Origin of the sequence: Actinoplanes sp. TBRC 11911, from assembly GCF_012933445.1 — a bacterium.
Classification (GTDB): domain Bacteria; phylum Actinomycetota; class Actinomycetes; order Mycobacteriales; family Micromonosporaceae; genus Actinoplanes.
This window is the reverse complement of record NZ_JABBNC010000041.1, coordinates 1-96,996: the sequence shown is the minus strand read 5'-3', so window position 1 is coordinate 96,996 and position 96,996 is coordinate 1. Positions and strand designations below refer to the sequence as shown.

Sequence of the window (96,996 nt, the reverse complement as noted above, 5' to 3'; positions counted from 1 at the left end):
CCGGCTCCCGGCTCCCGGCTCCCGGCTCCCGGCTCCCGGCTCCCGGCTCCCGGCTCCCGGCTCCGAGAGAGTCTAAGGTCCCCGGACTTCGTTTCACGTGAAACAGAGGGATGACGACGACCTCCTAAGTGCCGGAGTGCAAGTGATCGAGATGAGGAAACCTGATCTCTATTACTCGACACTCAGGCGGTTTGAACCGGCGCCGGCTTCTCCGATCCGTGCCATATCTATCGGAGCGATGTCCCGCGCGCCGTGGGGACGTCGCACGGAGACTGTGCGCGCCCACATGATTTGGGTAGCCGGCGAATCCGACTAGAACGCCGTCTAGCGTGTTGGTCCTCTGCCCCGTCGGCCCGCTCCGGGCAGCGAGCGCATCGGGACGGGGAGGCGGAGAAGCGAAGGGGGTCGAAGAGTCCGCCTCGTCCGTCCAGGACAGGAGTGGCGCGCTCGCGTGGCGTGCTGCTCGCATTGGCCCTTCGTCCCGTCCGACTTTGGCTGTCCCAGTTGTTTCACGTGAAACATGCAATATCCAACGTCCGGCCGGCCCGGCCCGGGGTATCTCGGCGGTGATACCGCGAACGATCGACCGCGGCCACACCTCGCTTGCAACAGGACCGCCCGTGTCCGACGCTAGGTTGACGGCGACCGGAGGACCAACCAGCCATACCCGGTCTCACAGCGAGCGGCCTTCCCCTGGTCGACCAGCCGGCCGTAGCCCTGGAGTACGTCTGATCGGAGAGTGGGTCGTCTGGTCCGGCCCCGAGCACCTCACGGGCGGATGGTGCCGAGCTTTGTCGTCGCCGCTGTCGTTTCACGTGAAACGACAGCGGCGACGATCAAACAGAGTGGTGGTGGCGACGCTGAGACCCGCCCACTCGTAAAGGTCGTCGACCACCTAGCGACCCAGACATGTCGCCGGATCGAGAAAGCTGGCCTGCGACCGTCAGACCGCGCTGCTTCTGTCTGTCTGCATGCGGGCACCACGGCGTTCAGCGCGGTCCGCCGATCTCGGCACCACAGCTTTCAGCCGGGCTAGCCATCATTGACAACCTCCGGCTCCGCTGCGGATGCGCCGAGATGAAACGTGTCCCCCGCCTTGGTCCTCGTCAGCGAACCGCGCTGGCTACGGATTGGACGTCCTCGCAGTATGGAAGAGTTCGGCCCGGTGCCCCCGACCCGGAGCTGGAGGTCGTCAGGGAGGCGACGCTACTCCGGACCTCGGGCGCCTGGCCGGAGGCACCGTCTATCAGGGCTCAGTGGAAGCCCGTCGGACCTCGGTGCCGAATTCGAGTCGCCCACGGATCGGCAGCTCGACAGCGAGGTGTGGAATCACCTGCCTGTCGCGTCCTGGCTGACCAAGCGAGTAGCCGTGGTCGTAGCACCCCGCCCGGCCGCAGCGCTACATCGCATTTAGTTCGGTGCGATGCCATCTGCATGCTCGGGTCAAAGCGGCAGGACCGAGAACATCCGCTCGTCGTTTTCGCCAGCGTCCGAAGCCAAGCCAAAGCATGGTTGGCGCTGCACGAGACGAAATCTCGCACCGCGGTGCTTAGTGCTCTCCGCCGAGATCATCTCACCTAGACGTCATGTTGGCGTGCGGTCCGCCGGATGCCTCTCGATGTCAAGCACGACCGAGGCGTTAAGCTCTCCGATCCGGCGTCCGAGCATCGTAGAAGCGGCTCAGCTAAAGGAGGGGCCGAGGGTCCTCGCTTAGAACTCGAGTTCTGCCCGTAGTCCGGCCCGCGCTGGGCTCGACGGATCTTGAAGTGCACACAGATCAGCTGCGGCTCATCCACGGACCCAAAGCTGACCACGCCCCGCCGAACGCACGGGGTGCCGCACGCACTGCGCGCCCGAGGCCGGCGTTCGTCAGCTGCGCCCGAAGAACCAAATCAGGATCGACGCTCCGGCGCACAGGACGCGAGCCAGCAACGCATCACCTCACGACGACTCGATCAGCGAGGACACGTCAGTCCCGCTCGCCGATGCTCAGTTCGTTCAAGGACGATGCCGGCTAGGCATCCGGCCCCCTACATGAAAGTTCGTCAGCGCCAAGGCCGCGTCATGCGCCGCACGTTCGTTCGTTGCGCATCGACCTTGAACCGGATCTCGCCGCCGAGGTCCAACCACAACCGCTTACGCACCGGTTTTCAGCCGAGCCACCCCTTAAGAAACGCAAAGAAATTCATCAGACCAACGTCCATACAGAGCAACCTTGCTACGTCATCCCCATAATTGGGGCATTTCCGGCGTCGAAAACGGGGCGGAGATCCCAAAGCGACCTCACCGAAATCCCAGGAGAATGGCTCTGACAGAACTCTGGTGAACGCAAAAGGCACGTGCCGAACCGACGGCACGTGCCTCAAGGCAGCAGACGTGAGCTACTCTCCGCTTCCGCTGCCTTCCTCCTCCACACCGATCATGCCGACGATCCGCTCCAGATCATCGACCGTTGCGAACTCGATCGTGATCTTGCCTTTGCTGCGGCCGATGTCGACTTTTACGCGGGTGTCGAAACGGTCGGAGAGTCGCTCCGCCAGATCGTTCAATGCCGGCGCGTGCACCTTCGCGCGTCGGCTCGGTGCCGCCTTCTTCGCTGGGCCGTCCGGGACCGTGAGCTGAACGAGTTCCTCGGTGGCTCGCACCGAAAGCCCTTCGGCGACGATCCGCAATGCGAGCTTCTCCTGCGCCTCGCCGTCGTCGAGTCCGAGCAACGCCCGCGCGTGCCCGGCCGACAAAACACCGGCGGCGACCCGTCGCTGCACCGGTGCCGGCAGGTTCAGCAAACGGATCGTGTTGGAGATCTGCGGGCGACTGCGTCCGATGCGTTTGGCGAGCTCCTCGTGCGTAGCCCCGAATTCGTCCAGCAATTGCTGGTACGCCGCCGCCTCTTCCAACGGATTCAGGTTCGCGCGGTGGATATTCTCGAGCAGCGCGTCCCGCAGCATCGCGTCGTCGCGCGTTTCGCGAACGATCGCGGGAATGGTGTCCCGCCCCACGGCCTGCGCCGCCCGCCAGCGCCGCTCGCCCATGACCAGCTCGTAGCGACCATCTTCGATCTCGCGTACGACAATCGGCTGAAGAAAACCGACCTCCTGGATGGAGGTCTTCAGCTCGTCGAGCGCTTCCTCGTCGAAGACGTGCCGCGGCTGCTTGGTGTTAGGACTGATCGAGTCGACCGGCAGCTCCGCGAACCGCGCACCCGGCACCGGCGCAAGATCAGTGGCGACCGGGGCCGGCGTCGGAGCGGGCGCGGCGACGATGTGCGCCGCAGGCTCGGCGGCCGGCGGCGGCGGTGAGGCCCCCGCCCCCGGAGAGGACGGTTCGACGGCGGGTGCCGTCGGAATCAGCGCGCCCAGGCCGCGGCCCAGGCCGCCCCGTGGACGGTTCTTCATGCCGTTCCTCCCGTGTTGACGCCACGCATCGCGATCTCCAGAGCTGCCTCGAAGTAGCTGGTGGCGCCCCTTGAACCCGGATCGTAGGTCATCACGGACTGGCCGTAGCTCGGAGCCTCCGACACCCGCACGTTGCGGGGGATGACGGCGTTGAGCACCTTGGTCCCGAAGTGATTGCGTACGTCCTGCTCGACCGCGTCAGCCAGCCGCGTGCGCCGGTCGTACATCGTCAGCAGAATCGTGGACACGTCGAGCGTCGGGTTCAGGTGTTGGCGTACCAAATTGATGTTGTTGATGAGCTGGTTGAGGCCCTCCAGCGCGTAGTACTCGCACTGAATCGGGATCAACACCTCCTGCGCCGCGCACAGAGCGTTGACCGTCAGCAGGCCGAGCGACGGCGGGCAGTCGATGAAGACGTAGTCGAACTTCTCGGGGTGAGCGTTGATCGCGCGAGCCAGTCGCGACTCACGAGCGACCACGGAGACCAGTTCGATCTCGGCGCCGGCCAGGTCGATCGTGGCGGGGACGCAGTACAGGTTCGGAATGCCCTCGACGGGCTGCGCCACCTCGGAAAGCGGCACGTTGTCGATGAGGCAGTCGTAAACGTCGGGGACGCCCGCGTGGTGCGGCACGTTGAGGCCGGTCGAAGCGTTGCCCTGCGGGTCGAGATCGACGACAAGCACCCGGTTGCCGTGCAGCGCCAATGCCACTGCCAGGTTCACCGTCGTGGTTGTCTTGCCGACGCCGCCCTTCTGGTTCGCGACGCAGAGCACTCTCGGGTGGTCCGGACGCGGCATGGTGATCTCGCCGCTCGGGTTGAGGATCTGCACAGCTCGCAACGCTTCCATGGCAAGTGGCGGATCGTCCTCAACCTGGCCCGGCGTTTCACGTGAAACATGCTCGTCTGGCGCATACGTGGGGGCACCGGAGCTGGGCGCGATGGATCCGTCCACGCTCGGCGCGATCGACCCGCCGGAAGTAGGCGCAATTGACCCGCTGGAGGGGCCGCCGCCAGACGGTCCACCCGACCCGCCAGACGGCGTGGGCGCCACGGATCCACCGGACGTCGGTGCCATGGGCCCACCGGAGGTCGGCGAAACCGGCGCTGCCGAGACCGGAACCGGCGACGACGCCACGGCAGGCGGCCCCGAACGAGGCGCCGGCGCAGGCTGCCGATGGTCATCGGGCCCAGGCGGAATCGGGGTGCCGTAAACCTGCCCGGAAGAGGCCTGCGGCAGGTAGCCGCTGCCTATCCGCGGCGCAGGAACGCCTTGATCATCGGTGTCGTATACGCCACTCGCCCCGCCGACACCCGTCCCCGACGCTCGGCCAGGGCCAAGAGACGACTCGGTTTCACGTGAAACACCGTACTCATGCACCGTTTTATCCCTGTTAGTGAGGAACGGATTGCTCGGCGACGGGCACGCTCCGGCATCAGAAGACGGACGCACATTACCGACGCCCGGCAAGCCTACGGCCGTCGGGCGAGGCTCGCCATGGGCCTCCGCCCAATAAGGCGAGTGCAACGTAGACAGATCATCATCGGCGGGCTTCGCAAACACCATCACGCCCGGAACAAGCCGCAAATCGGCCCCTGAGGTGGTTACAACCTCTGAGTCGTATTCGTCCGCCGATGTCGCATCGCCTCCACAGGCTTCGCCAGCCTCATCTCTGGCATCAGCGCCCAGCGGCGAGATCGCTCTCTCTTCCCCATTTCCCGTACGCCGGGAGGACCCCACCGACCGCACCATCCCCGTTGGCGGGTCCTGTGGAAGGGCAGACCCCGCTGGCTCATTTGGTAGAGGCGTCGAGCCCGTCGGCGAGTCTTGGGGGAGCATCGAACCCGTCGGCGAGCCTGGGGAGAGCATCGAGCCCGTCGGCGAGTCTTGGGAGAGCGTCGAACCCGCTAGCGCGTCTCGCGTGCGGGGCGACCCCGTTGGCGGGTCTTGCGCGGCAGCCGACTCGTTCGGGCTACGACGCCCGCGCGGACTGGGTCGGCCGTGAGGCACCTCCCGATCTTGCATGACTGGAGATGCCACATCCCGCAGCTCAACAGCGCGGTGCGGCTGCTCAGGCCGGACTGGGACCAGCCGCTCGGACGTCCCTCCCTGCAATTCGGATGGGGCAGCGCAGGTCCCGCCGGCCTCGCGGGCACCGCCAGCCGCACCGCCCTCGATCGGCGAGCCGTCGAACGCACTCGACAGGCAGACAGACTCTTCTGTAGGCGCGGGCGGGCCACCGGACTCGGTCCCTGCGATCGCCGCGTTGACGGGCTCACCTCGGACACCCAGCGGGACGGCGTATTCGTCCCCAGTGCCTGACGTATCGGCAGCCACTCTCGAAGGAGCGGCCCCACCTGTGCGGGACCCGACCGGGTAGTCCGGTTTCGATCCCTCGTCTTTTGCCCGATCGCCTCCATCGAGGTCACCCGGCGGGGCACCTCTCACATCGATGTTTTGCGAGTGCCGTCCCGGTCGTGCGTGATCACCGAACCCGAGGTTATCGGGGCCGTCCTTCTCCGCATTTCTGGCGCTCTCCGAGTCGTCGGGCATCCTGATCGCAAAGGCCACATCCTCGATCAATTGCTCGGCGCCAGCGTCTGCCGCGCCCAGCTCGGGTGCGCCCATCGACGTCGAGATCGGCGCGGCGGAGGTAACGGACCGTAGATCTCTCCGCGCCTCCGGAGAGCGTCGCACGAGCGACATCACCCGTCTCCGGACACCGCCGAACAACCCCGCTGAGCGCGTCGATCCCTCGGCAGGGGAGGCGCGGTCCCAGTCGGCCTCGGACGGAGACAGGCGCGGGCCAGCCACTTGCGGGACAGCTTGTAATCCAGGTTCCCGCGGCGCACTCTCGCGAGTCCCGCCTTCCAGCTCACTGTCGTGACTGGCACGCTCTCGCGCACCGTCCCGACCGACAATCTCTCGCGCACCACCCCGGCCGGCACGCTCCGGCCCACCGTCTCGGCCGGCACGCTCCGGCCCACCATCCCGGCCGGCACGCTCCCGCGCACCGCCTCGGCCGGCACGCTCCGGCCCATCATCACGACGTGGACGCTGACGTCCAGCGCCACCCGTCGCCTCCCGCTGAGACCCCGCCGCACCGGAGGAGGATTTCCGCGACCCACCGGGACCGTGAGGGCCCTTCTCCGCCCCTGCCTGATCGCGACCAGCGCCACCAGGCTCAGGCCTCCCGCCGGCGCCACCTGGCGAAGGCCGATCGGGCCCTGGGGAGGCCAGGTCGGGACGCTTGGCCTTAGCTTGTCGCTTTCGTGCGCCCCGCCTGGACATTTATCCCCTTCGCGTGCTCCCTCGCCCGGAGCCGCGGCCGCCGGCGCCGCGTCCCGAGCCGGCCGTCCGGGTGGACGGCTTCGGCTTCGACGGCACGACGTCACGGTCCTTGACGATCTCGACGACCGTCGTGGGCGGGTCGATCAGGCCCTCGCCGCAGAGGCGAAGCACCGGATCACCGCCGCCCAGCCGGTGCAGAGCCGCCCGGTGCTCGGCCACCTCGTCGGCGGCCGAGGCGCCCTTGAGCGCCAGCAGCCGTCCGCCGGTGCGAGCCAACGGGAGGCACCAGCCGGCGAGCCGGTCGAGCGGGGCGACCGCCCGCGCGGTGACGACGTCGGCGCCGGCGGGGGGTCCGTCGACGACGTCCTCGGCGCGGCCCCGGACGACCGTGACGGTCGCGTCGAGGCCTAGGGCGGTCACCGCTTCCGACAGGAACGCGGTCCGTCGTGCCAGCGGCTCGACCAGCGTGATGCTGAGATCCGGACGTGCCACTGCCAGCACGATACCGGGCAAACCGGCACCGGACCCGACGTCTACGACAGAAGCTCCCTTAGGTACCAAAGGGGATATAACAGCGCAGTTGATCAGATGGCGTTCCCAGATTCGGGGAGCTTCCCGTGGGCCGATCAGCCCACGCACCACGCCGTCGGTGACGAGCAGCCGCGCATAAGCCACCGCCACGGAGAACCGATCCCCGAAGACCTGCCGAGCAACCGCACCAAGCTCGCCCACCGGCTCCGCAAGGTCGGGTGAAGGAGGAGCCCCAGGAGCAGCAGCCCCGGAAACAGAAGCCGCCGACGAAGAAACCGAACCAACCCGCCGTCCGGGAAACGCGATCGCACGACGCGGCCGGAAAGACGACGGCCCGGGCGATTTCTCACCCGGGCCGGTCTCACCCGCGCCATAGCGTGGGTCATCCGTCATCAGTCGGCCACACGCACCACGATGCGCCGGTTGGGCTCGACACCCTCCGACTCGCTCTCCACCCCGGAGATCGCGTTCACCACGTCGTGCACACACTTGCGCTCGAACGCCGACATGGGCTCGAGGCGTACGGGATCGCCGTGTTCCTTGACCTTTTCCACCGCGTTGCGGGCGACCGCGGCGAGTTCCTTGCGGCGGGTCGCACGGTAGCCGCCGATGTCGAGCAGCAGGCGGCTCGGCGAGCCGGTGGCCCGGAAGATCGCCAACCGGGTCAGCTCCTGCAGGGCCTCCAGGGTCGCGCCGCGCTGCCCCACGAGCGGCTGCAGCCGGCCGCCGACCACCTCGACCATCGGGCGGCCCGCCGACACGAGCTCGTCGATGTCGCCGTCGTAGTCGAGGATGTCCAGCAGGCCTTCGACGTAGTCGGCCGCGATCTCGCTCTGCCGGAACAGGTCACTGTCGGAGGCAACGGTCTCCGATTTCTTGGTCTCCTCGGACGACTCGGTCGACGTCGAGACGGCAACCTCACCCGAGGTGGCAGCGTCGTCGGACGAGGACGCGGCGGAGACCGACGAATCGGGCGTGCTGGTGTCGGTCACGTTCTCATCTCCGTACTCACGATGTTCCCCGCGCACGCGGCGCGGGCAGGTCTGAAAGGGGAGCGCCCGAACGCCCTACCAGCGTTCGGGCCGCGATCATCCCTTGGGTTTGCTGGCCGGTCTCGCGCCCTTCTTCGGATTCACCGGTTTGGCGCCGGGCTTGGGCGCCAGCGCCTTGGTGTCCACGACCGGGCGGACCGGCTCTTCCTGCTGCTGCTTGCGGCCGAACAGGCCACCGGTGCGCGCGGGCTGAACCGGGTTCTTCGCCGTGCCGTTGGTGGCGGGCTTGGCGGTGCTCGACGCCGGGCGGGCCGACGAGGTGGTGCGGCCGGCCATCTGCGGTGGCGGGTACTTACGCAGCACCCACTGCTGCTGGGCGAGCGTGAACAAGTTGTTCGTGACCCAGTAGATGATCACACCGATCGGGAAGATCGAGCCGGAGATGAGCAGCGACAGCGGGATGCCGTAGAGCATCAGGCGCTGGATCATCTTCTGCTGCGGGTCCTCGGCCCAGCCGGTCTTGAGGATCATCTGACGGCTGGTCAGGTAGGTCGTGGCCATCATGATGAGGACCAGGACACCCGCGATGATCTTGACCGTGGTGCTGTTCGCGCCGAGCGCGGCCAGCTCGGCCGGCGTGGAACCGAACTTCGAGGCGATCGGCGCGGTGAACAGCGTCGCGTGGGTCGCGTCGTGGAACTGGTCGGCGGTCCACCCGTACAGCGTGGTCTGCTGGTTGTCCGGGTTGAGTCGGCGCAGCGTGTGGAACAGGCCCAGGAAGACCGGGATCTGCAAGACCATCGGAAGGCAGCCCATGAGCGGGTTCGCCTTCTCCGTCTTGTAGAGCTCCATCATTTCTTTCTGGAGCGTCTCCCGGTCACCCTTGTGCTTCGCCTGAAGCTCCTTGACCTTCGGCTGCAGGGCCTGCATCGCGCGCTGGCTCTTGATCTGCTTCACGAAGATCGGGAAGAGGATGATCCGGATGGTCACCACCAGGAACACGATGGCCAGCACCCAGGACCAGTTCGTGCCCAGGAAGCGCCCGCCAAGCCCGATGGCCTCCCACAGGGCGTGCCATTTCAGGAGGATCCACGAAATGGCGAAGTAGATCCAGTCGAGACTCAAATCAGGCTCCAGTCACATCGGCAGGACGGTGACGGATCGGGTCGGGCACTGGGTCGTACCCGCCGGGGTGGAAGGGTTGGCAGCGTAGGAGCCGCCAGACCGTCAGACCCGTCCCTCGCACGGCACCGTGCTTTGCGAACGCCTCTAACGCGTACGCACTGCACGAGGGATAGAACCGACAACGGGCCGGCAGCGCCGGACTCACGTAACGACGGTACGCGACGACCATCGCACTCAGCACACGGGCAACCACGCTCATCGTGGCCGCCGGGGCTTGCGGGCCGCTGCGAGGGCGGCTGCGAGGTCGCCGCCGAGGGTCGCGAAGGACGCCTCAGAGGCCGGGGGAAGAGCCCGGACCACCAGCAGGGAACCGGCCGGAAGATCAGCGAGCAGGGGTCGGACCAGATGGCGGAGCCGGCGGCGGACCTTGTTACGGACCACGGCGTTTCCGATTGCTTTAGATACGACGAAGCCGGCGCGTGCCGTGGAGGCCTGCGCCGGCTCCTCGAGGAACAGATGAACTACGACGGTGCCCCGGCCAGCCCGGCGACCACCACGGATCGCTGCGGCGAATTCCGCGCTACGCCGCAGTCGTTGCGCCGCGGCCAGCACGACTACCTGGACATTCCGGCCTGACAGGCAATCGGCTCAGGCCGAAAGCGTGTCGCGACCCTTGGCGCGGCGGTTGGCAAGAATGGCACGCCCGGCCCGGGTGCGCATGCGCAGCCGGAAGCCGTGGGTCTTGGCACGCCGGCGATTGTTCGGCTGGTAGGTGCGCTTGCTCACGTTAAAACTCCGTCTTCGTACTACATCCAGGGGGCATCAAAGCTGCAAGACGCCACTTTAGCAGAGCGCGGCGGAGCAACCGCTCGACCCTACGCAGGGCCATCGCGCCGGTCAACCATAGCTCGGCGGCGCGCCGACCAACGAACCGTCGAATCCGCCCGTCTACGCGCGTTGTGAAGCTTTTCCCGCCACCGGGCGCTTGCCCGCCGCAACGAGAGTTGATGCTGACGCGACCTCGCTGTTAGCGTGCCCGTTTGCTGGTCATCAGTGCTGTACGCATACCACGACCAATCAGGCAAAACCAGACAAGCAGGTGAATCGTTCGCCACGATGAGCCTGTACAAACCGCGCCGTTTCAGGCTCCGGGAGTCTGCCGACCATCCGGCCGGGGTGCGACCGCCGGCGCCTGCACAGGTTGTGGATAACCTGTGGACAGCCGGTGGCGCCGAACGTGTTCAGCACGTTAAATGTGCTGGGTTAGGGGGAGCCGTCGTTGCCCGCGGGCAGCGACGGGCAGGGCGGTAGAGCCGGACAAAGGTCCACCGGGGGTCGGTGGCGATGGGGGTGGCGCGGCGGTGGCCGATCAGGTCGACCTGAGCGGTGTGTGGAAGGCGACGCTGGACGAACTGGCCGACGAGATCTCGTCGCGTCAGCAGCGCGCCTATCTCCAGCTGACCCAGCTGCGCGCCATCGTGGAGGACACGGCCCTGCTGGCCGTCCCCGACGCCTTCACCCGCGATGTGATCGAGTCCCGGCTGCGGCCGGCGATCACCGAGGCGCTGAGCCGCCGGCTGAACCGTCCGATCCAGGTCGCCGTCACCGTGAAGCCCCCGGAGGACGGCACCGGCCTGCCCGGCACGGTCTACGGAACGCCGATCGAGCCGGCCGCGCCGGACGAGCCGCAGCCCCGGCACTACGCCGACGCGCCACGCCAGCCGGAGCCACCCGCCTACGACCCGTACCCGACCGGCTCCGCGCAACGGTCCGCGGCCCCACCGGCGTACCCGATCGGCGTGCCCGTCGCCCGCGGCGGCCAGGAGCCGCTGTTCGCCGACCTGCCGCCGGCACCCACCGTCCCGGCCCCGGCGCCGCCGGAGATGATCCCGGAGCTCCCGCCGACCAACGACGCCCCGGTGCACCGGATGACCGCCGACACCGCGCAGCGCCCGACCAACCAGCGGCGCGCGGACGACCCCGGCGACAACGGTCCGGGCCGCGCCCCGCTGGACATCCGGCCGTCGAGCAACCCGCGCGGCACGAACGACGGCAACCGGCTCAACCCGAAGTACATGTTCGAGACGTTCGTCATCGGCTCGTCCAACCGATTCGCGCACGCCGCTTCGGTCGCCGTCGCCGAGTCACCCGCGAAGGCGTACAACCCGCTCTTCATCTATGGCAGTTCGGGTCTGGGCAAGACGCATCTGCTGCACGCGATCGGCCACTACGCCACGACGCTGGGCCATGCCCGATCCGTGCGTTACGTCTCCACCGAAGAGTTCACCAACGACTTCATCAACAGCCTGCGCGACGACAAGACCCAGGCGTTCCAGCGGCGCTACCGCGACGTCGACATCCTGCTGATCGACGACATCCAGTTCCTGGAGAACCGCGAGCGCACCCAGGAGGAGTTCTTCCACACCTTCAATACGCTGCACAACGCCAACAAGCAGATCGTCATCAGCTCGGACCGCTCACCGCGCCAGCTGGCCACGCTGGAAGATCGCATGCGCACCCGCTTCGAGTGGGGCCTGCTCGCCGACATCCAGCCGCCCGACCTCGAGACGCGCATCGCGATTCTGCAGAAGAAGGCCGCGCAGGAACGCATGTACGCCCCCGACGACGTGCTCGAATTCATCGCGTCCCGGGTCTCGAACTCGATCCGCGAGCTGGAGGGCGCCCTGATCCGGGTGACCGCGTTCGCGAGTCTCACCCGCTCTCCGGTGCAGCTTGGCCTGGCCGAGGAGGTCCTGCGCGACTTCATGCCGGACGGCGCCGGCCCGGAGATCACCGCCGACCAGATCATGGTGTCCACCGCCGACTACTTCGGCGTCAGCCTCGAGGATCTCCGCGGCCACTCGCGCAGCCGGGTGCTGGTCAACGCACGCCAGGTCGCGATGTACCTCTGCCGCGAACTCACCGATCTCTCGCTCCCGCGCATCGGCCAGGCGTTCGGCGGCCGCGACCACACCACCGTCATGCACGCCGACCGCAAGATCCGTCAGCACATGGCCGAGCGGCGCTCGCTCTACAACCAGATCGCCGAGCTCACCAACCGCATCAAGCAGAACACGTAAAAACGGCCATATAAGAGGTACGAGGCAGCCCAGCCCACAAAAGCACCAGGGCCGCACCCACCTTTGGAGCGCCGGCACCGAGGCACTCCCGCTCCCCACGCCGCTTCCGGCCGGTTCACCACATCCGCACGACGGTTGCCCGCCGCCCGCACCCGCAGCCTGGCACCCGATCGTGGTTTCCGGCAGCCGAACAGTGCGATCCACACCACTTCGGCATCGCCCACAACCGTCCACAGGCCGCCTCCGCGCCACCCACAGGGCCCGCCAGGCGCACCGGCCGCGGTTGTCCACAGCTCACCCGCGCACGGCGTCGAAAGCTCGGTTCTACACAATCCACAGGCGCACGTTTGCCCTGCTCAAGCACACTTCCCCGCGACTTATCCACAGGCTCACAGGGCCGGTTATCCACCGTGATCATGGGTTCAGGACCCGAACCGAGCACTCGTTGGGACGCATACGCAGCGTCGGTTCGTCAACGTTTCGACGACACGGATTCGTGCCAACGTTGTCCACACCAATCCACAGGCATCCACAGGCCTTTATCCACATCGGTGGACAACGTGTCGCGCGACAACCCACAGATGTGGATGAACTCTGTGGAAATCGATGTGGACAATCACCGAGCGTCACGAAGTTGTCCACCGACGATCGAGACCTGTGGAAATCCTGTTGAAGGATCTGGGGACGACGAGGCGGTAGCGTCCCGGCGTTATGCACAGGTCGGGGGACAAACCCCGTGGATATCCGGTGGATAGCCGGTGGACAACGGTGGACAAAGGCCTGCCGCGTCGGAGACTGTGGACGCAGACCCAGGTTTGTACCCCGGTTATCCACCGGTCAGTCACCGGTGGATAACCTCTTGACCTGCACTAACTCGGGTTCTCCACACTATGCACAGCCCCGATGATTACGACGAGAGATTTTTCTTAGACAACAAAAAGAAATCTTCGGCGTTGGGGATTGTGTGGATGGCCGCTCGCGGCTTCCCGCTCCTCCGGCTCAGTTCACAGGCATCGGGGCCGGGGCCGCACCGACTTGCTGGGCGCAATACAGTTCGTGAGGGGTCGCGACCCCCATAGAGAAGCGACGCGGAGGACAGCATGAAGTTCCGGGTGGAGCGAGACTCACTCGCCGACGCCGTGGCATGGACGGCGAAGAGCCTGCCCAGCCGGCCGTCGGTGCCGGTGCTCGCCGGTGTCATGCTCCGAGTGACCGACGGCAGGTTGCAGGTCTCCGGCTTCGACTACGAGGTGTCCAGCCAGGTGACGGTCGAGGTGCAGGCCGACGCGGACGGCGCCGCCTTGGTCTCCGGCCGCCTGCTCGCCGAGATCACCAAGGCGCTCCCGGCCAAGCCGGTCGACATCGCCGCCGTCGGTGCCCATCTCGAGCTGGTCTGCGGCAGCGCCCGTTTCACGCTGCCGACCATGCCGGTGGAGGATTACCCGACGCTGCCCGAGATGCCGTCCAGCGCCGGCACGGTCGACGCGGCCGGGTTCGCCGCCGCCGTCGCGCAGGTCGCCATTGCCGCCGGGCGCGACGAGACGCTGCCGATGATGACCGGCGTGCGCATCGAGCTCAACGGGTCGAACATCGCGATGCTCGCGACCGACCGATACCGGCTCGCCATGCGCGAGATGGAGTGGACCCCCGACGACCCGGAGATCAGCCTGAACGCGCTGGTTCCGGCAAAGACGCTGAACGACACTGCCAAGACCCTCGGACCGCTCGGCGGCTCGGTCACCCTCGCGCTCGCCCAGGGCAACGCCGGCGAGGGCATGATCGGCTTCGCCGGTGGCACCCGGCGGACGACGAGCCGGCTGCTCGACGGGGCGAACTACCCGCCGGTCCGCTCGCTGTTCCCGGCCAGCCACAACGCCGAGGCCCGGGTGGCCGTGGCGGCGCTCGTCGAGGTGGTCCGCCGCGTCGCGCTGGTCGCCGAGCGCACCACCCCGGTGCTGCTGAGCTTCAGCGAGGACGGCCTGGTGGTCGAGGCCGGTGGGACGGAAGAGGCGCGGGCCAGCGAGGCGATGGAGGCTGCCTTCACGGGCGAGCCGTTGACCATCGGCTTCAACCCGCAGTACCTGATCGACGGACTGCAGAACCTGGGTTCACCCAATGCCCTGTTGTCGTTCGTCGACGCTTTCAAACCTGCTGTGATCTCCCCCGCAGCCGAAAACGGCGAAATCGTGCCCGGATACCGCTATCTGATCATGCCGATCCGGGTAACGCGCTGATACTGAGCGTGAGAGAAACACAGATCTAGGGGGAACCACCATGCAGCTTGGCCTTATCGGTCTCGGACGGATGGGCGGCAACATGCGCGACCGCATCCGTGCCGCCGGCCACGAGGTCGTCGGGTACGACCACCACCCGGAGATCCGCGACGCGGGCTCGCTGAAAGAGATGGTCGGCAAGCTCCAGGCCCCGCGCGTCGTGTGGACCATGGTGCCGGCCGGCGAGATCACCGAGAGCACCATCGACCAGCTGGCCGACCTTCTCTCCGAGGGCGACCTGATCATCGACGGTGGGAATTCGAAGTTCACCGACGACCGTCCGCGGGCCGAGCGGCTCGCCACCAAGGGCATCGGGTACATGGACTGCGGTGTCTCCGGCGGCATCTGGGGCAGCCAGAACGGCTACGCCCTGATGGTCGGCGGCGACGCCAAGCATGTCCAGATGGCACAGCCGATCTTCGACGCGCTGAAGCCGGCCGGCGAGTTCGGCTTCGTGCACGCCGGCCCGGTCGGCGCCGGCCACTACACCAAGATGGTCCACAACGGCATCGAGTACGGCATGATGCAGGCCCTGGCCGAGGGCTGGGAGCTGCTCGAGTCCTCGGAGTGGGTGGACAACGTGCCCGGCGCGATCAAGAGCTGGCGAGAGGGCAGCGTCGTCAAGTCCTGGCTGCTCGACCTGCTCGACCGCGCGCTCGACGGCGACCCCGAGCTGGCCAAGCTCAAGGGGTACGCGGAGGACACCGGCGAGGGTCGCTGGACCGTCGACGAGGCCGTCCGCCTCTCGGTGCCGCTGCACGTGATCGCCGCGTCGCTGTTCGCTCGTTTCGAGTCCCGCCAGGACGACTCGCCGGCCATGAAGGCCGTCGCCGCGCTGCGCCAGCAGTTCGGCGGCCACGCCGTCGTCAGCTGAGCCGAGCCACCAAAACGGCTTCGCCGTACTGCAAAGCCAAGGGAAATTCTGACGAGATGCATGTACGCCGGGTCGAGCTGACCGACTTCCGCTCCTACCAGCGGGTGGCGGTCGACCTCGACCCGGGCGTATCGGTCCTGGTCGGCCAGAACGGCATGGGCAAGACCAATCTGGTCGAGGCCCTCGGCTACGTGGCCACACTGGACAGTCACCGGGTGGCCACGGACGCGCCGCTGGTCCGGGCCGGCGCCGCGTCCGCCGTCATCCGGTGCGAGATCGTCCACGATGGACGCGAGCTGCTGGTCGAACTGGAGATCGTTCCCGGCAAGGCCAACCGGGCCCGTCTCAACCGATCCCCGGTCCGGCGCCCCCGCGAGATCATCGGGGCGCTGCGCATGGTGTTGTTCGCCCCGGAGGATCTGGAACTGGTCCGCGGTGATCCGTCCGAACGGCGCCGCTACCTCGACGACCTGCTGGTCCAGCGGCAGCCCCGCTACGCCGGTGTCCGCGCCGACTACGACCGGGTGATCAAACAACGCAACGCGCTGCTGCGCTCGGCGTACCTGACCCGCAAGGTCGGCGGCAGCAAGAGCGCCGATCTGTCCACGTTGACCGTTTGGGATCAGCATCTGGCCCGGCACGGCGCGGAACTGCTGGCCGGCCGTCTGGAACTGACCGCGGCGCTGGGCCCGCACCTGACGAAGGCGTACGACGCGGTCGCGGCCGGCCGCACGTCGGCGGCCATCGCGTATTCGTCCCCGCTCGGCGACACCCTGACCGCGGACCGCCCGGCCCTGGAGGAGGCGCTGCTCGCGTCGCTGCAGGAGCGCCGCACCGCCGAGATCGAACGCGGCGTCACCCTGGTCGGCCCGCACCGCGACGACCTCACCCTGGCGCTGGGCGACCTGCCCGCGAAGGGCTATGCCAGCCACGGCGAGTCCTGGTCGTTCGCCCTCGCGTTGCGCCTGGCCGCGTACGACCTGCTGCGCTCCGACGGCATCGAGCCGGTGCTGATCCTCGACGACGTCTTCGCCGAGCTCGACGGCGGCCGCCGCGACCGGTTGGCGGCCCTGGTGGCCGACGCCGCCCAGCTGCTGGTGACCTGCGCCGTCCCGGAGGACGTCCCGGTTACGCTGAACGGCACCCACTACGACGTCACGCTGGGGACGGTGACCCGTGCCGGCTGAAGACCTGTCCCGCGAGGACCGCGCCACCCTGTCCCGGGAGCTGTCGCGCGAGCGCCTCGGGAATCTGTCCCGCGAGGAGCGTGGCGCGCTCGCCGGGGACTCCACAACGGCCGCTGAGCCCGTGGCCGCCGCGGATGCTGGGTCGTCCTGGCATGGCGCCGATCCGGACGGCGAGGCGCCCGCTGAGGGGGTTTCCGGGCCTGATGCCGCCGGCGCCGAGGGTGCCTCCGGGCCGGAACTGGCGCGGGCCGTGCTCGACGCGGCGCTCGCCAAGCGCCGCGATGCCGCCGCGCGCGCCCCGCGACGCCGCTCCGGCGAGGGCACCGGCAAACGTCCGCGCGGCTATTCGGGTCCCGGCCCCGACCCGCGCGATCCGCAGCTGTTCGGCGACATGCTGCAACGTCTGGTCCGGGCCCGGGGCTGGGAGCGCCCGAAAGCGGAGGCGATGGTCTTCGGCGCCTGGGAGAAGGTCGTCGGCCCCGACGTCGCCAAGCACAGCCGTCCGGTCAAGCTGGACGCCGGCGTCCTGACCGTGGAGGCCGAGTCGACCGCGTGGGCGACCCAGTTGCGCCTGCTGACCGCCCGCCTGCTCAAGATCATCGCGGCCGAGGTGGGCCACAACGTCGTGACCCGCCTCAACATCCACGGCCCGGCGGCCCCGTCCTGGAACCGTGGTCCGCGCCGCGTGCAGGGCCGGGGTCCGCGCGACACCTACGGCTGAGGGTTTCGGGTTGAGCGCGACCGCTCCCGCACGTCGCCGAGTGTTCTGGGCGCCCCGCGCCCATGCTCGGCCCTCGGCGGGAGCGACGGCCCGTACGCCCCACCCGGCTACGACATCGGGGTCTTGAACCTCAGTAGTCCGCGAAAACCGCGAATCCCCGGTCGGCACAGCGGCGGTAGAAGCCGCCCAGGACGGCCAGTTCGGAGCGTGCGAAGCTCCAGTGCGGCGCGTTCCCGGCGTCGTCGCGCAACGCCGCCAAGCGATTGTCGAGCCAGCGCAACTGCTGGTCGGGGAGCCGGCCGGCACGCACCGCGTTGCGCATCACCTCGCCCACCGTGTCGAAGGTGACCAGGTCACCGAACTTCTCGTGGCCCTCGACGAAGCGCTCCAGGCCGCCGGCGATCCACGCGCACCCGTCCGGGTCGATCACCGGGTCCTCGTCCTCGGCGGCGGCGTCCGTCGCGTACAGGACACCGTCCAGACCCAGTAGAAGATCAACCAATTCCGTGTACGCCGTCGCGCGCACCGTGCCTGTCTTGGCGATGTGCAGCGCCAGCGCCCCGGTCGGCGCGGCGATCTCGGGGGTGTCGGCGACCGCCCCGAAGTCGACGAACTCGGCTGGGGCAACCGGGTCGTAGTACTGGTTCGTCCGCGGCCAGTGCACCGCGACGTTCTCCAGCCCCTTGTCGTGCGCCATTGGGGGCCATCCCTCCTCGACCTGCCTCGCGGCCGCACCGGCCCGCGCGGGCAGAGGTTACGACACAAACCCCCGCCGCCGGGAGGCAGTGTCGCAGTGCGTGGCGGCGGTGCGCGGAAGGCGCGCCCCGCCCGATCAGTTGTCGTTGTCCGGGGTGGCCATTCCGTGTAGGGGGAGACGTGGGTGGTGGGCTCGAAGCCGCTACGGCAATCTGAGGCACCCGGACGGGGTGCGGCACCCTCGCCAACTCGTCTCGGCGGAGTAGAATCGATAACGACCGGGAAAACTATGCGTGGTGACTCCGTGTCGTCACGCTGCGCAGTTTTTTCACGCCGAGTGCGCTTCGACGGCGAAAACTGGGCGGTTTTTCCAGCCGATCACGATCCGCGGGCCCGCCGCGGCGACCGGCGAGCACGGTTCCACCGGTGGTCCGCTGCATTTCCGCGGTGTCATCTGTGGTGATCCCTGCCTGCCGGCCTCTGCCGCGACCCGCCGACCCCGTGCCGAGCCTTCGGGTCCGGTGCGAGAAAGTGGCCGAGGGTGGCAGAGAAGAAGCAGGAATACGGCGCCTCGTCTATTCAGGTGCTGGAAGGCCTCGAGGCGGTCCGCAAGCGCCCCGGTATGTACATCGGTTCCACCGGCGAGCGCGGCCTCCACCACCTGGTCTGGGAGGTTGTCGACAACGCTGTCGACGAGGCCCTTGCAGGGTACTGCGACAGGATCGACGTGATCCTGCTGGCCGACGGTGGCGTCTCGGTCACCGACAACGGCCGTGGCTTCCCGGTCGACCTGCACCCGACGCTCAAGAAGCCTGGCGTGGAGGTGGCGCTGACCGTCCTGCACGCCGGCGGCAAGTTCGACGGCAAGGCGTACGCGGTGTCCGGCGGTCTGCACGGCGTCGGCGTCTCGGTGGTGAACGCGCTGTCCGTGAAGATGGCGGTGGAGATCCACAAGTCCGGCAACGTGTGGCGCCAGCAGTACACGAAGTCGAAGCCGGGCCCGCTGGAGAAGGGCGAGACGACCGACACGACCGGCTCGACGGTGCAGTTCTGGCCGGACGCGACGGTGTTCGAGACGGTCGAGTTCGACTGGCAGACGATCTACCGCCGGCTCCAGGAGATGGCCTTCCTCAACCGTGGGCTGACCATCAACCTGACCGACCGGCGGGCCGAGGCGGCCGACGAGAACGGCGAGCCCCGCACGGTCAGCTTCATGTACGCCGGCGGCATCGCCGACTTCGTGCGGCACCTCAACGCCACGAAGAACTCGATCCACAAGTCGGTGATCGAGTTCGCGTCCGAGGACACCGAGGCGCGCATGGCGGTCGAGATCGCGATGCAGTGGAACGAGTCGTACGGCGAGTCGATCTACACGTTCGCCAACCGGATCAACACGCACGAGGGCGGCACCCACGAAGAGGGTTTCCGTGCCGCGCTGACCACCATCGTCAACCGGTACGGCAAAGACAAGAAGCTGCTCAAGGGCGACCAGAACCTCTCCGGCGAGGACATCCGCGAGGGTCTCGCCGCGATCATCTCGGTGACCCTGGCGAACCCGCAGTTCGAGGGCCAGACCAAGACGAAGCTCGGCAACACCGACATGAAGAGCTTCGTGCAGCGGGTGGCCAACGAGCAGCTCGCCGACTGGTTCGACCGCAACCCGGCGGAGGCCAAGGCCATCATCACGAAGGCCGACCAGGCGTCCCGGGCGCGTATCGCCGCGCAGCAGGCCCGCAAGCTGGCCCGGCGCAAGTCGCTGCTGGAGTCCGGCTCGATGCCGGGCAAGCTGGCCGACTGCCAGTCCACCGACCCGCGCGTCTCCGAGCTGTTCATCGTCGAGGGTGACTCGGCGGGCGGCTCGGCCAAGCAGGGCCGCGACAGCCAGATCCAGGCGATCCTGCCGATCCGCGGCAAGATCCTCAACGTGGAGAAGGCCCGGATCGACCGGGTGCTGAAGAACAACGAGGTCCAGGCGCTGATCACCGCGCTCGGCACCGGCATCCACGACGACTTCGACATCGCCAAGCTGCGCTATCACAAGATCGTGCTGATGGCCGACGCGGACGTCGACGGGCAGCACATCCAGACGCTGCTGCTGACCCTGCTGTTCCGCTTCATGCGGCCGCTGGTCGAGCAGGGCCACGTCTACCTGGCGGCCCCGCCGCTCTACAAGATCAAATGGAACAAGCGGGGCGACGACGCGCAGTACGCGTACTCGGACCGAGAACGTGACGGCCTGATCGCACTGCGTCAGCAGAAGAAGCCGAACGCCAAGCCGGATGACATCCAGCGGTTCAAGGGTCTCGGCGAGATGAACTTCCACGAGTTGTGGGACACGACCATGGATCCGGCAACGCGCACGCTGCGTCAGGTCACGCTCGACGACGCCGCCGTCGCGGACGAGTTGTTCAGCGTCCTGATGGGTGAAGACGTCGAGGCTCGACGGTCCTTCATCCAGCGCAACGCCAAGGATGTGAGGTTCCTGGACATCTAGAAGATGTCCGGTTGCCACTGCTGTATCCACAGCGCCCACGGACTTTCCACAACGTTATCCACAGCAAGATGCGGGCTTTTGCCGTGCTTGTCTGGATTTACCTTGAGTAAGGGTTAACAGTGACTGACACACCCGAACCCCCTGACGGCGACGCGACGCAGGAGCCGGACGGCGGCGGCGTGACCCAGCGCGTCGAGCCGGTCGGCCTCGAGGTCGAGATGCAGCGGTCGTACCTCGACTACGCGATGAGCGTGATCGTGGGCCGCGCCCTCCCCGACGTGCGAGACGGCCTCAAGCCGGTACACCGCAAGATCCTGTACGCGATGTACGACTCCGGCTTCCGGCCCGACCGCGGCTACGTGAAGTGCGCCCGGGTCGTCGGCGAAGTGATGGGTAACTACCACCCGCACGGCGACTCGTCGATCTACGACGCCCTGGTCCGGATGGGCCAGCCCTGGTCCCTGCGGTACCCGCTGATCGACGGCAACGGCAACTTCGGCTCGCCCGGCAACGACCCGCCGGCCGCCATGCGGTACACCGAGGCGAAGCTCGCGCCGCTGGCCATGGAGATGCTGCGTGACATCGACGAAGACACCGTCGACATGCAGGACAACTACGACGGGCGGGCCAAAGAGCCGGTAATCCTGCCGGCGCGGTTCCCGAACCTGCTGGTCAACGGCTCCGAGGGCATCGCGGTCGGGATGGCCACCAAGATCCCGCCGCACAACCTGCGGGAGATCGCGGCGGCCGTGCAGTGGCAGCTGGACAACCCGGAGTCGGACGAGGCCACGGCGCTCGAGGCGATGCTGGAACTCGTCAAGGGTCCCGACTTCCCGACCAAGGGCCTGATCGTCGGTCAGCAGGCGATTCAGGACGCCTACCGCACCGGTCGCGGGTCGATCCGGATGCGTGCCGTCGTCGAGGTCGAGGAGGACCCGCGCGGCCGGCCCTGCCTGGTGGTCACCGAGCTGCCCTACCAGGTCAACCCGGACAACCTCGCCGAGCGCGTCGCCGAGCTGGTCAAGGAGGGCAAGCTCACCGGCATCGCGGACATCCGGGACGAGTCGTCCGGGCGTACCGGAATGCGGTTGATCCTGGTCCTGAAGCGCGACGCCGTCGCCAAGGTCGTGCTGAACAACCTGTACAAGCACACCCAGCTGCAGGAAACCTTCGGCGCCAACATGCTGGCCCTGGTCGACGGCGTGCCCCGCACGCTGAACCTGGCCCAGTTCATCCGGTACTACGTCGACCACCAGATCGACGTCATCCGCCGGCGCACCGCGTTCCGCCTGCGCAAGGCCGAGGAGCGGGCGCACATCCTGCGCGGCCTGGTCAAGGCGCTGGACGCGCTCGACGAGGTGATCGCCCTGATCCGGCGCTCGCCCACCGTCGAGGACGCGCGTAGCGGGCTGATCCAGCTGCTCGACATCGACGAGATCCAGGCCGGCGCGATCCTCGACATGCAGCTGCGCCGGCTGGCCGCCCTCGAGCGCCAGCGGATCATCGACGAGCTCGCCAAGATCGAGCTGGACATCGCCGACCTGCGGGACATCCTCGCCAAGCCGGAACGGCAGCGGGCGATCGTCTCCGAGGAACTCGGCGAGATCGTGCAGAAGTACGGCGACGAGCGGAAGACCCAGATCATCCCGTTCGACGGTGAGGTCTCCATGGAGGACCTCATCACGCGCGAGGACGTTGTGGTGACGATCACACGAACCGGTTATGCCAAGCGCACCAAGCTCGACATGTACCGGTCGCAGAAGCGCGGCGGCAAGGGCGTGAGCGGCGCATCCTTGCGGCAGGACGACATCGTTTCGCACTTTTTCGTCATCTCCACGCACGACTGGGTGCTGTTCTTCACGAACAAGGGCCGGGTCTACCGGGCCAAGGCGTACGAGCTGCCCGAGGCCAACCGATCCGCCAAGGGCCAGCACGTCGCGAACCTTCTGGCGTTCCAGCCGGACGAGCACATCGCACAGATCATCCAGATCCCGAACTACCAGGTCGCCCCATACCTTGTGCTCGCCACTAAGAATGGTCTCGTGAAGAAGACCCGCCTCGACGAATTTGACTCCAACCGCAGTGGTGGCATCATCGCCATCAACCTGCGGGAGGACGACGAATTGGTGGGGGCGGCCCTGGCGTCATCGGAGAACGACCTGCTCCTGGTCTCCAAGCACGCTCAAGCCATCCGGTTCAATGCCACCGACGAGGCGTTGCGGCCCATGGGCCGGGCCACATCTGGTGTGATCGGGATGCGTTTCGGGGACAATGACGAGCTTCTCGCCATGGAGGTCGTGCGCGAGGGCATGGATGTGTTGGTCGCCACCAACGGTGGGTATGCAAAGCGGACGCCCATCGAGGAGTATCCGGTACAGGGCCGCGGCGGTAAGGGAGTGCTCACCGCGAAAATCACGGAACGCCGTGGTGGCCTGGTGGGGGCGCTCGTGATCAGCCCGGAGGATGAACTATTTGCCATCACCAGCAATGGTGGTGTCATCCGGACTCCCGTGAAGCCTGTACGGCGAACGCGGGATCGGAACACAATGGGGGTCAAGCTGATGGACCTCCCTGAAGGTGTAACCATCGTGGCGCTTGCTCGCAATGCCGACGAGCCTGACGAACAGGACTAGTTGATGCCGGAGACACAGGCGAAGTCGGGGGGTCTGGGGGCCTCAGCGACTCCGGACGAGGCGGCGAAGAAGGATGGCGCCACCCCGAACGGACGCGATACCGCGGGGCGACCCGCGGGCCCCGCGGATCCGCCGACCCCGCCGAAGTTCACCCGAGCCCCGGGCATGGCCCCGCCGCCGGGTGAGCCCACCGCCGACAGTGACGGTTCGTCCGACACGAAACGACCCGGCGGGCCGTCCGTGGCGAAAGGCTCGGCAACTGTGCCGGTCGTCACCAAGGGCAAGGGTGCGGCGCCGGGAAGCACGTCCGGACGGGTCACCCCACCGCCGGCCGCTCAGCGGCCCGGCGGTGCCTCGGTGTCCGGCCCGGGCGCCGCACCGACCCAGCCCGGGGTAAAGCAGCGGCCCGGTCAGCAGCCGGCGGCCGGAGCGGCCGCCGTCGGCGCCGCCCGTGTCTCCGAAACGGTCCGCTCGGCCCGCTCGACGGTCTCCTCGGCCGCCGCGCGCGGCCCGCGCCGGGCCCGGCTGAACCTCAAGCGGATCGATCCGTGGTCCGTGATGAAGTTCTCGTTCGCGGTCTCGGTCGTGCTGTTCATCGTCGTGGTCGTCGCCACCTCGGTGCTCTACCTCGCACTCGACGCCATGGGCGTCTGGGGCGAGGTCAACAGCAGCCTGAAGGAGCTCGTGAGCGCCAGCGGCGGCGCCGACACCGGCGGCTCCACCGGTGGCTTCCAGATCACCGCCTGGGGCGTGATCGGCACGTCGATGCTGCTCGGGGCGGTCAATGTCGTGCTGTTCACGGCGCTGGCGACGCTCGGGGCGTTCATCTACAACGTCTGCGCCGACCTGGTCGGCGGCGTCGAGCTGACCCTCGCCGAGCGGGACTGACGTATACGCGCAGGGTTACGGGCCACCCCGTTTTGGTCGCTCGTAACCCTGTGCGGTAACGTTCCTCTCGCACTTACGGGGCTATAGCTCAGTCGGTTAGAGCGCAGAGCTGATAACTCTGAGGTCGATGGTTCGATTCCATCTAGCCCCACGAGTGGCGGGGTCCCCTGTCCGCACAAAACGCGGACCGTGGCCACTCGTCATATCTTCTCCGGGGCCGAGCCCCGGAAACCCACGGTGCGGTGGCCACCCTTCGTGTGGCGGTCACCGTCCCGGGCCGGGCTTTGGGGGCTTCGCGCTGGCGCGCTTGCCGGTGTGCTTGCGCTAAGTGGTGTGCTGACTCTTCTGTCCCGGTGCTTTACCTGGGCCTGCGTTTTGTCTGGTTCTAGTGTTCTACCTAGCTCCGGTGTGCTCCTCGTGGGGTCGGGGCTTTGGGCGTGGTTGGTTGTTGGTGTGGTCGGGTGCTGTTGTCTGTGGTAGGGGTTGGGTTCATGCTGAAGAAGCTTCTGATCCTCGCTGGCATCGCTGGGGCTGCTCTGTTCGTCTTCAAGAAGGTCAAGGCATCTTCTGATGAGCGGGCGCTCTGGCATGAAGCCACTACTTCTCCGGACCTGCGATAGCGTTCAGGCGGGTTCAGGGGCCCTAGCTCAACTGGCAGAGCACCGCCTTTGCAAGGCGGGGGTTACGGGTTCAAGTCCCGTGGGCTCCACGAGTTTTCAAGGTCCCCTGTCCGCGGAATGCGCGGAGTTAGGGGACTTCGTCATATCTGCTCCTGGGCCGAGCCTCTGGAAACCCGCGGTGCGGTTGCCGCTCGCCGGCTGGACGGTTTCGGGCCATCGGGCCGTTCCCGCCGCTGCCTTGTCGGGCTGGGCTAGGTGGGGACCACGACGATTATTGGGGGGACCGGGACGCCGCGGTGGGTTGTGGGTAAGTCCTGGGTGGGGAGCCAGTCCAAGCCCAAGGGGACCGGGCCGGTGCCGTCGTCGGGGGCCAGGCGGGGGTCGCCGTCGGCCACGTCGACGGTGAAGACCGAGGTCATGCCGGACGGGTAGGGCATTTCCAAGACGTAGCGGGCGTTCGTCACCACCAAGCCGGTCTCCTCGAAGACCTCGCGGCGCACCGCCTGCTCAGGGGTTTCGCCGGGGTCGATGCTGCCGCCGGGCAGCGTCCACCACTCGCCGCCGCCGGATCGCCGGGCTCGTTCGTGCACCATCAGGACACGGCCGTCCCGCACGATAACGGCGGCCGCGCGTTTTCGTTCGCTCACGGGACGCAGGCTAACGGGAACGCTGCGTTTATGCATCGGCCCTGTGGACAACCGCCCGAAGGGGACGGTCACTGTGGAGCCGTGATGTTTCGCCGGGGCAGAGATGGCGAAACACCACGGCCGTCACAGAATGCCATTGGTCCACTACGACCGGCAAATCAGCAAAAGTCAGGCCAGGTACGGCGTGCGCGTAGCGGGCATATTGGACGTTCCGTCGCGGTGGTCCTTGACGGCCAGCACCTGATTGACGCCGATCCGCGCCTGCTCGAAAGCCAGCGCCGACGCCGCCATGTAAAGCCGCCACACCCGTGCCCGGCCGGGGCTGGTGAGGCGCACCGCGTTGGTCCAGTCCGCCTCCAGGTTCGCCACCCAGGCGCGCAGCGTACGGCCGTAGTGCTCGCGCAGCGCGTGCACGTCGCGGACCTCGAAACCGGCCTCCTCCAGCAGCGAGACCGTCGTGCCGATCGGAACCAGCTCACCGTCCGGGAACACGTACGCGTCGATGAAGGAACGCTGCTGATGCGGCTGCTTGGCCGGCGAGTGCAGGCGGCCGATCTGATGGTTGAGCAACCGCCCACCCGGCTTGAGCTGCCCGTACAGGATGCTTGCGTACTCCTTGTACGGCGCGACGCCGACGTGCTCCGCCATGCCGACGCTCGAGATGGCGTCGAACGGGCCGTCGTCGAGGTCCCGGTAGTCCTGGACCCGGATCTCCACCTGGTCCGAAAGGCCGGCCTCGGCGACCTGCTTGTGCGCGTACTCGGCCTGTTCGGTCGAGAGCGTGATGCCGAGCACCTGCACGCCGTACTCGCGAGCGGCATGGATGGCCAGCGATCCCCAGCCGCAGCCGACGTCGAGCAGGCGCTGACCGGGCTTGAGGTCGAGCTTGCGGCAGATCAGATCGATCTTGTCGCGCTGCGCGTCCGCCAGCCCGTACCCCGGCTCGTCCGACGACCAGTAGGCGCAGGAGTAGACCATGCTCTGGCCGAGCACGATCCGGTAGAAGTCGTTGCCGACGTCGTAGTGGTGGCTGATCGCCTGCCGGTCGCGGCGCTTGCTGTGCCGGCTGCCGGTGACGACCATCTCTTCCGGTGGCGGCTTCGGCTGCGTGCCGAGAATCCCGAGCCGGATCGTGTCCACCGCGACCTCGCGCAGCGAAATGTCCTTGATATCCGGAGAACGCCAGATGAGCGAGGCAAGTCGCGTCAGCGCGTCGTAGAGGTCGCCCTCCAGATCCAAGTCACCCGAGACGTACGCCCGTGCAAGCCCCAGTTCGTTGGGCTGCCACATGATTCGGCGTAGCGCCCGTTTGTTCCGGATTACGAGCATTGGCCCATCGTTGGGGCCGGCCGTCGAACCGTCCCAAGCTCTGAGCCGAACCGGCAACGGCACCTGCAGGATGCTTTCGAGAAGACCGCTGATCTTGGCCGCCGTACTGTTCGTGGCCGTCATGGAACCTCCCGGGGGGTGCGGCAGTCGCGCTGCGAGGTCATCGCGATCAACTACGCCCACTATCCGCCCGGCGCACCGAGTTACATAAGGTCCTTTTTTAACTTTGTGATCGAGGCCTCACACAGCGCGCATGACCCGCTCACGTGTCTGCGGGCGCATCGACCGGACCTGCACACGACGGCGTTCCGCGAGGGCGTCGAGCACGTTCCGCCGCTCCACTTCGGACAGCACACCGGCGAACGGCGACATAAGCCGCAGTCGCACCGCGTAGTCAACCGGTGATGTCAAGGCGTCGAGCACGGCGCCCGGGCCGTCGTCCAGCACGATCTGCCACCGGTCCAGCCACTCCGTGCCGGTGCCGTCGACGTGCAGCGCCCGGAGCCGGCTGAGGTTGGCCGCGGCGGTCGCGAGGAGTGCGAACGGGTTCGCCACGAACTTGATCGCGATCGCCTGGTGCAACCACAGCTGCTCGAGCTGCTCGCGGGTCAGCGCGGTCTCGATCAATGCCTCGACGTCCGCGCGGCGCACCCGTCGCTGGGGGCCTACGCTGACGTACGGCAGTAGTCCCCGCGCGCAGAGATCGAGGATCCGCTGCCGGGTCGTCCGCAGCAGGATCGCCGCCTCGCCGATCGCGAGGAGATCGGAAGTGCGCATGGTCACAGCAGGATGGTGGCGCGCAGCGATCTCCGATGCAACAACCGAACGGCTATTGACTCTTTCAGTCGCGGTCTCTGCCGGGTGGCGCTGCCCGCTCCCGTACGCCTCGGGGAAGCCGACGGCCGGCCGAGTCTGATGTACTGAAACCGTGCATCGCCGTTCCTTCTTTTGGCTGCTCACAGCGGGTGTCGTCGCCGGCTGCGGAGCGCAATCACCCAAGGTGACCGCGGCCCCTGAGCCGTCCGGCCCGGCCCGTCCGGCGGTGGCCGCCGACTACCGCTGGTTCGCCTCGAACGCCGACCTCTCCAAGGGTTTCTCGTTCGTCTGGGTGAAGGGGCTGCAGACCGGCGAGGTCCTCGATCGGCTGGGTGCCAAGGAACTTGAACGGGTCTATTGGAAGCAGCTCGTGGGCTCCGGCGACGGGCAGCGCGGCAATCCCGGTCGGCGGTTCTTCGGCGTGACCCGGATCGACGACGGGTGGACGCTCGTGGTCGAGGACAACGGCGCCCTGGGAACGACCGAGTCGCTGCTGCGGCCGCTGTCCAGCGGCACCACGGTGATCTCGCACTACCGGGCGTCGAACCATCGCGGGCGCCTGCTCATGCTCACCGACCGGGGAGTCGACCTGGACTTCGACCCGTTGACCGCCCCACCCCGGCCGGCGCGGCGAACCAGCGAGCTCGCCTCGGTGATCTCGGCGGTGGGCTTCGGGTCGTCGACCGACCCGGACTACTGCACGGCGGCGGCGTTCGCGCTGACCGAGCGCCTGACCGGCGTACGAATGACGGAGGCGTTGCTGACGTCGAAAACCTATCGCTTCAGCGCTGTCTAATGACCGGGTTCGGCTAGTTGTCGGGCTCGCTGGCGGTGGTGGCGAGCGGTGGGGTCGGGTGGGCCGGCGTCGACGGGGACGGTGCTTGGGAGGCGACCGCGCGGCGGCGCTTGGTCACGAAGTAGACGCAGCTCGAGGCGTACGCAAGCGAGAGAATGAGGCCGACGGCGCGCAAGGCGAGCGAACCGGGGCCGAGAATCGCCATGAATAAGGCGATCTCGGACCACGCGCCCAGCAGGACCGCGTTGATCGTGTCGTGGCGTGCCCAGCCGCCGGCCGAGCGGCGCAGTGCCTGCCGGCCGATCTCGACGACCAGCGCATGGACCAGGCCCAGCGTCAGCAGGCCGAGCAGAAGCGTGGCGAAGATCGTGTGCGCGCCACCGGCGACCGCGGCCACCGCCGTGCCGCCGGCCAGAAGCGCTAGGCCACTGACGGTCCCGATGCGTGCTTGTCGTCTCTCCTCCACACCCTCTGACGATCGTCAAGATCTGGTCGATTTTGAGGATCTCGCCGGGCCGTTGTCATGAAGCGACCTTTCCTGCGTCCACGGATTCCCGGTCGGCTGAGTGCCACACTCGGTTCCGCCGCCCTGACCACGAAAGCGGACGCCACCGGGACTCGCACATGCGAGGACTACCTGGCGCAGAAGTATTGAGCAATCATGACGGGCGTGATGGGAACCCTGAAGCTTGAGCCCGCCCTGTCCCGCCCCGATCTGCTGGCCCCGCCGGTGGTGAAGGCGCTCGAGATTTGGCCGGCCGAGGCACCGGTGGACGCCGAGCAGGTGCTGGTGGCCCCGATCGACGCCGGGGTGGCGGACACGGCGGCGTTCTGCGAGGCGTACGACGTGGGCCTGGAGGTGTCGGCGAACTGCGTGATCGTCGCGGGGCGGCGAGGCGAGGTGGTCCGGTACGCGGCGTGCGTCATCCTCGCCACCACCCGAGCCGACGTGAACGGCGTGGTCCGCAAGCTTCTCGACGCCCGCAAGTGCAGCTTCGCCCCGATGGACGAGGCGGTTCGGCTGACCGGGATGGAGTACGGCGGCATCACGCCGATCGGGCTGCCCGCGGACTGGCCGGTCCTGGTCGACGCGCGGGTCGCCGCCACGCCGCACGTGATCGTGGGGTCGGGGGTGCGGCACAGCAAGATCGCCATCGCGGGCCCGGCCCTGGGCGCCCTGCCGAATGCTCAGGTGATCCCGGACCTGGCCCGCATCGCGTAGACATCGGTCGATTCCGTTCCACGTGAAACCAAGAACGTCATCAATCGTTGCCGGCGGCCTCCCGGCGAGCGATCTCCTCGAAAGCCGAGACCAGGGTCGATACTTCCTGAGCGCCCTGAATTGCGTACTTTCCATCGATCACGAAGGTGGGCACGCTGGTGATGCCGAGTTCGCGCGCCTCGGCGAGGTCGGCGTTCACCGCGTCGGTACCGGCATCGGACTTCAAATACTCCAACGCTGCCGCCTCGTCTAAGCCGATCGAGGCGGCAACGCCGGCTAACGCGTCCAGTGAGCCGACGTCGACGCCGGCCATAAAGTGTGCGCGCTGCAGCGCCTCGACCATCTCGATCTGCCGGCCCTGATCGGCGGCCCAGGCGACGAGCCGGTGCGCGTCGAACGTGTTGGCCGCGATCGCATGGTCGTAGTCGAGCATCAGGCCGTCGGCGGCCGCGAGCGCGGTGACCCGGCCGAACATCTGGTCGACGTTGGCCCGGCCGCCGAACTTGGCGGCCGCTGCCTCCTTGGTCGGGACCGGCTCGGGCACCGGCGAGGGGTCGAGCTGGAATGCTCGGAAGGTCACCGTGATGTTCTCGGGGGATTGGGCGGCGGCTTTTTCCAGACGGTTCTTTCCGATGAGGCACCAGGGGCAGACGACATCGGACCAGACCTGAATTTCCACGGACTCTCCGGCTTACTTGGCTTGTGCGGTGACCTGGCGCTTGAGACGGGCAAGGATCGCCGCCGCACCTCGGATGCGCAGCGGGCTGATCACCTGACCGAGCCCCATCCGGGCGTAGAGATCCTCGGGCAGGGCGAGAATCTCTTCCGGGGTGGCGCCCTCCAGACCCTCGGTGAGGATGCCGGCGAACGCGCGCGTGGTCGGAGCCTCCAGCGGGCAGTCGAAGAACGTCTGCACCGTGTCGTCCGGGTTGACCGTGGCCTTCAGGAAGAACTGCGTCTGGCATTCCGGGACCTGTTCCATCCCGGCGTGTCCGACTAAATCGGCTGGCAAGGCCGGGACCGCATCGGAGAACTCGAGCAGCATCTCGAGGACGACGTCGCGCGGGGCACTCGCGAACTCGTCCACGATCTCGGCCAGCTTGGGGGGCATGTCACTCACCAGAACGACACTACTCAGCGAAGGCGCTATTGCCGCGTCGAAAGGTTCACGCTGCCGTCGATGTCGGTAGGAGCGCGATGTCACTCAGGCTGAGGATGCCGACCACCTTGCGGTCCGAGTCACAGACCAGCAGACGACGCACCGCGCGCTCGCGCATCGCCTGGACGGCTTCCTCCACGGTGGCCGACTGCTCCACCATGATCAGTTCATGCGAGATGATCGCGCCGAGCGATGTCGTCTTCGGCGGAAGGCCCTCCGCGATCGCGCGGACCACGATGTCCCGATCGGTGATCAGGCCCTCCATGGTCGCGCCGCGGGTGACCACCACGTCGCCGATGCCGCGATCACGCATGACCTGGGCGGCTTCGTCGAGCGTGGTCGCTTCGGGTAGATAGACGACCTGCCTGGTCATCACGTCGGCGACCGCCACCTTGGCCATGACTCTTCCTCCCCGCGTCGTAAACGTGCGTTACCCGAGTTGTGAAGCGATTACACGTGATACGTCGGTAATCGGCACGGACTGACGTTCACCCGTTCGGCCCCGGCGAATTTCCGCCTGACCGTCGGCGAAGCCGCGCCCGATCACCACGATCCACCGGATGCCGATCAGCTCGGCATCGGTGAACTTCACCCCGGCCGAAATGTTCGGCCGGTCGTCGACCAGGACTCGGCGGCCGTCCGCGACCAGCGCCGCACCGACCTCGAGCGCCGTCTCGATCTGGCCGTCCCGGCCGGTGGCGACGATGTGCACGTCGGCCGGCGACACCTCCGCGGGCCAGAGCAGGCCGCGGTCGTCGTGATGCTGCTCGGCGATGGCCGCGACCGCTCGCGAGACCCCGATGCCGTACGAGCCCATCGTCGGGCGCACCGGCTTGCCGTCCGCGCCGAGCACGCTGACCCCGAATGCTTCCGTGTATCGCCGGCCGAGCTGGAAGATGTGTCCGATCTCGATACCGCGGCGGATGCTCAGCGAACCGGTGCCGCAGACCGGGCACGGGTCGCCGGCTCGCACCTCGGCGGCCTCGATGGTGCCGTCCGGGGTGAAGTCGCGGCCGGCCACCACGTTCGTCGCGTGCCTGCCCTTCTCATTGGCCCCGGTCAGCCAGGCGGTGCCGGGCGCCACCCGGGGGTCGGCCAGATAGCGCACCTTGATGTGCTGCGGGCCGATGTAGCCCTTGACCAGGTCGGCGCGGGCGGCGAAGTCGTCGAACAAGGTGGCGGTCGCCGGGGCGAGCGCGGCGTCCAGCCGTTTCATGTCCACGTCCCGGTCGCCTGGCACACCGATCGCCAGCACCTCGTCGTCGCCACCTGGGTGGTGCACCGTGACGACCACGTTCTTCAGGGTGTCGGACGCGGTCCAGTCGGTGCGGCCGTCCAGCGCGCGATCGTTTGCCATCTCGACCAGCGCGGCGATGGTCGGGGTGTCCGGGGTGTCGTGGACCACGAGCTCGGCGGTCACCGCCGGGCCGGCAGCCGGGGCCGGCGTCACCACGGCCTCGGTGTTCGCGGCGTACGAGCAGGTGTCGCACCCGACGAATGTGTCCTCGCCCACCGCGGCTGTGGCGAGGAACTCCTCGGACGCGGACCCACCCATGGCGCCGGACATCGCCGCGACCGTCGTGTAGGTGAGCCCCAGCCGGGCGAAGACGCGCTGATAGGCCGCACGCATTCCGGCGTACGCGTCGCGGAGCCCCTCGTCGGTCAGGTCGAACGAATACGCGTCCTTCATCAGGAACTCGCGCCCGCGCAGCAGCCCGCCGCGCGGCCTGGCCTCGTCGCGAAACTTGGTCTGGATCTGGAACAGCAGCAGCGGGAAGTCCCGGTACGAACCGGTCATGTCCTGCACGAGCAGGGCGAACATCTCTTCATGCGTGGGCGCGAGAAGGTGTTCCGCGCCACGTCGATCGTGCAGCGTGAAGATGTCGTCGCCGTACTCGGTCCAGCGGTTGCTCACGTCGTACGGCTCGCGCGGGAGCAGCGCGGGGAACAGCACCTCCTGCGCGCCGGCCGCGATCATCTCGGCGCGGACCACCGCGGTCACCCGGTCGAGAACCAGCTTGCCGAGCGGCAGCCACGTGTAACCACCCGGCGCGGCCCGCCGGATGAAGCCGGCGCGCAGCAGCAGCCGATGGCTCGGCACCTCCGCGTCCGCCGGGTCCTCGCGAAGGGTCCGCAGGAGCAACGTGGACATTCGCAACAGCATGAAGAGCAGCGTAGAGAGGGGGTACGACAGATGGCAGCCCATTAATGCGTGTCGCCATCGTCACGCTGCCGTCACCCCCGGGCAATGGAAAACTGACTTTGCAATCAGAAGTGAGGAGACGTCGAGGGGGCGAAGGTGGCCTGGCACAGCTTCGTGGCGATGGGTGACAGCTTCACCGAGGGCATGGACGATCCGTATCCGGACGACGACACCTACCGCGGCTGGGCGGACCTGGTCGCGGCCCGGCTCGCGGTCGAGGCGGGACCCGGCTTCGGGTACGCGAACCTCGCAATCCGCGGCAAGGTGGTCGACCAGGTGGTCGGCGATCAGCTCGGACCGACGCTGGCCATGCGGCCCGACCTGGTGAGCTTCGCGGCCGGCGGCAACGACGTGTTGCGCCCGCGGCTCGACGTGGCGGCCCTGGTCGACCGGATCGACCCGGTGATCGCCAAGCTCCGAGCCCAGGGCGCGGACGTCATCCTGTTCCGCTTCGCCGATATCGCCGCGCATCTGCCCGCGCAACGGGTCATCGGACCGCGCGCCGCCGCCCTCAACGACGGGGCTGCCCGGCTGGCCGAGCGCTACGGGACGTACCTGATCGATCTCTACGGCGACGACGTGTTCCGGCACCCGAAGATGTGGAGCGCCGACCGCTTACATCTCTCCGCGGCCGGCCATCGACGTGTCGCTGCCCACGTACTGACCGCTCTCGGGGTGGGCGTCGAGGAGGATTGGTTACTCGTTCCGCCCGCACCCGAACCCACTCCGTGGCTGCTGGCACGCGGCGCTGACCTGCATTGGGCGCGCGTGCATCTGATGCCGTGGGTGGGCCGCCACTTCGTCGGCCGCTCGAGCGGCGACCTCATCACCGCCAAACGCCCCGCACTGGCCCCCATCACCTGACGCACTGCGCCCGTTGATGTCGAGGCCGCCGGAAAAAGCGCGACGAAGGAGCTCTTTTTCAGTCGTCCTCGACATCAACCTGAAGGGGCGCAGTGCCCGCCGAGCGGAGCGAGGCCATTAAATAGAGCTAACGTGTCTACCATGTCAGTTCCGAACGATTCGGCGCCTTCGCTTCAGGCGTACGCGCACCCCGATAGGCTCGTCACCACCGAGTGGCTGGCCGAGCATCTCGACACCCCCGGACTGGTGGTGGTCGAGTCGGACGAGGACGTCCTTCTGTACGACACCGGCCACATTCCGGGCGCGGTCAAGGTCGATTGGCACCTCGAACTCAACGACCAGCTCACCCGCGACTACCTGGACCCCGCCGCGTTCGCCGCGCTCTGCGAGTCCAAGGGCATCGGCCGCGACGACACGGTCGTGTTCTACGGCGACAACTTCAACTGGTGGGCCGCGTACGCGCTCTGGGTCTTCAGCCTTTTCGGTCACCGCGACGTGCGCCTGCTCGACGGTGGCCGGCAGAAGTGGGCGGCCGAGGGCCGGCCGCTGACCCGCGACAAGACCGAACGGGCCAAGGCCTCCTACCCGGTTCCGGTGCGCGACGACGCCGACATCCGCGCGTTCCGCGACCAGGTCATGGCGCACATCTCGAGCAACCGCCCGCTGGTCGACGTGCGCTCCCCCCAGGAGTACTCGGGTGAGCTCACGCACATGGAGGCGTACCCGCAGGAGGGTGCGTTGCGCGGCGGTCACATCCCGGGCGCGCTGAGCAAGCCGTGGAAGTCGGCGGCCAACGAGGACGGCTCCTTCAAGCCGGCCGACGAACTCACCAAGATCTATCACGATGAGCTCGGGCTCGATCAGGGCGACGACATCATCGCGTACTGCCGGATCGGCGAGCGGTCCAGCCACACCTGGTTCGTTCTGCACCACCTGCTGGGTTACCCGCAGGTCCGCAACTACGACGGTTCCTGGACCGAATGGGGCAACCTGGTCCGGGCGCCCATCGCGCGCGGCTCCGAGCCGGGCGGGCTGAGCTGAACTTCAGCTGATCTTCAGGAACGGGGCGGGGAAAAACCGCCCCGTTTTTGTCGGCCCCCTCCGGTACCTTCTCGGCCGTGAGCGACACGTTCCAGGTCGACCTTCGCGGCATCGTCGACCTCTTGAGCCACCATCTCTACGCGAGCCCGCGGGTCTACCTCCGCGAGCTCCTTCAGAACGCCGTCGATGCGATCACCGCGACCGGTGACCTGAGCGCCGGCCGGGTCACGATCACCACCGGCGGCGACGCCCTGCGCATCACCGACAACGGCATCGGCCTGACCGAGGCTCAGGTGCACGAGTTGCTCGCCACGATCGGCCGCAGCTCGAAGCGGGACGAGCTCGGCTTCGCCCGGCACGAGTTCCTCGGCCAGTTCGGCATCGGCCTGCTGTCCGCCTTCATGGTGGCCGACGAGATCCGGGTGCACACCCGCCGCGACGGCGCCGAGCCGGTGCTGTGGATCGGCTATTCGGACGGCCGTTACGAGGTGCGCCCCGGCGATCAGCGCGAGCCGGGCACCACGGTCACCCTGGTGCCGCGCCGCGACGCCGAGCATTTGATTTCCGGTACGACCGTGCGAGAGCTCGCCGGCCTGTACGGTTCGTTGCTCCCGGCCCGGGTCGAGGTGGACGGCGTTCGCGTGACGGCCGGTGGCGTGCCGTGGGGCGGCGCCGAGCACGACCTCACGGCGTACGCGGAAGAGGTCTTCGGTTTCCGCCCGCTCGACGTGGTGCCGCTCGACGTGCCGGTGGCGGGCCTGCACGGCGTCGCGTTCGTGCTGCCCACGCCGGTCAACCCGGCCGCTCGAGGTGGCCATCGGGTCTACCTCAAGCGCATGCTGCTCGCCGAGAGCGTCGAGGGCCTGCTGCCCGAGTGGGCGTTCTTCGCGCGGTGCGTGGTCGACAGCTCCGAGCTGCGGCCGACCGCGAGCCGCGAGGCGCTGTACGACGACGGCCTGCTCGCCGAGACCCGCGACGCGATCGCCGACCAGTTGCGCGGCTGGCTGGTGCGCCTCGCCGCGACCGATCCGCGCCGGCTCTCGCAGTTCCTCGGCATCCACCACCTCGGTGTCAAGGCGCTCGCCCTGCACGACGACGAGATGCTGCGCCTGGTCGAGCAGTGGTATCCGATGGAGACCAACATGGGCCGCGTCACGCTCGCCGAGTTCCGCCAGCGGCACGGCGCGATCCGGTATGCGGAGACCACCGACGAGTTCCACCAGCTCGCGTCCGTCGCCGCCGCGCAGGACGTGGCGGTGATCAACGGCGGCTACGTGTACGACTCGGAGATCATCCAGCGGTTGTCCACGGTGGATCGTGACCTGCGTGTCGAGCGGCTCGACCCGGGCGATCTCGCGGACCATTTCTCCGCTGTGGACACCGAGACCGAGCTGCGGCTGCGGCCGTTCCTCACGGCGGCGCAGCGACGGCTCGACCGGCTCGGGTGCGAGGTCGTGATCCGCGGTTTTGATCCGGCGACCGTTCCGGCGATCTATCTGGTGAGCCGGGCTGCGGCCTTCCACGACCAGTTCACCACCAGCCGTGAGACGGCCGACGACCTCTGGGGCGGGGTGCTGGACGCGCTCGCCCGCACCACCCCGACCGATCGCCCGCAACTGGTCCTCAATCATCGCAACGCGCTGGTCCGGCGCATCATCACGATCGGGGACGCCGATCTGGCCGGGCTGGCCGTCGAGTCGCTCTACGGGCAGGCGCTGATGCTCGGGCACCACCCGATCCGGCCGGCCGACGCCGCGCTGCTGACCACATCGTTCATGGGGCTGCTCGACAGGGCCGTTCCCGGCGAGGGAGACCACTGATGCCGACCGTCAGCGAGATCTGGGATCTACTCTACAAGATCGACGACCTGCCGTACGGCGCGTCGCGGTCGGCGATGGCCGAGCAGTTGCTGCGCCAGGCCGACGGCGCCGGCGACCAGGAGCTCGCGTTCATGAGCCGGCTGATCGCGACGAACTCGTTCGGGTACGGCGGGGACCCGGCGAAGGCGTTCGTCACGTTCTCCTGGTGCCTGAGCGATCTCGACAACAACCCCCAGCCGTATCACCAGCGCACTCTCGGCAGCCTGCTCTGGGCGTACAAGGCGATCGTCACCGCGCTGACCAACTTCCCCGAGGTCCCGCTCGACCGGACGTACGCGGCGCTGGACGACATGGAACGGCGGTACCGCGAGTACGGCCAGGGCATGCAGGCCGTCTACAAGAAGCGCTATCTGATCGCCGAGCATGTCGGGCTGGCCGACGCGGCGGACCAGTGGTTCGAGCGGTGGCAGGCCGCGCCGCGGGACAACCTCTCCGACTGCGTGGGTTGCGACCCGACCGCCGGCGCCGAATACCTTTCGTCCCGCGGGCGGTTCGCCGACGCGGTGCGGCACGCCAACCCGGTGCTCGACGGCGAGCGGACGTGTGCCGAGCAGCCGCAGCGCATGCTTACCGAGCTGATGGTGCCGTATCTGATGATCGGCCGGGCGAACGACGCGGCCGACGCGCATCGCCGGTCCTACCTGCTCGCCCGCGACAAGATCGTCAACATGATGGGCATCGCGTCGCACATCGAGTTCTGTGCCCGCACCGGCAACGAGCATCGCGGCTTGGAGATCTTCCAGCGCCACGTCGACTGGCTCGACCGGGCACCGTCGCCGGCGGCCGAGATGGACTTCGCCGCGGCGGGCGGATTGCTGCTGCGCCGGATCACCGAGCTCGGCCACGGCGACGCGGTGATCCGGCGGAAGGATCACGACGACGCGACCGCCGCCGACGTCGCCACCGAGTTGCGCGCGACGGCCATCGCGCTGAGCGGTCGTTTCGACGACCGCAACGGGACCGACCGGCAGAGCCGGCGCGTCGCGAAGCGGCTGGACGCCGAGCCGTACGCGACGGGCATGACGTTGTCACCGATCGCCCGGGCGGTGTCCCCGGTCGCGCCGCCCCCGGTCGCCCAGCCGGCGGTGATCATCCCGGCGCAGGCCGATCCGGCCGAGCTGATCGAGCTGGCCGAGGCGCATCAGGCCGCCGACTGGCACGCGGCCGCGGCCGCCACTCTGGACGCGCTGGACGCCCGTTTCCCGCGGCTCGACGATCCGCTGCTGGCCGGACGCCGGGCGGTGCTCGCCGGTGAGCGGTTGCGCGCCGTCGACCGCGACATCGATCGCGTGCTCACACACTGGGGCGAGGCGGCCGACCTCTACGCCACCGCCGGTGATGTCGGCGCGACCAGCGTGATCCGCGCGCGGATGGCCGTCGAGCGGGCGTACGCCGGGCTGACCGACGAGGCGTTCGAGCCGGTCCGGGCCGACGCTGACTACCAGGAGGAACACGGCGGCGCGCCGGAACGGGCCAAGGCCTGGGCCCGTCTGTCTATTTTGCACTATTTGAACGATGAGCTCGACGAGGCGAACGCGATCGCGGACCGCTCGGACGCGTACGCCGAGCAGTCCGGCGACGAACGGCTGATCGCGATGCACGCGATGCTGCGGGCGCGTAACCGGGCGGCCGCGCACCGCCACGACGAGGCGATGACGGCGGCCCGCCAGGCCTACGAGTTCTATCGGGCGCACGGGCCGTCGCGCCGGGTCGCCGAGGCGGCCAACCTTTTCGGGCACATCGTGGACGACCCGGCCGAGAAGGCCGAGCTGTTCGGCATCGTGATCGCGTCGCCGGCCGCCGATCTGGCACTGCCCGCTCGCCTGGGCCGGGGGACGGCACTGATGCGGCTGGGCCGTTCCGACGAGGCGATCACCGATCTGGTCGAGGGGGTCGCCCTCTGCGCCGAGCACGGGCAGGACGGCGCGGGCGCCTACGCTCGTGCCGAGCTGGCGAACGCGTACCGGCTGGCGGACCGCCCGGCCGAGGGCGCCGAGGTCGCCGAGCAGGCGGTATCGATCTTCGAACGTCTGGGCGACCAGGAGGCGGCCGACAACGCCCGCTATCTGCTGGCCGGCCTCAACCGCGCGATCGGCGACGCGAACCGGGCACTGGAGCTCTACCGCGAGCTGATCGAGCGGCTGGCGGACAACCCGGCCGGCCGGGGCCAGATCGCCGAGCAGGCCGCCGACCTGCTCTACGAGATGGACCGGGACGCCGAGGCGGCCGAGACGTTCGCGGCCGCCGCTGTCGCGCTGCGCGACGCCGGGGATCTCATCGGTGAGCTGCGTGCGCTGCGCCGCCGCATCGGCGCACTGCATTACGCGGACGCGCCGGACGAGGGCGAAGAGGCCGCCAAGGTGGCTGCCGAGCGCTTCGACGCGTTGCCGTCCGAGCTGGCCGCCGAACCCAACGCGATCTACCAGCGCTCCCTTGTGGGATACGAGGTGGCCGGCTTGCTGATGGCGCGGGAGAGGTTTGCCGAGGCGATCCCGCACCTGCGTGGCGCGCTCGGGAAATTGCGCTCTATCGGGGCTACTGAGCAGGCGGAACGCGTCGAGAGCATGCTCGCCGACGCGGAAGCACGGGCATCCATATCCTGAACGGCCGTTAAGTAACGGGCTTGACATCGGGTTACAGTTGCCAGGTGACGACGGTTGATCAGCAGCACCGGCCGGGGCCGCCCGCGCCCCGGCGCCGGTCGCGCCGAGACGAGATCCTGGAGATTGCGGTCGGCCTTTTCGCCGCCCGTGGCTACCACGGCGTGTCGATGGACGACATCGGCTCGGCCGCCGGCGTAACCGGCCCGGCGCTCTATCACCACTTCGCCGGCAAGGAGGCCATGCTGGCCGCCGCGCTGATCCCGGTGAGCGAGGGCCTGCTGGCCGGCGGCCGCGCACGTGTCGCCCGTCACCCCGACGACGCGGGCGCGGCGCTGGCCGACCTGATCGATTTCCACGTGGAGTTCGCCCTGGCCAACCCCGCTGTCATCGCGCTTCACCTGCACGAGCTGGACCGCCTTCCGGACGAGCCGCGCCGCCAGATCCGCCGGCTCCAGCGCCTCTATGTGGAGGAGTGGGTCGGCGTTCTCGCCACGCTGCGACCGGAGCTTGATGCGGGCGAGGCCCGGGTACTGGCACACTCGGCGTTCGGTTTGATGAACTCCACCCCGTTCCTGGGCGGTGAGGTCGACCGGCGCCGCCGCGCGGCGTTGCTGCGTGATGCCACCGTGCACGCGCTGACCGGTCACTGACCGGGAAAGTCGAGACAGAAAGAACTACATGATCGAGTCGCTGCTCATCGCCAACCGGGGCGAGATCGCCCGCCGGATCATCCGTACCGCCAAGCGGCTGGGGATCCGGACGATCGCGGTCTACTCGGAGGCGGACGCCGGCATGCCGTTCGTCCTCGAGGCCGACGAGGCGGTCAACGTCGGACCGGCCAACCCGGCCCAGAGTTACCGCAACACCGAAGCCATCCTCGCCGCCGCGAAGTCCACCGGGGCCCAGGCCATCCACCCCGGTTACGGCTTCCTCAGCGAGAACGCCGACTTCGCGCGCACGGTCGCCGCCAACGGTCTGATCTGGGTCGGCCCGTCGGCCGAGGCGATCACCGCGATGGGCGACAAGATCAACGCGCGGAACCTGATGGCCGCCGCCGGAGTCCCGGTCGCGCCCGGCACCGAGGACCCGGCCGCCACCGTGGAGTCCGCGATCGAGGCGGCCACCTCGATCGGGTACCCGGTCATGGTGAAGGCCGCGGCGGGCGGTGGCGGCATGGGCATGCAGGTCGCGAACGACGAGGCCGCCCTGCGTACCGAGTACGAGAAGGTCCGCACTTTCGCCGAGCGCATGTTCGGCGACGGTTCGGTGCTGATCGAGCGCTACTTCCCCCGGGTGCGCCACGTCGAGGTGCAGATCCTCGGTCTCGCCGACGGCCGGGTGATCGCCCTGTCCGAGCGCGAGTGCTCGGTGCAGCGCCGCAACCAGAAGCTGGTGGAGGAGGCCCCGTCCCCGGCGGTGAGCCCGGAGCTGCGCGCCCGCTTCCTGGCCGCGGCGGTCAAGGCCGGCGAGGCGGTCGGGTATCGCAACGCCGGCACCGTCGAGTGCCTGCTCGACCCGGCCACCGGCGAGTTCTTCTTCCTGGAGATGAACACCCGTCTGCAGGTCGAGCACCCGATCACCGAGCTCATCCACGGCCTCGACCTGGTCGAGGAGCAGTTGCGGATCGCCTCGGGCGAGGCGCCGACCTTCGACCCGGCCGCGCTGACCAGCACCGGCCACGCGATCGAGCTGCGGGTCAACGCCGAGGACCCGAAGCGCTTCCTGCCCGGCCCCGGCAAGGTCGCGACCTGGGTGGAGCCGACCGGCGACGGTGTCCGGGTCGACTCCGGCTACGCGGCCGGCACCACTGTCACGCCGAACTACGACTCCCTGATGGCGAAGCTGATCGTCTACGGCACGGACCGTGCCGACGCGATCGCCAAGGCGCGCACCGCCGTGGCCGGTTTCGAGATCGTCGGCCCGAAGAACAACCTGCCGTTCTTCGCCGAGCTGCTGGAGAACGACGAATTCCTGTCCGGTGACTACGACACCGGCATCGTGTCGCGTATGAGGTGAGCTCACTTGTCCGAGGTCAGCATTCGTGAGGTCGCACCGCGGGACGGGCTGCAGAACGAGGAGCCCGTCCCGACCGAGGCGAAGGTCAGTCTCATCAACGCGTTGAGCGAGACGGGCGTGCGGCGGATCGAGGCTGTCTCGTTCGTCCATCCGAAGGCCATCCCGCAGATGGCCGACGCGGACGAGGTGTGGGCACAGGTCACGAAAAATCCGGATATTCGGTATTCGGCGCTCATCCCGAACACCCGCGGCGCGCAGCGTGCGATCGCCGCGGGTTTCCGGGAGATCGAGGTGGTCGTCTCCGCCTCGGACACCCACAACCGCCGCAACCTGAACCGGTCGACGGACGAGTCCATCGAGGACATTTCCCAGCTCATCCCCTTGATCCACGAGGCTGGCGCGACGGTTGAGGTGATCGTCGCGACCAGCTTCGGCTGTCCGTTCGAGGGCGACATCGATCCCGACCGGGTGGCCGCGATCGTGGCCCGGGTGCGCGCCGACGGCGCCGACCGGATCGCCTTCGGTGACACCACCGGCATGGCAACTCCGCGCCGGGTGCGTGATCTTCTTTCCGCCGTACGCCCCGACCTCCTGCACTTCCACAACACCAGGGGTACGGGACTGGCCAACATCCTGACGGCGCTCGAACTGGGGGTGTCCGAGTTCGACGCCAGCGCCGGCGGGATCGGTGGGTGCCCGTACGCGCCCGGAGCCTCGGGCAACGTGGCGACCGAGGAGGTCGTCCACATGCTGCATGACATGGGCATCGACACCGGAATCGACCTGGACCGCCTGATCGAGACGGCGGAGATGGCGGAGAAACTGCTCGGCCGCACGTTGCCGAGTGGCGTACTCCGTGCGGGTCCTCGCACCAGATTGGTGTGATTTCTACCGCAGAAACCTGCGATCATTTTTCCGATTTGTCTGCGTGACCCGTCCACGCTCGTTTCGTTACCAATACGAGTGGCCGACCGCCGGTTCCGGCGAACGGCCACCGGTCGGAATCGAATGACGAGGGGCGAATCATGACACGACTGGGGGTCGAGCGCACTTCGCGCACGCCTTTCCGGTCGCCGTCCATGTCGTCCATCGGTGTGTCCGCGCCCTTACCGCCTCACAGCCAGGTGGCGGAGCGGCCGGCGGAACGCCGCCCACGCGGCACCGGGTCGTCCCGGTGGCTTCTGCGTGTCCTCGTCGTCGGTGGCCTGGCCGGTGCGGCCTGGTTGCTCACCGGTGCCGCCGCACAAGCGGCCGACCGCGCGGACGGGCCATCCGGCTCGCTGCTCGGTTCCGTTGTCGACAGTGCCGCATCCGGCGGTTCCGCGATCGACGACTTGGTCGGCAGCGACACCACCGCGCCCGTGCACCGCGTTCTGAAGGTGGCCACCCGGCCGCTGGAGGCCGCGAAGCCGGTGCGCAAGCATCATCTCGTGCCCGACGTGCTCGACGTCCCGCGGCGGGTTCTCACCCAGCCGATCGTCGACGAGGTCGTGCGCGACCCGAGCGTGATTCCCGCGAACGCCGCTACCGACGGCGTCGACGATGTCCTCGCGGACGTCGCCGGCCCGGATCGGGGCGCTCCGGCGGATGACCAGCAGCGGCCGATCGCGGCGACCATCTCCCCGGTCGCCACGCTGCCGGAGCCGGTCGCGGGGGCAGCGCGGGCCGAGGCCCAGCCCCAGGAACCGGTGGTTGCACCGGTTCCGAAGGTCTCCCGCGTCGTTACCGCGGTTCATGACGACGCACCCTCCGTACGACCTTCCGCTCCACACCGGACGGCCACCGCGCACGCGGTGATCGCCCGACCGGAACGGGCGTCAGCGGAGGACAACCCCGGCGGTGGCGGTCCCGCGGCACCGCTGCGGCTGCACCTCGGGGATGTCAGTGGTACCCCGGCCACCGGGTCGGGGAGCACACGGACGGAAGGCGGCTCCGCGGCCTTCCAGCCGGCGGCGATCGCGAGCAGCACCATGGCCTGCCATCGGCTGCCGATCGCGTGCGATGTCGAGGTCCGGCGCCATGACGCCGAGACACCGACCGCCTCACCTGACTGAAGTGATGGCGCCCGGCGGTCCCCACGACCGCCGGCAATCCGGCCGGCACCGGCTTCGGTGCCAGCGTCCCGGCTCGATTCCCGAACCGCTTGCGACCAAGCGGGGAACCGTGCGCGCCTCCATCACGCAACCGCACCGAAGCCCATGGGGCGCAATTCGACAAGCGGAGTCAGGGCAACAACAAAAAGCGCCAAGGCACCGCTGCGCCCGAAATGCACGTACCGAAACACCTAATTGAATAGCCATGATTAATTCATTTCGGAAAGGCATTTCTTCCGCATGAAGACTTGGGTTCGCAAGACACTGAGCGTCGGCGTCCTGGCCGCCGGTGCGCTGCTCTTCGCGCCGGCCGCCGCGCAGGCCGACTCCGTCGGGGTCAACGCCGGCGACAACGGCAGCAACCCGGCGACGCAGTTCGTCACGGTCGCCAACGTCCCGGTCAGCCCGGCCAGCGAGTCGGCCCAGATCCTGGGGGCGGGCGACGCCCGTGGCGCTCTCCTGGAGCACGGCGACGACCAGCGCCGGGACCGGCGTGGTGGGCAAGGTCCGGACGTCTTCCAGGTCCACGGCGACAGCGCGGGCTGGCTGACCGGCAATCAGGTCTACCTGCCGGTCACGATCCCGCTGAACGTCGTCGGCAACTCCATCCTGACGGCGGGCCGCACCGACTCGCGTGGTGTCGGTGTCAACCGCATCGAGGAGAGCGGCACCGAGCGGCGCGGCGACGGGCGGCGCGGCGACAGCCCGTCGGTCGTGCAGGTCGGCGACGACAGCTACGGCTGGCTCACCGGCAACCAGGTGTACGCGCCGATCGACATCCCGATCAACGCCTGTGGCAACTCGATCCTGGCCATCGGCCCGGTCGTGAGCCGCGCGGTCTGCGCGAACGGCATCTCGCGCGACGAAAGTGCGTCCACCGGCGGCAACGCGCTGTTCGCGCCGACCGCCATGCCGGAGCTCCTGTCCGGCAGCTCGCGGACGGTTTCGGCCGGCCGGGTGCGCGAGTCGGGTCCGGCCGACACCGTGCAGGCCCACGGCGACAGCCGCGGGATCGGCAGCGGCAACCAGATCGTTCTCCCGATCACCGCGCCGATCAACGCCTGCGGTAACTCGGTCGGCGCCCTGTCCCTGCTCGGCGGGGTCCAGTCGTCGGCGGTCTGCGCCAACGTCATCCGTGACGCGCGGGGCAACGGCGACGACCGGGACCGCGACTGCGACCGGGACCGGGACCGCGACGGTCGCTGCTTCGGCAACGACGACGACCGGGACCACAACTGCGACCGTGACCGTGGCTGCTTCGGCGACCGCGACTGGCACCGTGGTTGCGACGGCCGCAACGGACTGCTGTCCGACGCGCTCTTCTTCTCGCACGACCGGTGCGGTCGCCACGATGGCCACATCGGCGGCATCAAGGGTGACCACGGCAGCCGGGGCCACGGCAACAAGGGCGACCACGGCGGCAAGGGCAACAAGGACGACGACAAGTACGCGGCGGCCAACGGCGTCAGCCCGGACACCAACGACAACGGCTACGGCCAGGGCGAGGAGCCGGACAACTACGCCAAGCCCGCTGCCACCGGCAGCAACAGCAAGGCCACCGGTGGCCGCCAGGCCGCTGACCTGACCGAGAGCGTCAACGGCCTCGGCCTGCTGAACACCCTGCGCTGAGCCGGGCGGTAACAGACCGGGTCGCGCCGGTCCCGGGTGCGACCCGACGACGCCAGGAGGCGTCGAACTGAGCCGGTGTTCCTCCACGGCATCGGTGGTAATGAAACGGACGGGAGTCTCCGCGCCTTGCGGGGGCTCCCGTTCGTCGTTGCCGACCGAGCGAACGATAAGCTACCCTAACGGTCGTTCAGGCCTAACGATCGTTCAGGATGTGGGGGTTACGCGGTGCTCGGAGGTTCCGGGGACGCCGAGGAGGCGCTCGCGCAGATTCGCAAGCGGGTGCTCACCGGCGGCGCCGAGCGGTACCACGCGGCCAACGCCGCCAAGGGCAAGCTGTTCGCGCGCGAGCGGATCGCGTTGCTGGTCGATGACGGCTCCTTCGTCGAGGACGGCGTGTTCGCCAACAGCCTCGCCGACGGGCTGCCCGCCGACGGCGTGATCACCGGGACCGCCCGGATCGACGGGCGCCAGGTCTGCCTGATGGCGAACGACTCGACCGTCAAGGCCGGTTCCTGGGGAGCCCGTACGGTCGAAAAGATCATCCGGATCATCGAGCGTGCGATTCAGTCCTCGGTTCCCATGATCTACCTCGTCGACTCGGCCGGGGCCCGGATCACCGATCAGGTCGACCTTTTCCCGGGCCGCCGCGGCGCCGGCAAGATCTTCCACACCCAGGTGCGTGCTTCCGGAGCGATTCCGCAGGTCTGCGCCCTGTTCGGGCCGTCGGCAGCCGGCGGCGCCTACATTCCGGCCTTCTGCGACGTGGTCGCCATGGTCGACGGCAACGCCAGCATGTATCTGGGGTCCGACCGCATGGTCGAGATGGTGACCGGGGAAAAGACGACGCTCGAGGACATGGGCGGCGCCCGCGTGCACTGCGCCGAGTCCGGCGTCGGCCACTTCCTCTGCAAGAGCGAGAACGACGCGCTCGACGTGGTCCGCGACTACCTGTCGTATCTTCCGTCCAACTGGGAGGGCCGCCCGCCCGCGACCGAGGCCAAGGCGCCGCCGGAGATCGATCTCGGCGCGCTGGTCCCGGCCAGCGAGCGTCAGGCCTTCGACATGCGGCGGTACGTCAAGGGCATCGTCGATCAGGGTTCGTTCCTGGAGATCCAGGCGTTGTGGGCGCGTGAGCTGACGATCGGGTTCGCCCGGCTCGACGGCGAGGTCATCGGTGTCGTCGGCAACAACTCGATGTTCAAGGGTGGCGTGCTCTTCGTCGACTCGGCCGACAAGGCGACCCGGTTCGTGCAGCTCTGCGACGCCTTCAACATCCCGCTGCTGTTCCTGGCCGACGTTCCTGGCTTCATGGTCGGTTCGGCCGTGGAGAAACAGGGCATCATCCGGCACGGCGCCAAGATGATCACGGCGATCTCCGAGGCCACGGTTCCGAAGATCTGTGTGGTGGTCCGGAAGGCGTACGGGGCCGGGCTTTATGCGATGGCCGGCCCCGGCTTTGATCCGGACGCCACGATTGCCCTGCCCACCGCCAAGATCGCGGTGATGGGGGCGGAGGCCGCGGTCAACGCCGTCTACGCCAACAAGATCGCGGCCCTCGGCTCGGACGAGGAGCGCGCGACGTACGTGGCCGAGCTCCGCGCCGACTACGAACGCGACATCGACATCATGCGTCTCGCCAGTGAGCTGGTGGTCGACACCGTCGTCGAGCCCGGCGATCTGCGCGACGAGCTCGTCCGCCGCTTCGACGCGGCCCGCACCAAAGACCGTAGCTTCGCCCGGCGCCGGCATGGCGTCACGCCCGTCTGACAGGAGTACCCCATGGTCGACTTCCGGCTCGGCGAAGAGCAGGAGGCCCTGCGCGCCACCGTGCGGGACTTCGCGCGCGAGCAGATCGCTCCGGTGATCGCCGAACATTACGAGCACAAGACCTTCCCGTACGAGGTGGTCCGCCAGATGGGGAAGATGGGGCTGTTCGGCCTGCCCTTCCCGGAGGACGTCGGCGGTATGGGCGGCGACTATTTCGCGCTGTGCATCGCTCTCGAGGAACTGGCCAGAGTGGACAGCTCGGTGGCGGTCACCCTGGAGGCGGCGATCTCGCTGGGTGCCATGCCGATCCACCGCTTCGGTACGCCCGAGCAGAAGGAACGCTGGCTGCCGAAACTGACCAGCGGCGAGGCTCTGGCGGCCTTCGGTCTGACCGAGCCGGGCAGCGGCACCGACGCGGCCGCGATCACCACGCGCGCGGTGCTGGACGAGTCGACCGGCGAGTGGGTGATCAACGGGTCCAAGGCGTTCATCACGAACTCCGGCACCGACATCACCTGCCTGGTCACCGTCATGGCGCAGACCGGCACGAACCCGGACGGATCCAAGGAACTGTCCACGATCATCGTGCCGTCCGGGACGCCCGGCTTCACGGTCGCGCCCGGCTACTCCAAGGTCGGCTGGTGCGCGTCGGACACCCACGAGCTTTCCTTCGACGACGTACGCGTCCCCGCCGCCAATCTGCTGGGTGAGCGTGGCCGTGGTTTCGCCCAGTTCCTGCGGACGCTTGACGAGGGACGGATCGCGATCGCGGCGTTGTCCGTCGGGCTGGCACAGGGCTGCGTCGACGAGTCGGTGCGTTACGCGAACGAACGTTCGACCTTTGGCAAGCCGATCGGCAACTACCAGGCCGTCCAGTTCATGATCGCGGACATGGAGTTGCGGGCGCACACGGCGCGGCTCGGTTACTACGATGCCGCGGCCCGGATGCTCGCCGGCGAGGAGTTCAAGCGGTACGCGGCCATCGCCAAGCTGAACGCCAGCAACGCCGCCATGGAGAACAGCCGGTACGCGACGCAGGTGCACGGCGGATACGGCTTCATGAACGAGTCGGCGGTGGGTCGCTTCTACCGGGACGCCAAGATCCTCGAGATCGGGGAGGGGACGTCCGAGGTGCAGCGGATGCTGATCGCGCGCGGTCTCGGTCTGTAACGCCGAGAATCACCGCAAGTCCGAGATTACGTTTATTCCCTGACAAGGTTTCCGTCCGCTTCCCGACAGGTACGGATCTCTGCTCGCAGGCATCGTCGCTGATGCATAGGTTCGCATCATGGCGGGGGACGAGGGCGCGGACCAGGTGGTATCCGGATTCGCCGTCGTGCTGCGCCGACATCGGTTAAGAGCGAAGCTGACCCAGGAGGAACTCGCCGTCCGGGCGGCCATCGGCGTCCGGACGGTGCGCGATCTGGAACGCGGTCGTGCCTCCCGGCCGCAGCGCACCACTGTGGAATTGCTGGCCGCCGCGCTCGGTCTGGCCGGCCCCGATCGCGAGGCGTTCCTGGCCGCGGCGCGTGGACAGCCGGCCGAGGAACCGCTGCCACCGACCGGCTTCCTGCAGATGCCCCCGATCGTCGAGCTGATCGGCCGCGACGACGACGTCGGTGAGCTGGTCAACCGCCTCACCGCGGTGGACGGTCCGCGCGGCGTGACGCTGGTCGGCATCGCCGGGGTCGGCAAGACGAGCTTCGGCTTCGTGGTGGCTCGCCGGGTCGCCTCGGCGTACCCCGGAGGCGTCGCCGGGATAGTGATCACCGAGGGTGCGTCGGTCGGCGAGATCCTGGCCAGCGTCGCGGCCGCCTTCGGGGTGGGCCGTTTCGAGGACCTGCCCGGCCGGTTCGCCGAGCGCGCCGCCCTGGTCTTCGTCGACGCCGTCGAGCGAGCGCCGGAGGCCGCCGCCGAGGTGCTCACCCGGCTGCTGGACCGGATTCCGTCGCTTCGTTTCCTGGCCACCGGCCGGCACCCGATCGGCTTGCCCGCCGAGCGGGTCTGGCCGCTCGCGCCGCTGGTGGTGCCGCCGCCGGAGGCACCCGACCTACTCCCGGCCATCGCCGGTTATCCCGCCGCCGCCCTGTTCCTGGACCGCCTCGGCCGGGTCCGGCACACGCCGCTGGAACCCGATGAGATCGCGCCACTGGCCACCTTGGTGCGACGCCTCGGCGGCCTCCCGCTGGCGATCGAGCTCGCCGCCGCGCGCGGCCGCGTGCTCACCATCGCGGAGATCCTCGACCGGTACGGCGATCGCGTCCTCGACCTGGACCGCCCCGGATCGGTGATGCCCTCGGTTGCCGTCGTCTCGCTGCGCGACGCCGTGGCCGCCAGCTATCGGCTGCTCAACCCCGGCGAGCAGCACGCGCTGCGCCGCCTCGCGATGCTGCGCTACCGATGGTCGCTCGGGCTCGCGGAACGGATGACCGAGGGCACCCAGACCGACGGCGCCGATGTCGTGCACCTGCTCAACCGGCTGCTCGAGCTGGGCCTGCTGAGCGTGCGCGGCAGCCGCATGGTCCGGTTCCGCCTGCTCGACGTCGTGCGGGACTACGCGTCCGAGCGTGCGGCGGCCGAGGGCGAGCTGACCGAGGGCCGCCGCCTGCACGCGGCCGTGCTCGCCGATCTGGCCCGGCAGACCGCGCCCGACCTGGTCGGGATCAAGCTGACCGAGGCGGCCGGCCGGCTCGACGACGTGGCCGGCGACCTGGGGGCGGCGTTGTCGTTCGCAGCCGGCGAGGAGCCGCACACCGCGCTCCGTATCGCCGCCGCGCTCCCGCGCTGGTGGCGGTTCCGGGGCATGGACGTCAGCGGCCGCCAGTGGCTGCGACGGCTGCTCGACGACCCGCGTACCGCCGACGCCGACCCGGCGACCCGCGCCTGGGCCAAGGTCGGACTGGCCCAGCTCGCCCTGGAGCACGGCAAGGGCGCTGAGGAGATCGGCTCGGCGATTCAGGCGGTGGCCGAGTTCGAGCGGCTGCGGGACGTCGCGGGGCAGCTCACCGCGCACACCCAGCTCGTCGCGATGTGGATGACCACCGGCGAGTACGACGAGGCGCGACGGCACGGCGAGGCGGTTCTCGCGCTGGCCCGGCGCAGCGGCAAGACCCGGGATATGGCCCTGGCCGAGAACAACCTGATCTGGCACGAGATCCGGGTGGGCGATCTGGACGCGGCGCGGCGCCGGCTCGCCGCGGTGGATCTGCTGGCCAGCGACGGCGGTGAGGATCGGTTGCGGGCGGTCGCCCTGGCGAATCTCGCCGAGGTGGCGAGGCTGGACGGAAACCCGGAGGAGGCCGAGCGGCTCGGGCGTCGGGCCATGGTCGAACTGGAACGGGTCGGCGATCCGAACCATCGGCGGCGCCTGCTGGCGACGATCGGGCTCGCGCTGGCGTCGTCGGGTCGGGTGGATCCGGCGCGCGAGGTGCTGGAACGGTTGCGTCCCCCGGAGGACGGTTCGTCCTTGATGGTGGAAGCCGCGATCGCGACGCAGCGCGGGGAGCAGAAGCGAGCCGCCGATTGCTACGGGCGCGCCGCAGAGGCGTACGGGAGCGCTCATGATCCGCGGGATGTGGTGGAGGCGCTGGTCGGCCTGATCGCCAGCTCACCCGAGGGGGAGGAGCGCACGCGCGTGGTGCGGAGGCTGGCCGACCTGTGTCACTCGGGCGGGATCACGCTGGTGAAGCGGGAGCGTGATCAACTGGGCCCGGAGATCGTGGTTGAGGTGCTCGGAGCCTGAGACGCCGGCCGCTGTGGTGAGCCGGCCGGCGCCACGGCAATCGAGACTCGCAGGGGGCTGGCGTGGCGCGGCGGTCGGCATGTGCCCCCCACGCGCCGACCGTCGACACCCCACCAGTTAACGCGGCGAGAACGATGGCTCCCCCGTCAAAAGCCCCGCACATCGCCTCGGTCGCGCCGCATCCCCCTGCGCGGATCACAGTAACGGCGAGGTGTGGCCCAACTGGGTAGATATGTCCCTTAAAGGCCGACGCGTCGCCCGGTTCTGCCGGTACTTCTGCCGGTTTAACGATCTTCTCGTACGCCAAAAATCACTGTGAGTTACGAGTTGTCGTCGTCGGCACCGGCCGTGGCGCACGGGTTGACGGCGTCGCGGATCTTGCGAAGGGACTGCAGCATTCCGTCCAGCTGGTCGGTCGTCAGCTGGCCGACGAACCACTTCTGCACGAGCTCGAGATGGCCGGGAAGCACCTCGTCGAGCCGGGCCTGGCCCTGGTCGGTGATCACGGCGTACGAGCTGCGGCGGTCGGTGGCACAGGCCTCGCGGCGTACCAGTCCGTCGCGGTCCATACGGTCGACCACCCTGGTGCATCCGCTGGTGGACAGGGATGTCTGGCCGGCCAGATCGGTCATCCGCAGACGCTGCTGCGGTGAGCGGGCCAGGCGCATGAGAACCTCGAACTCGACGCCGGAGAGCCGATGTTCGTCGAACTGGGCGGAAAAACGACTACTCAGCCCATTGAACGCTTCAGCGAACAAACCGACCGCGGTAAGCCGCGGGTCTTCCAGTTCGGTAGTCACAAATCCAGGCTACATGTGCGCTTGACATGGGGAATGTTGCTTCGAATATAGTTGTTTGAGCAGACAACAACATCTCCCAGCTTCGGAAGAAGGCTTGTCATGACCGAGTCCGTCGTCAGCACCCGTCCGTTCGAGGGTCTGCAGATCCCGGTGGCCGGCACGTACGCTCTGGACCCGGCACATAAGCGGGTCGGTTTCATCGCCCGACACATGATGGTCGCCAAGGTTCGCGGCCAGTTCGCCGAGGCCAGCGCCACGATCACCGTCGGCGAGGACCCGCTGCAGTCGTCGGTCACCGCCACGATCACCACCGCGAGCATCGAGACCGGCACCGTCGACCGGGACAACCACCTGCGCAGCGGCGACTTCTTCGAGTCCGAGAAGTACCCGACCATGGAGTTCCGCAGCACCGGGATCAAGGAGCACGCCGGCGCCGAGTTCGTTCTCGACGGCGAGCTGACCATCAAGGGCATCACCAAGCAGGTCGAGCTGACCGTCGAGTTCGAGGGCGCCGCCACCCACCCGTCGGGCAAGCCGGTCTTCGGGTTCAGCGCGCACACCGAGATCGACCGCGAGGACTGGGGCCTGACCTGGAACATGGCCGTCGAGGGCGGCGGCGTGCTGGTCGGCCGCAAGGTCAAGATCGAGATCGAGGGCGAAGCTGTCCTGCAGGGCTGATTTCGACCGTCCACATACGAGAGCCGTCGTCCGGATCCGCGGGCGGCGGCTCTTCGCATTCCCGTACGGCAAGCGCGCGCTGTCATCTGGCGGTCATGCGCTCGGGATGGCAAGGTATACCGAACGTACCGGCTCGCTCACAGGGTGGTGATCGACGTCCGTTTCGGCCCCGATCGTGCCGGGAGGGTGAGTGGGCAAGGACCTCGCAACCGTCGTCTTCGCGCCGGAGGACCGCGTCCGGTTCCGGCAAAAGGTGCATCGCTGCCTCGACGTGCTCGCCGACATGCTCGACGCGGACATTTTCGACACGTGCGACGGCATGACCGGCCTGGAGATCGAGCTGAATCTGATCGACTCTGGCGGCCGGCCCGCGATGCGCAACAACGAGGTGCTCGCCCACCTCGCCGACCCGGCGTTCCAGACCGAGCTGGGCCGGTTCAACCTCGAGTTCAACGCGCCACCCCAGTCGATCATCGGCCGCGGACTCGCCGACTACGAGCGTGACGTGCTCGACAGCCTCGACCGCGCGGTTGATCGAGCGGCCAAAGTGGAGAGCGGGCTATTGCTGATCGGCATGCTGCCCACGCTGACCCGGGATCATCTGACCAGCGAAAACCTCTCGGCAGACGGTCGATATCTCCTGCTGAACAGGGAAATGTCGGGCGCGCGGGGCGAGCAGTTCAGCCTCGACATCGCGGGCGTGGAGCGGCTCCGAAGCGCCTGCGACTCGATCGTGCCCGAGGCCGCGTGCACCAGCGCCCAGTTCCATCTGCAGGTGCCGCCCGACCGGTTCGCGCGGTTTTGGAATGCCTCGCAGGCGATCGCCGGGATCCAGGTGGCAATCGGGGCGAACGCGCCGTTCTTCCATGGTCGCCGGCTTTGGGCGGAGACCCGGATCGTGCTGTTCGAGCAGGCCACCGACACCCGTCCGGCAGAGCTCAAATCCCAGGGTGTACGCCCGAGGGTGTGGTTCGGCGAGCGCTGGATAACGTCGGTCTTCGACCTCTTCGAGGAGAATGTCCGCTACTTCCCGCCGTTGCTGCCTTTGCTCGACGACGAGGATCCCGTGGGTGTCCTGGAGTCCGGCGGCGTGCCGCGGCTCAGCGAGCTACGGATGCACAACGGCACGGTCTACCGCTGGAACCGCCCGGTGTACGACGTCTCGGACGGACGCCCGCATCTCCGCATCGAGAACCGGGTGCTGCCGTCCGGTCCTACGGTGGTTGACCTGCTGGCCAACGCGGCCTTCTATTTCGGCTTGATCAGGCAGCTCAGCGAGGAGGAGCGGCCGATCTGGTCCCGGCTGCCGTTCGCGACCGCCGAGTCGAACTTCCGGGTCGGCGCCCGGCACGGCATGGAGGCCACGGTCGTCTGGCCGACGACCGGCGAAATCCCGGTGGCCGATCTGGTGCGCTCGGTCCTGCTCCCCAAGGCGTACGCCGGTTTGGACCGTTACGGCGTCGACCCTGCCGTGCGCGACCGCCTGCTGGGCGTGATCGACGACCGCTGCGCCGCGTCCCGCAACGGCGCAACGTGGCAGACCGAGGCGGTCCGCGAGGCCGAGTCCCGAGGCTTGAGCCGCCCCGAGGCCCTGCACGACATGCTGCTCCGCTACCAGGTCCTGCAGCAGTCCAACGAGCCAGTCCACACCTGGCCCGTCTGAGCCCGGCGAGACCGCGCGGCCTCGCACCCGGCCCGTCTGAGCTGGCGAGACCCCGCGGCCTCGCGCCCGGCTTGGTTGATCCACGTCTCCCTGGTTTCGCGGCGGCCGCCGAGCCAGCTAGGCGTTCGGCGTGGTTGGGCGCGGGCGCGAGTCCAGCGGGCGCGCTAGTCGAGCAAGTCCTAACTGCAGTTCGTGATGCTTAGGCGATGAGTGACCTGGTCACGGCTAGGCTGATGGCGCCGTTACGCCCAGTGCTGACACGCTGTGGGAGTGATTCCGCGAGATAGGTGGTTATGGGCGTTTTACGGCTTGCAACGGCGCGCTCCGCTGCTTGAGCGCATCCTGGTAGCTGCGGTTACGCGCTGCCGACCTGATAAGCGGCTGAGGCCGCCGGCCAACCTCGCTGCCGCCACCTCGCTGCCGCCACCTCGCTGCCGCCGACCTGGCTACGACTGCGAAGATCGTCCTGGTCGCGTGGCGATCGCTCGCGGCCGGAGCGTCCACTATGTGGGATATCGCGCCCGCATCATGGACTTTGGTGGACCTTGGATAGTTGCGCCCACATACGAGCCATAACTCTCCAAGGTTCACATCTGGCCGGAAAAGTCTGCTGGGCGAAAGACTCATTACCGGACAAAAGCTTTCTCCACAATGGACCTACATCCCGCATTGTGGAAGCCGAGTCCAGGACGTGGGCGCGGATCTCAGCAGGCGGCCAACCATCCCACGGAATGGAAGCGCCGTGCGGCCGTGTGCCGAGCCTCGCTCGCCAGTGGCCCAGCCGATCCGGCCGATGCCTGGAAATATCGGATATGCGAGGAGGCGCGGTCGGCGGCGTGCCCCGCGACCACGCGATAGACGGCGACCACGTGAGCGGCGCCGACTGCGTGAGCGGCGCCGACTGCGTGAGCGGCGCCGACTGCGTGAGCGGCGCCGACTGCGTGATAGGCGCTATATACACGCGACTAGAGACCGTTAGGACACTCGTCTAGCGCCTGCGGCGTGCGTCCACCTCGATCTCGATCTTCATGCGTGGGTCGCTGAGGCCGCACACCATCATGGTCGCGGCGGGCCGCACCTCCCCGAAGCGGCGCCGGAGCACCGGCCAGCACGGCTCGAAGTCATCTCGCTCGGGAAGCAGATACCGCACCCGGACCACATCCCCGAACGTGCAGCCGGCCTCGGACAACGCCGCCTCGATGTTCTTGAGGCACTGCTCGGCCTGCTCGACGACGTCCGCGGAGATCGTCATGGCCGCATAGTCGAACCCGGTAGTCCCCGACACGTAAACCCGGTCCCCATCGACGACCGCCCGGGCATAGCCGATCTGTTCTTCAAAGGTCGAACCACTGAGAACCGCACGTCGCTCCGTCACCGCCCGAACGCTATGCGTCCCATGCCAGCTCCGCCGTCCGTTCCCGCCCAAAAGCACGGGACAACGCAACGTCGTCGGCGGCGGCGAGGACCAGATCACTGTCATTTCGCCTTGATGCGCCCCGCGGGAACATCTCCGGCGTTGCGCGGGAGGCTCGGGCCCCGAATGTCCGGTTCCTCTGGCTTCGCCGCGGAACCGGTTGCCACTCGCCGGGACGCATCACTCGCTCACCGGAGGCTTCGGGTTGATCTGCGCGATTGTGGGCTCGGAAGGCGGCGGCGTAATGGTCGACTTCGCCGGCCTACGACCAGCGGTCGTCGCCTTCCGCGCTCGCTCACGGCTCGGCCGCGCTGCGGCCGCGATCTCCGGGTCGGCACCCCCGGCACTCGTGGCGTCCAGGGCGATCGCCGCGTCTCGGGCGCTCCCGGCGCTCCCGGCGTCTTGGGCGCTTGTGGCGCTCCCGGCGCTTGTCGCGTCTCGGGCGCTTGTCGTGCTCCCGGCGCTTGTCGCGTCTCGGGCGCTTGTCGTGCTCCCGGCGCTTGTCGCGTCTCGGGCGCTTGTCGTGCTCCCGGCGCTCGTCGCGTCCTGGGCGCTTGTGGTGCTGCGGGTGTTCGCAGGATCCTCGGCGGCTGCGGGACGCCTGGTGGCAGCGGGACGCCCGGCAGCTGCGGGACGCTCCGCGGCTGTGGAACGGGCGGCGGGTTCGCCAGTCGGAGGCGTGCCGCGCCGCGCCGTACCACGCGTTGAGCTGGATTTACCGGATTTATCCGTTCTATCGGGAGCGGCCGAGCTCGACAGAGCGCCTCGCGGGTCGGCGGATGCACCGGACGCTGATTCGGCTGCGGTCACCGCGGCACGGCTTTCTGGCGCCGCGATGGACGTTGTCGCGTCCAGGACCGGCTGGGCGTCTGCCGTTGATCGGGCCGAATCGGAAGGTTGGGCCGGGACCTTTGCTCGACCGATCAGCCTGGCCAGCCGTCCTCGCTGGCGAGGTGCCTCGGTCTCGGGCCGATCGCTACGGTCGTGATCGGCTTGATAGCCGGTGTCGACGTCGCGCGGACCGGCCGCCGGAGCTGTCGGCGGCTTGGCCGCGACGGCCTCGGACGGGTTCGACGGTGATCGGCTGGGCGGGGCGACGCGGGGCGACGTGGTGGCCTGGGCGGAGGGTGATCCACCACTGTGGCCGGAGTCGTCCGATTTGTCGTATGGCGAAGTGGCTGCGGAATGTGGCTTGCCGGTAACTGCGTCGGGGCCGGCCTCGTAGCTGGGGCTGGCCTGAGCGTCTGGGCTGGTCACCGGGTGTGGGCTGGTCACAGAGCCTGGGCTGGTCACAGAGCCTGGGCTGGTCACAGAGTCTCGGCTGGTCTCGGTGGCTGGACTAGTCACGTCTGGGCCGGCCGCGCCGGCACGGCGGGATCGGCGGTCTGCTGCTGCTCGGCCGGCGGTTACGGCCAGGGCGGAGCCGGCCAGGCCGGCCAGCACGGCGTAGGGCGCGATCAAGTAGGCCGACTCGAGCGGGCCTAACGCGCCGGTCAGGCGGGGTGCCAGAGCGAGGAAGGCGACGGCCACCAGGAGCGGGCCGACCACACCGGACACCGCGGCGCCTAAGCCGTGGTTGCCGCGGCGGATGGCGGGGGCGACGGCGATCGCACCGATGAGGAGGGCCGCGGCCAAGGTCAGCAGCGCGCTTGGCCAGAAGATCGTGCCGAAGCGCTCGCCGTCGCTGGACTGGGCGAACTGCCAGCTCGTCAGGTATGTCGCGGAGTCGCGGTGCCAGGCCAGCTCGACCACGATCGCGGTGATGGCCAACGCCCAGAGCAGGACACCGGTGGCCATCAGGTTGGCGGCGATCGGTTTGGAGGCGACCGCGAAATACGCCACGATCAGGCCGAACAGGACGCCTAGCAGCGCATATCCGCCGGCTGTCACCTGCGGGGAGAAGGCGTCGTCGCGTACGGCGGAGCGAGCCGGCAGCGCGATCAGCGCGACGGCCACCAAGGCGCCGGCCGCCGCCGAGGCCGCGAGGGCCAGACGCCAAGCGCCACTCCACCGCTTAGCCGGAGCGCCGCCCAGCCGGCTGGCCAGGACCGCGCCGAAGACCGTGGCGCTCGCCGTGATCCACGTTGCCCAGCTCAGGCTGCCCAGCCAGTCGCTGTCGTCGGTGGTCGCGGTCACTGGCCAGACGACGACGCCCAAGCCGTAGCCCAGTCCGAGTTGGGCGGCACCCGTCCCCGCGGCGGCTCCGGCCGCGGTGGCCACTCGTGAGATCCAGCCCTTATCGGCCATGCCGGGCACTGTAGCGGGAGCCACCGAGCCCCGCGAATCCGTCGCGGGCCCCTGTGGATATCGGTTTGTGCGGCACCTGGCTCACTTGTCCGCCAAGATTGGATACGTTGACCCCTGCGGGTGAATGACGTGGAGGAGCGGCAATGTCCGACGAGCGCGACGAGACGCGACCGTTCACGCCCCGCCACAGGGACGATGACGCCACGCGGGTCGGCGGCTTCCCTGCGGCGGAAGACGACACTCGGCCGCATGGCCCGTCCGGCGACGAGACCCGGGTCGCGCGGCCGTCCGATGACGAAACCCGCGTCGCGCCGTCGTACGGCGACAAAAGCCGCCCGTACGGCGACAAAAGGCGCCCGTCCGATGACGAAACCGTGGCGGATCCCTTGCCGCCTGCGACGAATAAAACGTCGGTCATGCCGCCGGTCGGCGACGACTGGGCCGCCAGCAGGGCGAACCCGGCGTGGTCCGGCCGCGCCGAGGTGCGCGCGCCCAACCCGGCCACCTATCAAGACGCCGACGACTGGCCGAACACGATGGGCCGGGAACCGCGCGACCGCTGGTGGATGCCGATCGTGGTCGGCATCATCGCGCTGATCCTGCTGGCCGCGCTGGCCGTCGGTATTTATCTGATCATGCAGAACTCCGGCGGTGACGAGACGCCGGCGCCGCCCGTCGTGCCGTCGGCGGCGCCGACGCAAACGCAGCAGACCCCGACGTTCACGCCCAGCGCCACGCCGTCGACCGAGCCGACCACGACCGCGCCGACTCCGTCGCCGTCCACGACCAACCCGGCGACGAACGCGATCACGGTCCCGGCGCTCAAGGGGCTCCCGTTGCCGGAGGCCGAGACCGCGCTCAGCAACATGGGCCTGAGCTGGCACGTCATTCTGCGTGACGACGACGCGTTGCCCGGAACGGTGATCGACAGTGATCCGGTGGAGGGGCAGGAGGTCCCACCGGACACGAGAATCACGCTGGTGGTCGCGCAAGGGGCGACGCCACCGGCAACCGGGACGGCCGGAGAGCCCGGGCTGAACGGCGACTGAGCGTCAGCGATTCGTTCGCAGCCGGGACCGGACGTTCGCCGGCACCGTGCCGGGCTGACGGCCGTTGCGCGCCCGCGGGTCGGGGGCCTTACCCACCGCACGCAGGCCGTTTACCTGAACGAAGATCGACCGCCGCTCGACCGCATCCCCCGAGGTATTGAGCTCATACCCGTCCAGCCAAATCCAGCCGTCGTATGTCGGCCAGTCGTGGACCCGGATGACGCGGAAGAGCATCGGCGCCGCGAATTGGACGCTCGCCGCCTTCGTCACGTGTATGACATCACCGGACCGAGGTAGCACGTCTTCTCCTGCCCTAGAACCCGTCTCGGGGTGAACCTTGACACGGAAGCACTAAGTGTGCCCGGCCGAAACGTCTTTGCAAGCTCTCCACGTGCCAATCGTCAAAAAGCGTTGCAGAACGTTACCGCCACCGATCCGCCGGTGCCGTCCGGAGTGGATCAGTCCACCTCGGACGAACCGTCGGTTCGGTCCACCGTAAACGGCGTTGTCGGCCGAGACTTGTCCGCGTCGCCCGTCAAGAGTAAGTGACGCGGGCCATAGCGAAAAGATTGCACCACGAGTGCGATCGATGCAAGTTGCATGTCAGTCTTCCGTGATTGTTGGTCTTGTACAGATTCTCTTGAACGGTTAAATGATCCACAGAGAGACTGAAGTCGTGAATCAGCAACGGAGTCCCACCATTCGCCGGCGGCGGCTCGGAGCCGAGATGCGGCGGCATCGCGAGGCGGCCGGCGTCACGATCGACACGGTGGCGGCGAGAATCGGTTGCTCCATGTCCAAAGTGTCCCGAATTGAAACGGGACATACCAGTGCGACCCCGGCCGACGTGCAGAACATATTGGACATTTATGGCGTCGACGATGCGATCAAGATGGAGCTTGTCCAGATTGCCCGAGAGGCTCGGCAAAAGGGTTGGTGGCACCCCTTTTCCACGGTTCTGACCGGGGCGTACGTCGGGCTGGAGGCGGCGGCCCGCGCGGTCCGCACGTACGAGCAGCAGGTCATCCCCGGACTGTTGCAGAGCGAAGAGTACGCAATTGCGATGATTCGGGCCGCTCGGTTGGGTGACCGCATCGAAGAAATAGAGCAGCGTGTCCATGTCCGCATGGCACGCCAATCGTTATTGACTTCGGACGATCCGATCGATCTTCGGGTGGTGCTTGATGAGGCGGTGTTGAGCCGGCCGGTCGGCGGCGACGAGGTCATGCGCGATCAATTGCGGCGATTGATCGAGGCGGCCCGGCTGCCGAACGTGACGTTGCAGATCTTGCCGTTCGATGTCGGTGCCCATGCCGGTATGGATGGCACGTTCGCGATTCTCGAGTTCGAAGAGGAGCGGGACGCCGACGTGGTGTTCACCGAGAACGCCACCGGCGGGCTGTTTCTGGAGAAGTTCGAGGAGCTGGAGAAGTACAACGCGATCTTCGAGGCCATCCAAGCGACGGCACTCGATCCGGACGCGTCCACCCAGATGATGGAATTGCTGGTAGAGGAGCCATTGTGGAAGTTGAAGCGAAGGGTTTCCGAATCGACCTGAGCGGGGCGCAGTGGTTCAAGAGCACCCGTAGCGGTCCCAACTCCGACAACTGTGTGGAAGTGGCGTTCGTCGACGAGGCGATCGCGGTCCGCGACTCGAAGAACCCCGACGGGGCGGCGTTGATCTTCACGGCCGCCGAATGGGATGCCTTCGTGGGCGGCGCCAAGGACGGCGAGTTCGACCTCTGACCTCATAGTCCGTCTCCAACCGGCCGGCCCTCTCGCTGCTGCGGGAGAGCCGGCCGTACTCATTTCGGGACTCGCGTCGTTGAACGGCACAAGCGCGGACCAGATCGCGCATAACGGGCGAATACCTCACGAGCGAGGCGAGCGAGGCTAGGCAGATATGACGATTGGTTCCGAAAACCTGAGCAACGGCTCCGGGTCCGCGCAGGACCGGTTCAGTGGCGGGGTCAGCGCGTACCGGCAGAACCGGCGGGACGCCCTGTCCGGGGAGACCGACGGGGAGATCATCTCCCGGGGCGGCTCGTCGGGATTGCCGACCAGGTCGCCGGGCCGGTCGCACAGCATCGAGCCGACCAGCCCGCTGGATCGCGCGGCGCAGTTGCCGTCGCTGGACCTGCAGGGCTTGACCGAGCCGGTCTTCCCGTCGTCGGGCTGGCCGGACCCGAGCGCGTCGGTATCCCTGGGTGAGGCGTCGATGGCGGATCATCCGCTGCTGCGCGGTCTGCTCCTGGAGCTGCCGGCCCGGGGGACGTTGCCGCCCTCGGAGTGGCTGGACCGCTGGTTCGAGGCGGCGCGCTCCATTCTGGAGCTGCTTTACGTGCAGGAAGCGAAAAAGAACTAACGGCTTTTCACCGGTACGCGGTTACGGCCGTGACCGATCGGTGCGACGGCCTGCACCGTGTACCTGCTGTGCCGCACCGCCGCGCGAATGCCGATCGCGATGACGGCGACCCCGACCAGCGTGATGCCGTACCCGGCGAGGTCGGCGCCGGGCACCGTGACGAATCGGGCGGCGATCGGGACGCCCAGAATGCTCGCCAAGCCCGTGACCTGCAGTGGCACGATGATCATCGGATGGGCGGCCACGGCTCGCAGGGCGGGCGGGACCGGGGTCTGCGGGGCGGTGGCGAACGCTCCGGCGCCCCGGTGGACCTGGGTGAGGCGACGCAGGCCGGCGGTCAGCACGATCAGCGCGGGCACGGCCGGCAAGAGTGCCGCGGCGGGGGCGGCCGCGTCCCCCGGCATCAGGCCGGTGACCACCGGCACCGCCACGAAGACCGCGGCGCCGATCACGACGAGCAATCTCAGGGTGCCGGATCGGCGGCGGAGCTCCCGTGTCGTACGCGCGTGGGGCAGCGCGTCGGCGAGCAATCCGGCCGTGAGCCAGACCGCGACGAGCGCGCCGGCGAGGATGAGGTCCGCTGCGGTGTCCACATCGACAGCCTTCACCTGAGCGTCGGCGTGCGAAACCGGGTTATCACCGGAATCACTACCCCTACGGGGTTGGCGAATGCTCCCGTGGGAAATTGTTTTGCGCGAAACGGTTGCCGGGGTTAGACGGCGAAGGTCTGCACCGGTTCGGTGGCCGGCGCCGGCGGCGTGGCCTTCCACAGGCCGGTCTTCTGCGCCGCGAGCCGGGTCAGGTAAGCCGGGTTGAGCAGCACATACCGCTTCCAGAGGCGCTTCGGTTCGAGGCCGAGGCGCCACAGCCACTCGAGCGCGTACTTCTGCATCCAGGCGGGCGGGTTCTTCAGCAATCCCGCGTGGTAGTCGAATGCGGCGCCGACCGCGAGCAATGGCATGTCAAGAAGCGGACGCATGGCGTACGCGAAGACTTCTTGCCGTGGACACCCGAGCCCGACCAGGACAATACGGGCACCGGACGCCTTGATCCGCTCGGCGATCGCCTCGGGCTCGCCCGGTTGCGAGGAGCGGAACTTCGACGCCTCCACCCCGGCGATCTTCAGCGCCGGGAACATCTCCTGCAGCGCCGGAACCAGTCGTTCGAGGGTGGGATCGGTGGAGCCGTACAGATATATAGGAAGACCCTCGGCCGCGGCGCGCTCCACCACCTTGAGCGTCAGTGTCGGCCCGTACACGCGGTCGGCCAGTTCGGCGTGGTGCACGGTGTTCAGCGCCCAGCGCACCGGCTGCCCGTCGGGTGTGACGAGATCGAACGAGTTCAGCCGCGCGTTGTGCGCGGGGTCCTGCACACCGGTCATCACGCCGTGCACCGCCAGCGCGGTCACGGCGTAGTGCCGATGGTCACGCGCGGCGTCGATGATCTGCTCGGTCGCCTCGCCGTAGTTGGTCACATTCACGAGCACGCCGAGCACGCTGCGCTTGCCCTCAAGTTCGGTACTGCTGCTCACGACACGACACTCCGTCACCAAGCGGCCAAAATCTCCCGAGGAGCTTAACCGCCCCCACAAACCCAAGATGTTTGGCCTTGCAGCCCCACCAAGTCGCCTTACGGGTGAATCAATCCCACCGAACAGCCACGCCCACCGCGAGACCCTCAGAGCAGAACCCGCGTGTAGGAGTTTGACCGCCACGCGAAGCGCGGGCTTGACCGCGAGCGCGGGGTTGACCGCGAGCGTGGGGTTGACCGCGAGCGTGGGGTTGACCGCGAGCGTGGGGTTGACCGCAAGCGTGGGGTTGACCGCAAGCGTGGGGTTGACCGCGAGCGCGGGGGTTGACCGCCACGCGAAGCGTGGGTAGCCCACCGATAACCGCGACCGCCGCAGAAGGAGTGACCATCGCACCGTGGGTGCGCGGGGCTCGGCCCCGCGGCAGATATGACGAGGGCGGAGCGGTCAGCGCTTTCCGCTGACACACTCCGCCCACCGCACTCGTGGGGATGGGGGGAGTTGAACCCCCACGTCCTTTCGGACACACGGACCTGAACCGTGCGCGTCTGCCATTCCGCCACATCCCCGTGGCGAGCAAGCCAAAGGACCTGCCGTTTTGTTACTGGCCGCGACAGACTACGCTGTCGCACGTCACTATGCGAGTTGATATCGCCCGCGACGCCAGGGAAGACTAGCACGGCGTCGACGGGGGTCATACGAGGGTCAGAAGTGCCGGCTGCACTTGTGCGGAGATGCGCGAGCGGCGGCCGGATACCATCATGTCCTCGGAAGCCGAGGAGGAGCCGGTGAGCGTGCTGCAGCGCTTTGAAAAGCGATTGGAAGGCCTTGTCGAGGGGGCCTTCGCGAAGGTGTTCAAGGGTGTCGTGCACCCGGTGGAGATTCTGAATGCCATGCAGCGGGAGGCCGAGGCGCACAAGGCCATTCTCGCCGGTGGCCGCACCCTGGTGCCGAATCGATACGTGATCGACCTCTCACCCTACGATCACAGCCGGTTGGCGCCGTATGCCGCCGCGCTGGCGCAGGAGCTGGCCCAGTCACAGGCCGAGTTCATCGGTGAGCAGGCGTGGACGGTCTACGGCGACGTGATCGTCGAGATCGAGCGTGGCGACGGGCTGGACACGGGCATGTTCCGGGTCACCGCCGAGGTCTACACCGGTGGCGAGGTCGCCCCGGTGCAGCAGCCGGCGTATGACGCCGGCCCGCAGTACCCGCCGTATGAGCAGCAGGGTGGCTACGGCCAGCCGCACGGCGGTGTCAACGGCCGCAGCGTCGGGCTGATCTCCGGCGACGGCCGGACGTATCCGTTGCAGATGGGTTCGACCGTGATCGGTCGCGGGGACCAGGCGAACCTGCGCCTGCCCGACGTCGGGATCTCGCGCCGGCACGCCCGTCTGGACTACGACGGCAACCAGGTCGTCCTGACGGATCTCGGTTCGACGAACGGAACGATGGTGAATGGCCAGCGGGTTTCGGCCGTGGCGCTCAACCCGGGCGACATGATCCAGCTGGGCACGACCACGTTGACGTTCCGAGTGGACGGCTGATCCCGCCTTGCCCGAATTCGTCCTCACCGTCGCCCGGTTCGGCTTCCTCATCCTGTTGTGGATATTCGTATTCACCGTGGTGGGAGTGATTCGCCGGGATCTCTTCGCTGGGGTCCGGTCCAAGAGCATCGTCGCCAGCCCACGGGGGGTGGGGGGCGTGGCGGCTCCGGGCCAGCCGGCGAAGGTCAAACGCGGTAAGGCGGCACGGCAGCTCGTGGTGACGGCCGGTCAACTGGCCGGCACCCGGATCACGTTGGGCGAAGCGCCGATCACTATCGGTCGCGCGGAAGATTCCACGTTGGTGATCACCGACGACTTCGCCTCGGCCCGGCACGCCCGGCTCGTGCCGCGGGACGGTCAGTGGTTCGTAGAAGATCTCGGCTCGACGAACGGAACTTACCTCGATCGCGGTAAGGTCTCCGGACCTACTCCCGTCCCCCTTGGCGTACCGATCCGTATCGGTCGCACTTCCCTCGAGTTACGGCCATGACCCTGACCCTGCGCTATGCCGCCCAGAGCGACCGCGGTCTGATCCGAGACCTGAACCAGGACTCCGTCTACGCCGGGCCGCGGCTGCTTGCTGTCGCCGATGGCATGGGCGGCATGGCGGCCGGTGACGTCGCTTCCAACATCGTCATCGCCGCCATGGCACCCCTCGACGAGGACGTCCCCGGCGATGCGCTGGTGGACGCGCTTCGCCATGCCGTGGGCACCGCCAACCAACATCTACGTGACACCGTCGACGCGAACCCGCAGCTGGAGGGAATGGGTACGACGCTGACCGCCGTGCTCTTCACCGGCAGCAAGTTCGGGATGGTGCACATCGGCGACAGCCGTGCGTACCTCCTGCGCAACGGCGAGTTCGCCCAGATCACCAAGGACGACACGTACGTCCAGATGCTGGTCGACGAGGGGCGCGTCAGCCCCGAGGAGGCCAGCAGCCACCCGCAGCGCTCGTTGCTCACCCGCGCGCTCGACGGCCGCGACATCGACCCGGAATATTCGGTTCGCCAGGTTCTCAAGGGCGACCGATACATGATCTGCAGCGACGGGCTCTCCGGCGTGGTCAGCGCGGACACGATCGGTCAGACGATGCGGGAGATCGCCGACCCGCAGGCCTGCGTGGAGCGGCTGGTCCAGCTCGCGCTGCGCGGCGGCGGGCCGGACAACATCACCGTCGTGATCGCGGATCTGATCGACAAGGACATCGTCGAGCAGGCGCCGATCGTCGGGGGTGCCGCGTCGCTCGACCGCGGTAACCAGACGGTGGCCGACGCCTCGACGCCGGCCGCCCGCGCCTCCGCCCTGCAGGCGCCGCGCGCGCCACAGCCGCAGCCGGAAGCCGACGGCTTCGACGGCGAATCGGAACCCACCGGGCATCCGGTGCGGACCACGCTGCTGGTGGTCGTGCTGCTGGCCGTCCTGGGTGGCGGGCTGTGGCTGGGCTACCAGTACACGCAGGATCAGTACTACGTCGGCGCGACCGATTCCGGTCAGCTGGCCGTCTTCCGCGGCGTACCGGGTCAGATCGCCGGTCTTGATCTGTCCAGTGTGAACGAGACCAGCGGGACCCGTCTGGACGACCTCACCTCGGTCGCTCAGGAACGGGTCAAACAGGGCATCCACGCGGACGACCAGCCGGACGCCCAGCACCGACTTGCGGAACTGACCGACAATTCCCCGGGGAATCCGAATCTGAAGCCTCTCTGCAGTACCGCCGCGCCACCCGCTCCGAAGACGACGGCGTCCGCCCCAGTGGTGGAGAAGACGACACCAGCGTCGGTGGCACCTAGGGCCACCACGCATGCCAGTACGCCGTCCGCTCAGCTCAACGCGTCTGCCCCACCGGTCAACGACCCGGTCGGGTGCCGGACCGTCAACTGAGCGTCGGCTCGACACGTCTGGGGAACTCTTGACCGCGCCCGCCGTACCGGCTCCATCGCCCGCTTCCACGGGTGAGATGTCGCGTATCCCGGGAATGAAGACCCGGCGCAACGCGGAGCTCGGGCTTCTCGCGTTCGCCATGGTTCTGGTGGCGATCTACGGCGCCACCGTGGAGGCCAATCAGTTCGGCGAGATCCGGATGACGTTCTGGGTGCCGGCCGCGTTGCTGAGCATCCTGTTCCTCGGCCTGCACGTGGTCGTGCGCTACACGGCGCCGTACGCGGACCCGGTCCTGATTCCGGCCGTCGCTCTGATCAACGGGTTGGGCGTGGGCTTCCTGCGCCGGCTGGACCTGGCTCGGGCGATCGCCGCGAAGCAGCCGGAACCGGGCATCTTCGCCGGCACCGGCGGACGCCAGCTCGCCTGGACGCTGGGCGCGCTGATCCTGGCGGCGATCCTGCTGCTGGTGGTCCGGGATCACAAGGTCGTCTCCCGGTACGCGTACACGCTGGGCCTGGTCGGCATCGTGCTCGTGATGATCCCGGCGGTGCTGCCGAGCAGCTTGTCCGAGGTCAACGGCGCGAAGCTGTGGATCCGGCTCGGGGCGTTCTCGATCCAGCCGGGTGAGTTCGCGAAGCTGGCGCTGGTCTCCTTCTTCGCGTACTACCTGGTGCGCAAGCGCGAGGTGCTGTCGCTGGCCAGCCGCCGGGTTCTCGGCATCGACTTCCCGCGCGGCCGCGACCTCGGGCCGGTCGTCACGGTCTGGCTGCTCAGCCTCCTGGTCCTGGTCTTCGAGAAGGACCTCGGTACCGCTCTGCTGTATTTCGGCCTGTTCGTCGTGACGCTGTACGTGGCGACCGAGCGGGCCAGCTGGCTGATCATCGGTCTGGTGCTGTTCTTCGGCGGCGTCTACGTGGCGTACCTGCTGGGCGCCTCGGTCGGCGGTCCGTTCGCGAACTTCTACGACCGCGCCCAGGTCTGGCTCGACCCGTTCGCGACCGCGAACTACGACCGGGTGGGCGGCAGTTATCAGCTCGTCCAGGGTCTGCTCGCGATGGGAACGGGCGGCCTGTTCGGCTCCGGGCCGGGCGCCGGCTCGCCGGGCTTCGTGCCCGAGGTCCGCACCGACTTCATCTTCGCCGGTCTCGGTGAGGAACTCGGTTTGTTCGGCCTGTCCGCGCTGCTCATCGTCTACCTGCTGATCGTCGAGCGCGGTCTGCGGGCGGCCCTCGCGGTTCGTGATTCGTTCGGCAAGCTGGTTGCCGGAGGCCTCGCGTTCACCCTCGGTTTGCAGGTGTTCGTCATCCTGGGTGGCATCACCGGACTCATCCCGCTCACCGGACAGACCACTCCGTTCCTCTCCGCGGGTGGCTCGTCACTGATGGCGAACTGGCTGCTCATCGCGATGCTGCTGCGCATCTCGAACGCGGCGCGCGGTCCGGCCGCGGCGGGCGCCTCGGATCGCCCGGCCGGTGGTCCGAAGAAAGCACCTACTCAGCTCCACGGCGCCATGACAGAGGTGATCAAGCCGTGAACGCACCCTTGCGGCGAGCCAGCGTGGTCATCCTCGTCCTGTTCGCCCTGCTTTTCGCGAACCTGAACTGGGTCCAGGCGTACAAGGCGGACGACTACCGCACCAGCGGGTTGAACCGTCGCGTCGTGGTCGCCCAGTACGAACGCCCGCGCGGCGTCATCGAGGTCGACGGCCAGGGCGTGGCCGAGAACAAGGCCACCGACGACACGCTCAAATACCTGCGGGTCTACCCGAAGAAGCAGGAGTACGCGCCGGTGCTCGGGTACCGCCCGGTCAGCCTGGCCGCCACCGGCATCGAGAACAGCGAGAACGACTTCCTCTCCGGGGAGAGCGACAAACTGTTCGCCGACCGGGTGAAGGACATGTTCACCGGCAACAACACCGGCGGCGGCAACGTGCTCCTGACGCTGAACACCAAGGCGCAGGACACGGCGTACGACGAAATGATCCACAACGAGCGGGGCGCGAAGCGAGGTGCAGCGGTCGCGATCGACCCGCGTACCGGCGCGATCCAGGCCATGGTGTCGATGCCCAGCTTCGACCCGAACCCACTGGCCAGCCACGACGAAAAGGCGGCCGGGGCGGCGTACGAGAAGCTCCTGAAGGATAAGAGCCAGCCGCTGCTGAACCGGGCCACCCAGGAGACGCTGCCGCCCGGCTCGACCTTCAAGACCATCATCTCGGCGGCCGCGCTGGAAAGCGGATATTCGACCAGCACCGAGATCCCGGCCGGCCGGTCGTACACGCAGAGCGGCGCGGTCATCCACAACGCCGAGGACGAGGTCTGTCCGAGCGACCAGGTCACCCTCAAGGAAGCGCTCACCGAGAGCTGTAACACCGGTTTTGCCCAGCTCGGCGTCAAGCTGGGCCGCGAAAAGGTGATGGACACGGCGAAGGCGTTCGGATTCGAGGACGACAAGCTCACGGTCGGTAACCTCGACGGCGGCGGGCTGCCGGTCGCGGCCAGCCACACCGGCGCGATCGCAAACCCGGACGGCAGCGCCGACCTGGGCGCCCTGGCCCAGTCGTCGATCGGTCAGCGGGACGTCCGGATGACGCCGGTGCAGGGCGCGCTGATCGCCGCCACGGTCGCCAACGGCGGCAAGCAGATGCGCCCCTACCTGGTGCAGAAGCTGCTCAGCCCGGACCGCCGGACGATCTATACGGCCGACCCGAAGGTGCTGCGCGACCCGATCAACTCGCAGGTCGCCGACGGCCTGAAAGAAATGATGTTCAGCGTCGTCGAGAACGGCACCGGCAAGCGCGCGCAGAACCGGGGCCTGGACATCGGCGGCAAGACCGGCACGGCCGACAACGCCGAGGGTGCCGACCCGCACGGATGGTTCATCGGCTTCGCGTTCAACAGCAAGGGCGAGGCGGTCTCGGCGGCATGCGTCATGCTGGAGAATGTGTCCGGCGGCCACGCCAGCGCCGAAGCGGCCCGGATCGCCGGGAAGATCATGGCGGCTGCGGCGGGTCAGGAAGGGGACTGACGTGATCAGCCCTGGGGTGACCCTCGGCGGTCGGTACCGGCTCGATGAGCGGATCGCCGGCGGCGGCATGGGTGATGTCTGGCGCGGCACCGACGAGGTGCTGGGCCGGACGGTGGCGGTCAAGATCCTGCTGCCGGCCCTGCTGGACGAGCCGGGATTCGCCGAGCGGTTCCGTGGCGAGGCGCGCACCATGGCCACGATCAACCACCCCGGTGTCGTCGACGTCTACGACTACGGCAGTGATCAGCAGCTCGCGTTCCTGGTCATGGAGTACGTCGAGGGCGACGCCCTGTCCCGGACGCTCAGCCGGGTCGGCCGGCTCACCCCGGCGCGCACGATGGCGCTGGTCGCACAGGCCGCCGACGCCCTTCAGGCGGCGCACGAGAACGGCATCGTGCATCGCGACGTCAAGCCCGGCAACCTGCTCGTACGCCCGAACGGCACGCTGGTCCTCACCGACTTCGGCATCGCTCGCTCGGCGCTGGTCGGCCAGCTCACCGCGGCCGGATCGGTGCTCGGCACCGCCTCGTACATCTCGCCGGAGCAGGCCGCCGGCGACGTCGCCACCTCCGCCTCCGACGTGTACGCGCTCGGGGTCGTCGCGTACCAGTGCCTGTCCGGGCACCGGCCGTTCGACGGCGCCACCCCGATCGAGATCGCGATGAAGCACGTCCGCGACACGCCGAGGCCCCTTCCGGGTGACATCCCGCCGCCGGTGCGCGCGATCGTCGAGCGGGCGCTCGCGAAGGACCCCAAGGCCCGCTGGCCCTCGGCGTCGGCGATGGCCGCGGTCGCCCGCCAGGCGGCCGCCTCGCTGACCGCGGCGGCGCATCAGCAGCCGGCCCCGGCACGATCCGCGCCGGTCGGGCGCCCGCAGTCGGCGCCCCCGGTGTCGCCGGCGTCCGGCAGCGCACGCGCACCGCACCCACCGGTTCCCCGACCCGTCTCGGGGGCGCGCGGAGCCGCCTCGGTACCCTCTCCTTCGCCGGCGTCACCGCCGGTGCAGCCGTATCGGCAGGCCTACCAACAACCACAACCGCAGCCGCAGCAGATGGCCAGGCCGGAGAGCTCGGCCGGTCGACAGGTCCTGATCGTGCTGGCCGTCGTGCTGGCTCTTCTGGTCCTCCTTTGCGCGGGCGTGATCTCTTTCCTGTACAAACAGGGTCAGCAGAACGAAGCGATCAAAAATAGCAATGTTGAAAGCGTGGCGGTTGGCCACGCGGGCGCCTTCGGAGTCGAACTGTCCGGGGCGTCGTACCGTCTAACAAGGCAGACGGGCGCGAACCCCGGCTGGATTCCATATAACGAAGGACGACAGACGCTATGACGGCGCAGGCCCGTCTGCTCGGTGGCAGGTATCAGGTCGGCGAGCTTCTTGGCTACGGCGGCATGGCCGAGGTGCACCGGGGGCGCGACCTCCGGCTCGGCCGGGACGTGGCCATCAAGATGCTGCGCAGCGACCTGGCCCGCGACGCGACTTTCCAGGAGCGGTTCCGGCGCGAGGCGCAGAACTCGGCCGCCCTGAACCACCCGGCGATCGTCGCCGTCTACGACACCGGCGAGGAAATCTCGGCCACCGGTGAAAAAGTTCCGTTCATCGTCATGGAGTTCGTCAACGGGCACACGCTGAAGGAAGTCCTCGCCCAGGAAGGGCAGCTCCCGGCGCGGCGCGCACTCGAGATCATCGCCGACATCTGCGCCGCGCTGGAGTTCAGCCACCGGCACGGGATCATCCACCGGGACATCAAGCCCGGCAACGTGATGATCACGCAGAACGGCCAGGTCAAGGTCATGGACTTCGGTATCGCCCGGGCCCTGGCCAGCGGCGCCACCACGATGACGCAGACCAGCGCCGTGATCGGCACCGCGCAATACCTGTCACCCGAGCAGGCGCGCGGCGAGGCCGTCGACGCACGCTCCGACGTGTACGCGGCCGGCTGTGTGCTGTTCGAACTGCTCGTCGGGCACCCGCCGTTCGTCGGCGACAGCCCGGTCAGCGTCGCCTACCAGCACGTCCGGGAAGAACCGCGGGCGCCGAGCGAGCTCAACCCCCAGGTGTCGCCGGACGTCGACGCGATCGTGCTGAAGGCGCTCTCGAAGAACCCGATGAACCGGTACCAGAGCGCCCAGGAGATGCGCGCCGACGCGTTGCGCGCCGTCGCCGGGCGTCCGGTGCTCGCCACCCCGGTGATGTCGGAAGCCGAGACCATGGCCATGCAGGGCGCGACGCAGCGTCAGTGGCAGCCGCAGGCCGCCACCACGATGCAGCGGCCGATCCCGCAGGCCGCGCCGCCGCGCGGACCGGAGAAACGTTCGTCCTGGGTGATGGCGTCGCTCGCCGCCCTGGGCGTCCTGGTGGTGGTCGTGCTGACGGTCGCCCTGATCATGGCCCGCAACGGCGATGACAACGACAAGACCAACGCCGGCGGTGGTGGCCCGTCGGCGGCCGCGCCGGCCACGATGCCGAGCCTCGAGGGCATGACCGAGGCGCAGGCCAAGCAGGCTCTCGCAGCCGCGGGGCTGACGGGTAACCCGCTGGCGCCCGAGATCAAGGACGACTGCGACGGCAAGGTCACGGATCAGGACCCGCAGGCCGGTACGTCGGTGGCGAGCGGCACGGCGGTCAGCTACAAGCTGTGCAACGCGCCGACCCCGGTAACCGTGCCGGACGACCTGGAGGGCTCCACCAAGGCGAGCGCGGATTCCACGCTGCGCGGCAAGGGCCTGGTGCCCGACTTCAGGACCGTCGACAGTTCCAAGCCGGCCGACACGGTCGTCGACGTGGAGAGCGAGGGCAAGAAGGTCGACCCGGGTACGACCATCACCGTGAAGATCTCCAACGGTCAGGTCGTCAAGATGCCGTCGGTGATCGGCCAGAGCCAGGACGCGGCGGAAGCCGTTCTCAAGTCGCAAGGCCCCTTCAACGTCAGCATCAAGAAGGTCGCCGGCGACGGCACGCAGGACCCGGGCACGGTCGTCAACCAGCAGCCGAACGCCGGTGCGAACGTCACGAAGGGCGACGACGTCACGATCACCGTGGTGGACGACTCGGACGAGCCGAGCAACCCGCCGTCATCACCGAACGACCCCAACGGGCCCGGTAACGGCGGTGGCGGCAACGGCGGCGGCCAGTTCAACAACGGCGTGATCCCGGACGCGATCGGGCGCCGGAACTAAGAGGCGAGAGTGCGGCCGCCCCCTCGGGGGCGGCCCCTTTCAGACCGACGCGAACGCGGCCCGGCGGCGGGTTTCCACCTCGGCGGCCAGGGCCGGCGCCTTCTCCAGCGCGCTCGTCAGCCCGCAGAAGGCGAGCCAGTTCGCGAGCATGGTGTGCCCGCCCTCGGTGAGCACCGACTCTGGGTGGAACTGCACACCCTCGATCGGCAGCTCCCGGTGCCGCATCGCCATCACGACGCCCGACTCGGTGCGGCCGGTCACCTCGATCTCGGCGGGCAGCGTCTCGGGCAGTACGGCCAGCGAGTGGTAGCGGGTCGCGGTGAACGGCTCCGGAAGGCCGGCCAGCACACCCGCGCCGGTGTGGTGCACTTCGGACGTCTTGCCGTGCAGCAGCTCCGGAGCGCGGGTCACGGTCGCACCGAACGCGGCCCCGATCGCCTGATGGCCGAGGCAAACCCCGAACATCGGAAGCTTTCCCGCGTACGCCCGGATGACGTCCATGGTGATACCGGCCCGTTCCGGAGTGCCCGGCCCGGGGGACAGCAGGATGCCGGCGGCGCCGAACGTACCGACGTCCGCCACCGAGATCTCGTCGTTGCGCCGGACCTCGCAGTCGGCGCCTAGCTGGCCCAGATACTGCACCAGGTTGAAGACGAACGAGTCGTAGTTGTCGATCACCAGAATGCGCATCGTCACTCCCCCGGAAGGTCGGTCGGCGCGGACGTCTTCGACTGCTTCGGGCTGGCCGAGTGCGACGGGTCCGGCTCGTTCGTCTCGGTGCTGTAGGGGATCTCGTCCGGCGCTCCGGACTCGGCCGGGGTCACCGAGTCGGGATCGGTCCGCGACGTGCCGGTGTCCTGACCGTTGTCCGTCACCTGGACGTCGTCGAACGGCAGCAGCGGGGTGGCAGCGGGGAAAACCACGTACCAGAGCAGGGCGATCGTCGCCACCGCCAGGCCGAGAGAGCCGGCGAGCTTGCCCCACACGCCGAACGGAAGTTTGCGCCAGATCCAGGCGTACATGGCTACTTCGTCTTCATCTCGGCCGGCATGCCGGCGTCGGGCAGGCTCGGGTCACGCTTGACCGTACGCGCGAGCTCGGCGTGCACGATGAGCCGCTGGTAGTTGTTGAACTTCGGGTTGCACGTGGTCAACGTGAGCAGCTTCTTGGTCGGCGTCTGACCCGGGTGGTTCGGTACCGGGGCCACCACCTCGACCTGGGTCGGCTTGACGACCTGGTCGCCGTACACCTTGTACACGTACCAGCTGTCCCTGGTCTCGACGCCGATGACGTCACCCGGGTGCAGCTCGTCGATGAACCAGAAGATCTTGCGGATCCGGTGCCCGGCGACCGAGAAGTTGCCGACCTCGCCGGGCATCGCGCTGTCCGGGTAGTGGCCGGGCGCTCCCTTGATGTCCTTGGGGGTGACGCCGTTGACGACCACCCACTCCTTTTTCAGCTTCGGGATGTAGAGACGGCCGACCAGGTTCGCGGCGGGCGCGGCCGGACCGATCGGCGCCTTGGTCGGACCGACGGTCGGGTCGTTCCACGACTGGTCCAGCTCCTGCGAGAGCGCGTCCTGCTCGTGCTGCACCTCGGCCGAGTTACCGAACACCTCGTAGCCCGCGAACAGCAGCACGATCAACCCGAAGGTGATCATCAGCTCGCCGGAGATCCGGATTCCCCCGCGGATCCGGGAGCCGACGGTCGGGCGGGTCAGCTCCGAGTACACGCTCTTGTAGCCCTCGCCGGTCTGCTCCGGCCGCAGCTTCACCACGCGCTCGCCGCGCTTCGGCCCGTCGTCGTCGCCCGGCTCGTCGATGCTCGGCGCGGGGACGGCGCCTGGAAGTGCCGGGACGGCCTCGGCGGCACCGAGGGCGGCGTCCGGCTCGGCTTTCGCCTTCGCGGCCTTCGCCGCCACACCGGGCACTGCGGACATGAGAGCCGTCGCTTCCTTGATGGGCGGTGGTTGAGGTGCGGATGTCGTACGCCTCAACGAGGGAAGCAGCCCGGTAGGCGCGTCTGATGTGCTGATGACGGCGGTCTCGTGTGGATCCTGGGGCGCGTCGTTGGCGGGGAGGCCGCCCGGGGCCGCAGCATCCGCGGCATTGCTGAAGAACGAGGTGGTGCTGGCGAAGCTGGTGGTGTTGCCGCGGCCGCCTTGGGCGCCGTTGCGCGTTCCGGCGCCGCTGTGCGTCCCAGTGCCGTTGTGCGTGCCAGTGCCGTTGTGGGTTCCGGTCCCGTTGTGCGTTCCGGCGCCGCCGCTCTGGCTTCCGGCGCCGCCACCGGGATAGGCCGGTCCGCCGGTGTGGCCGTTGGCCGGGTTCGCGGCGGGGTAGGCCGCGGTGCCGGACTGGCCGCCGCCCGCACTGCCGCCGGGGAACACTGTCGGGCCGGTGTGGCCGCCGGAGTAGGCGGTGGCGGCCGAGTGGCCGTTCGGCGCGTCGCTACCGGGGTAAGCGGTGGTTTCAGTCGCGTTGCCGGGGTAGGCGGTGTGGCCGTTTGCCGCGCTGCCTGGGTAGGCGACCGCGCCGGTGTGGCCATTACCGCCCGGATAGGACGGTCCGCCGGTCGGGTATGCCGGACTTCCAGCCAGGGCGGTGCTGCCGGGATAGGTGCCCGGGGCGCCGCCCGAAAAAGTGCCGTTGGCGCTGCCGGGGTAGGCCGGGCGCATGGCCTGCCCACCGGGCGTCGCGGACGTGGCGCTGCCGGCCGGGCGGGTCGCCGCGACGAAAGCGTTGCCGGCTGGCGGGCTACCGGCGAACGCGGCACCCACGGCCGGGCTGGCGGGCACGGCGGCGCCGACCGCCGGGCTGGCGGGGACCGAGGCGCCTACCGCGGGACTGACCGGGCCGTTGTGGAATTGGTACGCGGCGGGATCCTCGCTGGGTGTGCGGAAGTCGCCGTTGGTGGTCTGCGGATAGGCCGCGGTTGCCGAACCCGTGAACTGCTGGCCGTTTCCGGCCTGCTGCTGCCCGTTAGCGGTGGGGAATCGCGGTGCGTCGCCCGGCTGTGCCGGGCGCGGTGGAACATAGCTCGGCGACTCCTCGGCATCCCGCCGGGCGCCGGGCGCGTTCGCCTCGGCGCCGCGCGCGTTCACTTCGGTGCCACGAGCCGCAAAACCCTCGGGCTGCCGATGGGACAAATCACCCGATTGAGGGACGTTCTGGGCGACAATGTTCGGCTGCGGAGGCGTTCCGGCGAAGCCGTTCGCCGGTGGCGAGGTCGGTGCGGCGCCGCCGGTGAGCGTGAAGCCGGCCGAGGCGGCCGTCGTCGTTGGCTCGGCGCTGCGCATCCGTGCGGCCGCCACGGCCGCGCTCACATCCGGATCAGCGCTCTGCGGGGCGGCTTGCGCACCTGCCGCACGGGCTGCGGCCTCGCGCGCGGCCGCGATGCGTCGCCGCACACCCTCGTCGGGCTGAGCGTGAAGGGTTTCGGGCGCTGACGAGGACGGCGTTCCCGCCGGGGCCGCGGTGGGAGCCGGAACGTTGGCCGGCGCCGGCACAGCACCAGAAGCACTGGGGAACCCGGCAGGAGCGGAACCGGGCGCCGTGGCAGTCGGGCCGGCAGGGGCTGGGAAGGCCGCGGGATCGGGCCCAGAGGCGGCCGGAGCCGGGAAGGCGGCCGGAACGGCACCTGACGGGCCCGCTGCGGCGGGAAACGGCGCCGGGGCGGCCCCTGGCCGAGGCTGGGCGGCCCCGGGCGTTGCGGCACCAGCCATGGGCGGCGGCGCAGCAACCCCAGGCGGCGCAGCAACCCCAGGCGGCGCAGCAACCCCAGGCTGCGTAACGACCCCAGGCTGGGCAGCGACCCCAGGCTGCGTAACGACCCCAGGCTGCGTAACGACCCCAGGCTGTGGAGCGGCGCCACCGGCCGGCGCGGGAACGACTCCCGGCGATGTCGGCGTAACGCTGGGCGACCCGGGAACAGTGCCAGGCACCCCGGGAGCGGCTGCGGGCGACGCGGCCACAGCGCCCGTTGGTGCGGGTGCGGGTGCGGCTGCGGACGGTGCGGATGGGACAGTCGCGGCGCCGAGCCCCACGGGAGGCGCCAGCGGCCCGCCCGGCACGCCATCCGGGGAGGCGTCGGTGATGCGCGGGATGTAAGCCGTCTGAGCATCCCCGTCGGGTGCGCGGTGCCGCCCCGAACCGCCGCCCGACGTCGGAGTGTTCTCGCCCGCCATCAGTTGGCAACCCGCGCGGATCGGAGGTCGCTCGAGCCGTCGTACGCCCGCACTGTCACGTTCCTCTCGACGGTTTCGGTATAACCAAGGCCGAAGTCGGCGACCGCATCGCGGAACTGCTGGACCCCGTCCGCGGTTTCCAACGCGCGATGCATCGCTGTGGGTTCGCCAATCGCAGTGATCTTGAAGGGCGGGGAGAAAACCTGGCCGTGAAGGAGCAGCGTGTTGCCGACACAGCGTACCGCGCTCGTGGAGATCACGCGGACATCCATGATCGACATTGCCTCGGCCCCACCAGCCCAGAGTGCGTTGACCACCGCCTGAACATCACCCTGGTGGACGACCAGATCGTCGTTGTCGGGCGCGTTCTCGGCGCCGAACTCGCTGCGCCGCCGAGGCGAGTCGTTGAGAGTGACGGTGACGCCCGGGCCCTGCAGCGCCGTGAAGCCGGCCGGAGCCCGTAACGTGTCGGCCCGTTCGCGAGCCTCCTTCACCGGCTGGTCCACTTCGGCGAGCTGGGCCGTGTCCTGATCGACCTCGTTGCGAAGTTTCGCCGCCGTCTGCTCGCGCGCGTCGAGGCGTACCCGCTTGTCCTGAATGAGCTGGGCGAGCTGGGGCCGTCGGTCATCGCGCAACTGCGTACCGTCAGCGGTCCTCGCCGAGGTGGTGAAAAGCAGGCCCGCCGCCAGCGCGATCAGCGGAACCCCGACCGCCCATCCGCGCGTCCGCCGGATGCGCCGGCGCGGTATCACAGCACGCAGTGCGCGCCGCAACACGAGCCGCCACGAGGGCGCGCCGGTGGTGTATTCCACTGACTTGTCCTCCCCGAATGCCGCGCTCCGGCATTTTCTTCGCCTGGCGGGTGCGTCACTGCGCGCCGCCTTGACTACGCTAGCTGTCGAACAGTATTCGCCACGGGCAGCAAAAGGGATCACCCGAGCCGCTCAGAGGTGGGTTGTTCACCACTTGTTGCCCTTCAGGAGAGCACCGTGCCGAAGTCTCAGGTTCGCAAGAAGAAGGTCTACACCCCGCCGACGGACATCCGCCCGGCGGCTGCCGCGGCGTCCAAGAAACCTAGTCCGACGTGGCTGCCGATCACCGCGGTGGGCCTCATCGTCGTCGGCATCGCCTGGTTGGTCGTGTATTACCTGTCCTCGCAGCAGTACCCGGTCGAGGCCTGGCGGTATTGGAACCTCGCGATCGGCTTCGGTTGCATGGTCGGCTCCCTCGCCATCCTGTCGAAGTGGCGCTAGCCCAGCACTGAGCCGTTCTTCACTCAGAGCGCATCCCGCGCTGAAGCGGGGTGCGCTCTCAGCTATACGTAACACAGCGCAGCGCTCAGGTGCGTCCGTCGATTACTGGTGAGTAACATAGCGGCGGAGCGCCGATCGAGGAGGCACAACGCATGGGCATCCCGCAGATAGTCGCCACCGTTCTGGCCGGCGCCGTGACGATCACGGCCGTGGTCCTCGCGGTGCGGGCGGTGCTGACCATCACGGCGGTGATCCGGCAGGGCCAACCCGATCCGGAGCGCTTCTCGGCCAAGGGCACGCGCACCGCGACGATGCTCAAGGAGATCTTCGGCCACACGCGGATGCTCAAGTGGAGCGCGATCGGTGCCGCCCACTGGTTCGTGATGACCTCCTTCATGATCCTGTTCCTGCTGGTCCTCGAGGCGTACTTCGAGGTCGTCAGCCCGACGGGTGAGCTGCCGCTGATCGGGCACTGGGTGGTCTACGGCTTCGTCACCGAGTGGATCGGCATCCTCGGCCTGCTCGGCATCCTCTACCTGGTCTTCGTCCGGCAGCGGTCCAAGCCAGGCAGGCAGAATCGCAGCCGGTTCCTCGGCTCGACCATGTGGCAGGCGTACTTCGTCGAGTTCGTCATCGTCGGCGTCCTGATCTGCGGCTTCCTGATCCGCGGGTTCAAGGTCGCCAACGACACGTTCGACTTCCCGGTCTGGGCGACTCCGCTCAGCCACGGCGTCGGCTCGCTGCTCCCGGCGGCGAGCGACGGTCCCACCTGGGTCGCCCTCGTCAAGCTGCTCATCTCGATGGGCTGGCTGATCACCATCGCGCTGAACCCGACCATGGGCGTGGCGTGGCACCGCTTCCTCGCGTTCTTCAACATCTTCTTCAAGCGCAGTCCGGAGAAGCCGGCCGGCTCGGGTCTGGGCGCGCTGCGGCCGATGATGAGCGGCGGCAAGCCCCTCGACTTCGAGGAGGCCGACCCGGAGAAGGACCAGTTCGGCGTCGCTCAGGTCGAGCAGTTCAGCTGGAAGGGTCTGCTCGACTTCTCCACCTGCACCGAGTGCGGTCGCTGCCAGTCGCAGTGCCCGGCGTGGAACACTGCCAAGCCGTTGTCGCCCAAGCTCCTCGTGATGTCACTGCGCGATCACGCGTACGCCAAGGCCCCGTACCTGCTCGGCGGCGGCGGTAAGGATCTGACCGGCGAGGAGCGCGCCACCGCGGCTCAGCTCGCGCACATGGACGTGCTCGCCCTGGCCGAGGCGGATCGACCGCTGATCGGGACGGCCGAGGAGAACGGCGTCATCGACCCGGACGTGCTCTGGTCCTGCACCACGTGTGGTGCGTGTGTCGAGCAGTGCCCGGTCGACATCGAGCACGTCGACGCGATCGTCGACATGCGCCGCTACCAGGTGCTGATCGAGTCGAGCTTCCCGTCCGAGGCCGGCGTGATGCTGCGCAACCTGGAGAACAAGGGCAACCCGTGGGGCGCGCCGCAGAACACCCGCGAGGACTGGACCAAGGGTCTCGACTTCGAGATCAAGAGGGCCGGCGAGACCGAGGACTTCGAGTACCTGTTCTGGGTGGGCTGCGCCGGCGCGTTCGAGGACCGGGCGAAGAAGACCACTCGCGCGGTGGCGACGCTGCTGCACGAGGCCGGCGTCGACTTCGCGATCCTGGGTGAGGGCGAGACCTGCACCGGCGACCCGGCCCGCCGCATCGGCAACGAGTTCGTCTTCCAGATGCTGGCCCAGCAGAACGTCGAGACGCTGCAGGAGGCGAAGGTCAAGAAGATCGTCGCCAGCTGCCCGCACTGCTTCAACACGCTCGGCAACGAGTACGAGCAGCTCGGCCTCAAGGTCGAGGTCGTGCACCACACCCAGCTGCTCTCGCACCTGGTTCAGCAGGGCAAGCTCACCCCGGTCCAGCCGATCGAGGGCGATGTGACGTACCACGACCCCTGCTACCTGGGCCGGCACAACCGGGTGTTCGACGCGCCGCGCGAGGTGCTCGGCCAGGCCGTCGGCAACCTCGTCGAGATGCCGCGCAACCAGGAGCGTTCCTTCTGCTGCGGGGCCGGCGGCGCCCGGATGTGGATGGAAGAGAAGATCGGCAAGCGGATCAACGTCGAGCGCACCGAGGAGGCGCTGGCGACCGGTGCGAAGACGATCGCGGTCGGCTGCCCGTTCTGCTCCACCATGATCGGTGACGGCGTCACCGGCAAGGGCGAGCAGGAGAACGTCGAGGTCGTCGACGTCGCGACGGTTCTGCTGCGTTCCTTGAAACAGGAGGTCTAGGAGGCGGCGCACGGGCGGTCCGGCAGAATGAGTGCCGAGGTGAAGCGATCATGGACGGCCTGTTCCTGACCGCGGTGCTCCCGTTGGCGGCTTTCGCGCTGCTGACGGCGGGCAACGCGTTCTTTGTGGCCGCCGAGTTCGGGCTGGTCACCGTCGACCGGGCGGAGATCGACAGGCGGGCGGACGCCGGCGATCGCCGGGCCGCCACGGTGCGGCACGCCCTGCACGAGCTCTCCTTCCAGCTCTCCGGCACGCAGCTCGGCATCACGGTGACCGCCCTGCTCACCGGCTATCTGGCCGAGCCGGCCCTGTCGAAGCTGTTCGACCCGATCGTGGAGCCGATCGCGGGTGACGCCAGCGAAGGCATCACGCATGCGCTGGCGCTGATCGTCGCGACGCTGGTCTCGATGCTGTTCGGCGAGCTGGTGCCGAAGAACGCGGCGCTGGCCCGCCCGATGCGCAGCGCGCTGGCCACCGCTCCGTTCCTGCGCCGCTTCACCCGGCTGTTCAAGTGGCTGATCGCGGTGCTGAACGGCTCGGCGAACTGGCTGGTCCGCCGGATCGGGGTGGAACCGCAGGAGGAGCTGGCCAGCGCCCGCTCGCCGGAGGAGCTCGGTTTACTCGCCGCGATCAGTGCCCGGGCCGGCGCGTTGCCGGACGAGACGGCCACGCTGATGCGCCGCACGATCCGCTTCGGCGAGAAACGCGCGGCCGAGGCGATGACCCCCCGCGTCGACGTGGTCGGGCTCAAGACCACGGCCAGCGTCGCCGATCTCATCGAGGTCGCCCGGGAGACCGGACACACCCGCTTTCCCGTGTACGAGAACACGATCGACCTCGTCATCGGGGTGGCCGGAGTGCCCGACGCGCTGGGTGTGGCGCCGGACAGGCGTACGGGAACAGAGGTTTCGGTCATCGCCCGGGAACCGGTGTCGGTGCCGGAAAGCCTCGGCCTGGACCGGGTGCTGGCGGCGTTGCGGGAGGCGGACGCCGACCTGGCCATCGTCGTCGACGAGTACGGCGGCACGGACGGCGTGGTCACCGTCGAGGACCTGATCGAGGAGCTGGTCGGCGAGATCACCGACGAGTACGACGAGGAGGAGGCGTCGAGCACCGGCGAGTTGATCGCGCCCGGCGGCCGGAAGACGTTCGTGGTGGACGGCCTGCTCCGCGAGGACGAGCTGATCGAGCAGACCGGCTTTCAACTGCCCGAGGGCCCGTACGAGACGCTGGCCGGTTTCCTGCTCGCACGGCTCGGCCACATCCCCAAGGCGGGCGAGTCGGTGACCGCGGACGGGTGGACGTTCACCGTGATCGAGGTCGACCGGCACCGCGTCGAAGAGGTGCGCGTGGTCGCGCCGCAGGAGCCGGCCGATGACTAAAATCCTGGTGACGATCCTGCTGCTGATCGGCAACGGCGTCTTCGTCGGTGGTGAGTTCGCGTTGATCGCGTCGAGGCGTACGGCGCTGGAACCGCTCGCCGCCACCTCCAAGCGTGCCCGGTGGGCGTTGTCCGCGATGAACCAGATCCCCATCATGATCGCCGGCGCGCAACTCGGCATCACGATCTGCTCGCTGGCGATCGGTGCGCTCGCCGAACCGGCACTGGCCCACGTGCTGGAAGGCCCGTTCGACTCGCTGGGCCTGCCGGAGAACGCGGTGCACCCGGTCGCGTTCGTGCTGGCCCTGGTCATCGTGGTCTTCCTGCACACGGTGATCGGCGAGATGGTGCCGAAGAACATCACGCTGGCCGGGCCGGAACGCGCGGCGCTCTGGCTGGGCCCGTTCATGCTGGCGTTCTGCACGGCGACCAAGCCGCTGCTCAACGCGATGCGCTGGGCCGCCCGGACGGTGCTCAAGCTGTGGAAGGTCGAAGCCACCGACGCGGTCAAGACGGTGTTCACCGCCGAGGAACTGGCCGGCATGGTCACCCAGGCGCGTAGCGAGGGCCTGCTCGGCACCGAACAGTACGCCCGGATCCACGCCGCGCTGGGTCTCAACGACCGCACCGCCGCCGACATCCTGCGCCCGTGGTCCGGCGTCACCACGGTGGCGGACGACGCGACTCCGGCCACGATCGAGGCGCTGTCCACGCGCAGCGGCCGGTCCCGCTTCCCGGTGGTCCGCGGCGAGAGCGGGCAGGTGCTGGGCTTTGTGCACGTCAAGGACATCCTGGGGTACTCGTCGGAGCGTCGCGCCCTGCCGATGCCGCCCGAGATCATCCGGCCGCTGGTGTCGGTGTCGCCCGATCGGACCCTCGCGGACCTGCTGCTGACGATGCGGCGCGACACGCTGCACATCGTGCTGGTCAGCGACGGCGGGCGGCCGCTCGGCGTGATCACCCTGGACGACGTGATCCACGCGGTGGTCGGGGAGGCGGGACATCCGATCATGCCGGCCGGGGCTCGTACGGTCGGGTGACCGCTGGCGGGTGCAATCGTTGACCCGGCGTGGTGTGGTGCCAGGGTGTCCAGGATTTTTTCGGACAATTACCCTATGTCAGGTAATCGGTGGGTGCTCCTGCTGACCGGAGTCGTCGTGCTCGCGGTCGGACTCGGCTTCGACGCCAAACCCATCCCGGCGGCCCCGGGGATGCTGCCCACCAGTGAGGTCCCGGTCTCGACACCGCCGGGCGACGTCGGTGTCGCCACCCGGCCGGTCAGCGTGCGGTACACATTCGACGATGGGATCCACCGGCCGATCGCGGACGTGGCCGGGCGCTACCAGCTGCAGGCCCTGGGGCACAACGGCGGCGCCCTTCGCCTGGTGCGTAAGGGCCACGGCTTCGCTCTCGGCTTCCCGGACCGGTGCCGGATGGCCCGTGCCCGGGACTGCCCGACGGCCATTCTCCAGGGCGTACGGGACGACAGCCTGAACCCGGGCCGGCGGCCGCTGCGCTACGGCGCGTCGATCCGGATGACGCACGCCGACCTCGCCGACGGGGCGAACGTGCTGCAGAAGGGCTACTCCGTGGGGGAGATGGGCCAGTTCAAGCTGCAGGTCGACCATTCCCTGGGGCATCCCAGTTGCGTGCTGGCCAACCAGGGGCGCCGCTACCGGGCCGAGCCGTGGCTGGACGTGGCCGACGGAAGGTGGCACGACCTCGCCTGCGAGCGCTCCAACGAGCGACTGTCCATGTCGGTGGACGGGGTGGTGAAGGCGTGGGTGCCGGTGCCGCCGCGGCTGTCGATCGCGAGCGACGAGCCGCTGCGCGTCGGCGGCAAGAGCGCCGGGGATCGAGACGACCAGTTCGCGGGCGAGATCGACAACGTTTTCCTCGACATCGGGGGATGATGCCGGGGAGAGGGGTGTTTCATGCGCGTATCGATCATCGGTAGTGGCGTCATCGGGATGACCGTGGCACACGAGCTCGCGACGCACGGACACGAGGTCACGGTGATTTCCGACCGCGATCATCGAGCGTCGGTCTCGTCGGTGGCGGCGGCGATCTGGTTCCCGTACGGCGTGGGCCGTACCGACCGGGTGATGGCCGCCGCGGCGACGACGTTCCAGCGGTTGGTGGCGTTGGCGGACGATCCCGCTACCGGGGTTCGGATGCGGTCGGGGACGGTGCTCGCACGTACGGCCGCCCCTGATTTTTCGTATATTTCCGGTGTGCCGGTTGTTTCCGGAGTGCCGGACGGCGCGAGTGGCGTACGGTGTGACTTGCCGCTTATTGTCACGGGTGTCTATTTAGGATGGTTACGCAAGCAGCTGGACGATCGGGGGGTACGCCTCGAGAGCCGTTCAGTGTCCGCAATAGATGACGTGACCGACGCCGACGCGGTGGTGGTGGCCGCGGGCTTGGGGTCGGCGGCCCTGGTCGGCGGCGACCCCGGCCTGCACCCGGTGCGCGGCCAGGTCGTCCGCCTGGCAAATCCCGGCCTGACCGACTTCGTCCTGGACGACGACAACCCGGCTGGCCTGACGTACGTGGTCCCTCGAGACGAAGACATCGTGTGCGGCGGCACCGACGAGCCCCATTCCTGGGATGAGCACCCGCACGGCGACGTCGAAGCCGCGATCCTGGCCCGGGCGACCGCTTTGGTGCCGGCCTTGCGCGGCTTGCCGGTGGTCTCACGAGCCGCGGGCCTCCGCCCGGCCCGCCCCCACGTGCGCCTGGAGCTGTTACCGGCCCGTCCCCGCCCGGTCGTCGCCTGCTACGGCCACGGCGGCTCCGGCTTCACCCTCTCCTGGGGCGAGGCCGCCGACGTCCGCCGCCTCCTCGAAAGCCCTGCGATCTGGCCGGAGTAAATGACACGAGCGGCGGCTATCCAAAGTGGTGCGACGCGCGGTATAGATAAGCGCTATTGTCACGCGCGATCGAAGGATGTCCGGTGCTCATTGCCTACATCGACGAGTCGGGGAACACCGGTGATATTGATCAGGGCGGCTCATTGACTTACAGCCTGGGATGCGTTCTTGTTAACTCCCAGGCGTGGCCCGAGTCGTTCAACGATCTTCTTATGTTTCGCCGTCGGGTCAGGGATAAGTTCGGTATACCCATGCGTGTGGAGCTCAAGGCAAATTATCTGCTCCGCAATGGAGGTCCGATCCGCGATCTGGGGCTCGCGCCGGCCGCTCGTAACGTCATCTACAGGGCTCACATGAGAGTCTTGACGGATCTTGGAGCTAGGGTATTCGGGGTTGTCATCGACAAGCGCAACACCATCGCTCAGCCCGCCGCGGTCTTCGACCTGGCTTGGGAGACTCTTCTGCAACGCCTGGAGCGGGCAAGCTTCTACGGGCGACAGCCATTCATGATCATGCACGATGAGGGCGAGGACCTGCAGATCAGGAAACTGGTGCGCCGCGCGCGTCGATATCTCACGGCGGGAAGCATGTATGGTGCGGGATCGTTGGTCAACGCAGCCAAGAAGCTTATCGACGACCCGGTGCCCCGGCGATCGGATCACTCCTATTTCATACAGCTGGCGGACCTGGTCGCCTACGCGGCGTTTCGCAATACCGTCGCTCCTGGGCGAAACATCGCCACGGTTTGCCCTCAGGGGATGTGGCACGAGATCGGCGCGGCCATCCGAACCGAAACCAACCGCTTCAGCGGAGGGACTCCGGGGATTGTCGTGCGTGAGGCATGAAAAGGCCCCCCAGCTGAGCTGGGGGGCGGAAAGTGCCTACGCCGGGCACATGCACCGGTTCAGCCCTTAACGCGAAGACTAACGCGTTAACTGTCCGTCGTGAAGGCCTTCCGTGGCGTTTCTTGGTGGGTCTCCCGGGCCCGGCGGGTGGGCCGGGGCCAGGAGACGGAGGAAAGCCCTACCTACTTCTTGGTCATGAACTCGTCGATGGTCAGTGCCCGGTTCACGATCCGCACGTCGCCGACGTTGCCGTGGAAGACGACGTCGACGGTGCCCTTGTTGGTGTGCGCGCCGAACAGCCAGGGGCGGTTGAGCGACGTCACGCCGATCGACACCCGATTGGGGTTGTCCTGGACCAGGCTGCCCGCGACGTACAGCTTCGAGAACTGGCCGTCGTTGACCACCGCGATGTGGTGCCACTGCAGCTCGGGCAGGCCGTGGCTCCAGTTGGTCGTCGGGTAGGTGGTGTTGGTCGGGTAGTGGTTCCACTGAACTTCGCGGCCGTTGTTCGTGATGTTCAGCTGGGCCAGCGGCTCGTTCACGTTGGTGTTCTTCCCGGACTTGCCGGCCTCGCCCGCCGAGCCGCCGCGGCTGAGCATCGACGCGTTGCCGTTGTTGCCGGAGTTCCAGTCCGCCGGGATCATCACGAACGCTTCGATCGTGTACCCGGAGGTGAACGTCTCGGCGTTCAGCGGCGCGTTGTCCACGGTCGTCAGGTACGCGCCGTGCACCGGGTTCCGGCCGCCGGCGAACTTGAGGCTCGCGTGCCCGGGCTGGTCGGGGTGGTGGTCGGCGGACCAGGTCAGGGTGTCGGCGGCGGTGCCGGTCGGGACGACCACGGTCAGGTCGTTGCCCTTGCCGGACTGGTCGCGGACCTTCTGGCCCGCGGTGAGCGAGGTGCCGTCCGCGCCCAGGCCGTCGAAGCGCCAGTACGCCAGCGTGCCCTTGACGAGCTCCTTGCTGGCCGGCCGGGCAGGCCGGACCGCCGGCGGGATGAAGCTGGCGAACCGCTGCTCGAAGTCGATCGGCATCGAGAAGACGTCGGTCGGGAAGCTGACCCGCGCGATCTGGTTGTCCAGCTCGTTGCGGTCCTCCGGGGCCTTCGACTCGACCCACGGGTTGACCGTCTCGACGTCGATCGTGTTGCGGGCCAGGTCGAAGTGGTACAGCCGCATCATCGCGCCGCCGCCGTAGTAGCGGTTCTGGTAGTTCGCGATGTGCGAGTAGACGTCGTTGCCCTTGGCGTTCTGGCGAGTCGTACGCCCGGTCGGCCAGAAGTGGCCGTTGACGGTCAGGAAGATCTGGTCATTGTCGTTGATCAGCTTGTCCCAGACCGTGTTGCCGTACGCCGAGAACGCCGCGTTGTCGTCCGGGTCGCCGTACTTGTACGGGAAGACCTCGTCACCGTACGTCGGGCCGACGAGCTCGTGGGTGGTGACGATGACCGGCCACTTCGGATGCGCCTTGATCATGTCGTTGGCCCAGGCGAAGCCCGCGTCGGTGGTCCGCCAGTCGAGGGCGAGCACCATCCACGTCTTCCCGGCGGCCTGGAACTTGTGCGCGGTGTTGTAGCCCGACGGGTCCGAGGCCACAAACGACGCGTTGCCCTTGAACCGCTGCGGGCCCATGGTCTGCAGGTACGCCGAGTCACCGCGGCTGTCGTCGCCGGTGACGTCGTGGTTCCCGGCCAGCACGCTGTACGCCACGCCGTGGTTGTCCAGCACCTTGAACGCCTTGCCGACCGCCTTGAACGATGTCGGGTCGGCGTCCTGCGTCATGTCGCCGAGGTGGGCCATGAACACGACGTTGTTGTTCTGGTCCGAGCTGGCGTTGATGAGGTAGCGCAGGGACGCCTCCAGCGGCGCCGCGTCCACGCTGTCCTGGCTGCCCCAGAACTGGTACTGCGTGTCCGGCATGATCGCCAGGGTGAACTGCTGGGAGTCCGGATCGGGGCTCCACGTTCCGGTCTTGGCGTCGGCCGCGGCGAACGCGGGAGTGCCGAGCGCGGACGCGCCGACCGTGCCGAGGGCGGCCGCCGCGCCGCCGGCCAGGGCCGCGTTACGCAGGAAACCACGCCGAGTCTGCTGTGACGGAGAGTTACCGTCACCGGGGGTGTTGGACATTACGGTCCCTTCCCGGATCGATTGTCGAAACCGAAGAGACGCTCTCAGTGCAGTTCATATGCACGGTTACGAACGAATACTGAACGGTTGACCGGGAAAGAAAGCAAAAACGCGGAGGGTAATCAAACGGCATCGAAAGTGAAGGCGAGATGGCCTACGCTGGAGCGGTGGAGGATGCGAGTGACGCGCGACTCAGGGAACTCAAGCTGCTGCGCCGCGTCCGCGACCGGATCGATCGCGACTATGCGCAGCCGCTCGACGTCGAGGCGCTCGCCCGCGGTGTGCATCTGTCCGCCGGGCATCTCAGCCGAGCGTTCCGCGCCGCGTACGGGGAATCGCCGTACAGCTACCTGATGACCCGGCGCATCGAGCGGGCCATGACCCTGCTGCGCCGCGGGGATCTCTCGGTCACCGACGTGTGCTTCGCGGTCGGGTGCTCGTCGCTCGGCACCTTCAGCACCCGGTTCTCCGAGCTGGTCGGCATGTCACCGAGCGCGTACCGCAAGGAGGCCCAGGACGACGCCAAGGGGCTGCCGGGGTGCGTGGTCAAGCAGGTCACCCGGCCGGTCCGGAATCGAGAAGCGCCCGCCGTCCGGCTCACCTAACGTGAGCTGCATGGATCTCATCATTCACACCACCTTCCTGCCGGCCGACGACCCGGACAGCTCCCTGGCCTTCTATCGCGACGCGCTCGACTTCGAGGTGCGCAACGACGTCGGCAAGGGCACCATGCGCTGGATCACGGTCGGGCCGAAGAGCCAGCCGCAGACCTCGATCGTGCTGTCCCCGCCGACGGCCGATCCGGGGCTGACCGACGACGAGCGGCGCACGATCGCCGAGATGATGGCCAAGGGCAGCTACGCGACGATCGTGCTCGCGGCCGCCGACGTGAACGCCGCGTTCGAGCAGGTGCAGGCGGCCGGCGCCGACGTGGTCCAGGAGCCGACCGACCAGCCGTGGGGCGTCCGCGACTGCGCCTTCCGCGATCCCGCCGGAAACATGGTGCGGATCAACCAGATTTCCTGAGTGGACGGGGTCAGAGAGCGCGGCGTACCGGTAACCCGGCGGTGGACGCCGCGCTCAGCACTTCCTCGACCTGCCAGGCGGTCAGGCCGGCGGTGGGCATCGGCAGAAATCTGCCGCCGCCCACCCCGAAGACCACCTGACCCGGCAGCTTGGTGACCCGGCTCAAGGTTTCCCAGGTGTACGCGTGGCGACTGTGCACAGTCGAGTGGGCCACCCCGGCGTCGGTGATCTCGTAGGTCGTCTCCGGCTCGGCCGACGAGGACCGCACCGCGAGACCGACCCAGAGCACCGGCAGCAGCAGCGCGACCACGATCCCGGCCAGCAGCAACGGGTAGTTCAGCGGATCGCCCAGCACCACCGACGCCCCGATCAGCGCCCAGCCGGCGATGCGGGCCGCCATCAGCTCGGCCCGCCGGCTGTCACGTGCGGCGGCGGCGATCAACTGGGCGTCCGGACGCGCGATGACCTGCAGCAACATTCCTGAAATGTACGATTTGCGCGGGTTGGCGCGGAATCGGCCGACCGGGCAGGTCTCAGAAGAGGATCGAGGCCAGCCGCCGCCACTCGTCGCGGGGCAACTGATCGGTCGGGTCCGCGGACAGCGCCTGGATCGCCACCTGATCGGCCCCGGCCGCGAGATGCGCGTCAATCCCGGCCCGCACCGCCTGGTCGTCGCCCCAGACCACGGCCGAGTCGACAAACCGGTCACTTCCGTCGCCGGTCAGGTCGGAATCCGACATTCCGTACTTTTTGAGGGCGTTGGTGTAGTTGGGCAGCGCCAGATAGCTCCGCAGCCGGCGGCGGGCGACCTCGCGCGCCTGGGCCGGGTCCGTACCCATGAAGACCTTCTGCTCGACGACCAGCAGACGGTCCGGCCCGAGTGCCGTGCGCGAGTCGGCGGTGTGCGCGGGCGGCATCAGATAGGGCAGCGCGCCCGCGGTGAGCTCGCGCGCCGCGTCCAGCGCCCGCGGGCCCAGCGCCGCGATCAGCCGTTCTTCCTGCGGCACCTCGTGCAGCTTGTCGCTGACGAAATCGCGCAGCCGGCTTAACGGACGCACGTACATCTGGCCGAGCGCCTCCGCGGCCGGCGCGTGCCCGGATCCCACCCCCAGGAAGAACCGGCCCGGGAAGTGCCGGCGGATCCGCATGTGGCTGGCCGCCAGCCGGGCGCCGTTGCTGCGCCAGATGTCGACGATGCTGGTCCCGACGGTCAGCCTCGAGGTGGCGGCGAGAACAGCCTCGGGCAGCTCCAGGTCGTCCGGCGGGCTGGACCCCAGCCAGATCGTGCCGTAGCCGAGAGACTCCAGCTCCTGCGCCGCCGCCGCGACCTCACCCGCGTTGGCGGGCCAGAGGCGGGCGGGCACCCAGATGCCGTAGCGTCCGATGTCGTTCATAAATGAATCGTACGATTGCGGACTACTCGCCGCCGTAGAGGAGCGCCACATGTACCTGATGATCTCCAAGTACGTGAAGTCGTTAGAAGAGGTCGACGGCGCGCGCGACGACCATTACGCCTTTCTGGACGGTCTCGAGGCACAGGGGCTGGTGCTGCTCGCCGGCCGGCAGGATCCCCCGGTCGGCGGGGTGGTCCTGATCGACGTGGACAGCGAGGCCCGGGCCCTGGAGATCTTCGCCGACGACCCGTACGTGACCGCCGGCGTCGCGGAATACCAGGCGGTCGGCTGGAACCCGCGTCGCGGCAGCCTCAAGGACCATCTGAAGGTGTGAGGTCATCGCCGTCGAGAAGGCCGCGAATGATCAGTTCGCGGCCCACCTCACCGGGGGTCTCGTCGACGATCACCGCGGTGCCCACGTAAGCCTCGCCGAACAGCCCGCGCAGCGCTCTGGCCTGCGCCCCGGTGGCCGCCCAGTCGTCCACCACGAGCACCCGGTCGTGGGGGGTCACGAGGCCTTGGCGTACACCCAGGAATTGTTTGTCACCGCGATGATCCTCGGGGACCTCGGCCCAGCTCATCGCCTCCGCGATCGGGCGCCGGGCACCCGCCCGGTACGCCTCCACGAAGCCCGCGCCCAGTGCCCGCGCGACCAGCGGCCCGACCAGGAAGCCGGTCACCTCGGGCGACACCACGACGGTCGGGCGGGCGGCGCGGAAGAGGTCGGCGAGGCCGTCCCCGAGTCCGGAAAGGATCAGCGGATCCCGCCACCAACCGGACCTGTTGCTCACCAGATATTCGCTGCCACCGCCCGGATCGGTCCACCGGAATCCCGCCCGAAGGCGGTCACGCAGATCGGCTGCCACTCCGACATCCTGTCATCGGCTTGTTGGCCGGGCGTGGCCACGTGGTCAGAACCTGCTCAGACTACGGGTCAAGTTGATGCCGCCGGAGCACTGGATCGGGCATGCTGTTCCGCGTAGCCATGCAAACTCTTCCGTCGGGCCGACGCCCGCTGAGCCCTGGATCCCGCGCCGGTCTCGGCGCGGCCCTCGTGCTGCTCGCGGTCGTGTCGGCGGTGGAGCTGGCGCAGGGCCCGAGCGCTGAATATGTGGGGGTCTTCACCGCGGTGCCGTTCCTGGCCGCGGTGTTCGCGTTCTGGCAGACGGTGATCGTGGCCGGGGTGCTCGCCACCGCGGTCGGCATGGTCTTCGTCGCCGCGGACGGCTCGCTCGGCATGTCCGGCCTGGTCAACATCGTCGGGATCCTGCTGGCTACCGGCATCGCGGCCACCGTCGCGACGATCCGGCAGCGTCAGGCCGACCGGATCGCCGAGCTGCAGCGGCTCGCGGCGGTGGCCCAGCAGGCGGTGCTGCGTCCGGTGGGGCCGCGGGTCGGGGCGCTCGCGGTGTCCGGGCGGTACATTTCCGCGACGGCGGCCGCGGACATCGGCGGGGATCTCTACGAGGCGCTGGACACCCCGTACGGCGTCCGCATCATCATCGGTGACGTGCGCGGCAAGGGGCTGGACGCGGTGCGCCTGGCCAGCATCGTGCTCGGGTCGTACCGCCACGTGGCGTACGAACGGGCTGATCTGCGGCAAATGGTCACCGACCTGGACCGCGCGGTCGCCCGCAGCGTCGGCGACGAGGATTTCGTGACCGCGGCCCTGGTCGAGGAGCGCGGCGGCACGCTCACCATCGTCAACTGTGGACATCCGGCCCCGCTGCTGCTGCGCCGTGGCAAGGTGATTCCGCTGGAACCGCCGGCGCCGGCACCGCCGCTGGGCTTCATGCCGGAGGTGAAGGCGCGCGTCGAGCGGCTCGAGCCCGGCGATCGGCTCCTGCTGTTCACCGATGGGCTGGGCGAGGCGCGCCGCGACGGCGAGTTCTTCCCGACCGCCGATCGGGCGTGGCGGCTGCTCGGGCACGGCACGGTCGGCGACGGGCTGGCGTCTCTGGAAACGGCGCTGGTCGACTGGGTGCACGGTCATCTCGAGGACGACATCGCGCTGGTCCTGCTGGAGTACACGGGACCGGGCGACGGCTCGACCGCGCCCATGCCCAGCTGGGAAGTCGGCGCGGCCGGCAGCTAGACCGCCGCTTCTTCCTCGGCGGGCGCCGGAGCGGGCGCCGGCGACACCGGTACCGGCGGCAGCTCGAGCCGGCGGTGGCGTCCGACGTAGTGACGCGGCTGATTCGCCTGGCGGGGCTCCGGAATGAGGTTCTTGATCGTCGCGAACATGGCGCGCCCCCTTTGGCGGCTTCATTGCTTGCTACTTATCGGGAGCAACGAGCCTTCTGACGCGCCGATACGTCCGCGACCTCATGGGAGCTCGCAAATAGCCGAACGGCCATCCTGCTGCCTACCTGATCGGCGGCGTTTGATGTGCCAACCGGCGGACCACTCCCGCAACTTGGTTGTTTGCGATCAAAATATTTCGAGGTTGTACCGCCCTACCGATGGGTAATACAGTGGGAGTTACTGACGAGTAACTCGCGTTGCCGGAGAGCGGGGCCAGCACCATGACTCACTACAAGAGCAACCTTCGGGACCTCCAGTTCAACCTGTTCGAGGTCTTCGGGGCTGATCAGGCGTTCGGCCAGGCGCCGTACGAGGACATCGATGCCGACACCGCACGCGACGTGCTCGCCGAGGTGAACCGCCTCGCGACCGAGGACCTCGCGGCGAGCTACGAGGAAGCCGACCGCAACCCGCCGGTGTTCGACCCGGCGACCTTCACCGCCCCGCTGCCGGGGGCGTTCAAGAAGTCCTACGAGCAGTGGATCAACGCCGAGTTCTGGCGTCTCGACCTGCCGCCCGAGCTGGGCGGCACGCTCGCCCCCCGAGCCCTCTGGTGGGCCCTCGCCGAGAACGTGCTCGGCGCCAACGCCCCGGTCTGGATGTATTCGTCCGGCCCGCTGTTCGCCAAGGTCATCCAGGAGGAGGGCACCGAGGAGCAGAAGCGCTGGGCCAAGCTCTTCGTCGACAAGGGCTGGGGTTCGACCATGGTCCTCACCGAGCCGGACGCCGGCTCGGACGTCGGCGCCGGCCGCACCCGGGCGATCGCGCAGCCGGACGGCTCGTGGCACCTGGAGGGCGTCAAGCGCTTCATCACCTCGGGTGAGCACGACCTGACCGACAACATCATCCACTACGTGCTGGCGCGGCCGGTCGGTGTGGAGGGTGCGGGCGGCCCGGGCACCAAGGGCCTATCACTCTTTATCGTGCCGAAGTACCACTTCGACCCGGAGTCCGGCGAGCTCGGCGACCGCAACGGCGTCTACGCCACCAACGTCGAGCACAAGATGGGCCTGAAGGTCTCGAACACGTGCGAGGTCACCTTCGGCGAGCACGGCACCCCCGCGACGGGCTGGCTGCTGGGCGAGGTTCACCAGGGCATCCGCCAGATGTTCATGATCATCGAGTCGGCCCGCATGATGGTCGGCACCAAGGCGATCGCGACGCTCTCGACCGGCTACCTGAACGCGCTGGACTACGCGAAGAACCGCGTCCAGGGCGCCGACCTCCTGCAGAACAGCGACAAGAACGCGCCCCGGGTCACGATCACCCATCACCCGGATGTCCGCCGCTCGCTGATGCTCCAGAAGGCGTACGCGGAAGGCCTGCGCGCCCTCGTGGCGTACACATCCACCTGGCAGGACAAGGTCGCGATGGCCCAGGCGGCCGGTGACGCCGACGCGGCCGCGGCCGCCAACCAGGTCAACGACCTGCTGCTTCCGCTGGTCAAGGGGGTCGGCTCGGAACGCGCGTACGAGATGCTCGGCCACGAGTCGCTGCAGACCTTCGGCGGCTCCGGCTTCCTCCAGGACTACCCGATCGAGCAGTACGTCCGAGACGCGAAGATTGACACCCTCTACGAGGGCACGACCGCGATCCAGGCCCTGGACCTCATCTTCCGCAAGATCGTGAAGAACCGTGGCCGCGCCCTCGGCGTGATCGCCGGCGAGATCCAGGCCTTCGCGGAGAGCGACGCCGGCAACGGCCAGCTCAAGGAGGAGCGCTTAGCGTTAGGCAAGGCGTTAGCCGAGTTACAGCAGATCCTGGGCACCATCATGACCTGGCTGACCGGCGACAACCGCGACCTCTACCGGATCGGCCTGACCTCGCGCCGCATCCTCCTCGCGGCCGGCGACGTCATCATCTCGTGGCTGCTGCTGCGCCAGGCCGAGGTCGCACTGCGCGCCCTGGGCACCGACGTCTCCGTCTCCGACAAGCACTTCTACGAGGGCAAGGTCGCGGCCGCGAAGTTCTTCGCCCGCGAGGTGCTGCCCCGGGTCGGCGCCGACCGCCGCATCATCGAGAACACCACGCTGGACATCATGGACATCCCCGAGGAAGCCTTCTAAAACCCCATGTCGTAGCGGGGTGGGTGGTGCGGTTCGCTGCTCCCGCCGAGGGCCGCGGCGGGCCGAGCAGGGCGCGGGGCGCCCAGAACGCTCGGCCCACCACGGCGACGTGCGTGAGTGGTTACGCCCCGTGTCCCCGCTTCGGGACGACCCGCAGCGTCGCCGAGGCGCTGTGGGTCGAGTAGCGCTTCCCGTCGATCACGTTGCGGTAGACGGCTCGGTATTGCGTGCCGTCCCCCTCCTGCGTGGCGGAAACCTTGAGGACGTTCCCGTCAGCGTGCCGGATCTCCACCCACTTGCCGTTGCGCTCCCGCTTCTCCCAGCTCACGCTCGGGGCGGGGAAGGCGTGCGCGGCGGCGTCGAAGGTCACGGTGTCCCCGGCGACGGCGATCTTCGAAACCGGCGAGGCGTCGATGGCCGGAGCCTGGTCGCGGCCGACGACGGTCACCTTGGTCGCGCTCGCCGTGGTTCCGCTTTTTGTGGTTCCGCTTTTTGTGGTCCCGCTCGCCTTGGTCCCGCCCGCCAGGTAGATCATGCCCCGCCGCGGGTCGACGCCCACGCCGGCGACCGGCTTACCCTTTTCCAGGCTCGTCACCTTGCCCCGGACCAGGTCGACGATGGACAGCCCGCCGGTGGTGTGCCCGACATAGGCGATACCGCTGTTCGTGTCCACGTCGAGGGCGCCGACGCCAGCGTCCAGTTTGTACTCGGCCAGCTCCTTCATGCCGTTCCGCGTCTCGTACAACCGCAGCCCGTTGCCGTATGCCACGTACAGGACGCCGGTGGCGTCGTCCAGCCGGATCGCGGACAGCCCGGCACCGATGTTCGCCTGACCGACGGGCTGGAAGTTCTCGTCTAGCCACACGACCTTGCCGTCCGCCGTGGCCAGGAAGACCTGCCCGGTGTACGCGTCGTACTGCGTCGAGACAACCGGCAGGCCGGTGGGGATCGGCGGGATGTACGGGTCGCCGAAGTGGCCCGGTGTGACGACGAACGACGCGATCCGGCCGTCCTGGTAAACGACCAGGACACCGTTGAAGGCCGCGTCATACGACAGGTCCTTGATCGGCGCGCCCGCCTCGAACGAGCCGGTGACCTTGCCGGTTGCCGGGTCGAGCGCCTCGACCCGGCCCTTGCCGGTGCCGGTTCCGTCGGCGAGATAGACGGCGCCCGTGGTCGGGTTCACGGTCGTCGGTCCCGGCTGCGCCACGGTCGGCCCACCGAGCGTTCCGGCGACGGAGTGACCGAGCCGCACTTCCGCCGGTTCCTGCGCGTCGACCTCGTCGGCCGTGCGCCGCGGGCTGACCTTGCCGGTGCTCTTCGGCGCCGGCACCGGCTTGCCGGCCTCGGTCACGTACTTCTCACCGTCGTCGTACTTGGTGATGGTGAAGGCGTCGAGCGTGCCGCCCACCGGGACGTCCGTCGTCGACTGGCCGTCCCACTTGCCCGCCACGACCGACTCGTAGTGGATCTGGTCCTTCGACACGGTGATGCCCTGGAAGGTCGACGTATGCGCGGCGCTGGTGACCTGGGTGGCACCGTTCTGCGTCCACGTGTTGTCGTCCGCCGGGGCCGGCTCGTAGTACTTGGGCCCGGACACCGCCACGGTGTAGACCGGTCCGGTCGTCACGCCAGGCTTGTTGGTCTTGTCGGCGTCCACGTAACCGCGGACGTAGTTGTGGTCGTGACCCATGAGGACCAGGTCGATGTCGTCCCGCTCGAAGACGGGCAGCCACGCCGCGCGCAGGTCGGCCTCGTCACGACCCTCGGCGGCCGAGAAGACCGGCTGGTGGAAGACGGCGACGGCCCACTTGTTCGGGTTGTTCCGGAGCGCCGCGTCGAGCCACTGGCGCTGCATGGTGAGCCATAGCTCGGTCGGGTTCGGGCACGCGACGTGGCACTCGGGTAGGTTGGCCGGGGTGAACAGCGGGATAGCTTCGGAGCGGCTCGCGTTCAGGGAGATGAAGCGTACGCCCTGGTAATCGGTGTAATAGGCGGTCTCGTCGAGGGCGATCTGCATCTGCGCCTCGTAGGCGGCCGTCTGCTTCTCGCCGTCGGTCATGCCCTTGGCCGCCTTGGTGGCGGCGACCGGCCCGTCGCCGGGGAACTCGAAGTTCGACTTCCACTGCTTCAGGAAGCTGTTGTCCTTGAACTCGTGGTTGCCGGGCGCGGCGATGACGTTGCGGGTCTGGCTGTAGCCGTTCATCGCGCCGAACCATTCGGTCCACTCGCTGTCGTCGCTGCCCACATCCACCAGGTCACCGGCGTTGACGGTGCCGACGGCGTCCGGGAATCGCTGGAACGCCTGCGTGACGACCGGGCTCCACTTCTCCGCGATGTCGTTCTGCGCGTCCCCGAAGTAGATGAACGAGAACGGGTCACCGGCCGCCCCCGCCGTGGTGAACGTGTACGTGCGGCTGGCCTCGGCGGCGTTACCCACGTAGTACTCGTACCGTGTGCCGGGCTTCAGCTCGTCGATGGTCGCCGAGTGCGTGCGGGTGGGAACGCCGGCGCTGACGAGTTCTTCGTTGAGCTTCGCGTTGACGACGCGCCAGCTCTTCGTGCCCGCCTTGCGGATGTGCACCTGCCCGCCGGTGACCTTCGACCCGGTACGCCAGGTGAAGGACTGCGCGGTGTCGGCATGCTTGGCCGGGGTGAGCACGATGTTCTCGGGCGTGGCGTCGGCCGGATCGCTTGCCGCGAAGGCCGTTCCCCCCGCGGATATTCCAACGGCGGCCACCGCTGCGGCGGCGACCATCGATCTCGTGAGCAGACGTGACGTCGTGCGGGCTTTCCCCACGTGACGGTCCTTTCGGGTTGTGCCAAATGACCGGGTCACGGCCATCGACCGACCCTCCGCCCCAGAGTTCGCCCCCCGAAAAATCCCCGCGAAACGCCAGAGAAACTCTTACGCCCCTCCTAGCCAGCTTTGATTAATCACTGCTAGACCTCTCCGGGGCCGGGGCCGGGGCCGGGGCCGGGGCCGGGGCCGGGGCCGAGGCCGAGGCCGAGGCCGAGGCCGGATCGGTCGTGGTTATTCCCGTGCCAGGCCGGGGGAGGAACCGAGGTGCTGGTCGAGCCCAGCGAGCCGCACCCCACGCCCACCGTCCGGCCCATCCGGGCGGCGCCGGCGGCGGGCAACCTGCGAGCGCTGGACGAGCCGACCGCACGTAGCGCGACGACCCTGCCCTGGCGCCATCCATCTGTCACTGCTCCCACATTGCGGTCGATCCTGGCCACATTCTGGACTTTCTCGCGACCTTGGATACTTA

The 96,996-nt window shown here is 68.5% G+C and carries 80 protein-coding genes, 3 tRNA genes and 1 pseudogene; 50 read left to right on the top strand and 34 right to left on the bottom strand.

Annotated elements, in window-relative coordinates; all coding sequences use genetic code 11:
• Positions 1–2,381: 2,381 nt before the first annotated feature.
• The 8 genes and pseudogenes from HH310_RS37345 to rpmH form a co-directional block, all read right to left on the bottom strand.
• The gene (locus tag HH310_RS37345; RefSeq protein ID WP_169180462.1) at positions 2,382–3,395 is read right to left on the bottom strand and encodes a ParB/RepB/Spo0J family partition protein; all 1,014 of its coding nucleotides are present in this window, start codon (positions 3,393–3,395) and stop codon (positions 2,382–2,384) included.
• A pseudogene (locus HH310_RS37340) lies at positions 3,392–4,300 on the bottom strand (ParA family protein); the annotation flags it as partial. The pseudogene HH310_RS37340 and the gene HH310_RS37345, both read right to left, overlap by 4 nt.
• Before the next feature lie 2,385 nt (positions 4,301–6,685).
• Positions 6,686–7,609, bottom strand: a complete 924-nt coding sequence (gene rsmG, locus HH310_RS37335) for a 16S rRNA (guanine(527)-N(7))-methyltransferase RsmG (protein WP_211193104.1) — start codon at positions 7,607–7,609, stop codon at positions 6,686–6,688.
• A complete protein-coding gene (locus tag HH310_RS37330; protein WP_169180460.1) occupies positions 7,609–8,208 on the bottom strand; it encodes a R3H domain-containing nucleic acid-binding protein in 600 nt (199 codons plus the stop codon). The genes rsmG and HH310_RS37330 overlap by 1 nt, the downstream gene beginning before the upstream one ends.
• Positions 8,209–8,304: 96 nt before the next feature.
• Positions 8,305–9,333 carry a membrane protein insertase YidC gene (gene yidC, locus HH310_RS37325; protein ID WP_169180459.1) on the bottom strand — a complete coding sequence of 343 codons (1,029 nt, stop codon included), beginning with the start codon at positions 9,331–9,333 and terminating at the stop codon, positions 8,305–8,307.
• Position 9,334: 1 nt separating this feature from the next.
• The gene (gene yidD, locus HH310_RS37320) at positions 9,335–9,592 is read right to left on the bottom strand and encodes a membrane protein insertion efficiency factor YidD (RefSeq protein ID WP_169180458.1); all 258 of its coding nucleotides are present in this window, start codon (positions 9,590–9,592) and stop codon (positions 9,335–9,337) included.
• Positions 9,589–9,894: a ribonuclease P protein component gene (gene rnpA / locus HH310_RS37315; protein WP_312034574.1), complete on the bottom strand. Its 306-nt coding sequence runs from the start codon at positions 9,892–9,894 to the stop codon at positions 9,589–9,591. Before rnpA ends, yidD begins: the two co-directional genes overlap by 4 nt.
• Before the next feature lie 87 nt (positions 9,895–9,981).
• Positions 9,982–10,119, bottom strand: a complete 138-nt coding sequence (gene rpmH, locus HH310_RS37310; RefSeq protein WP_169180456.1) for a 50S ribosomal protein L34 — start codon at positions 10,117–10,119, stop codon at positions 9,982–9,984.
• A gap of 575 nt (positions 10,120–10,694) precedes the next feature.
• On the opposite strand from rpmH, the gene dnaA reads away from it, so the two are divergent.
• The 5 genes from dnaA (at position 10,695) to HH310_RS37285 (ending at position 17,468) form a co-directional block, all read left to right on the top strand.
• Complete coding sequence (gene dnaA, locus HH310_RS37305) at positions 10,695–12,413, top strand: chromosomal replication initiator protein DnaA (protein ID WP_169180455.1); 1,719 nt, start codon at positions 10,695–10,697, stop codon at positions 12,411–12,413.
• Between the two features lie 1,100 nt (positions 12,414–13,513).
• Positions 13,514–14,647, top strand: coding sequence for a DNA polymerase III subunit beta (gene dnaN / locus HH310_RS37300; protein ID WP_169180454.1), 1,134 nt, complete (start codon positions 13,514–13,516; stop codon positions 14,645–14,647).
• A gap of 40 nt (positions 14,648–14,687) precedes the next feature.
• Positions 14,688–15,560 (top strand): phosphogluconate dehydrogenase (NAD(+)-dependent, decarboxylating), encoded by an 873-nt coding sequence (gnd, locus tag HH310_RS37295; protein WP_169180453.1) that lies wholly within the window; start codon positions 14,688–14,690, stop codon positions 15,558–15,560.
• A 56-nt stretch (positions 15,561–15,616) separates the two neighbouring features.
• Entirely contained in the window at positions 15,617–16,747 is a 1,131-nt protein-coding gene (recF, locus tag HH310_RS37290; RefSeq protein WP_169180452.1) for a DNA replication/repair protein RecF, read from the top strand.
• Between the two features lie 121 nt (positions 16,748–16,868).
• Positions 16,869–17,468: a DciA family protein gene (locus HH310_RS37285; RefSeq protein WP_312034573.1), complete on the top strand. Its 600-nt coding sequence runs from the start codon at positions 16,869–16,871 to the stop codon at positions 17,466–17,468.
• Between the two features lie 130 nt (positions 17,469–17,598).
• On the opposite strand, the gene HH310_RS37280 is transcribed toward HH310_RS37285, so the two are convergent.
• Positions 17,599–18,165, bottom strand: coding sequence for a hypothetical protein (locus tag HH310_RS37280; protein ID WP_169180451.1), 567 nt, complete (start codon positions 18,163–18,165; stop codon positions 17,599–17,601).
• A gap of 540 nt (positions 18,166–18,705) precedes the next feature.
• On the opposite strand from HH310_RS37280, the gene gyrB reads away from it, so the two are divergent.
• The 6 genes from gyrB to HH310_RS37255 all read left to right on the top strand — a co-directional run bounded on the left by gyrB (position 18,706) and on the right by HH310_RS37255 (position 24,888).
• Entirely contained in the window at positions 18,706–20,658 is a 1,953-nt protein-coding gene (gene gyrB, locus HH310_RS37275; RefSeq protein WP_169180450.1) for a DNA topoisomerase (ATP-hydrolyzing) subunit B, read from the top strand.
• Between the two features lie 119 nt (positions 20,659–20,777).
• The gene (gene gyrA / locus HH310_RS37270) at positions 20,778–23,291 is read left to right on the top strand and encodes a DNA gyrase subunit A (protein WP_169180449.1); all 2,514 of its coding nucleotides are present in this window, start codon (positions 20,778–20,780) and stop codon (positions 23,289–23,291) included.
• 3 nt (positions 23,292–23,294) lie between these two features.
• The gene (locus tag HH310_RS37265) at positions 23,295–24,179 is read left to right on the top strand and encodes a DUF3566 domain-containing protein (RefSeq protein ID WP_169180448.1); all 885 of its coding nucleotides are present in this window, start codon (positions 23,295–23,297) and stop codon (positions 24,177–24,179) included.
• A gap of 77 nt (positions 24,180–24,256) precedes the next feature.
• Positions 24,257–24,330, top strand: a tRNA-Ile gene (locus HH310_RS37260).
• 340 nt (positions 24,331–24,670) lie between these two features.
• Positions 24,671–24,799, top strand: a complete 129-nt coding sequence (locus HH310_RS43350; RefSeq protein WP_211193102.1) for a DLW-39 family protein — start codon at positions 24,671–24,673, stop codon at positions 24,797–24,799.
• A 16-nt stretch (positions 24,800–24,815) separates the two neighbouring features.
• A tRNA-Ala gene (locus HH310_RS37255) sits at positions 24,816–24,888 on the top strand.
• A gap of 162 nt (positions 24,889–25,050) precedes the next feature.
• Here the strand turns inward: HH310_RS37255 and HH310_RS37250 are convergent.
• The 3 genes from HH310_RS37250 to HH310_RS37240 form a co-directional block, all read right to left on the bottom strand.
• Positions 25,051–25,446: an NUDIX domain-containing protein gene (locus HH310_RS37250; protein WP_312034572.1), complete on the bottom strand. Its 396-nt coding sequence runs from the start codon at positions 25,444–25,446 to the stop codon at positions 25,051–25,053.
• A gap of 168 nt (positions 25,447–25,614) precedes the next feature.
• Positions 25,615–26,775, bottom strand: coding sequence for a cyclopropane-fatty-acyl-phospholipid synthase family protein (locus tag HH310_RS37245; RefSeq protein ID WP_248294797.1), 1,161 nt, complete (start codon positions 26,773–26,775; stop codon positions 25,615–25,617).
• Between the two features lie 240 nt (positions 26,776–27,015).
• Positions 27,016–27,552: a helix-turn-helix domain-containing protein gene (locus HH310_RS37240; protein WP_169180467.1), complete on the bottom strand. Its 537-nt coding sequence runs from the start codon at positions 27,550–27,552 to the stop codon at positions 27,016–27,018.
• A 223-nt stretch (positions 27,553–27,775) separates the two neighbouring features.
• Here HH310_RS37240 and HH310_RS37235 point away from each other — a divergent pair, with 223 nt between their 5' ends.
• Positions 27,776–28,387: a DUF6461 domain-containing protein gene (locus HH310_RS37235; RefSeq protein ID WP_169180445.1), complete on the top strand. Its 612-nt coding sequence runs from the start codon at positions 27,776–27,778 to the stop codon at positions 28,385–28,387.
• A gap of 13 nt (positions 28,388–28,400) precedes the next feature.
• Here HH310_RS37235 and HH310_RS37230 read toward each other — a convergent pair whose 3' ends face one another.
• A complete protein-coding gene (locus HH310_RS37230; RefSeq protein ID WP_169180444.1) occupies positions 28,401–28,853 on the bottom strand; it encodes a hypothetical protein in 453 nt (150 codons plus the stop codon).
• A gap of 207 nt (positions 28,854–29,060) precedes the next feature.
• On the opposite strand from HH310_RS37230, the gene HH310_RS37225 reads away from it, so the two are divergent.
• Positions 29,061–29,609 carry a YbaK/EbsC family protein gene (locus HH310_RS37225; RefSeq protein WP_169180466.1) on the top strand — a complete coding sequence of 183 codons (549 nt, stop codon included), beginning with the start codon at positions 29,061–29,063 and terminating at the stop codon, positions 29,607–29,609.
• Positions 29,610–29,649: 40 nt separating this feature from the next.
• Here the strand turns inward: HH310_RS37225 and HH310_RS37220 are convergent, their stop codons facing one another.
• The 4 genes from HH310_RS37220 to HH310_RS37205 are packed head-to-tail and all read right to left on the bottom strand — an operon-like array spanning position 29,650 to position 32,932.
• Positions 29,650–30,288 (bottom strand): DsbA family protein, encoded by a 639-nt coding sequence (locus HH310_RS37220; RefSeq protein WP_169180443.1) that lies wholly within the window; start codon positions 30,286–30,288, stop codon positions 29,650–29,652.
• 12 nt (positions 30,289–30,300) lie between these two features.
• A complete protein-coding gene (locus HH310_RS37215; protein WP_169180442.1) occupies positions 30,301–30,729 on the bottom strand; it encodes a SufE family protein in 429 nt (142 codons plus the stop codon).
• A 46-nt stretch (positions 30,730–30,775) separates the two neighbouring features.
• Positions 30,776–31,168 carry a CBS domain-containing protein gene (locus HH310_RS37210; protein WP_169180441.1) on the bottom strand — a complete coding sequence of 131 codons (393 nt, stop codon included), beginning with the start codon at positions 31,166–31,168 and terminating at the stop codon, positions 30,776–30,778.
• A 30-nt stretch (positions 31,169–31,198) separates the two neighbouring features.
• Entirely contained in the window at positions 31,199–32,932 is a 1,734-nt protein-coding gene (locus tag HH310_RS37205; protein WP_169180440.1) for a proline--tRNA ligase, read from the bottom strand.
• A 135-nt stretch (positions 32,933–33,067) separates the two neighbouring features.
• On the opposite strand from HH310_RS37205, the gene HH310_RS37200 reads away from it, so the two are divergent.
• From HH310_RS37200 to HH310_RS37145, 12 genes are all read left to right on the top strand, one after another.
• Positions 33,068–33,835, top strand: a complete 768-nt coding sequence (locus tag HH310_RS37200) for an SGNH/GDSL hydrolase family protein (protein ID WP_169180439.1) — start codon at positions 33,068–33,070, stop codon at positions 33,833–33,835.
• Between the two features lie 141 nt (positions 33,836–33,976).
• On the top strand, positions 33,977–34,876 hold the full coding sequence (locus HH310_RS37195) for a sulfurtransferase (protein WP_169180438.1): 900 nt from the start codon (positions 33,977–33,979) through the stop codon (positions 34,874–34,876).
• Positions 34,877–34,953: 77 nt separating this feature from the next.
• Complete coding sequence (locus HH310_RS37190; RefSeq protein WP_169180437.1) at positions 34,954–36,696, top strand: HSP90 family protein; 1,743 nt, start codon at positions 34,954–34,956, stop codon at positions 36,694–36,696.
• On the top strand, positions 36,696–39,359 hold the full coding sequence (locus tag HH310_RS37185; protein WP_169180436.1) for a tetratricopeptide repeat protein: 2,664 nt from the start codon (positions 36,696–36,698) through the stop codon (positions 39,357–39,359). The genes HH310_RS37190 and HH310_RS37185 overlap by 1 nt, the downstream gene beginning before the upstream one ends.
• Before the next feature lie 44 nt (positions 39,360–39,403).
• A complete protein-coding gene (locus HH310_RS37180; RefSeq protein WP_169180435.1) occupies positions 39,404–40,009 on the top strand; it encodes a TetR/AcrR family transcriptional regulator in 606 nt (201 codons plus the stop codon).
• 28 nt (positions 40,010–40,037) lie between these two features.
• A complete protein-coding gene (locus tag HH310_RS37175; RefSeq protein WP_169180434.1) occupies positions 40,038–41,375 on the top strand; it encodes an acetyl/propionyl/methylcrotonyl-CoA carboxylase subunit alpha in 1,338 nt (445 codons plus the stop codon).
• 6 nt (positions 41,376–41,381) lie between these two features.
• Positions 41,382–42,260, top strand: coding sequence for a hydroxymethylglutaryl-CoA lyase (locus tag HH310_RS37170; protein ID WP_169180433.1), 879 nt, complete (start codon positions 41,382–41,384; stop codon positions 42,258–42,260).
• A gap of 140 nt (positions 42,261–42,400) precedes the next feature.
• The gene (locus HH310_RS37165; RefSeq protein ID WP_169180432.1) at positions 42,401–43,429 is read left to right on the top strand and encodes a hypothetical protein; all 1,029 of its coding nucleotides are present in this window, start codon (positions 42,401–42,403) and stop codon (positions 43,427–43,429) included.
• 279 nt (positions 43,430–43,708) lie between these two features.
• Positions 43,709–45,097 (top strand): chaplin, encoded by a 1,389-nt coding sequence (locus tag HH310_RS37160; protein WP_169180431.1) that lies wholly within the window; start codon positions 43,709–43,711, stop codon positions 45,095–45,097.
• Between the two features lie 225 nt (positions 45,098–45,322).
• On the top strand, positions 45,323–46,864 hold the full coding sequence (locus tag HH310_RS37155) for an acyl-CoA carboxylase subunit beta (protein WP_169180430.1): 1,542 nt from the start codon (positions 45,323–45,325) through the stop codon (positions 46,862–46,864).
• A 12-nt stretch (positions 46,865–46,876) separates the two neighbouring features.
• Positions 46,877–48,034, top strand: coding sequence for an acyl-CoA dehydrogenase family protein (locus tag HH310_RS37150; RefSeq protein ID WP_169180429.1), 1,158 nt, complete (start codon positions 46,877–46,879; stop codon positions 48,032–48,034).
• A 118-nt stretch (positions 48,035–48,152) separates the two neighbouring features.
• Positions 48,153–50,606 carry a helix-turn-helix domain-containing protein gene (locus tag HH310_RS37145; protein ID WP_169180428.1) on the top strand — a complete coding sequence of 818 codons (2,454 nt, stop codon included), beginning with the start codon at positions 48,153–48,155 and terminating at the stop codon, positions 50,604–50,606.
• Positions 50,607–50,926: 320 nt separating this feature from the next.
• Here the strand turns inward: HH310_RS37145 and HH310_RS37140 are convergent, their stop codons facing one another.
• Complete coding sequence (locus tag HH310_RS37140; RefSeq protein WP_169180427.1) at positions 50,927–51,406, bottom strand: MarR family transcriptional regulator; 480 nt, start codon at positions 51,404–51,406, stop codon at positions 50,927–50,929.
• A gap of 99 nt (positions 51,407–51,505) precedes the next feature.
• On the opposite strand from HH310_RS37140, the gene HH310_RS37135 reads away from it, so the two are divergent.
• A complete protein-coding gene (locus HH310_RS37135; RefSeq protein ID WP_169180426.1) occupies positions 51,506–52,084 on the top strand; it encodes a YceI family protein in 579 nt (192 codons plus the stop codon).
• A gap of 190 nt (positions 52,085–52,274) precedes the next feature.
• Entirely contained in the window at positions 52,275–53,747 is a 1,473-nt protein-coding gene (locus tag HH310_RS37130; RefSeq protein ID WP_169180425.1) for a glutamate--cysteine ligase, read from the top strand.
• A gap of 988 nt (positions 53,748–54,735) precedes the next feature.
• Here HH310_RS37130 and HH310_RS37125 read toward each other — a convergent pair.
• Both HH310_RS37125 and HH310_RS37120 read right to left on the bottom strand, forming a co-directional pair.
• On the bottom strand, positions 54,736–55,122 hold the full coding sequence (locus tag HH310_RS37125; protein WP_169180424.1) for a RidA family protein: 387 nt from the start codon (positions 55,120–55,122) through the stop codon (positions 54,736–54,738).
• Between the two features lie 219 nt (positions 55,123–55,341).
• Positions 55,342–57,408, bottom strand: a complete 2,067-nt coding sequence (locus HH310_RS37120) for a Hansenula MRAKII killer toxin-resistant protein 1 (protein WP_169180423.1) — start codon at positions 57,406–57,408, stop codon at positions 55,342–55,344.
• 143 nt (positions 57,409–57,551) lie between these two features.
• Between HH310_RS37120 and HH310_RS37115 the strand changes: the two genes are divergently transcribed.
• The gene (locus tag HH310_RS37115) at positions 57,552–58,457 is read left to right on the top strand and encodes a PASTA domain-containing protein (RefSeq protein ID WP_169180422.1); all 906 of its coding nucleotides are present in this window, start codon (positions 57,552–57,554) and stop codon (positions 58,455–58,457) included.
• A 3-nt stretch (positions 58,458–58,460) separates the two neighbouring features.
• On the opposite strand, the gene HH310_RS37110 is transcribed toward HH310_RS37115, so the two are convergent.
• A complete protein-coding gene (locus tag HH310_RS37110; RefSeq protein WP_169180421.1) occupies positions 58,461–58,757 on the bottom strand; it encodes a hypothetical protein in 297 nt (98 codons plus the stop codon).
• 376 nt (positions 58,758–59,133) lie between these two features.
• Here HH310_RS37110 and HH310_RS37105 point away from each other — a divergent pair, with 376 nt between their 5' ends.
• The 3 genes from HH310_RS37105 (at position 59,134) to HH310_RS37095 (ending at position 60,822) form a co-directional block, all read left to right on the top strand.
• Positions 59,134–60,015, top strand: coding sequence for a helix-turn-helix transcriptional regulator (locus HH310_RS37105; protein WP_169180420.1), 882 nt, complete (start codon positions 59,134–59,136; stop codon positions 60,013–60,015).
• Positions 59,979–60,203, top strand: coding sequence for a DUF397 domain-containing protein (locus HH310_RS37100; protein WP_169180419.1), 225 nt, complete (start codon positions 59,979–59,981; stop codon positions 60,201–60,203). The genes HH310_RS37105 and HH310_RS37100 overlap by 37 nt, the downstream gene beginning before the upstream one ends.
• Positions 60,204–60,360: 157 nt before the next feature.
• Positions 60,361–60,822, top strand: coding sequence for a hypothetical protein (locus tag HH310_RS37095; protein ID WP_169180418.1), 462 nt, complete (start codon positions 60,361–60,363; stop codon positions 60,820–60,822).
• On the opposite strand, the gene HH310_RS37090 is transcribed toward HH310_RS37095, so the two are convergent.
• From HH310_RS37090 to HH310_RS37080, 3 genes are all read right to left on the bottom strand, one after another.
• Positions 60,819–61,415, bottom strand: coding sequence for a hypothetical protein (locus HH310_RS37090; protein WP_169180417.1), 597 nt, complete (start codon positions 61,413–61,415; stop codon positions 60,819–60,821). The genes HH310_RS37095 and HH310_RS37090 overlap by 4 nt on opposite strands.
• 119 nt (positions 61,416–61,534) lie before the next feature.
• Entirely contained in the window at positions 61,535–62,353 is an 819-nt protein-coding gene (locus tag HH310_RS37085; RefSeq protein ID WP_169180416.1) for a WecB/TagA/CpsF family glycosyltransferase, read from the bottom strand.
• Between the two features lie 483 nt (positions 62,354–62,836).
• Positions 62,837–62,919, bottom strand: a tRNA-Leu gene (locus HH310_RS37080).
• 192 nt (positions 62,920–63,111) lie between these two features.
• Between HH310_RS37080 and HH310_RS37075 the strand changes: the two genes are divergently transcribed.
• The 7 genes from HH310_RS37075 (at position 63,112) to pknB (ending at position 71,985) form a co-directional block, all read left to right on the top strand.
• Positions 63,112–63,897, top strand: coding sequence for a DUF3662 and FHA domain-containing protein (locus HH310_RS37075; RefSeq protein ID WP_169180465.1), 786 nt, complete (start codon positions 63,112–63,114; stop codon positions 63,895–63,897).
• Between the two features lie 7 nt (positions 63,898–63,904).
• Positions 63,905–64,387 carry an FHA domain-containing protein gene (locus HH310_RS37070; protein WP_169180415.1) on the top strand — a complete coding sequence of 161 codons (483 nt, stop codon included), beginning with the start codon at positions 63,905–63,907 and terminating at the stop codon, positions 64,385–64,387.
• Positions 64,384–65,781: a PP2C family serine/threonine-protein phosphatase gene (locus tag HH310_RS37065; RefSeq protein ID WP_169180414.1), complete on the top strand. Its 1,398-nt coding sequence runs from the start codon at positions 64,384–64,386 to the stop codon at positions 65,779–65,781. Before HH310_RS37070 ends, HH310_RS37065 begins: the two co-directional genes overlap by 4 nt.
• Before the next feature lie 76 nt (positions 65,782–65,857).
• Positions 65,858–67,315 (top strand): FtsW/RodA/SpoVE family cell cycle protein, encoded by a 1,458-nt coding sequence (locus HH310_RS37060; RefSeq protein WP_211193097.1) that lies wholly within the window; start codon positions 65,858–65,860, stop codon positions 67,313–67,315.
• Positions 67,312–68,808, top strand: a complete 1,497-nt coding sequence (locus HH310_RS37055) for a penicillin-binding protein 2 (RefSeq protein WP_169180412.1) — start codon at positions 67,312–67,314, stop codon at positions 68,806–68,808. The genes HH310_RS37060 and HH310_RS37055 overlap by 4 nt, the downstream gene beginning before the upstream one ends.
• Position 68,809: 1 nt before the next feature.
• On the top strand, positions 68,810–70,135 hold the full coding sequence (locus HH310_RS37050; protein ID WP_169180411.1) for a serine/threonine-protein kinase: 1,326 nt from the start codon (positions 68,810–68,812) through the stop codon (positions 70,133–70,135).
• Complete coding sequence (pknB, locus tag HH310_RS37045; RefSeq protein WP_169180410.1) at positions 70,132–71,985, top strand: Stk1 family PASTA domain-containing Ser/Thr kinase; 1,854 nt, start codon at positions 70,132–70,134, stop codon at positions 71,983–71,985. The genes HH310_RS37050 and pknB overlap by 4 nt, the downstream gene beginning before the upstream one ends.
• Before the next feature lie 39 nt (positions 71,986–72,024).
• On the opposite strand, the gene HH310_RS37040 is transcribed toward pknB, so the two are convergent.
• The 4 genes from HH310_RS37040 to HH310_RS37025 form a co-directional block, all read right to left on the bottom strand.
• Entirely contained in the window at positions 72,025–72,675 is a 651-nt protein-coding gene (locus HH310_RS37040; protein ID WP_169180409.1) for an aminodeoxychorismate/anthranilate synthase component II, read from the bottom strand.
• A gap of 2 nt (positions 72,676–72,677) precedes the next feature.
• Complete coding sequence (locus HH310_RS37035; protein ID WP_169180408.1) at positions 72,678–73,007, bottom strand: hypothetical protein; 330 nt, start codon at positions 73,005–73,007, stop codon at positions 72,678–72,680.
• A 2-nt stretch (positions 73,008–73,009) separates the two neighbouring features.
• Entirely contained in the window at positions 73,010–75,307 is a 2,298-nt protein-coding gene (locus tag HH310_RS45640) for a class E sortase (protein WP_312034571.1), read from the bottom strand.
• Positions 75,308–76,167: 860 nt separating this feature from the next.
• Positions 76,168–76,980, bottom strand: a complete 813-nt coding sequence (locus HH310_RS37025) for a DUF881 domain-containing protein (RefSeq protein ID WP_169180407.1) — start codon at positions 76,978–76,980, stop codon at positions 76,168–76,170.
• Positions 76,981–77,157: 177 nt separating this feature from the next.
• On the opposite strand from HH310_RS37025, the gene HH310_RS37020 reads away from it, so the two are divergent.
• The 7 genes from HH310_RS37020 to HH310_RS36990 all read left to right on the top strand — a co-directional run bounded on the left by HH310_RS37020 (position 77,158) and on the right by HH310_RS36990 (position 84,811).
• Complete coding sequence (locus HH310_RS37020) at positions 77,158–77,421, top strand: cell division protein CrgA (RefSeq protein WP_169180406.1); 264 nt, start codon at positions 77,158–77,160, stop codon at positions 77,419–77,421.
• Positions 77,422–77,573: 152 nt separating this feature from the next.
• Positions 77,574–79,712 (top strand): (Fe-S)-binding protein, encoded by a 2,139-nt coding sequence (locus HH310_RS37015; protein WP_169180405.1) that lies wholly within the window; start codon positions 77,574–77,576, stop codon positions 79,710–79,712.
• Between the two features lie 50 nt (positions 79,713–79,762).
• Positions 79,763–81,094 carry a hemolysin family protein gene (locus tag HH310_RS37010; RefSeq protein WP_169180404.1) on the top strand — a complete coding sequence of 444 codons (1,332 nt, stop codon included), beginning with the start codon at positions 79,763–79,765 and terminating at the stop codon, positions 81,092–81,094.
• Positions 81,087–82,133, top strand: coding sequence for a hemolysin family protein (locus tag HH310_RS37005; RefSeq protein ID WP_169180403.1), 1,047 nt, complete (start codon positions 81,087–81,089; stop codon positions 82,131–82,133). The genes HH310_RS37010 and HH310_RS37005 overlap by 8 nt, the downstream gene beginning before the upstream one ends.
• Positions 82,134–82,208: 75 nt before the next feature.
• Positions 82,209–83,006 (top strand): LamG domain-containing protein, encoded by a 798-nt coding sequence (locus HH310_RS37000; protein WP_248294796.1) that lies wholly within the window; start codon positions 82,209–82,211, stop codon positions 83,004–83,006.
• 21 nt (positions 83,007–83,027) lie between these two features.
• A complete protein-coding gene (locus HH310_RS36995) occupies positions 83,028–83,966 on the top strand; it encodes an FAD-binding oxidoreductase (protein ID WP_169180402.1) in 939 nt (312 codons plus the stop codon).
• Positions 83,967–84,049: 83 nt separating this feature from the next.
• Positions 84,050–84,811, top strand: coding sequence for a DUF3800 domain-containing protein (locus tag HH310_RS36990; RefSeq protein ID WP_169180401.1), 762 nt, complete (start codon positions 84,050–84,052; stop codon positions 84,809–84,811).
• Between the two features lie 182 nt (positions 84,812–84,993).
• On the opposite strand, the gene HH310_RS36985 is transcribed toward HH310_RS36990, so the two are convergent.
• Positions 84,994–86,934: a LamG-like jellyroll fold domain-containing protein gene (locus HH310_RS36985; RefSeq protein WP_169180400.1), complete on the bottom strand. Its 1,941-nt coding sequence runs from the start codon at positions 86,932–86,934 to the stop codon at positions 84,994–84,996.
• Between the two features lie 149 nt (positions 86,935–87,083).
• Here HH310_RS36985 and HH310_RS36980 point away from each other — a divergent pair, with 149 nt between their 5' ends.
• Positions 87,084–87,539, top strand: a complete 456-nt coding sequence (locus tag HH310_RS36980; protein ID WP_169180399.1) for a helix-turn-helix transcriptional regulator — start codon at positions 87,084–87,086, stop codon at positions 87,537–87,539.
• Between the two features lie 10 nt (positions 87,540–87,549).
• Entirely contained in the window at positions 87,550–87,960 is a 411-nt protein-coding gene (locus HH310_RS36975) for a VOC family protein (protein ID WP_211193095.1), read from the top strand.
• A 10-nt stretch (positions 87,961–87,970) separates the two neighbouring features.
• Here HH310_RS36975 and HH310_RS36970 read toward each other — a convergent pair whose 3' ends face one another.
• Together HH310_RS36970 and HH310_RS36965 are read right to left on the bottom strand one after the other, a co-directional pair.
• A complete protein-coding gene (locus HH310_RS36970; protein ID WP_169180397.1) occupies positions 87,971–88,438 on the bottom strand; it encodes a YcxB family protein in 468 nt (155 codons plus the stop codon).
• 55 nt (positions 88,439–88,493) lie between these two features.
• Entirely contained in the window at positions 88,494–89,354 is an 861-nt protein-coding gene (locus tag HH310_RS36965; RefSeq protein ID WP_169180396.1) for a TIGR03620 family F420-dependent LLM class oxidoreductase, read from the bottom strand.
• A gap of 49 nt (positions 89,355–89,403) precedes the next feature.
• On the opposite strand from HH310_RS36965, the gene HH310_RS36960 reads away from it, so the two are divergent.
• Entirely contained in the window at positions 89,404–89,688 is a 285-nt protein-coding gene (locus HH310_RS36960; RefSeq protein WP_169180395.1) for a YciI family protein, read from the top strand.
• Here HH310_RS36960 and HH310_RS36955 read toward each other — a convergent pair.
• Positions 89,666–90,220 (bottom strand): phosphoribosyltransferase, encoded by a 555-nt coding sequence (locus HH310_RS36955; RefSeq protein WP_169180394.1) that lies wholly within the window; start codon positions 90,218–90,220, stop codon positions 89,666–89,668. The genes HH310_RS36960 and HH310_RS36955 overlap by 23 nt on opposite strands.
• Positions 90,221–90,321: 101 nt before the next feature.
• Here HH310_RS36955 and HH310_RS36950 point away from each other — a divergent pair, with 101 nt between their 5' ends.
• The gene (locus HH310_RS36950) at positions 90,322–91,449 is read left to right on the top strand and encodes a PP2C family protein-serine/threonine phosphatase (protein ID WP_169180393.1); all 1,128 of its coding nucleotides are present in this window, start codon (positions 90,322–90,324) and stop codon (positions 91,447–91,449) included.
• Here the strand turns inward: HH310_RS36950 and HH310_RS36945 are convergent.
• Positions 91,446–91,598, bottom strand: a complete 153-nt coding sequence (locus HH310_RS36945; RefSeq protein ID WP_169180392.1) for a hypothetical protein — start codon at positions 91,596–91,598, stop codon at positions 91,446–91,448. The genes HH310_RS36950 and HH310_RS36945 overlap by 4 nt on opposite strands.
• Positions 91,599–91,879: 281 nt before the next feature.
• On the opposite strand from HH310_RS36945, the gene HH310_RS36940 reads away from it, so the two are divergent.
• Complete coding sequence (locus tag HH310_RS36940; protein ID WP_169180391.1) at positions 91,880–93,724, top strand: acyl-CoA dehydrogenase; 1,845 nt, start codon at positions 91,880–91,882, stop codon at positions 93,722–93,724.
• Between the two features lie 121 nt (positions 93,725–93,845).
• Here HH310_RS36940 and HH310_RS36935 read toward each other — a convergent pair whose 3' ends face one another.
• Positions 93,846–96,524 carry a fibronectin type III domain-containing protein gene (locus HH310_RS36935; RefSeq protein WP_211193094.1) on the bottom strand — a complete coding sequence of 893 codons (2,679 nt, stop codon included), beginning with the start codon at positions 96,522–96,524 and terminating at the stop codon, positions 93,846–93,848.
• Positions 96,525–96,996: the final 472 nt, after the last annotated feature.

What these genes read in the sequence shown, in the direction of transcription:
- HH310_RS37035 (WP_169180408.1), bottom strand. Translation starts at nt 73,007, where the DNA reads ATGTACGCCTGGATCTGGCGCAAACTTCCGTTCGGCGTGTGGGGCAAG.
- HH310_RS37120 (WP_169180423.1), bottom strand. Translation starts at nt 57,408, where the DNA reads ATGGCCGATAAGGGCTGGATCTCACGAGTGGCCACCGCGGCCGGAGCC.
- yidD (WP_169180458.1), bottom strand. Translation starts at nt 9,592, where the DNA reads ATGAGCGTGGTTGCCCGTGTGCTGAGTGCGATGGTCGTCGCGTACCGT.
- HH310_RS37280 (WP_169180451.1), bottom strand. Translation starts at nt 18,165, where the DNA reads ATGGCGCACGACAAGGGGCTGGAGAACGTCGCGGTGCACTGGCCGCGG.
- HH310_RS36975 (WP_211193095.1), top strand. Translation starts at nt 87,550, where the DNA reads ATGGATCTCATCATTCACACCACCTTCCTGCCGGCCGACGACCCGGAC.
- HH310_RS36965 (WP_169180396.1), bottom strand. Translation starts at nt 89,354, where the DNA reads ATGAACGACATCGGACGCTACGGCATCTGGGTGCCCGCCCGCCTCTGG.
- HH310_RS36940 (WP_169180391.1), top strand. Translation starts at nt 91,880, where the DNA reads ATGACTCACTACAAGAGCAACCTTCGGGACCTCCAGTTCAACCTGTTC.
- HH310_RS37265 (WP_169180448.1), top strand. Translation starts at nt 23,295, where the DNA reads ATGCCGGAGACACAGGCGAAGTCGGGGGGTCTGGGGGCCTCAGCGACT.
- HH310_RS37165 (WP_169180432.1), top strand. Translation starts at nt 42,401, where the DNA reads ATGACACGACTGGGGGTCGAGCGCACTTCGCGCACGCCTTTCCGGTCG.
- gnd (WP_169180453.1), top strand. Translation starts at nt 14,688, where the DNA reads ATGCAGCTTGGCCTTATCGGTCTCGGACGGATGGGCGGCAACATGCGC.
- HH310_RS37075 (WP_169180465.1), top strand. Translation starts at nt 63,112, where the DNA reads ATGTCCTCGGAAGCCGAGGAGGAGCCGGTGAGCGTGCTGCAGCGCTTT.
- HH310_RS36980 (WP_169180399.1), top strand. Translation starts at nt 87,084, where the DNA reads ATGGCCTACGCTGGAGCGGTGGAGGATGCGAGTGACGCGCGACTCAGG.
- HH310_RS36985 (WP_169180400.1), bottom strand. Translation starts at nt 86,934, where the DNA reads ATGTCCAACACCCCCGGTGACGGTAACTCTCCGTCACAGCAGACTCGG.
- HH310_RS37145 (WP_169180428.1), top strand. Translation starts at nt 48,153, where the DNA reads ATGGCGGGGGACGAGGGCGCGGACCAGGTGGTATCCGGATTCGCCGTC.
- HH310_RS37195 (WP_169180438.1), top strand. Translation starts at nt 33,977, where the DNA reads ATGTCAGTTCCGAACGATTCGGCGCCTTCGCTTCAGGCGTACGCGCAC.
- HH310_RS37205 (WP_169180440.1), bottom strand. Translation starts at nt 32,932, where the DNA reads ATGCTGTTGCGAATGTCCACGTTGCTCCTGCGGACCCTTCGCGAGGAC.
- HH310_RS37175 (WP_169180434.1), top strand. Translation starts at nt 40,038, where the DNA reads ATGATCGAGTCGCTGCTCATCGCCAACCGGGGCGAGATCGCCCGCCGG.
- rsmG (WP_211193104.1), bottom strand. Translation starts at nt 7,609, where the DNA reads ATGACGGATGACCCACGCTATGGCGCGGGTGAGACCGGCCCGGGTGAG.
- HH310_RS37000 (WP_248294796.1), top strand. Translation starts at nt 82,209, where the DNA reads ATGTCAGGTAATCGGTGGGTGCTCCTGCTGACCGGAGTCGTCGTGCTC.
- HH310_RS37185 (WP_169180436.1), top strand. Translation starts at nt 36,696, where the DNA reads ATGCCGACCGTCAGCGAGATCTGGGATCTACTCTACAAGATCGACGAC.
- HH310_RS37150 (WP_169180429.1), top strand. Translation starts at nt 46,877, where the DNA reads ATGGTCGACTTCCGGCTCGGCGAAGAGCAGGAGGCCCTGCGCGCCACC.
- HH310_RS37225 (WP_169180466.1), top strand. Translation starts at nt 29,061, where the DNA reads ATGGGAACCCTGAAGCTTGAGCCCGCCCTGTCCCGCCCCGATCTGCTG.
- HH310_RS36960 (WP_169180395.1), top strand. Translation starts at nt 89,404, where the DNA reads ATGTACCTGATGATCTCCAAGTACGTGAAGTCGTTAGAAGAGGTCGAC.
- HH310_RS37065 (WP_169180414.1), top strand. Translation starts at nt 64,384, where the DNA reads ATGACCCTGACCCTGCGCTATGCCGCCCAGAGCGACCGCGGTCTGATC.
- pknB (WP_169180410.1), top strand. Translation starts at nt 70,132, where the DNA reads ATGACGGCGCAGGCCCGTCTGCTCGGTGGCAGGTATCAGGTCGGCGAG.
- HH310_RS36995 (WP_169180402.1), top strand. Translation starts at nt 83,028, where the DNA reads ATGCGCGTATCGATCATCGGTAGTGGCGTCATCGGGATGACCGTGGCA.
- HH310_RS37345 (WP_169180462.1), bottom strand. Translation starts at nt 3,395, where the DNA reads ATGAAGAACCGTCCACGGGGCGGCCTGGGCCGCGGCCTGGGCGCGCTG.
- HH310_RS37010 (WP_169180404.1), top strand. Translation starts at nt 79,763, where the DNA reads ATGGACGGCCTGTTCCTGACCGCGGTGCTCCCGTTGGCGGCTTTCGCG.
- HH310_RS36945 (WP_169180392.1), bottom strand. Translation starts at nt 91,598, where the DNA reads ATGTTCGCGACGATCAAGAACCTCATTCCGGAGCCCCGCCAGGCGAAT.
- HH310_RS37040 (WP_169180409.1), bottom strand. Translation starts at nt 72,675, where the DNA reads ATGCGCATTCTGGTGATCGACAACTACGACTCGTTCGTCTTCAACCTG.
- dnaN (WP_169180454.1), top strand. Translation starts at nt 13,514, where the DNA reads ATGAAGTTCCGGGTGGAGCGAGACTCACTCGCCGACGCCGTGGCATGG.
- HH310_RS37115 (WP_169180422.1), top strand. Translation starts at nt 57,552, where the DNA reads ATGTCCGACGAGCGCGACGAGACGCGACCGTTCACGCCCCGCCACAGG.
- HH310_RS37135 (WP_169180426.1), top strand. Translation starts at nt 51,506, where the DNA reads ATGACCGAGTCCGTCGTCAGCACCCGTCCGTTCGAGGGTCTGCAGATC.
- recF (WP_169180452.1), top strand. Translation starts at nt 15,617, where the DNA reads ATGCATGTACGCCGGGTCGAGCTGACCGACTTCCGCTCCTACCAGCGG.
- HH310_RS37160 (WP_169180431.1), top strand. Translation starts at nt 43,709, where the DNA reads ATGAAGACTTGGGTTCGCAAGACACTGAGCGTCGGCGTCCTGGCCGCC.
- HH310_RS37095 (WP_169180418.1), top strand. Translation starts at nt 60,361, where the DNA reads ATGACGATTGGTTCCGAAAACCTGAGCAACGGCTCCGGGTCCGCGCAG.
- HH310_RS37210 (WP_169180441.1), bottom strand. Translation starts at nt 31,168, where the DNA reads ATGGCCAAGGTGGCGGTCGCCGACGTGATGACCAGGCAGGTCGTCTAT.
- HH310_RS37245 (WP_248294797.1), bottom strand. Translation starts at nt 26,775, where the DNA reads ATGCTCGTAATCCGGAACAAACGGGCGCTACGCCGAATCATGTGGCAG.
- HH310_RS43350 (WP_211193102.1), top strand. Translation starts at nt 24,671, where the DNA reads ATGCTGAAGAAGCTTCTGATCCTCGCTGGCATCGCTGGGGCTGCTCTG.
- HH310_RS36970 (WP_169180397.1), bottom strand. Translation starts at nt 88,438, where the DNA reads ATGTTGCTGCAGGTCATCGCGCGTCCGGACGCCCAGTTGATCGCCGCC.
- HH310_RS37060 (WP_211193097.1), top strand. Translation starts at nt 65,858, where the DNA reads ATGTCGCGTATCCCGGGAATGAAGACCCGGCGCAACGCGGAGCTCGGG.
- HH310_RS37240 (WP_169180467.1), bottom strand. Translation starts at nt 27,552, where the DNA reads ATGCGCACTTCCGATCTCCTCGCGATCGGCGAGGCGGCGATCCTGCTG.
- HH310_RS36950 (WP_169180393.1), top strand. Translation starts at nt 90,322, where the DNA reads ATGCTGTTCCGCGTAGCCATGCAAACTCTTCCGTCGGGCCGACGCCCG.
- HH310_RS37005 (WP_169180403.1), top strand. Translation starts at nt 81,087, where the DNA reads ATGACTAAAATCCTGGTGACGATCCTGCTGCTGATCGGCAACGGCGTC.
- HH310_RS37015 (WP_169180405.1), top strand. Translation starts at nt 77,574, where the DNA reads ATGGGCATCCCGCAGATAGTCGCCACCGTTCTGGCCGGCGCCGTGACG.